This is a genomic window from Pseudomonas sp. USHLN015, from assembly GCF_037153275.1.
GTDB classification, from domain to species: domain Bacteria; phylum Pseudomonadota; class Gammaproteobacteria; order Pseudomonadales; family Pseudomonadaceae; genus Metapseudomonas; species Metapseudomonas tohonis.
This window is the reverse complement of sequence record NZ_JBBCKP010000002.1, coordinates 224,054-330,615: the sequence shown is the minus strand read 5'-3', so window position 1 is coordinate 330,615 and position 106,562 is coordinate 224,054. Positions and strand designations below refer to the sequence as shown.

The following is a 106,562-nucleotide window of genomic DNA, read 5'->3' as shown; positions in this document are numbered from 1 at the left end:
CACCGACCTGGAAACCGCGCAGAAGGTGATGAAGCTCATCGACATGCTCGAGGACCTGGACGACGTGCAGAACGTCTACAGCAACGTGGACATCCCCGACGATGTGATGGCCCAGCTGGGCTGACACGAAAAAGCCGGAGCGGACGCTTCGGCTTTTTTACTTGGGCACCTGATATAGAGCTGCAATGACCCTCATCCTCGGTATCGACCCTGGTTCGCGCATCACCGGTTACGGCGTGGTCCGCGACACCGGGCGCGGTTGTGAATACGTCGCGTCCGGCTGCATCCGCACCGGCAGTGGCGAGTTGCAGGAGCGCCTGCTGATCGTCTTCCGTGGCGTGCGCGAGGTCATCCAGACCTACGGGCCGGTGACCATGGGCATCGAGAAGGTCTTCATGGCGCGCAACGCCGACTCCGCGCTCAAACTGGGCCAGGCCCGTGGCGCCGCCATCGTCGCCGCGAGCGAGGAGGGGCTGGAGGTGGCCGAGTACAGCGCCAGCCAGGTCAAGCAGGCCATCGCCGGCACCGGTGGCGCCGACAAGCAGCAGGTGCAGATGATGGTCATGCACCTGCTCAAGCTGGTGCAGAAGCCCCAGATCGACGCCTCGGATGCCCTGGCCATCGCCCTGTGCCATGCGCATCACCGGCAGAGCCTGATCCCGCACGGCCTCGCCACCGCCAAGCGCCGCGGCGGACGGCTCCGTTTGTAACCCCATATAAGGACGCACTTCGTGATTGGACGTTTGCGTGGCACCCTGGCGGAAAAACAGCCGCCGCACCTGATTCTCGATGTCAATGGCGTCGGCTACGAGCTGGAAGTGCCCATGACCACCCTCTACCGCCTGCCCTCGACCGGCGAGCCCGTGACCCTGCACACCCACCTGGTGGTGCGCGAGGACGCGCACCTGCTCTACGGCTTCTTCGAGAAGCGCGAGCGCGAACTGTTCCGTGAGCTGATCCGTCTCAATGGCGTCGGCCCCAAGCTGGCCCTGGCGCTGATGTCCGGGCTGGAAGTGGACGAGCTGGTGCGTTGCGTGCAGGCCCAGGACACCTCGACCCTGGTGAAGATCCCGGGTGTCGGCAAGAAGACCGCCGAGCGCCTGCTGGTGGAGCTGAAGGACCGCTTCAAGGCCTGGGAAACCATGCCGAGCATTTCCACCCTGGTGGTCGAACCGCTCAACGCCAAGGTTTCCAGCGCCGAGAGTGATGCGCTGAGCGCCTTGATATCCCTGGGCTTCAAGCCCCAGGAAGCCAGCCGTGCCGTTGCCGCCATCAAGGAAGAAGGGCTGTCCAGCGAAGAACTGATCCGCCGCGCCCTGAAAGGAATGGTGTAACACCGCATGATCGAAGCAGACCGCCTGATAACCGCCAGCAGCCGCGACCGCGACGAGCAGCTGGACCGCGCCATCCGCCCGCTGAGCCTTGCCGACTACGTGGGCCAGCCCACCGTGCGCGAGCAGATGGAGCTGTTCATCCAGGCGGCCCGCGGGCGCAACGAGGCTCTCGACCACACGCTGATCTTCGGCCCGCCGGGCCTCGGCAAGACCACCCTGGCCAACATCATCGCCCAGGAAATGGGGGTATCGATCAAGAGCACGTCCGGCCCGGTGCTGGAGCGCCCCGGTGACCTGGCTGCGCTCTTGACCAACCTGGAGTCCGGCGACGTGCTTTTCGTCGACGAAATCCACCGTTTGTCGCCCATCGTCGAAGAGGTGCTGTACCCGGCGATGGAGGACTTCCAGCTCGACATCATGATCGGCGAAGGCCCTGCGGCTCGTTCGATCAAGCTCGACCTGCCGCCCTTCACCCTAGTCGGCGCCACTACGCGCGCCGGCATGCTGACCAACCCGCTGCGCGACCGTTTCGGCATCGTCCAGCGCCTGGAGTTCTACAGCACCCAGGACCTGACCAGCATCGTCACCCGTTCCGCCGGCATCCTGGGGCTGCACATCGAGCCCGAGGGAGCCTTCGAAATCGCCCGTCGTGCCCGTGGCACCCCGCGCATCGCCAACCGCCTGCTGCGCCGCGTGCGCGATTTCGCGGAAGTGCGTGGCAAGGGCCAGATCACGCGGGTGATCGCCGACCAGGCGCTGAACCTGCTGGATGTCGACGAGCGTGGCTTCGACCACCAGGACAGGCGTCTGCTGCTGGCGATGATCGACAAGTTCGACGGTGGCCCGGTGGGCATCGACAACCTGGCCGCTGCGATCAGCGAGGAGCGCCACACCATCGAGGATGTGCTGGAGCCCTACCTGATCCAGCAGGGCTACATCATGCGCACCCCCCGTGGGCGCGTGGTCACCCGTCACGCCTACCTGCACTTCGGCTTGAACCTGCCCAAGCGCATGGCCGAGTCACCCACCGACGATTTGTTCGGGGTGGGGGACGAATAGGGGAAATCGCTGTCGAACCGAGCGGCGGGCGCTGGGGGTGAAAAAACAGTGCCCGGCCTGATTGGCAACCTTTGGAGTAAGCACTAGAGTATGCGCGCGCAAAATGGGGCCCAGCCTTTCGTGCATCGGAGCCGCGTCTATTACGAAGACACCGATGCCGGTGGCATCGTCTATTACGTCAACTACCTCAAGTTCATGGAGCGGGCTCGCACCGAGTGCCTGCGAAGCCTGGGTTTTGCCCAGTCCGAGCTGGTGGGGGAGAACCTGCTCTTCGTCGTGCATTCGGCCGAGGCGCGTTACCACGCACCCGCGAGGCTCGACGACGAGCTGACCATCAGCGCCGAAGTGATCGAATTGAACCGTGCCAGCCTGCGCTTTCGTCAACAGGTGAGGCGGGCTACGGATGATGCGCTGCTCTGTGAAGGGCAGTTCCTGGTGGCCTGTGTGCGCGCCGACAGTTTGAAACCCCGGGCGATCCCCGAAGCGCTGCGTTCAGCCTTCGCCGCCGTACCGGGCCAACCCCCTGCAGGAGACTAAGCGTGGAAGCCAACGTCGTCGACCATACCTCCATGTGGAGCCTGATCAGCAACGCCAGCATCGTGGTGCAACTGGTCATGCTCACTCTGGTGGCCGCTTCGGTCACCTCGTGGATCATGATTTTCCAGCGCAGCAACCTGCTGCGCGCGGCGAAGAAGTCCCTCGAGACCTTCGAGGAGCGCTTCTGGTCGGGCATCGATCTGTCCAAGCTGTATCGCCAGGCCGGCAGCAACCCCGACCCGGATTCCGGCGTCGAGCAGATCTTCCGCGCCGGCTTCAAGGAGTTCTCCCGCCTGCGCCAGCAGCCCGGCGTCGATCCGGATGCGGTGATGGAAGGCGTGGCTCGTGCCATGCGCGTCGCCATTTCCCGTGAGGAGGAAAAGCTCGAGCAGAGCCTGCCGTTCCTCGCCACCGTCGGTTCCACCAGCCCCTACATCGGCCTGTTCGGTACCGTCTGGGGGATCATGAACTCCTTCCGTGGTCTGGCCCAGGTGCAGCAGGCCACTCTGGCTACCGTGGCCCCCGGCATCGCCGAAGCGCTGATCGCCACTGCCATCGGCCTGTTCGCGGCGATCCCGGCGGTCATTGCGTACAACCGTTTCGCAGCTCGTGGTGAGACCCTGATCAGTCGCTACTACACCTTCGCCGACGAGTTCCAGGCCATCCTGCACCGCAAAGTGCACACCAGCGACGAATAAGACGCAGGTTCAATAGAGGACAGGTTTCACGCCATGGCCAGAATTCGCCAAAAACGCAAGCCGGTCGCCGAGATGAACGTGGTGCCCTACATCGATGTGATGCTGGTGCTGCTGGTCATCTTCATGGTGACTGCGCCCATGCTCAACCAGGGCGTCAAGGTCGACCTGCCGAAGGTGTCCAGCGAGGCGCTGCCGCAGGACAACGACTCCCGCGTCCTGACCATCTCGATCAAGGCCGACAAGAGCTACTACTGGAACATGGGCGAGGAAGTGGACCCGGACCAGGGCAAGGCCAGCGAGACGTCCAGCACGCTGCCGCAACTGGTGCAAGCGGTCACCGCGATCATGAGCCAGAACACCAGCCAGGGTAAGAAGGTCCAGGTCTTCGTCCGGGGTGACAAGGCCGTCGACTACGGCTCCGTGATGGCCGTCATGGGCGGCCTGCAACAGGCCGGCGTGGGTAATGTCGGGCTGATCACCGAGGCGCCCTGATGCAGCAGCAGAGCGAACGCTCCCCATCGGAAAGCTATTTCTGGCCCGCGGTCTGGGCCATAGGCCTGCACGTGCTGATCTTTGGCACGCTGTTCGTCAGCTTCGCCTTCACCCCTGAACTGCCGCCAGCGCGCCCGATCGTGCAGGCGACGCTCTATCAGCTGAAATCGCAGAGCCAGGCGACCACCCAGACCAACCAGAAGATCGCCGGCGAAGCCAAGAAGGCCGCCGCTCCGCAGTACGAAACCGAACAGATGGAGCAGAAGAAGGCCGAGCAGCAGAAGCTGGAGCAGCAGAAGGTCGCTGCGGCCAAGGCGGCGGAACAAAAGAAAGCCGAGGAAGCTCGAAAAGCGGAAGAGGCAGCCGAAGCGAAGAAGGCGGATGACGCCAAGAAGGCCGAGGAAGCCAAGAAGCAACAGGCCGACATCGCCAAGAAGAAGGCGGAAGAGGAAGCCAAGAAAAAGGCTGCCGACGAGGCCAAGAAGAAAGCCGCTGAAGAGGCGAAGAAGAAAGCTGCAGCCGAGGCCGCGAAGAAGAAGGCTGCCGAGGATGCGAAGAAGAAGGCCGCCGCCGAAGCCGCGAAGAAAAAGGCAGCGGAGGAGGCCAAGCGCAAATCGACCGAGGACAAGAAGGCCGCCGCTCTCGCTGACCTGCTGTCCGACACCGTCGAGCGTGAGCAGACCCTGGCCGACGAGGTGGGCGACCAGGTTGCCGGCAGCCTGGACGACCTGATCATCAAGCTGATCAGCGAGAACTGGCAGAAGCCGTTGTCGACCCGCCCGGGCATGAGCGTCGAGTTGCTGATTCAGATGCTGCCCGACGGCACCATCACCAACGCCAGCGTCACTCGTTCAAGTGGCGATGGGCCCTTCGACAGCTCTGCGGTGGCCGCGGTGCGCAGCGTAGGGCGCATCCCTGAAATGCAACAATTGGATCGCGCTACCTTTGACAGGATGTACAGGCAGCGTCGCGTCGTCTTCAAACCGGAGGATTTAGGTCTGTGAACACTCTGATTCGTATCGTCCTGCTCGGCCTGACCATGCTGGTCGGTGCCGTGCAGGCCGCTGATCCGCTCCTGATTACGGGTGGTCGGGACAGCGCAACTCCCATCGCGGTGGTGCCCTTCGGCTGGCAGGGCGGCAACGTCCTGCCCGAGGACATGTCCGACATCATCGGCAATGACCTGCGCAACTCCGGCTTCTTCGAGCCCATCCCGCGGCAGAACATGATCAGCCTGCCGACCCAGGCGAGCGAAGTGATCTACCGCGACTGGAAGGCCCTGGGCGCCCAGTACGTCCTGGTGGGCAGCATCGCCCCGGCCGGTGGTCGCCTGCAGGTGCAGTTCGCCCTGTTCAACGTCGCCACCGAGCAGCAGGTGTTCGCCGGCAGCGTCAGCGGCTCCACCGACCAGCTGCGCGACATGGCGCACTACGTGGCCGACCAGTCCTTCGAGAAGCTCACCGGCGTGAAGGGTGCGTTCTCCACCCGCATGCTGTACGTGACCGCCGAGCGTTTCTCGGTGAACAACACGCGCTATACCCTGCAGCGCTCGGACTACGACGGCCAGCGCGCCGTGACCCTGCTGCAGTCCCGTGAGCCGATCCTCTCGCCGCGCTACGCACCGGACGGCCGCCGCATCGCCTATGTCTCCTTCGAGCAGAAGCGCCCGCGCATCTTCATCCAGCACATCGACACCGGTCGCCGTGAGCAGATCACCAACTTCGAGGGCCTGAACGGCGCGCCGGCCTGGTCGCCCGAAGGCAATCGCCTTGCGTTCGTGCTGTCCAAGGACGGCAACCCGGAGATCTACGTGATGGACCTGGGCAGCCGCCAGCTGCGCCGCGTCACCAACCACATGGCGATCGACACCGAACCTTTCTGGGGCGCAGATGGCCAGACCATCTATTTCACCTCGGATCGTGCCGGCAAGCCGCAGATCTACAAGACCAACATCAACGGCGGCGAGCCGCAGCGCGTGACCTTCGTCGGCAACTACAACGCCAACCCGAAGCTCTCGGCTGACGAGAAGACCCTGGTGATGATCCATCGCCAGGATGGCTTCACCAACTTCAAGGTGGCGGCCCTGGACCTGGTCCGTGGCGGTGCTCCGCGCATCCTTTCCGGCACCACTCTGGATGACTCGCCCACTGTTGCGCCAAACGGCACCATGCTAATCTACGCCACCCGCCAGCAGGGCCGGGGAGTGCTGATGCTCGTGTCCACAAACGGGCGCGTGCGACTCCCGATTCCAACCGTTCAAGGCGATATCCGCGAACCGTCCTGGTCGCCGTACCTGAACTGACGCGGTATCCACTTTTGTTTTGCTAAACACACTGGGGCTCATTAGGAGTTACATGATGGAAATGATCAAATTCGGTAAGTTCGCTGCTCTGGCTCTGGCCATGGCTGTTGCAGTTGGTTGCTCCTCCAAGGGCGGCGACGATTCCGGTCAGGGCGCTGTAGACCCGAACGCTGGCTACAACAGCGGCAACAGCGGTGTTGACGGCAGCCTGAGCGAAGAAGCCGCTCTGCGCGCCATCACCACCTTCTACTTCGAGTACGACAGCTCCGACCTGAAGCCGGAAGCCATGCGCGCTCTGGACGTACACGCCAAGGACCTGAAAGGCAACGGCGCTCGCGTCGTTCTGGAAGGCCACACCGACGAGCGCGGCACCCGCGAGTACAACATGGCTCTGGGCGAGCGTCGTGCCAAGGCCGTTCAGCGCTACCTGGTTCTGCAGGGCGTTTCCCCGGCTCAGCTGGAACTGGTTTCCTACGGCGAAGAGCGTCCGGTTGCCACTGGCAACGACGAGCAGTCCTGGGCTCAGAACCGTCGCGTCGAACTGCGTAAGTAATTCGATATGCGTAAGTGCCGTCGTGCTTTGACTGTATTGGCCCTCAGCAGCCTGCCCCTGGCTGCCTTTGCTGAGGTTCCCGTGGTGGACGGAAACGATGCCGGTTACGGCAACAGTTACCCGCCCGCTGGTTATGGCACGACTGGCGCCTATGCCGGATCCGGGGCTTCGGCCCCGGTGTCCGCGCAAGGCGAGCTGTTCATGCAACTGCAGCAGATGCAGGAAGAGACCGCCCGCCTGCGTGGGATGGTGGAAGAACAGCAGAACCAGATCGAGCAGCTCAAGCGCGAGTCGCTGGAGCGCTATCAGGATCTGGACAGCCGCTTGAATGCGGGCGCAGCGGGCGCACCAGCCGCACAACAGAATTCCCCTGCCGATGGCGCGATCAACGCCGCCGGCACTCCCTCGGCACCGGCCCAGCAGCCGGCCGCCAGCACCGAACCGGGCGATCCGGCGAAGGAAAAGCTCTACTACGACGCTGCCTTCGACCTGATCAAGGCCAAGGACTTCGACAAGGCCAGCCAGGCTTTCGGCGCATTCCTGCGCAAGTACCCCAGCAGCCAGTACGCCGGCAACGCGCAATACTGGCTGGGCGAAGTCAATCTCGCCAAGGGTGATCTGCAGGGCGCCGGCCAGGCTTTCGCCAAGGTCAGCCAGGTCTATCCGCAGCACGCCAAGGTGCCGGATTCCCTCTACAAGCTCGCTGACGTCGAGCAGCGCCTGGGCAATACCGACAAGGCCAAGGGCATCCTCAAGCAGGTCGTCGCACAGTACCCGGGCAGCTCCGCCGCCCAGCTGGCGCAGCGGGATCTCCAGCGCCTGCCCTGATCCACGCCTCCGAGCATCGAGAAACCCGCGCCTGTCGCGGGTTTTTTCGTTAGAATCGCCGCCCTCTGACTCTTCTTCCAGCAACGGAGGCGGATGGCCTGTTTAGCCGTTACGCCCGTGGCCCCTATGCAACAGACCCTGCGACTGACCGAGATCTTCTACTCGCTGCAGGGGGAGACGCGTACCGCCGGCTTGCCGACGGTATTCGTGCGCCTGACCGGCTGTCCCCTGCGCTGCCAGTATTGCGACACCGCCTATGCCTTCAATGGCGGCCAGCTCCACACCTTGGATGACATCCTCGCCCAGGTGGCTGCCTACAAGCCCCGCTACGTCTGTGTGACGGGCGGCGAGCCGCTGGCGCAGCCCAACTGCATCCCGCTTCTGCAACGGCTCTGCGACGCCGGCTACGAGGTGTCGCTGGAAACCAGCGGCGCCCTGGACATCTCGGCCGTGGATACGCGCGTCAGCCGTGTCGTCGACCTGAAGACGCCAGGCTCCGCCGAGCTTGCCCGCAATCGCTACGAGAACATCGCCCAGCTGACCCGCAACGACCAGGTGAAGTTCGTCATCTGCTCCCGCGAGGATTACGACTGGGCCGTCTCCAAGCTGATCGAGTACCGGTTGGAGCAACGCGCGGGCGAGGTGCTGTTCTCGCCCAGCCACCAGCAGGTGAGCGCGCGGAACCTCGCCGACTGGATAGTGGCCGACAACCTGCCGGTACGGCTGCAGCTGCAATTGCACAAGATTCTCTGGAACGACGAGCCGGGACACTGATATGAGCGACAAGAAAGCGGTAATCCTCCTCTCCGGCGGCCTGGACTCTGCCACGGTCGTGGCCATGGCGCGTGCCGAAGGCTATGCCTGCTACACCATGAGCTTCGACTACGGCCAGCGTCATCGTGCCGAGCTGCAGGCGGCCGAGCGCGTAGCCAGGCAACTGGGCGTGGTGGAGCACAAGGTCATAGGTCTCGACCTGAACGGCATCGGCGGCTCGGCCCTGACCGACAGCAGCATCGCCGTGCCGGAGGCGCCTACCGAAGGCATCCCGGTCACCTACGTGCCGGCGCGCAACACCGTATTCCTGTCCCTCGCCCTGGGCTGGGCGGAAGTGCTCGGTGCGCGGGATATCTTCATCGGCGTCAACGCGGTGGATTACTCCGGCTACCCGGATTGCCGCCCCGAGTTCGTCGAGGCCTTCGAGCGCATGGCCAACCTGGCGACCAAGGCTGGCGTGGAGGGTGATGGCTTCCGCATGCAGGCGCCATTGCAGAACCTCAGCAAGGCGCAGATCGTCCAGGCGGGCGTCAGGCTCGGGGTCGACTACGCTTTGACGGTGTCCTGCTACCAGGCCGATGACGAGGGCCGCGCCTGCCGCAAATGCGACAGCTGCCGGCTGCGTGCGGATGGCTTCGCGGCCGCTGGCGTGCAGGATCCTACGAGATATTTCTGATTTTTTTTACGGTGGGGTGTTGAATTCCTGAATAAAATCAGTATTATGCGCTCCGCGTCGGGTCGTTAGCTCAGTCGGTAGAGCAGTTGGCTTTTAACCAATTGGTCGTAGGTTCGAATCCTACACGACCCACCATACAAGGCTCCGCGAGGAGCAACGGAAGCGGGAAGATCGAAAGGTCTTCCCGCTTTTCGTTTGCCCGCAGGAAAGTCGAGCGCGGTGACCGCGGAGGGTGCAGCCCCTCCCGCTGCCATGCCCAATGGCGTTAATCTGCGTTATCATCCGCGCCCCGATCCGCGTGGCCCCTGGCCCGGCGGGCGGTGACCCAACAGGCTTTCGCGCAACGCGCTCGCAGGTCCAGCAGACATGTCCCATCTCTCCGAACGTTTTCTCGTCCAGGCCCATCTCGCCGCGAAGCAGCCCCGGCAACTGACTGCCGATGAAGAGGCGCAGCTCCGGGCGCAGATCGCAGCCGAACTGAAGGCGCAGAACGCCGTTCTGGTGGCCCACTACTATTGCGATCCGGTGATCCAGGCCCTGGCCGAGGAGACCGGCGGTTGCGTGTCCGACTCCCTGGAGATGGCCCGCTTCGGCAACCAGCACGAGGCGCAGACGGTCCTGGTGGCCGGTGTACGCTTCATGGGCGAGACCGCGAAGATCCTCAACCCCGAGAAGCGCGTGCTGATGCCGACCCTGGAAGCGACCTGCTCCCTGGACCTGGGCTGCCCGGTGGATGAGTTCTCGGCATTCTGCGACCAGCACCCGGAGCGTACCGTCGTCGTCTATGCCAATACCTCCGCGGCGGTGAAGGCAAGGGCCGACTGGGTGGTGACCTCCAGCTGCGCGCTGGAAATCGTCGAGAGCCTGATGGACAACGGCGAGAAGATCATCTGGGCGCCGGACCAGCACCTGGGACGCTACATCCAGCGCGAGACCGGTGCCGACATGCTGCTCTGGGACGGTGCCTGCATCGTTCACGAGGAGTTCAAGGCCAAGCAGCTCGAAGACATGAAGGCGCTCTATCCGGAGGCAGCCATCCTGGTCCATCCGGAATCGCCCGAGGCGGTCATCGAGCTCGCCGATGCGGTGGGCTCCACCAGCCAATTGATCAAGGCTGCGCAGACGCTGCCGAACAAAATGTTCATCGTCGCTACCGATCGCGGCATCTTCTACAAGATGCAGCAGCTGTGCCCGGACAAGCAGTTCATCGAGGCGCCCACCGCCGGCAATGGGGCGGCCTGCCGCAGCTGCGCGCACTGCCCCTGGATGGCCATGAACACCCTGGAACGCACCCTGCAGTGCCTGCGTGAGGGCAGCAACGAGATATTCGTCGATGCAGCGCTGGTGCCGCGCGCGGTCAAGCCGCTCAAGCGCATGCTCGACTTCACCCAGGCCGCGCGGTTGAAGCTCGCCGGCAACGCCTGATCGGCACGCAAAAAAAGCCCGGACATGTCCGGGCTTTTTCATGGGCGGCTTGCGTCACCGCATCATCTTCTTGATGGTCTTCTGCTGCTCGATCATTTCCTGCTGGCGTGCATCGATGCGCGAGGCGAGCGGGAAGTTGTTGGTCGCGCGGCGCTTGGCGAAATCCAGCTGCTCGATGGCCTGGTCGTAGTCGCCGACCAGGGCGAAGAACTCCGCGCGCGCCTGGTGCAGGCCGATGGTGTTGCCGGCGAGGCCACGCACCTCGGCCACCTGGTACCAGACGTCCGGATCGTTCGGGCGGCTCTTGATCAGGCCGTCGAGGATCTTCTCCGCTTCCTGGGGCTTGTTCAGCTTGAGCATCAGGTCGCTGCGCGCCTGCTTGAGCGGGTAGTTGTTGGGGTACAGGCCGAGCAGCCGGTCGACGCGTTGCTGGGCGTCCTGCAGGCGGTTGGCGGTGATGTCCAGGTCGACCTGGGCCAGGTTGTAGACGATCTCGTTGGGGGCCTTGGCCAGCAGCTGCGCAAGGGCTTCGCGTGCTTCGTTGAGCTGCCCGTTCTTGATCTGCGCGATGGCCAGGCCATAGCGGGCGGCATCCAGCTTGGGATCGGCATCGAGCTGGGCGCGGAAGCGCTTGGCCGAGATCCCCGGGGTCTCCTCGAACATCAGCTGCACACGGGCGCGCATCAACTGGTAGCGCAGGCTGTTCTCGACGCCGCCCGGCGGCAGCTGTTCGGCGCGGTTGCGGGTGTCGGCGATACGCGACTCGGTGACCGGGTGGGTGAGGAGGAATTCCGGCGGCTTGGAGTCGTAGCGGTACTGGCGCATCAAGCGCTCGAACATGTTCGGCATGGCCCGGGGGTCGTAGCCGGCCTTCTCCAGGTTGAGCAGGCCGATGCGGTCAGCTTCCTGTTCGTTCTGCCGGGAGAAGCGACGTTGCTCCTGGATCGCCGCGGCCTGGGTCGACATGATCGCCGCCATGCCCGCGTCACCGGCGCCGGCCGCCGCCGCGACGATGCCGGCGAGCATCGCCGCCATCACCGGGATCTGCATGCGTTGCTGGGCTTCGATGCCGCGCGCGAAGTGGCGCTGCGAAAGGTGCGCCAGTTCGTGGGCCAGCACCGAGGCGTATTCGGCTTCGTTGGGGGCATAGAGGAACAGGCCGCCGTTGACCCCGACTATCCCGCCCGGGGCGGCGAAGGCGTTGAGCTGAGGGCTCTTGAGCAGCACGAATTCCAGGCGGCGGTCCTGCAGCTGGCTGGTCTCGGCCAGGCGGTAGACGCTGGTCTCGACGTAGTCCTTGAGCTGCGGGTCCGAGAGTTGCTCCACCTGGCCGCGCAACAGGCTCAGCCAGGCGCGGCCCAGCTGGTGTTCCTGCTCCGGAGAGACGATGGCCGAACTGGAGTCGCCGAGGGACGGCAGGTCATCGGCCATCACGGGCGATGCGAGGAGGCAGGCAAGCGTCAGCAGAGTGGGGCGCAGCGGATTCATGCACAGGGCTCTTGTCGGCAAAGCGCTAACTGTAGCCTCCTGCCCGGTCGGCTGGCCAGGGTTGTGCGGGCTTCTGTATCCTAGGCGCCCTCCTGGAGAACACTCATGACTGACGCCGCCGGCCGTCCCGATACCTTCGACGCCGAGCTGGATGCCAGCGGGCTGAACTGCCCGTTGCCGCTGCTCAAGGCCAAGCTGGAACTCAACCGTCTGCCCAGCGGCGCGGTACTCAAGGTCACTGCCACCGATGCCGGTTCGCAACGCGATTTCCGTGCCTTCGCCCGCCTCGCCGGCCACGTGCTGCTGCACGAGGAAGAGCAGGGCGGCACCTATCGCTACTGGCTGCGCAAGGCCTGAACCTCCCTGCTTACGCTTACCAAGGAACTCCGATGTTCAAGGTGCTTCGCGACTGGGTGCAGCGCTACTTCTCCGATGAAGAGGCGGTGGTGCTGGCGGTCTTCCTGGTCCTGGGTTTTACCCTGGTCCTCACCCTCGGCAATATGCTGGCGCCGGTCCTGGCAGGGTTGGTCCTGGCCTTTCTGATGCAGGGAGTGGTGAATTTCCTCGAACGCCTGCGCATGCCGCAAACGCTGGCCGTGTGGCTGGTCTTCGCCCTGTTCATCGGGGCCCTGGCGCTGTTCCTGGTGGTGCTGATGCCGCTGTTGTGGCAGCAGCTCAGCACCCTGTTCAAGGAGTTGCCGCGCATGCTCGGCGAATGGCAGTCGCTGCTTCTGTTGCTGCCCGAGCGCTACCCGCACCTGGTGACCGACGAGCAGGTGCTCAACGCCATCGAGGTGACCCGCAGCGAGGTCGGCAAGTTCGGCCAGTGGGCGCTGACCTTCTCCCTCTCCAGCCTGCCGCTGGTGGTCAACCTGATGATCTACCTGGTACTGGTGCCGATCCTGGTGTTCTTCTTCCTCAAGGACCGCGAGCTGATCCTGCGCTGGCTGAGCGGCTACCTGCCGCGTGAGCGCGCGCTCATGACCCAGGTGTGGCAGGAGATGAACCAGCAGATTGCCAACTACATCCGCGGGAAGGTGATCGAGATCGTCATCTGTGGCGGTGTCACCTACGTCGCCTTCGTATCCCTCGGGCTCAACTATGCGGCGTTGCTGGCATTGCTGGTCGGCTTGTCGGTAGTGGTGCCCTACATCGGCGCGGTGGTGGTGACCGTCCCGGTGGCGCTGATCGCGTTGTTCCAGTGGGGCTGGGGCGACCAGTTCATCTACCTGATGGTGGTCTACGGAGTGATCCAGGCGCTGGATGGCAACATCCTGGTGCCGCTGCTGTTCTCCGAGGCGGTCAACCTGCACCCGGTGGCCATCATCTGTGCCGTGCTGCTGTTCGGAGGTCTCTGGGGCTTCTGGGGCATCTTCTTCGCGATTCCCCTGGCGACGCTGTTCAAGGCCGTGCTCGATGCTTGGCCGCGCAGTGGACCACTGAGGGACGGGCCGTCGCCGCTGATGTGACGGGCATGAAAAAGGCCGCTTTCGCGGCCTTCGTTCATTGCGGCGGGGCGGGTCAGCCCTTGTTCAGCGCCTGGGCGGCCGCGAGCACGGCATCCACGTGGCCCGGAACCTTCACGCCACGCCATTCCTGACGCAGCACACCGTTCTTGTCGATGAGGAAGGTGCTGCGGTCGACGCCCATGTATTCCTTGCCATAGAGCTTCTTCAGCTTGATCACGTCGAACAACTGGCAGACCGCTTCGTCCTTGTCGGAGATCAGCTCGAAGGGGAACTCCTGCTTGCACTTGAAGTTCTCGTGGGACTTCAGGCCGTCGCGGGAGACGCCGAAGATCACGGTATTGGCGGCAGCGAAGGCCCCGTGCTGGTCGCGGAAGCCCTGGCCTTCGGTGGTGCAGCCGGGGGTGCTGTCCTTGGGGTAGAAATACAGGACGACCTGCTTGCCTTTCAGGGCGGAGAGCGTCACCTGCTGGCCACTGGTGGCGGGGGCGGTGAAGTCGGCTACCGGTTGGTCGATTGCTACGGCCATGTCTTGCTCCTTACGGATGTTGCGGGCGCCAGGGCTCGATCAGGGCGTCGAGGTTCAGCGCATCGGCGAAGTCGAGGAACTGATCGCGCAGCCAGCTGATCTGGGTGCCGGCGGGCAATGTCACGGTGATGGTGGCGTTGAGCATGGTGCTCATGGTCTGCGGCGCCTGGTAGGTGTCGCAGGTGAGGTTCTCAAGCTCGACACGGTGGTCGATGAAGAACTGGCACAGCTCATTGAGGATGTCCGGGCGGTAGGCCGCGCTGACGTAGGCCACGTAGGGCAGCGATTGCGGGCGTGGCTCCAGCGCGCCGCTGCGGGTTACCTGGAAGGTGAATTCGTGGCGCTTGGACAGGGCCGGCAGGCCTGCCTCCAGGCGGGCCAGCGCATCCCAGCTGCCGGATACCTGCAACACCAGTGCGCTGTACTCGCCGTGGCGAGTCAGGCGGCTGCTGACCACGGCGCAGCGGTTTTCCTGGCTGGCTCGGCACAGCACATTGGTCAGCTCCATGGGGTTGACGCCAAGGGCGCTGATCACAAGGAATTGTTCGCGGGGCGGGGTGGTGGACATGCAGCATTCCTAAAGCGAGGGGAGGGCGGCCAAAGCCGCGTCGATCAAAGCGGAGAGGTTAGCGAAAAGCGCTGCCGAGGGGAATGCTTGAGGCGCCCTCGTCAGCTTGTGCTGGGCAATGGGCACCAGTACCATTACGGCTCTCTTTTTCCGGCAGGAGCGGTTGCATGATTGCGGGCAGTATGGTGGCACTGGTCACGCCCATGGATGCACAAGGTCAACTGGACTGGGCGAGTCTGACCAAGCTGGTGGATTTCCACCTGCAGGAAGGCACCAACGCCATAGTCGCAGTCGGCACCACGGGTGAATCCGCGACGCTGGATGTGAACGAACACATCGAAGTCATCCGCCGCGTGGTGGATCAGGTCAATGGCCGCATCCCGGTCATCGCCGGCACCGGTGGAAACTCCACCCGCGAGTCCGTCGACCTCACCGCCGCCGCCAAGAACGTGGGCGCCGATGCCTGCCTGCTGGTGACCCCGTACTACAACAAGCCGACCCAGGAAGGCCTGTACCAGCATTTCCGCCACATCGCCGAATCCGTCGCGATTCCGCAGATCCTCTACAACGTCCCTGGCCGCACCGTCTGCGACATGCTGCCCGAGACCGTCGAGCGCCTGGCGAAGATCTCCAACATCATCGGTATCAAGGAAGCCACCGGCGACCTCAAGCGCGGCCAGGAAGTCCTGGATCGCGTGAGCAAGGACTTCCTCGTCTACTCCGGTGACGATGCCACCGCCGTCGAGCTGATGCTCATGGGCGGCAAGGGCAACATTTCCGTGACCGCCAACGTCGCGCCCCGCGAGATGGCCGACCTCTGCGCCGCTGCCATGCGTGGCGATGCCGAGACCGCTCGCGCGATCAACGACAAGCTGATGCCGCTGCACAAGGCGCTGTTCATCGAATCGAACCCGATCCCGGTGAAGTGGGCCCTGCACGAGATGGGCCTGATGCCCGACGGCATCCGCCTGCCGCTGACCTGGCTCAGCCCGCGTTGCCACGAACCGCTGCGTCAGGCGCTCCGCCAGTCCGGTGTATTGGCTTAATCCGAGGAATTACTACGCATGAAGCGACTGGCCGGACTCTCCGCTCTCGCCCTGATGATCTCCAGCACCAGCGGCTGCGGCTGGCTCTGGGGCGAAAATGGCTACTTCCGCGACCGCGGCAACGACTACCTGGAAGCGCGCCAGACCGCGCCCATGCAGTTGCCCCCGGATGCCCAATCCAAACGCCTTGACCCGTTGCTGCCGGTGCCGATGAACGTCGCCGACAGCCGCAGCGACGCCGACTACGAAGTCCCGCGCCCGCAGCCCCTGCAAGTCAAGGGTGAGGTCAGCGACTACAGCCTGCAGAAGAGCGGCGACTCGCGCTGGGTGGTTGCCCAGCGCATCCCGGCCGAGGTCTGGCCGGTGGCTCGCCAGTTCTTCGAGGACGGCGGCTTCAAGGTCGTCGACGAGCGTCCGCAGACCGGCGAGTTCAGCACCGCCTGGCAGCGCCTCGACCAGCTTTCCGCGCCCCTCGCACGCCGCCTCGGCAGCCGTGTGAGCGGTGTCGAGCCCGACAGCGAAGTGCGTGCCCGTGTGCGTATCGAGCCGGGCGTGCAGCGCAACACCAGCGAGATCTTCGTCCTCACCACCACCCGCCCGGCAGGCAGCAGCGCCGATACCGGTTGGCCGAGCCGCTCCGACAGCCCCAGCCTCGAGGCTGCGCTGATGGACGAAATGCTCGCCAGCATGGCGCGCAGCGCCGAGCAGGGTGGTTCCGTTTCCCTGCTGGCTGCCCGCGACTTCGATGCGCCGAGCCGCGTGACCCTGTCCGAGGACGGCAGTGGCAACCCGATCCTCAACCTGGGTGCCGACTTCGACCGTTCCTGGTCCAGCGTCGGTCGTGCCCTGGAAGTGGCGGATGTCCGCGTCGACGACATCAACCGCAGCCTGGGCGTGTACTACATCAACCTCGCCGAGGGCGCGGAGAAGGACCAGGAGCCTGGCTTCTTCAGCCGCCTGTGGGGCAGCGCACCGAGCAAGGAAGAGATCGAGGCCCGTGCCGAGCGCTACCAGGTTCGCCTGACCCGCGTCGGTGACAGCGTCCAGGTCACCGTGGAGAAGGACATCAACACCGTGGCACCTGCTGATGTGGCGCGCCGCGTGCTGGGCCTGATCCAGGAAAACCTCGGCTGAGGCCGGACCGACCGGGTGGCGGTTGACCTCCACCCGGCTCCAGCCGACGCGCCGCAGGGCGCGGCGGCGAGACAATAGGCGAAACCCCGCAGGTTTCGCCTGTTTCGTTTAACAGAGGCGGAAAATCGACATGACCACTCCCAGCACCCTGAGCCTGAAGAAGATCTACTCCGGCAAAGTCCGCGACCTCTATGAGATCGATGCCAAGCGCATGCTCATGGTCGCCACCGACAGGCTCTCGGCCTTCGACGTCATCCTCGAGCAGCCGATCCCGGACAAGGGCAAGATCCTCACCGCCATCTCCAACTTCTGGTTCGACAAGCTGGCCGACGTGGTGCCCAATCACTTCACCGGCGACAAGGTCGAGGACGTGGTGCCCGCCGCCGAGCTGCCGCTCGTGGAAGGCCGCGCCGTGGTCGCCAAGCGCCTCAAGCCAGTGGCCGTCGAAGCCATCGTGCGCGGCTACATCGTTGGTTCGGGCTGGAAGGAATACCAGAAGACCGGCACCGTCTGCGGCATCCAGCTGCCCGCCGGCCTCAAGGAAGCCTCCAAGCTGCCCCAGCCGATCTTCACCCCCTCGACCAAGGCCGCTGTCGGCGACCATGACGAGAACATCTCCTTCGAGCAGTGCGAAGCCATCATCGGCAAGGAACTGGCCGCCAAGGTCCGCGATACCGCCATCGCCCTCTACAGCACTGCTGTCGAGTACGCCGCCACTCGCGGCATCATCATCGCCGACACCAAATTCGAATTCGGCATCGACGAAGACGGTACCCTGACCCTGATGGACGAAGTGCTGACCCCTGACTCCAGCCGCTTCTGGCCGGTGGAAAGCTATGTCGAAGGCACCAACCCGCCCAGCTTCGACAAGCAGTTCGTCCGCGACTGGCTCGAGTCCACCGGCTGGAACAAGGAGCCGCCAGCCCCCGCCGTACCCGCCGACGTCGCACAGAAGACCGCCGACAAGTACCGCGAGGCCCTGACCAAGCTCACCGCCTGACCCCGGCAGCGGGGCTGCCGGCCGGGGCAATACGCAAGCATCTGAATGCACGCGAAAAAATTGCCACGGCGGGCTTCGCCAATCGCTTTTCAGCTGGTATCATGCGCGCCGTTCGGGAAGATGCCGGAGTGGCCGAACGGGACGGATTCGAAATCCGTTGTGTCAGCAATGGCACCTAGGGTTCAAATCCCTATCTTCCCGCCATACACAGCAAAGCCCCTGGTTCGCGAGAGCCAGGGGCTTTGTGCTTTCAGGCATGCCCGCGCGCGCCTGGTGCTGGCAGGGGGCGCTGTACCAGCACCTTCATCCGGCGGATGTCCGACCAGAACAGTTCATCCGGGAACGGGCCCGGCGCCAGCGCGTTCTTCACCAGGAAGTAGCCCTCCTCAGCGGATGCGGCACCTCTTCCCAGTGCAGCTCCATCACCATCGTCTGCCCCAGGTTTGCCAGTGCCGTTCTGGTGTCCACAGGTCGCTCGCTCATGCTTTCCACTCCAGTGCCAGCCGCTGACGGCAAAGCAGCCAGTGCCGCCGGCAAGAGGTCTTCCCGTTCCATGCCTATTCCGTCACTATCCGTGGCTATTTCGAAGGCCTGCACGCCTTCGTCCCTTGGGTAACTATTTCCCACGGGTGAACTATATCCCACGAAATCATGTTCTGGGAAGTTATTGCCCAGAATTAAGGTCGAAGATGTTTTATGCAGACAGCGGGCGATAGAGCACGAGCGTTGATCAAGCGGCTGGGACCGAAAAAGGCCAGTGAACTGGGTGGAGGCAACCACGACCGTTGGCGGAGCGTCAGCAAAGGCGCGGTGAGAGTCAGCACGGAAGAGATCGACGTGCTTGTGAAGGCCTATCCCCAGTACGCGTTCTGGCTGGCTTGCGGCCAGATTGCACCCGAGATCGGGCAGACAAGCCCGGCCTATGACGACACCCATCCAGATTTATCGCCATCCAGCGCCGAGTGACCACGGGCTGTGTCCCGCAGCTTTCCGCCCAGCGCCGCATCGCTTCTGCCTAAGCGCCTGGCTTCTCCAGTCGAGCTTCCAGCAGTTGAGACCGGACGAAAGTCAGCGCATCCCTGAATCGCGGATGCCGTGTCTCGCCAGGTTCATGGGCAAGGGGATGCCAGACAGGCAGGGCTGCTCATCCCCCTACCTCGTACTCCATCGGATAGTCGCAAGGCTCCCGCGCCACCTGCTCTGGCCACAACCACTGCGCATCCACACAACCCTGGCGCTGGTAGAACCGCACCGTCTCCCTCGCCGAGTGGGACGAGACATACAGGCGCTCGATGCCCTTGTGGCGGGCCTCTTCGAGACAGCGGGCGAACAGCAGGCGCCCGACGCCCCTGCCACGCTCGGTGGCCTCGACATGGAACTCCTTCAATGGCCGGTAGCGCCCGGTGGGTTCTATAGGCGCGCCGTCCACACAGGCGAAGCCGACGACCCGCCCCAGACGGGTCGCCAGGCAGACCATGCCGCCGTTGGCCAGAGCGGCCCGCAGCGTGTCCTTCACTTCCTGACGTTCGGCCGGGGACCAGTCGTCGATGAAGGGATCGGCGCTCTCCACCGCGCGGCCCGCCTGCAAGCGAATGACCCGGTCCACTACCTGCCGCCGCTCGAAGATGAACACGAAGTCGAGGGCCGAATCGGCTACCGGGGAGGTGTGAAGGGTGATGTCCGGGGGGCTGCTCATGGGATTCCTGCAGTTGATCCAGGGTGTAGGGCCGGGATGGTAGCGCGCCCGGCTGAAAACCGAGCAGGAAGCCAGCGAGATCGAGGCACTGCCGCTGTACAAGGCCTCTGTTAGGGCTTGCGCCTACGCGGACGACACCGTCGTGCCGAGCAGGAGCTCAAGGGCCACAGATTGGTACCTGGTCAAGCAAGGCCCATGAGTCCTTCTTCGGTGCTCCGTGGTCCTTCGGAGCCGTTGCCGCGTAGCTCACCCTCACTGTTTAGGAAGTGATGGCCACAAGACATTTGATTGATATCAAAATGGATTCGTTTTCCGACACGTTCGTCGCAACTTGCGCCTTTTTGTATCGAAAAAGCGACAAGGCGCACGTTTTTCCCGTCACGCGCGAAGAACCCCGGCTACACCCTCCAGTCTAGGTTTTAGGCCGTCCGAAGGATGAAGTACCGGACAGTGGCGCAATGCCATTTCAGGCCTGCCTACAACCACTTCAAAAGGATTGGAGTCAGCATGAAAAATAATTTCAGACGTGTTGTCGGTTCCCTCGCGTTCGCCGTTTCCACGGCATCCCTTGCAAGCCCCGCCGCAGACGCCGAATTCAAGGAATTCTGGAGTCCCGGCAAACCCAACCCCTCCATCTGCAATTCGCCGCTGCTGGTGGGCACGCCGCTCGGGCTGCCGCGCTGCCTGCAGGCGAGCAACGTCTTCACCCGGCTCCAGGCGCTGCAGGACATCGCCAGCCTCAACGATGGCAATCGGGCAGCCGGTCAGCCGGGCTACCAGGCGTCCATCGACTACGTGAAGAAGACCCTGCAGAAGGCCGGCTACAAGGTGACGGTGCAGCCGTTCCCCTTCACCGCCTACTACCCCAAAGGGCCGGGTACCCTGAATGCGATCACGCCGACCCCCGGCAGCTATGTCTGGGAGACTGACTTCACCTACCTCTCGCAGAGCGAGGCCGGTGATGTGAGTGCACCGGTGGTGCCCGTGGACGTGGCGCTGGGGGCGGGCAACACCTCCTCCAGCGGGTGCGAGGCGGAGGACTTCGCCAACTTCCCCAGCGGCTCCATCGCACTGATCCAGCGCGGTACCTGCAACTTCGAGATCAAGGCCGAGAACGCCGCCGCGGCTGGTGCAGCGGGGGTGATCATCTTCAACCAGGGCAACACGGATGACCGCAAGGGCCTGGAGAACGTGACCCTGGGCGATGGCTACGAAGGTGGCATCCCGGTGATCTTCGCCACCTACGACAATGGCGCGGCCTGGGCCGGCACGGCAGGCCTGCAGCTGCGCATGGTCGTCGATGTGGTGCGCTCGAAGACCCAGACCTACAACCTGGTCGCCGAGACCCGCTACGGCAATCCGAAGAACGTCGTGATGGTGGGCGCGCACCTGGACTCGGTATTCGAGGGCCCCGGCATCAACGACAACGGTTCCGGCAGTGCCGCGCTGCTGGAGATGGCCGTGCTGCTGCGCAAGGCCTATCCGTTGAACAAGATCCGCTTCGCCTGGTGGGGCGCCGAGGAGTCCGGGCTGGTGGGCTCGACCTACTACGTCAACAACCTCACTCCCGAGGAGAAGAAGAAGATCAAGGCCTACCTGAACTTCGACATGATCGGTTCGCCGAACTACGCGAACTTCATCTATGACGGCGACGGTTCGTCCTTCGGTCTGCAGGGCCCGCCCGGTTCGGCCGCGATCGAGCACCTGTTCGAAGCCTACTTCAAGCTGCGTCGCGCGCAGTTCGAGGGGACCGAGATCGACTTCCGCTCCGACTATGCGCAGTTCTTCGAGGATGGCATTGCCTTCGGTGGCCTGTTCACCGGCGCCGAGGACATCAAGACCGAGGAGCAGGCGCAGAAGTATGGCGGTGCGGCGGGCCAGCCCTTCGATCCCTGCTACCACAACGCTTGCGACAACACGGCGAACATCGATCTGGACGCGCTGGAGATCAACGGCGACGCGATGGCCTTCGCCACCAGTTGGCTGTCGATCTCGACCAAGATCATCGACGACGAGATCGCCGCTGCGAAGAAAGCCCAGGGCACCGCGCTGCGCAAAGCCAGCGTGCGCAACGTCGAACGCTGGGGTGATGCCTACATCAAGTAACGCCTGACGGGTCTTGCGCCGGCCCGCCGGCGCAAGCTCCCCGTTGACGAAAATCGAGCGCACAAATACTGTATATAAAAACAGTATCAGGAGGCGCCGCCATGGGTAATGTCCGCATCATCGGCCGTCTGGGGCCGTCATTCAGCAAGCTCCCGCTCTACACCCTCGGCATCGATGAAAACGATGCGAAAGGCCCGGTTCGCCTGCGCCTCGACGGCTGCCTGAGCCTGGACGAGCTGCTGGGCATCGATATCCCACAGACCTTAACCGTCCGTCTGGAAGACGACAGCATGGAGGGCATCGGCCTCGCCCCAGGGGACCTGCTGCTGGCCGATCGCGCACGTGTAGCAACCGATGGCAGCCTGGTGGTGGCGGTGATCGATGGGGATTTCTACATACGCCGCCTGCGTCACGAAGACGGCCAGCGCGTGCTCGTGGCGGAGAACGCCCGCTATCCGGCGCTGAGGCTGTCGCCCGGGCAGGACTGGATGATCCGGGGTGTCGTCACCCACAGCTTCCGCCGTCCGCAGCGCTGGCAACCACTGGCATGACGCGGGTGCGAGCAGATAGGGGCTTAGTGATGAGGAGCGGTCGCCTGCCTGGCCTTGTGCTCGTTCACCGGGCGTTCCAAGGGCTGGCGAGGCGCTCGGGTCGTGGGGTGATGGTGGTGGTGGGTGATTCTGAGCATGGCCCAGAGCATCGCAACGGCTACCATCAGCCAACCCAGGATCAACAACACGATAAAGGCTTCAGGACTCATCGCTAACCGCCTCGGTGCCCGCAAATGGGCACACAACTGGAGTTTAGTCCGGCATCCGTGACGCTTCCCTGACAGGCCCCGCCTTCGGTCGGCTGGCCGGCTTCTTCATCGGACGGGATGCGCAGGTGCTTGAAAACTTCGGCAGCGCGAGCGGCATAAAGTGCTGATCGGATGACGTGCGGTCAGGGCGGGTTCAGTTGCAGAAGCGCTCCACGTTCTGCCGCGCCTTCTCGTTGGGAGCGTTGCGCAGCTGGGCGGTCCAGAACTGGCATTTGGGGCTGGCCAGGCGTTCAGCCTCTTCGATACGGGCATTGTCGCGCTGTTGGGTCGCGCTCTGGTTCTGCTGGTAGCGCTCGAACATCTGCGCATTGTCCTGAGGGGCAGGGACAGGGGCAGGCTGAGGGCCTATCGGCGAGCCCAGGGGCGCCGTGGTGCCCTGGCCGACCTGCTCCCAGGCAGCGCCCACCAGGTGCCGATAGCCGAACCAGGCGGTGGCGGCGACGGCGAGGCAGCCGAGCCAGATGCCCAAGGCGATGCACAGCACCAGTTTCACCGGGTCGAGGCTGATGTGAAGCGTGCGTTTTCGAGCGGGCATGGAACCTCCTCACAGGGTCGATGGGCCGATCAGGACGTGGCGCGTCCGCTCTCAGTGGGCGTCGATCACCTCGTACCATTGCTCGGTGCCGCCGATCGCCAGGGTGATCTCGGCGCCGGCGCCCTTGCCCAGCAGAGCCTGGCCGAGGGGGGAGCGCGGGGTGATCACGGTGATGTCTCCATCCTCGGTCGCAACCTTCAGGCCGGCGGCTTCCGGGCCGAGAAAGAGTAGCTGCTCGCCACCGCTTTCCACGCCCAGCCGCACCAGGGCGCTGAGCTGGATGCCCTGTGCCGGGTCGTGATCACGCAGCGCCAGGCCCTGGAACAGGCTGATCGCCTGCTTGATCTCGGCGGCGCGGCGGGCCTGTCCGGTCGCCAGGTAGGATGCCTCCAGCCCCAGCGTGTCGTACTTGTTCTCGGCGACGTTCTCTTCATGGGTCGCCGCTTCGTAGGCCGTCTGCGCAGCACGTTGCAGCAGCTCCAGGTCGTCCGAGAGCTTGGCGATGATCAGATGCTGGATACGGGCTTTGTCCATGGCGAGGACCCTGCTGGCAAAGGCCGCATTCTACGGGTGGAGTCACCAGAAGAGGAGAGGATTGTAATTTGTGTATTTGCATCATATTTGCTTTATATTGATGCAAACGCACGGAGGAAATCCATGAGCGCCCTCAGCCGTCCCACTCTCGATCCCGATGCCGTCCTGGCCAAGGCCCTGCTCAATACCCGCGAGCAACTCGGGCTGACCCAGCAGCAACTGGCCGACATCGTCGGTGTGCACCGCACCGCCATCACCCGCTGGGCGGACAGCGGCGGCATCCGTCCGCAGAGCAAGACCGGCGAGCTCGCGCTGCTGCTGATCCGCGCCTACCGCGCATTGTTCGCCCTGTTCGGCGGCAACCTCGACGACATGCGCCACTTCCTGCGCACCGAGAACCGCCACCTGGGCGCCGTTCCCCTCGAACTGATGGGCCAGGTGCAGGGTCTGGTGAGGGTGGTGGAGTACCTGGACGCCATACGCGGCAAGATCTGATCGCCCTGACAACAACAACGAAGGAAGGCTGGACATGGATATCTGGACGACCTGCCAGGGCCCGCAACACATCGGGCCCCTGCGTGGCCGCCTGGTGCGGCTGGTGGAGAGCCAGGAGCAGGTGGCGACCCTGCAGCTGGTGGACAACCTCGCCGAACAGGCGTTGCTGGAGGAACTCATCGAGACCAGCAAGCCGCCGTTGCCCAGGAGCGCCGAGCCGCTGCACTACCTACTCAAGACCCCGTTCCGCTACCCGCCGCTGCGCTGGGGGTCGCGCTTCGGCACCGTCCACGAGCCGAGCCTGTTCTACGCCGCCTCGCGCCTGGAGACCGCCATGGCCGAGGGGGCGTTCTACCGCTTCGTCCTGTGGAGCGGCATGGCCGTGCCGCCCCCCAGCGGGCGCATCCTGTCCGAGCATTCCTCCTTCGAGGCGCGTTTCCAGGTGGAGCGTGGCGTGCAACTGCAATCGCCGCCGTTCGATCGTCACGCTCAGGCACTGGCCGACCCGGTGGACTACCGCGCCAGCCAGGCGCTCGGCGCGGCCATGCGTGCCGCAGGCGTGGAGGCCTTCGAGTACCGCTCCGCGCGCTGCCCGCTGCAGGGCACCAATATCGCCCTGTTCACCCCCGAGGCCTTCACCGAGCGGCGACCACGCAACCTCACGCCCTGGCTCTGCGAGACCACCGCCGAGTACGTCGCCTTCAAGCATGCCCAGGCGCCGGATACACCGCGCCTGTTCCGCATGACGCAGTTCCTGATCGACGGCCACCTGCCACAGCCGGCATGACCGAGTCCTGGCCCCAGCGGCTGCTGGCCCTGGTCGCATCGCCCGCCGGTATCGCCGCGAGCTACGTCGAGTCGCTGCTGCCCGCCGCTGGCGAACGTGGGCTGGATGTCGACGCGTTGCTGCGGGCGGTGGATATCCAGGCGGAGCAATTGGCGCTGCCGGGCTACCGCCTGCCGCTGTTCAAGGCTTTCGCCCTCCTGCTTCAGGCTGAGCGCCTCGCCGGTGATGCGCTGATCGGCATGCGCCTGGGGCTCGCCGTGCGCCCTCGCTCCTTCCATGTGCTGGGCTACTCGGCCATGAGCTGCGCCACCCTGGGCGAGGCCATCACGCGTCTGCAGCGCTTCGAACAACTGGTCTGGGACATCGGGGAAACCCGGCTGGAAGAGGAGGGCGAGTTCGTCGCCCTGACCTGGCGGCCACGCGCGTTGCCCTGGGTACCTCGCCAGGCTGTGGAGATGGCCCTGGCCGGCTGGCTGGCGTTCGGCCGTTGGTTGAGCGAGGAGCGTGCGCAGCCGGTGCGGGTGGAGTTCCGTCATCACCTCGAAGCCGGGAAGGAGGCCTACGCCGACGTCCTGGGTTGCCCCGTGCAGGGCGGTTGTGCCCGCCATGCCGTGGTGTTCGACAAGGCCCTGTTGCAGATGCCGCTGCGCGAGGCCGACCCGCATTTGCGCGCCTTGATGGACGCCCAGGGCGATGCCTGCCTGGCCGCGTGCCGTCTCGACGCCAATCTCGCCAACGAAATCCGGGCCGCGCTTTGCACCGGCCTGGCGCAGGGGCAGGTCGGCCTCGATGATGTGGCGGGGCGCCTGGGGCTCAGCACGCGCGTCCTGCGTCGCCGGTTGGGGGACTCGGCGCTGGCCCTGCCCACCTTGCTGGACGAGGTTCGCAAGGACCTGGCGCAGCTCTACCTGCAGCACACCGACTTCGCCTTGCTGGAGATCGCCTACCTGCTGGGCTTTGCCGAGCAGAGCTCCTTCTCCCGAGCCTTTCGTCGCTGGACGGGCACAGCGCCTACGGACTTTCGCCGGCAAAAATGCGCTGCGGCGCCCTGAAACGGGGCATTCAGGGGGTTGACAGCAATGAGTTGTGCACAATGGCGAAGCACCTTGTCATTTCGCAGTCACATTCGCCCGTAAACGCTTGATTTTTCGTACCGCTTTTTTAAAGCAATGAAAAATAAAGGGTTTTCAGGTTGGTGAAAAAATCGCCAATTTGCAGGAGGCGCCCGTTTCATCGGCTTCGAAGGGCATTTCAATGACCTTTCCCACAGAGTTATCCACAGCTTCTGTGGATTGTCCCAAGCGCTTGCTCTAGAACGCCACTCACAGGCTTGGCAAGACTTTACCTGTGGAAAAAAAGGAGTAGAGTTGCGCGCCTTTCCGGCCTCCACACCCTTTACATGAAGTCCAGAGCTCTCGCCGAAACGTCCCAGCACAACCAGCGCCTGCCCCTGCGCGTGGCCCTCTGGTTGCTCGACAACCCGCGCCTCGGCCAGGCCGCCAGCGTCAAGCGCCTGGCCGGCAAGCTGCTCAAGCAGCCTGCTCGCCAAGGCGTGGTAGCCGCCCAGAGTCGCCTCGGGCAGATGCTCTGCCGCGACTGCGGCAACACCCGTGACCGCCGCATCGGCTTCGACATGCTGCGCCAGGCCGCCCGCGCCGGCGACCGCCGCGCCCAGCTCGAACTGGGCCGCCTCTATGTGCAGCCCCGTACCCAGGACATGCAGCAGGCCTGCCACTGGCTGGAGCAGGCCGCCGCCCAGGGTTCCCACGAAGCCAAGCGCCTGCTGAGCCGCCTGCCCGGCGCCTGACCGCCGCGTGGGCGCTGGGTATACTGCCCGGCACCCTCCCGCGGAGCCTTCCATGCCCCTCGACTTGCCCAATCTGCTGATCGGCCTCGCGCTCGCCGCCGTCCCCCTGTTGGGCCTGGCCTGGCACCTGCAACGCCGCATCGCCGCCGCCGACGTCGAGCGCATGCTCCTCGACGAGCGCCTGGCCATCGCCCGGATGGCCCAGGACGGGCTCGGTGCCCAGCTCGACGACAGCCGTACGGAAATCCGTGAACTCACCCAGCACAACGCCGCCCAGCAGGCCGAACTGGCCGCCTTGCGCCGCGAGTCCGAGCTGCTCGGTGCCGAGCGCAAGGCGGGCCGTGAGGCGCTGGCCGCCTGGAGCGAGGAGCGCGAGCGCAAGGAAGGCGAGCTGCGCCGCCTGGACAGCGAGCGTGCCGCCCTGGCCGCCGAGCTGCGTGAGCAGCAGGAATCGCACGCCCAGCGCCTGGCCGACCTGCAGGCGGCTCGCGATGACCTGCGTGCGCAGTTCGCCGAGCTGGCCGGGAAGATCTTCGATGAGCGCGAGCAGCGCTTCGCCGAGAGCAGCCAGCAGCGCCTGGGGCAGATGCTCGACCCATTGAAGGAGCGCATCCAGGCGTTCGAGAAGCGCGTCGAGGAGAGTTATCAGCAGGAGGCGCGCGAGCGCTTCTCCCTGGGCAAGGAGCTGGAGCGCCTGCAGCAACTCAACCAGCGCCTGGGTGACGAGGCCACCCACCTCACCCGCGCGCTCAAGGGCCAGAAGACCCAGGGCAACTGGGGCGAACTGGTGCTGGAGCGGGTGCTGGAGCATGCCGGCCTGGAGAAGGGCCGCGAGTACCAGACCCAGGTCAGCCTGACCAGCGCCGATGGCCAGCGCTTCCAGCCCGACGTACTGATCCAGCTGCCCGGCGACAAGCAAGTTGTGGTGGACTCCAAGGTCAGCCTCACCGCCTACCAAGTGCTGATCGCCGCCGAGGACGAGGCCGTCCGCGCCCAGGCGCTGAAGCAGCACGTGCTGTCCTTGCGCAACCACCTCAAGGGCCTTTCGGTGAAGGACTACCAGCGACTGGAAGGGCTGCACAGCCTGGACTTCGTGCTGCTGTTCGTACCGATCGAAGCGGCCTTCGCCGCCGCCCTGCAGGCCGATCCGGGCTTGTTCCAGGAGGCCTACGACCAGCACATCGTCATCGTCAGCCCGACCACGCTGCTGGCTACCCTGCGCGTGATCGACAGCCTCTGGCGCCAGGAGCGGCAGAGCCAGAACGCCCGCGAGATCGCCGAGCGCGCCGGCGCCCTCTACGACAAGTTCGTCGCCTTCGTGCAGGACCTGGACGAGATGGGCAGCCGCCTGCAACAGCTGGACAAGGCCTACGCCGCCGCCCGCAACAAGCTGGTGGAGGGGCGCGGCAACCTCGTCAGCCGCGCCGAGAACATCAAGCTGCTCGGTGCCCGCGCCAGCAAGAGCCTGCCTGGCGAGCTGCTCGAGCGCGCGGCGGGGCTGCCGCTGCCGGATGAGCTGGACGAGTGATGCCTCCGTTCTGGCCCGTTGCCGGGCCTCGCTCGCCGGCACCGGCCTGCTGAGCGCCCGAGTGGTCTGCTAGGAGGCTGGCTCCGCCGCTGCGCGCCGGGCCGCCGGCGAGCGCTCCAGGTAGTCCAGCGCCACCGCCAGGTCGCCTTCCCCGTGAGGGTGGAAGCCCGGTTGGTAGTAGCGCAGCACCGCGCGGCCGATGCTGCCGGGCGTGGGCAGCTTGTCGCGGGCGCCCAGTCGCCGCCAGTGACGCAGGAAGCCGGCGCGCTTGGCGGTTGCGGGGTCCTGGCGCATCAGGCTGGCGGAGCCGACGCTGAACAGCGTGATCAGCGCGATGCAGGCCACCACCATGTAGAACCCCCGCGCCAGTGCGCTACCGCCCAGGTGCACGTGCAGGTCATGGGCGACGCAACGGTGCTCCACCTCTTCGGCGCCGTGCCAGCGCAGCAGGTCGAGCATCACCGGGTCGGCCTGGTCGAGGCTGCGGGTGGTGATGATCCAGTTGCCCAGCACGCAGGTGAAATGCTCCACGGCGGCGATCAGGCCGACGCGCTGGCGCAACCACCAGCCTTGCAGGGAGTGGCTCAGGCGGTTTTCGCCCAGGGGGTGGTCGCAGAGCACCTTGTCGAACAGGCGATGGATGCCGGCGGTCACCGGCGTCGGGTCCAGCCCGTGGCGTTCCAGGTAGGGTTTCAATGCGCTGTCGTGGGCACGGGCGTGTTGCGCCTCCTGGCGCACGAAGCCACGCACGTCTTCGGCCAGCAGCGGGTCGCTCACCAGCGGCAGGGCCTTGTTGTACACGCGGCAGAACCAGAATTCACCGGCCGGCAGGATCAGGTGCAGGCTGTTCATGATGTGCGAGGCCTCGGGCTCGCCCGGCACCCAGTGCAGCGGCGTATCGGCGAAGTCGAAGCGCACCTTGCGCTGTTCGAGGCGGTGATGCGGCGGGTTCATGAGGCCCTCCTGGCCGGTTCCTCGCGGTCGACGAATTCGCGCAGCCACAGCGCCAGGCGCTGGGGTTCGGCCAGCAGTTGCCAGTGCCCGGCACGCACTTCACGGCGCCACAAGGTCGGCGCCCAGCGGGTCAGCTCCTCGAACAGCTGCGGCCGCACGAAGCGGTCGCGGGTCGGGATGACCAGGTGCACCGGCACGTCCGTGTGGCGCTCGCGCGGGCGGAACAGGCTGCTGATGAAGTTGGCGCGGTAGAGCCGCACGCCGTGCTGGCCGTCGGCGAGCTGGGTGCTGCTGACGTGAGGCCTGGCCACGCCCTCGATGCGGCGCAGCAGGCCCGGCCAGGCACGGGCGAGCCCCAGGCGCCAGGTGAGTTCCGGTAGCAGGGGGGTGTGGAAGAAGGCGATGTACCAGGAGCTCAGCAGTTGCCCGAGCATCTGCAGGTAGGCCCCGGCGCGCCTCTCCCGCAGCCTGCTGCGCATCCAGTGGCCGACGTGGTCGAGGCAGGGGCCGGAGATGCTGGTATAGGACGCCAGCAGCGGCTGGATGCGCGGTTCGGTCACCGCCTCCCAGCTCTGGATCGACCCCCAGTCGTGGGCCACCAGGTGCACCCGGCGATCCGGGCTGAGGGCACGGATCACCGCTTCCAGGTCATTGGCCAGGCGCGGCAGGCGGTAGTCGCGGATACGCGGTGGCACTTCGGATGCGCCGGCGCCGCGCACGTCGTAGGCGATGATGCGGTAGTCCGCCGCCAGCTCGCGCACCAGCGGTAGCCAGACTTCGTGGCTGTCCGGGTAGCCGTGCACCAGCAGCAGGGTCGGTCCCTTGGCATTGCCCCATTGATAGGTGGCGAGGCGCACGCCATCGCCCTGCACGGTGATGCGCTGGGGTTCGAGGCCGAGGGGCGCGTTCATCAGTTTGCCCCCTGGCGCGAGGGGAGGGTGGGCGTGGGGAAGGCGGGCATGGCGGATCTCCTGCTGGCCGAAATCGTTACATCGTTCGATGTCATCGATTGTCGGCCAGGGAGGCGGGACTGGCCAGACGCCCAGCCCTGATCCACGGGATGGCTGTTACCGCGTTACCGTCGCGCGCAAAGCACCGTGGCAGGCGGCTCGACGGGCCGAAAGCGGCTTTCGGCGGGCGCCGCTAGCCAGCAGGTCCAGCCATAGGTTGGGCTTCCGGATGCGCTGTTGTTGGCCGCCGAGGCGCGGGGATATGATCCGCCCATGAAGAATCCCCCTACCTTCCTGCAGCGGCTGCTGGCCCAGGCGCCGCACATCCCCGAGCCCGTTCCGGGCGAGGAATACACGGTCGACGAGCTGGCCCGCGAGGCCGGCACCACCGTGCGCAACCTGCGTGCCTACCAGGATCGCGGGCTGCTGCCGCCGCCCGAGCGCCGCGGGCGCGTGGGCATCTACAGCGGCGAGCACCTCGCGCGCCTGCGCCTGATCGGCCAGTTGCTGGAGCGTGGCTACAGCATCGCCAGCATCCGCGAGCTGTTCGAGGCCTGGGACCAGGGCCGCGACCTGGCCCACGTATTGGGCCTGGAGCAGGCCATAGTCGGCGACTGGGCGCAGCTGGAGCCCACGCCCCTGGGCTTCGACGAGGTGCAGGTGCTGTTCGGCGACGAGCTCACCGACGAGGCCATGGACATCGCACAGGCGCTGGGCCTGATCGAATTCGCCGGTGACCACCTGCGGGTGCTCAACCCGCGCATCTTCAACGCCGGCGTGCAACTGCACCGCTCGGGCATTCCGCTGCTGGTGCTGCTGGAGCAGTTCGCCACGATCCGCCAGCAGGTGGAGCCGGTGGCGGAGGGCATCGTGCGGATGATCGTCGATCACCTGGTCAACCCGCTGCTCAGCACCAGCCTGCCCCACGTCGCCGAACTGGAAGGCCTCAACCGCCAGTTGCTGGCACTGCGGCCGCTGGTGGAGCAGGTGGTGGACAGCGAGTTGGCGCGCGGGCTGCAACTTTCGGCCAACCAGGAGCTGGGCGGCCGGGTTGGCGAGCTGCTCAGGGGCTTCCTGAAGGGCTGAGGGGCTGCCTCAGGTCGCCGGCGCGAGGAGGGTCGATTGCCCGCGGAAGGCTTCCACCCGGTTGCGGCCGCCGTGCTTGGCGGCGTATAGCGCAACGTCCGCATTGCCCACCAGGGCTTCCTCGCTGATCGCCGTGCCCTGTTCGGTGGAGGCGACGCCGATGCTCACGGTCAGGTAGCCGCGCTCGGCCCCGGCGTGGGGCAGGTGAAGAGCTTCCACGGCCGCGCGGATGCGCTCGGCGATGGCGCTGGCGGTTTCCAGGTCGGCCCCCGGCATCACCACGGTGAACTCCTCGCCGCCGAATCGGGCGACGAAATCGCAGTGTTCGCGGATGCTGGCACGCATCGCCTCGGCCACCTGGCGGATGCACGTGTCGCCGGCGAGGTGGCCGTAGCTGTCGTTGTAGAGCTTGAAGTGATCGATATCGAGCATCAGTACGCCGAGGTACTCATGGTTGCGCGCGCAGCGGTGCCATTCGCGCCTGAGGGTCTCGTCGAGGTGACGCTTGTTGGCGATGCGGGTCAGGTCATCGGTGCGGCTGAGGATCGCCAGCTCCTGGTTGGCCAGGGCGTACTTGTGCGCCAGCACCTGGTGCTCCCAGGCCAGCTTCAGGGCCTCGTTGAAGCGGATCTGCAGGCGCCGGCCCATCTCGGCGATGAAGGGGCAGACCACCCAGGCGGAGACGGCGAGGTACATCGCCTGGGGTTCCGGGTCTCGCCCGTAGGCGATGCCGAGGAAGAAGAACATCGGCACGTGGAAGGCCAGGTGCGCGGGCCAGTACGAGACGTTGCTCATCGCCACCATCACCGAGGCGAGGGCGATGCAGCCGAAGATCACGTCCTCGTAGGGCGTGCCGTAGCCCATCAGCCAGATGGCGCCGATGCCCCAGGCGAGGCCGACGGCGCCGCACTGGCACATGGTCATGCGTGCCCAGGTCAGCGGCGGGAAGCGTTGCGGGTCGCGGCGCCAGGCGCGCACCAGGGACAGGCGCACGACCATCAGCACCACCAGTACGGCGAGCCAGATGCACAGCCCGCGTATCGGCGCGCTGGCGTGGTAGACGCCGAACACCATGGAGCCGGAGAAGACGTTACCGACCGCAGTCGAGGGGCTGGTGGAGAACAGCGTGGCGACCCGTTCGGCGAGATAGTCCTCGGCCGGGCGCTCGGGAAGGTGGGTCGGCACCGGGCCCGACCCACTGGAAAGATTCATTGCGAAGGCTCCTGGCATGACGGCCTGGCGGCAGGGTGCGCCAGGGGTTCCTTATACCGTCCCGCATCGCCGAGGAGAACAGCGGCCTATCGACTGTCGCCGCTGTCACCGGCGCGTCCCTGCCCAGGCTGCGAAGGAGGCAGGAGCGAAGCGGCACCCGGCGTCGGCCCTGCCCCTGGCCTCCAGCGCGATGGCTTCGCGCTCAGCGCAGTGCCAGGTGCCGGCTGAGCAGGGCGCGCAGGGCGGCGGGCTTGACGGGTTTGGCCAGGTAGTCGAGGCCGGCCGCGTGGACCTCCGCCACCAGCTCGGCACGGGCATCGGCGCTGATCACCACGCCCGGCACCGGGGCGCCGAGGCGGGTGCGCAGCCAGGCCATCAGCTCGGTGCCGGTCTCGCCCTCGTCGAGGTGGTAGTCCACCAGCGCCAGTTGCGGGCGCACGTCCTCGGCCAGCAGGTGTTCGCATTCCAGGCGGTTGCGCGCCGTCCACACCTGGCAGCCCCAGCGCGAGAGCAGGCTGTGCATGCCGGTGAGGATGCTGTCCTCGTTGTCGATGCACAGCACCTGGGTGCCGTCGAGGGCGTGGCCGTTGGTTTCCTTCGGCACTGCCACCGGGGAGGGCGCCGGGGTGCGCGCCAGGGGCACGCTGACGCTGAACACGCTGCCCTTGCCCGGCCAGGAGCGCACTTCCAGGGGGTGGCCGAGCACGCGGCAGAGGCCGTCGGCGATGGCCAGGCCCAGGCCCAGGCCTTTCTCGGCGCGGGTCTGGTGGCTGTCCAGGCGCTTGAACTCTTCGAAGATCACCTTGCGCTTGTCTTCGGGGATGCCGGGGCCGCGGTCCCAGACCTCCAGGCGCAACAGTCCACCCTCGCGACGCACGCCCAGCAGCACATGGCCCTTGGCGTAGCGGAAGGCGTTGGTGAGGAAGTTCTGCAGCACGCGGCGCAACAGTTTCATGTCGCTCTCGATGCGCAGCTTGCTGCCGCTGACGCGGAAATCCACGCCCTGTTCCTGGGCCAGTGCCTTGAATTCGGCGCCGAGGGCGTCGTACAGCGAGGCCAGGGGGAAGGCGGCGCGGTCGGGAGTGATGCGGCCGCTTTCCAGGCGCGAGATGTCCAGGAGATCGGTGATCAGGTCCTCTGCCGAGCGCAACGCGCTGTCGAGGTGGCCCACCAGCTCGCGGGACTCCGTCGGCAGCGCGTCCTGCTGGTGGGCGAGGGCGGCGGAGAACAACCGGGCGGCGTTCAGCGGCTGCATCAGGTCGTGGCTGACGGCGGCGAGGAAGCGCGTCTTCGACTGGTTCGCCGCCTCGGCGGTGCCCTTGGCTTCGATCAGCGCCTGGTTGAGCTGGGACAGTTCGAGGGTGCGGTCGATGACCCGTTGTTCCAGGCCTTCGTTGGCTTCCTTGAGGGCCTTCTCGGCTTCGCGGAACGCGGTGATGTCGGTGAAGCTCATGACGAAGCCGCCACCGGGCATGGGGTTGCCGATCAGCTCGATGACCCGGCCGTTGGGGAACAGCCGCTCGGAGGTGTGGGCGTTGCCCTGGCGCATCCAGAACAGCCGGCGCGAGACGTGGGCCTCGGCATCGCCCGGCCCGCACAGGCCGCGTTCGGCGTTGTAGCGGATGATGTCGGCGATGGGCCGGCCGACGCTGATCAGGCCTTCGGGATAGTCGAACAGCTCCAGGTAGCGGCGGTTCCAGGCGACCAGGCGCAGTGACTGGTCGACCACGCTGATGCCCTGGGTGATGTTCTCGATGGCCCCCTGCAGCAACGCGCGGTTGAACTGCAGCACCTCGGAGGCTTCGTCGACGATGCGCACGACGTCCTCCACCTGCATCTCGCGGCCTTCGATGGCGGCCTTCACCACTGCGCGCGCGGAGGAGGCGCCCAGCACGCCGGCGAGCAGGCGCTCGGTGTGGGTGATCCAGTCCTGGTTGGCGTTCTGCACCGGGTTGAAGCTGGTGCCCTGGCGATAGGCGAAGCGCACGAAGCTCTGCCGTGCGCGCTCCTCGCCGACGAAGCGCGCGGCGAGCATCAGCAGGTCCTCCACCTGCACCGCCAGCAGCGAGCGGTTGCTCGGCCGGGCCGAGACGATCTGGCCGATGAAGCGGCTGGCCTGCCAGTGCTCGGAGACCCGGGTGCGGGAGAACACCGAGACCCAGGCGAACAGCAGCCAGTTGCCGGCCAGCGACAGCACCACGCCCTGGGTCTGCGGGTCGATGGGCAGGTTCAGCGGGTTGGCCATCAGCCCGGCGAGGCCGGGGAAGGCCTCCAGCGGCCAGCCGAGCCCGCGCGCCACCTGCGGCAGCACCAGGGTGTAGGCCCAGAGCAGGGCGCCGGTGGCGAGGCCGGCGAACACGCCGCGGCGGTTGGCCTGCTTCCAGTACAGGGCGCCGGCCATGGCCGGGCCGAGCTGGGCGATGGCGGCGAAGGCTATCTGGCCGATGGTCGCCAGGCTCGCCGTGGAGCCCAGCAGGCGGTAGCTGACATAGCCCAGGAGGATGATCACCACGATGCTGATGCGGCGCACCGAGAGCATCCAGTGGCGGAATACCTCGAAGGGGCGTTCGGCGCTCTGCCGGCGCAGCAGCCAGGGCAGCAGCATGTCGTTGGAGACCATGGTCGAGAGCGCCACGGCCTCGACTATCACCATGCCGGTGGCGGCCGAGGCACCGCCGATGAAGGCCAGCAGGGCGAGGGACGGATGGGCCTCGGCGAGCGGCAGGCTGATGACGAAGGAGTCGGGCATCACGCCGGCGGGCAGCAGCATCTTGCCGGCCAGGGCGATGGGCACCACGAACAGCGCCGCCAGCCCCAGGTAGAGCGGGAACACCCAGCGCGCGGTGCGCAGGTCGCGGGGTTCGATGTTCTCCACCACCGAGACGTGGAACTGCCGGGGCAGGCAGACGAAGGCGATCATCGCCACGCCGGTCTGCACGATCAGGGTCGGCCAGTCCACCGGCTGCAGCCAGAAGCTCTCCAGGTGTGTGGCCTGCATGGCGCGCATGGTCAGGTCGTCGAAGCCGTCGAACAGGCTGAAGCTGACGAAGGTGCCCACCGCGAGGAAGGCCAGCAGCTTGACCAGCGACTCGAACGAGATGGCCAGGACCATGCCCCGGTGGTGCTCGGTGGCGTCGAGGTTGCGGGTGCCGAAGAGAATGGTGAACAGCGCCAGCACCAGGGACACGATGAGCGCCGTGTCCTGGGCGCGGGTGCCGGTGGATTCCGCGCCGGAGCCGACCAGCAGGTTGACGCCGAGGACGATGCCCTTGAGCTGCAGGGCGATGTAGGGCAGCACGCTGACCAGGCAGATCAGCGCCACCACCACCGCCAGGGCCTGGGACTTGCCGTAGCGCGCGGCGATGAAGTCGGCGATGGAGGTGATGTTCTCCTGCTTGCTGATCAGCACCATCTTCTGCAGCACCCAGGGCGCGAAGACCATCAGCAGGATGGGGCCGAGGTAGATCGGCAGGAAGGCCCAGAGCTGGCCGGCGGCCTGGCCGACCGCGCCGAAGAAGGTCCAGCTGGTGCAGTACACCGCCAGCGACAGGCTGTAGACCAGGGCGCGGCCCCTGGGCGGCATCGGCGCGCGGCGGCGGTCGCCGTAGAAGGCGATGGCGAACAGCACGGCCATGTAGAGAAGGGCGACCGCGGCGATCAGCCCGCTGGACAACGACATGCAGACTCCGGAGTGAAGGCGGCGGACGGGGGCGCCCGCCTGTGTCCCGAAGCGGCAGTTTCGCACCAAAGCCGGTTGTCCGTCAGGCGGCTGCGACCAAGGTCGCAGGCGGGGTTGAGCCTCGCCGGCGGGGCTGCTAGCTTGGCAGCCTCGCCGGCGGACCTCCAGGTGTCCGGGCCGGCGCCCTGCAGGGCACTTCCGGGTGCCCGGACGCTCTGATCAGCAGGGGTCTTTCGCCTGAGGAGGCGCAGATGTTCAATCCGCAACCGGTCATCCTGCAGCGCGGCGCCTTGCGCCTCGAGCCGCTGGGGGAGGCCGACATCACCGAACTTTCGGCGCTGGCCGAGGCCAATCGCGATGAGCTGGTCTACATGAGCGGCCCGCTGCGCCCGGACTGGTACCGCCAGGGCCTGGCCGAGCAGCGTGAAGGCCGGGCCGTGGTGTTCGCCATCCGCCTGGGCGATCGCCTGGTGGGTACCAGCCGCTTCGCCGATTTCATGCCCGCGCTGCCGGCCGTGGAGATCGGCTGGACCTGGCTGGCCCGCAGCGAGCACGCCAGCGGCCTCAATGCCTCGATCAAGTACCTGATGCTGCGCCATGCCTTCGAGGAGTGGCAGGTGGTGCGCGTGCAACTGAAGACCGCCGGCAGCAACCTGCGCTCGCAGAAGGCCATCGAGAAACTCGGTGCCCAGCGCGAAGGCGTCCTGCGCAACCATCGCCGCCTGGCGGACGGGCGCCTCGACGACAGCGTGCTCTACAGCATCACCGACCATGAGTGGCCGGCCGTGAAGCAGGCCCTGGAAGCCTCTTTCGGCCAATGAGCGCGGGTGGCGAGCTGACGCGCTTCTGGCAGGCCAGCGCGCTGGGCGGGGTCGAACTCCTGCACGCGCGCTACATCGAGCAGCGTTTCTCGCCCCATGTGCACGAGGGCTACGTCTTCACCGTCCTCGAATCCGGCGCCCAGCGCTTCCGCCACCGCGGCAGCGACCACCTCGCTGCCGTCGGCAGCATGGTGCTGATCAACCCGGACGAGCTGCATACGGGCTCCAAGGCCCACGAGGAAGGGTGGCGCTACCGCGGCTTCTACCCCGACCTGCACCGGGTGACCGAGGTGCTGGACGAACTGGAGATCGCCACCGGCGGCCTGCCCACCTTCGCCGACAGCGTGCTGCACGATCCCGAGGTGACCCGCCGCTTCCTCGACCTGCATCGCCTGCTGGAGTGCAACGCCTCCGCCCTGGAGCAGCAGGTGGCCTGGCGCGAGGCGATCTTGCTGCTGTTCAGCCGCCACGCGTGCATTGGTGCGCCCCGGCCGGCAGGGCAGGAGCCCCATGCCGTGGCGCTGGCCCGCGAGATGCTGGCGGCGCGCCTGGCCTCGCCGCCATCCCTTGAGGAGCTGGCTGCCCTGGTGGGGCTGTCGCCGTTCCATTTCGCCCGGGTGTTCCGCCGGGCCACCGGGTTGCCGCCCCACGCCTGGCTGAAGCAGCGTCGCCTGGAGCAGGCTCGGGCGCTGCTGCGCGAAGGCTGCGCGCCGCTGCCGGTAGCGATGCAGCTGGGCTTCGCCGACCAGAGCCACCTGACCCGCCAGTTCAAGCAGGCTTACGGGGTCGGTCCGGGCGAGTACCGCAGCGCCTGCGCAAGATCGTTCAAGACCGGCTGAGCCCCCGGCTGGCAGAGTGGGGGGACAAGGAGAATCCCATGTCCCGCTCTACAGAATTCGTCCGCGGCGTGCGCGACATCGTGCCGATGCTCATCGGCGCCATGCCCTTCGGCATCATCTACGGCACCCTCGCCGCGGGGGCCGGGCTCGACGCCTGGCAGACCCTCGGCATGTCCCTGCTGGTGTTCGCCGGCTCGGCGCAGTTCATCGCCATCACCCTGCTCAGCGGGGGCGCAGGGGTGGCGGTGGTGCTGCTCACCACGCTGGTGGTGAACCTGCGCCACGCGCTGTACAGCGCCAGCCTGCAACCCTTCGTCAGCCACCTGCCCAAGCGCTGGCGCATGCCCCTGGCCTTCTGGCTCACCGACGAGGCCTTCGCCGTGGTGCAGCATCGCTATGCCGAGGAGGACGAGTCGCCGCTCAAGCACTGGTACTTCCTCGGGGCCGCTCTGGCGATGTACCTGAGTTGGGCGTCCTACACCCTGGTGGGGGTGGTGTTCGGCCAGGCCGTGCCCAATCTCGCGGCCTGGGGGCTGGATTTCGCCATGCTGGCGACCTTCATCGGCATCGTCGTGCCCATGCTGCGCAACCGCCCACAGGTGGCGGCGGCACTGGTGGCCGGGGCCGTGGCGCTGCTGTGCCACGCGCTGCCCTACAAGCTCGGGCTGATGGCGGCGGCGTTGAGCGGCATCGTCGTCGGCGTGGTGCTGGAGCGGCGCTATCGCCTGGGCCAGCTCGAGGAGGTGCTCTGATGGAAACCTGGCTGCTGATCCTCGGCATGACCGCGATCACCTTCGCCATCCGCTACAGCCTCTTCGCCTGGCCGGACCTGCGCTTCCCGCCGCTGGTGCGCCAGGGGCTGCACTACGTGCCGACCGCGGTGCTCACCGCCATCGTGGTGCCCGGCATGGTGATGCCCGACGGCGAGCATGCGGCGCTGGCGCTGGACAACGCCTACCTGCTGGCGGGGCTCGGCTGCATCCTCATCGCTGCCGTCACCCGCCACCTGCTGGCGACCATCCTCGGCGGGTTGCTGCTGTTCTTCGCCTTGCGCTGGGGGCTGGGGCAGCTGCCGATCTGAGGGGAAGAGGGCGCCGCGAAAGGCGCCCTTTTTGCGTGGGGATTCGGCATTTTTCGTCTCAAGGTGTGGCCTGGGGCTGGCCAGTTGCTGTCAAATCAGCGACGTGCCTCGCGCACCGGCTTCACCCCAGCCACTACCAGGTACCAAGGAAGATGAGCCAACATTCGCAATTCGCCCTGCTGGGCACGCGACGTTTCCTGCCGTTCTTCGTGACGCAGCTGCTCGGCGCCTTCAACGACAACATCTTCAAGCAGTCGCTGATCCTCGCCATCCTCTACAAGCTGGCGATCTCCGGCGACAAGACCATCTACGTCAACCTCTGCGCCCTGCTGTTCATCCTGCCGTTCTTCCTCTTCTCCGCCCTGGGCGGGCAGTTCGGCGAGAAGTTCGCCAAGGACTCGCTGATCCGCGCCATCAAGCTGGCCGAAGTGGGGATCATGGCAGTGGGCGCACTGGGCTTCTTCCTCGATAACCTTTGGCTGCTGCTGGCGGCGCTGTTCGCCATGGGCACCCACTCGGCACTGTTCGGCCCGGTGAAGTACTCGATCCTGCCCCAGGCCCTGCGCGAGCAGGAGCTGGTGGGAGGCAACGCGCTGGTGGAGATGGGCACCTTCCTGGCCATCCTCGCGGGCACCATCGGTGCCGGGATCATGATGTCCAGCGAGCGCTACGAGCCGATCGTCGCCGCTGCCATCCTGATCACCGCGTCCCTCGGCTACCTGGCCAGCCGCGGCATTCCCCGCGCGGCGGCGGCGATGCCGGAGCTGAAGCTGGACTGGAACATCTTCAGCCAGTCCTGGGTGATCCTGCGTCTGGGCCTGGGCCAGCGTCCCTCGGTGTCGCGCTCGCTGGTGGGCAACTCCTGGTTCTGGTTCCTCGGCGCCGTGTACCTGACGCAGATCCCGGCCTATTCCAAGGACCTGCTGTTCGGCGACGAGAGCGTGGTCACGCTCATCCTCACGGTGTTCTCGATCGGCATCGCGATGGGCTCGATGCTTTGCGAGCGCCTGTCCGGTGGCAAGGTGGAGGTCGGCCTGGTGCCCTTCGGCTCCATCGGCCTGACCGTCTTCGGCATCCTGCTCTGGTGGCATTCGGGCGGCTTCCCGCAGGCCGCTGCGCCCCATGACTGGCTGGCGGTGATCAGCGTGCCGCAGGCCTGGCTGATCCTCGCCGACATCTTCGGCATCGGCCTGTTCGGCGGCTTCTACATCGTGCCGCTGTACGCGCTGATCCAGTCGCGCACCGCCGAGAACGAGCGGGCGCGTGTGATCGCCGCCAACAACATTCTCAACGCTCTGTTCATGGTGGTCTCGGCCATCGCCTCCATCCTGTTCCTGAGCGTCGCCGGGCTGTCGATCCCGCAGCTGTTCCTGGTGGTGTCGCTGATGAACATCGCGGTGAACAGCTACATCTTCAAGATCGTCCCCGAGTTCAGCATGCGCTTCCTCATCTGGCTGCTGGGCCACTCGATGTACCGCGTCGAGCACAAGGGCCTGGATGCCATCCCGGAGGAGGGCCCGGCGGTGCTGGTGTGCAACCACGTGTCCTTCGTCGACGCGCTGCTGATCGGTGGCGCGGTGCGGCGGCCGGTGCGCTTCGTCATGTACTACAAGATCTACAACCTGCCGGTGCTCAACTTCATCTTTCGTACCGCCGGCACCGTGCCCATCGCCGGGCGCAGCGAGGACCTGCTGGTCTACGACCGCGCCTTCAAGAAGATCGACGAGTACCTGAAGGCCGGTGAAGTGGTGTGCATCTTCCCCGAGGGCAAGCTGACCACGGACGGCGAGATCAACGAGTTCAAGAACGGGGTCGAGCGCATCCTCGAACAGAACCCGGTGCCGGTGATCCCGATGGCGCTGCAGGGGCTGTGGGGCAGCTTCTTCAGCCGTGATCCGGGCAAGGGCCTGTTCAAGCGCTTCTGGTCGCGCATCAACCTGGTGGCCGGCGCGCCGCTGGCGCCGGAGACGGTCGACCGCCTGAGCCTGCAGGCCCAGGTCGCGGCCTTGCGGGGCGACCTGCGCTAGGTCGCATCGCAACGAAAAAGCCCGCCGCAATGGCGGGCTTTTTCATGGGGGCGCGGCTGTGAGTCAGGTGCTGACCTTCAGGCCGATCAGGCCGCAGATGATCAGCGCGACACTGCCCAGGCGCATCAGCGCGACGGATTCGCCGAAGAGGATCACGCCGGCGATCACGGTGCCGACGGCGCCGATACCGGTCCAGATCGCATAGGCGGTGCCCAGCGGCAGGTGCTTCATGGCCATGCCGAGCAGGCCCAGGCTGATGGCCATGGCCAGCACGGTGAGCGCGGTGGGCAGTGGGCGGGTGAAGCCTTCGGTGTATTTCAGGCCGACGGCCCAGCCCACCTCGAACAGGCCGGCGAAGAACAGGATGATCCAGGACATGGTGACCTCCAAAGGTATGACGGATTGGATCGGGGCCGTCCCCGGGATGGTCACTCGATGAGTGGCAGGGCCGTCCCTGCGCTGCGCAGTATTTTGCACATCCTGGCCGCCCGGACAAGTTGTGCGGGACGGGCGGCCTGACAGACGTCAGTCGGCGGGCTTGTCGGATTCATCCTTCATGCGTCGGAATAGGGCGGCGAGCAGGGAGCCCGAGAGGTTGTGCCAGACGCTGAACAACGCGCTGGGTACCGCCGCCAGCGGCGAGAAGTGAGCGCTGGCCAACGCGGCGCCGAGGCCGGAGTTTTGCATGCCGACCTCGATGGCGAGCGTCTTGCGCTGGGCCAGCGGCATACCGAAGAGCTTGCCGGCGAGGTAGCCCAGGGCCAGGCCGAGGCCGTTGTGCAGCACCACCACGGCCATGATCAGAAGGCCGGACTCGGCGATCTTCGCCTGGCTGGCGGCAACCACTGCAGCGACGATGATGACGATGCTCACCACCGAGACAAGGGGCAGCACCTCCACCAGGTGGCGCACGCGGACGCCGAGCAGGCGCTGGGCGATGAGGCCGAGGGCGATGGGCAGCAGCACCACCTGGAGGATCGACATGAACAGTGCGCCGAACTGCACCGGTAGCCAGGCCGAGGCCAGCAGCCAGATCAGCGCCGGGGTGACCAGCGGGGCGAGCAGCGTGGTGACCGCGGTGATGGCGACGGACAGGGCCAGGTCGCCACGGGCGAACCAGGTCATCACGTTGGAGGCGGTGCCGCCGGGGCAGCAGCCCACCAGGATCACGCCAACGGCAACCTCCGGCGGTAGGCGCAACACCTGGCACAGCAGCCAGGCGAGGCCGGGCATGATCAGGAACTGGGCGAGCACGCCGATCAGCACGCGCAGGGGGCGGCGCGCCACCTCGCGGAAGTCTTCGGTCTTCAGGGTCAGGCCCATGCCGAACATGATCAGGCCGAGCAGCGGCACTATCCATTTCGCCAGGGGGAGGAACCAGGCCGGCTGGTAGAAGGCCAGCAGGGCGAACAGCAGGATCCAGAGGGCGAAGGTATTGCCGACGAAGCGGCTCAGGGCGGCCAGTGCGCGCATGCTCGTTCCTTAGGGGAAAAGGCGCCCGGCAGCCGCCGGGCGCGGGGCGGCGTCAGACGCCCTGGGGGATCTCTTCGCCGCCGAGGGCTTCGATCAACTGGGGCAGGAACTCGACGAGGGTCAGCATCATCAGGGTGAAGCTGGCGTCGAGCTGGCTCAGGGAGTCGTCGCCGCCATCCTGCTCGGCCTTCTCCTGCAGCAGGTCTTCGAAGCGCAGGCGCTTGACCACCAGCTTGTCGTCGAGCACGAAGGACAGTTTGTCCTGCCAGGCCAGGGACAGCTGGGTGACCAGCTTGCCGGAAGACAGGTGCAGCTGGATCTCGTCGCTGGTCAGGTCCTGGCGCTTGCAGCGGACCACGCCGCCGTCTTCATCGGTATCGCGCAGCTCGCACTCGTCGAGCACGTAGAAGTCCTTGGCGGCTTCCTGGGTCTTGACCCACTCGGTGAGGGTGGCGGTGGGGGCGATCTTCACCGAGACCGGGCGCACGGGCAGGGAGCCGATGGCCTCGCGCAGGGTGGACAGCAGGTCTTCGGCACGCTTCGGGCTGGAGGCGTCGACCAGGATCAGGCCCTGGGCGGGGGCGATGGCGGCGAAGGTGGCCGACTTGCGGATGAAGGCGCGGGGCAGGAAGGTCTGGACGATTTCGTCCTTGAGCTGGTCGCGCTCCTTCTTGTAGACCTTGCGCATCTGCTCGGCTTCGATCTCGTCGACCTTCTCCTTCAGGGCGTCACGCACCACGCTGCCGGGGAGGATGCGTTCCTCCTTGCGTGCGGCGACCAGCAGGAAGCCTTCACTGACGTGCACGAGGGGCGCATCGGCGCCTTTGCCGAAGGGGGCGACGAAGCCGTAGGTGGTCAGTTCCTGGCTGGCGCAGGGGCGGGCCGGCTTGGTGGCCAGCGCGGCTTCCAGGGCCTCGGCGTCGAAGGGCACATCCTGGGTGAGGCGGTAGACGAGCAGGTTACGGAACCACATGGGGGAATTCTCTCCGGACACAAAGCGCGCATTATTCTCCCCCGGAGCACTCAGGCCAACCCTGCGCTAAGCCTTTGGAACGGCTAGCAAATTTTTTTTCAAAAGGGGCTTGCCAGGGTAGGGATACCTCTCTAGAATGCGCCCCACTTCGAGAGTGAAGGGTGATTAGCTCAGCCGGGAGAGCATCTGCCTTACAAGCAGAGGGTCGGCGGTTCGATCCCGTCATCACCCACCAATCTCGCAGTAACGCGCAGCGGTAGTTCAGTCGGTTAGAATACCGGCCTGTCACGCCGGGGGTCGCGGGTTCGAGTCCCGTCCGCTGCGCCATATACTGAAAGCCCTCAGGTAGCGATACCTGAGGGCTTTTTCTTTGCCCGCTAAAAAGTCCCGTCCCCAACCCTCGCCGCGTTGCGCAAACATGCAGGTATTTCATGCATTTTCCTGGCGGGCAGCGCTGAACTAATTGCCTGCCGATTGATCCTATATGCCCATAGCCACTGGTCGCGGGGGCCTGCTAAGCTCGCGGCTTCATAGAACAAGCCTTCACGGCGGACAGACAAGGAATCAGCATGAAACAACATCGTTTGGCGGCGGCTGTGGCTCTGGTGGGCCTGGTGCTCGCTGGCTGCGATTCGCAGACCAGCGTCGAGCTCAAGACCCCGGCACAGAAAGCCTCCTACGGCATCGGCCTGAACATGGGCAAGAGCCTGGCCCAGGAAGGCATGGATGACCTGGATTCCAAAGCTGTCGCCCAGGGCATCGAAGATGCCATCGGCAAGAAAGAGCAACGCCTGAAGGACGATGAGCTGGTCGAAGCATTCGCCTTCCTGCAGAAGCGTGCCGAAGAGCGCATGGTCAAGATCAACGAGGAATCCGCCAAGGCGGGCAAGAAGTTCCTCGAAGAGAACGGCAAGCGTGAAGGCGTGACCACCACCGCTTCCGGCCTGCAGTACGAAGTCGTGAAGAAGGCCGATGGCGCTCAGCCCAAGGCGACCGATGTGGTGACCGTCCACTACGAAGGCAAGCTGACCGACGGCACCGTCTTCGACAGCTCCATCCAGCGTGGCAGCCCGATCGACCTGCCGGTCAACGGCGTAATCCCGGGCTGGGTCGAAGGCCTGCAACTGATGCATGTCGGCGAGAAGTACAAGCTCTACATCCCGAGCGAGCTGGCCTATGGCGAGCAAAGCCCGAGCCCGGCGATCCCGGCGAACTCCGTCCTGGTGTTCGACCTGGAGCTGATCGGCATCAAGGACCCGGCTGCCGCCCCGCAGCAGTAAGCCGAACGTCCCCTGAAACGCCCCGCCTCGTGCGGGGCGTTTTCATTTGTGCAGCGACATGAATGCCTGCTGCCATACGCAGGTCGCAGGGCGAACCAGGGCCTGACTCATGGGTCTGAACGAAGGTGGCGGACGTGGACGGTGTTACGGTTATGCACATGACCAGGCAGCCACGGGCCTTGTCACTGCGGTGCGCTGTCGCAGGCTCTGGCTGATTTTCAACCAGTTGATTTCGTTGATCTTTTTGGCCTGGCCAAAAAATCGCCGATCTGTAGCAAAGCCAGGTATGACGGGCTTTCGCAGGTTTCGGCAATAATCTGTCAACAAGGTTATCCACAGCTTCTGTGGGTAACCCCCGATAGCCCCGTTCCCATGCGGTTCAACGAGGAGCGACCATGAAAGCCCCCTGGAATCTGGAGCGTTACCTGCCCATTGCACGTCGTTTCCTGGCGCGCGGGCGGCTGCCTGCGCTGCTGCTCGCGGTGACCCGAAAAAGCGCGAGGCAGAGCGGCCGCCTGGGCGCGGTGAAGGAAGACCTGCAGGTGTTACTGGCGCTGTGCGTAGCACGCCTGCGCGGCCATTACCGCGATATCAGTCCGAAGGCGTTTCTCTCGATCGTCGCCGGGCTGGTGTATTTCCTCACGCCCGTTGACGCCATCCCCGACTGGGTGCTGGGCGTCGGCCTGATCGATGACCTGGGCGTTCTCGCCTGGGTGCTGAAGACCTGGAGCGCCGAGCTGGATGCTTTCCGCTCCTGGCGCGATGCACAGATGCCTGATGTGACGGCGTCCCTCGAGCGCATCCCTGCGCGCGAAGAGGCCTTGGAAGACGTGCTCTGAGGCTGGAAAAGCGCGCACGATCACGGTTTTGCTGCGTGCTCACTGATGGCCCCCGGAGGCCGATTCGCCCTGTTAATATGGCGATCTGCAAGGAAAGTGCTGAAGCTGTCGGCACTGCTGTCCACGGGAGTTGCAATGAACGTGCAAGTGATCATGCGTGACGGTGAAGCAGAGTACGCGGTGTTGCCCTGGGCTGATTACCAGGCACTGCTACAGGCTGCCGGACAAGCCACCCAGGCGCCCACCGGCGCCGTCTCCGCCCCTTCGTTCTCGCAGTTGCAGGCGCTGCGTGAGGAGCAGGGGCAAAGCCTTGAACAAGTCGCCCGGGCGGTCGGCATCAGCCCCGTCTACCTGGGCCTGATCGAGAGCGGCGAGCGCGAGCCGGATGCCGCGATCAAGCGTTCGCTGGCACGCGTCCTCGGTGTCGCGGGCTGGGAGGCGGAATCTTGAGCGTGCGCATCAGCCGCCAGCACTGGCAGGCCCTGCTGGGTGAGCTGGAAGATGCCCGCCGGCAGCGCCATCTGCTGACCTACCGCGCCCTGGTGGAGCGCCTCCAACTGCCTACCCCCGCCATGCAGACCCTTACCGCCGCCCTGGAGCACCTTGCCGCACTGGACGCCCGTGCCGAGCGTCCGCTGCGCAGCTCCCTGGTGATCAGCCAGGGGGCCAGCCGCCTGCCGCGTACCGGCTTCTTCGAGTGCGTGGTGCGCCTGGGTCGCTTCTCCGGGCCGCCGGATGGCATCGCCGCGGCGTCCTGGCATGCGGCCGAAGTGGTGCGGGTATTCGAGTTCACCTACCCCGAGGAAACCTGATGCTGCATTGGAAGATGCGCGCTCGCGTCGGCTATCTCGTTGCGCGCTGGCTGCTGCGTTGGCCTGCCTTGGTCAAGCAGCCGCGGGCGTGGAACTGGATGCAGGGTCAGTACGCGCGCATGGCCAATCTGGGGGATGTCGCCGCGCAGAGCTTCTACGGTCATCTCCTGTTGCACCGTGGGCAGGGCTTCGGGGCGCGGGAGGAGGGCATCCGCATGCTGCGCCTGGCGGCCCGCGCCGGTGATGGCAAGTCCTGCTATCAACTCGGGGTGCTGGCGTTGGCAGGTGATACCCGCAACCCGCCCGATGCAGCCGAAGCGGCTTCGTGGTGGGCGCTCGCCGAGTCGGCCGGGCACCCCCTGGCTGCCAAGCGCCTGGCTGATCTCTATCGCGAGGGTGGTCCGGGCCTGGCGCCCGACCCGGCTGCCGCCGAGCGCATGGCCGCCAGCGCTGCGCGCCTGGGCTTCTGATCCCGGCTTGTCCCTCGCGCCGTTTCAGGCCGCATCGATGATGTGCAGGCTATAGCCGGGCACCGCCTTGGCGTGGCGCTTGGCTTCCGAGGCGAGCGCCGCGAGCTGGCTGGCGTCCAGATGGCTGCAGGCTTCGGCGCGCAGGTTGACCACGCCGATCGACAATGACAGCAGCGGAAACTCCTCGCGCTCGCCATGGCGGTTGTGGGCGATGAAGCAGCCGGCCTGCAGGTGGTCGGTGCGGTAGAAACGCCGGCACTGTCCCTGGAAGTCTTCCAGCAGGTGATTGAGCTTGGCGCGCCAGTCTTCCGAACCCAGTACCAGCATGAAGTCGTCGCCGCCGATATGGCCGACGAAGTCCCGTGCCGGGTCGACGCGCTCGTTCAGGCAATGCGCCAGGCACAGCAGCACTTCATCGCCCTTGGCGTAGCCGTAGAGGTCGTTGAAGGGCTTGAAGCTGTCGATGTCCACGTAGCAGATCATCGCCGTACGGCCCTGCTGGAGCAGCCGCGCCAGGCATTGCTGGATGGGAACGTTGCCCGGCAGCAGGGTCAGCGGGTTGGCATGACGGGCCTGCTGGATCTTCATTTCGGTGATCAGCTTGAGTACGTCGATCACTCTTCCCAGGCCCTGGTAACGGCCTTCGGAGACGATGATGAAGTCCTCTTCGATGCGCTGGCGTGCGCGGCTGGTGAGCAGGCGGCTGACCTGTTGCAGCGACTGGCACAGCTCGACGGCGAGGAAGTCGTCGCTCATCAGCCGGCTGATCGGTTTGCGGGCGAACAGGTCGGTGGCGAAGGGCTTGAGCAGGGCATCGGAAAGCAGGTGGCGGTGGACGATGCCCACCGGCTGCTGCTGGGCGTCGAGCACGGCCAGGGAGTTGAGATTGGCCTGGGCACGGAAGGCTTCGAGGACTTCGGCGATCGGGGTGTTCTGGTCCACTGCCGCCTGCTCGTTGAGCAGGGCCTGCAGGTCGGAGCCTTCCTCGGCGAGCGTGCCGCTGCTTTCCAGCTGTGGCAACAACGGGCGGGCGTCGCGGGGAGGTTGTTCCTGGGGGCGGCAGAGCAGGTAGCCCTGCACCAGGTCCAGGCCCATTTCGGCGAGCACGGCCAGTTCTTCCGGCAGCTCGATGCCCTCGGCGATCACCTGGGCGCGGGAAGCCTTGGCCATCTTCAGGATGGAACCGACGAACTCGCGCTTCACCGCGTCCTGGTGGATGCCGTCGATGAAGTGGCGGTCGATCTTCACGTAGTCGGGACGCAGCTCCGACCACAGGCGCAGGCTGGAGTAGCCGGCGCCGAGGTCGTCCAGGGCGATGGAGAAGCCCATGGCGCGGTAGTGGTGCAGGGCGGTGTCGAGCAGGCCGAAGTCTTCGGTCGGGGCGTGCTCGGTCAGCTCGATCACCACCTGGCTCGGCGGGATGCCGAAGGCCTGCAGCAACTGCAGCGTGCGCCCCGGCTGGTGGGCGGGGTCGAGCAGGGATTCAGGGGACACGTTGAGGAACAGCTTGCCGTCGAGCTTGAGCTCGTGGAAGCGCGTACAGGCTCGCTTGCGGCAGGCCATCTCCAGTTCGCTGAGGCGACCCGCGTGGCGCGCGACGGCGAACAGGGTGACGGGGGAGTGCAGGGGGCTGTTCGAAGGGCCCCGGGTGAGGGCCTCGTAGCCGAGGATGCGGCGTTCGGAAAGCGAAATGATCGGCTGGAAAAGGCTGTTCAGGTCGCCGTGAGCGAGGATATGGCCCAGTGCGCTCAACTGCTCGGTGACTGTCATGGTGGCTCTCGTGAATGCGGCTCAAAAGCAAGGGGCCGCATTAGCGGCCCCTGCATTTCACGACGATTTCGTGACGTTCTGATGACGTTCGGTCAGTGCTTGGCCACTGCCGAGTTCAGGCCCAGGTAGTCGAGCAGGATCTGCCCGGTCTCGGTCAGGTAGGCGTCGTCTTCCGGCTTGGTCTTGTCATCGTCCAGCGGCAGCGCGTCCTCGTCTTCCTTCTTCAGTTCCTTCAGCGGTTCCTCGCCCTTGCCCTTGCGACGGCTGTTCTCCATCGCCAGCTGCTTGGACTCGATGTCCGCCTGCTGGGCGCGGCGCTTGGCCTCGTTGAGGGTGATGGTGGTTTCCTTCATCAGCTTCTGGGCCAGGGCCAGGCGCTCGCGGCTGTAGACGAAGTCGGGATTGTGCGCGGTGCGCGAATCGTGACGGGCCTTGAGCTCGGCGAGGAAGGGCTTGAAGGGGTCGACCTCCGGCTTGATCGCCGGGCGGATGCTGTCCCAGGGCATGGCCTCGGGCAGCGCGCTTTCGCCGATTTCCTTGGTGTCGACCACCGAGGGGTACTCGATGTCGGGGATCACGCCCTGGTGCTGGGTGCTCTGGCCGGAGACGCGGTAGAACTTGGCCAGGGTCAGCTTCAGCTCGCCATGGTTGAGCGGCTGGATGGTCTGCACGGTGCCCTTGCCGAAGGTCTGGCCACCGATGATCAGGGCGCGGTGATAGTCCTGCATGGCGCCGGCGAAGATCTCCGAGGCCGAGGCGGACAGGCGGTTGACCAGCACGGCCATCGGGCCCTTGTAGAAGATGCCGGTGTTCTCGTCGGCCAGCACGTCGACGCGGCCGTCGCTATTGCGCACCAGCACGGTCGGGCCCTGGTCGATGAACAGGCCGGTCAGCTCGGTGGCTTCCTGCAGGGAGCCGCCGCCGTTGTTGCGCAGGTCGATCACCACGCCGTCGACCTTCTCCTTCTGCAGTTCGCCGAGGAGTTTCTTCACATCGCGCGTGGTGCTCTTGTACTCGGGGTCGCCGGCACGGAACGCCTTGAAGTCGAGGTAGAAAGCCGGCACTTCGATCACGCCGAGCTTGAAGGCATGGCCGTCATGCTCGAGGTTGAGCACGGATTTCTTCGCGGCCTGCTCTTCGAGCTTCACCGCTTCCCGGGTGATGGACACGATCTTGCTGCTCTGGTCGTTGGGGGCGTTGTTCGCGGGGACCACTTCCAGGCGCACGACCGAGCCTTTCGGGCCGCGGATCAGTTTCACGACCTCATCCAGGCGCCAGCCGATCACGTCGACCATCTCGCCGTTGCCCTGGGCGACGCCGACGATCTTGTCGGCCGGAGCGATCTGCTTGCTCTTCTCGGCAGGGCCGGCGGGGACCAGGCGCACCACCTTCACATGCTCGTTGTCGCTCTGCAGCACCGCGCCGATGCCTTCCAGCGACAGGCTCATGTTGATGTCGAAGTTCTCCGCGTTGTCCGGGGAGAGGTACTGGGTGTGCGGGTCGTAAGTCTGCGCGAAGGCATTGATGTAGGCCTGGAACACGTCCTCGCCACGGGTCTGTTCGAGGCGCGAGAGCTGGTTCTTGTAGCGCTTGACCAGCAGCTCCTGGATCGCCTTCGGCTCCTTGTTGGCGATCTTCAGGCGCAGGACCTCGTCCTTCACGCGCTTGCGCCAGAGGTCATCGAGGGCGGCGCGGTCCTTGGCCCAGGTGGCTTTCTCGCGATCGGTCTCGAGGCTCTCGTCGACGCTGAAGTCGATCTTGTCCACGCCCTTGTCGAGCATGGCCAGGGCGAAGTCCAGGCGCTCCTTGAGGCGGTCCAGATGACGCTTGTAGATGGTGAAGCCCGGGTCCAGGTCGCCGCTCTTGAGGAAGTCGTCGAACTGCGTCTTCCACTGGTTGAATTCGGCGATGTCGCCGGCAGTGAAATACATCTTCGCCGGGTCGAGAAGCTTGAGGTAGCCCTCGTAGATCTTCACCGAGCGCTCATCGTTGAGCGGCGGCTTGTTGTAATGGTGGCGCTTGAGCAGCTCCACCACGTTGAGGCTGGCTATCACCTGCTCACGGTCGGGCTGGATCGAGTCCCAGCTGTCGCTTGCCGAGGTGGTGGACGCATGCAGCGGCAGGACGCTGATGCTGAATACAAACGCAAGGGCGGAGCAGATCAGTGAACGCTTCATGCTGAGTCGACGTCGGGGGAGGTGATAACGCATATTAGGCCGTATTTGAGGGCGCCGGGTTCCATCGGCGCAAAGCAAAAGCCCGGCGGTCAGCCGCCGGGCGAGTCCTGGGTCACTATGGAGGCAGCGTGAAAGCATTGCAAGGCGTTGAAGGGCGCGTGGAATGGGCTGAACGCCCGGTTCCTGGCTGTGATGTGGGGCAGGTCCGCATTCGTGTGGCGGCAGCGGGTCTGAACCGCGCCGACCTGTTGCAGGCAGCGGGCCATTACCCGCCGCCGCCGGGTGCCAGCGACATCATCGGCCTCGAATGCTCCGGGGTGATCACCGAGGTGGGCGCGGGTGCGGCATGGCAGGTCGGTGACCGTGTCTGTGCGCTGCTGGCCGGCGGCGGCATGGCCGAGGAAGTGGTGGTGGATGCCGGCCACGTGCTGCCGGTTCCCGAGGGCCTCAGCCTGGCCGAAGGGGCCGCGCTGCCCGAGGTCTACGCCACCGCCTGGCTCAACCTGTTCCAGCTGGCGGGCCTCAAGCCCGGCGAGAAGGTGCTTCTGCATGCCGGTGCGAGTGGTGTCGGTTCCGCCGCCATCCAGCTGTGCAAGGCGTTCGGCAGCCCCGTCTGGGTCAGCGTCGGTTCCGCCGAGCGCCTGGCCTATTGCGAAAGCCTCGGCGCCCAGGGGGGCGTGTTGCGTGGCGAAGCGCTGGAGAGCCTGCGCGACTTCGCCCCCTTCGACGTCATCCTCGATCCTGTCGGTGGCAACTATGCGGCGCTGAACCTGGAGCTGCTGGCCCGCGACGGTCGCTGGGTCAACATCGGCCTCATGGGTGGGCGCCAGGCCGAGCTGGACATGGAGCTGGTGCTGGGCAAGCGCATCCAACTGATCGGCTCCACGCTGCGCAACCGCGACGACGCCTTCAAGGCCGACCTGCTGCGCGACCTGGGGCAGCACGCCTGGCCCCTGTTCGGCGAGGGCCGCCTGAAGCCCCAGCTGGAGCGCAGCTTCGCCGCCAAGGACGTGGAAGCGGCCTTCGCGGCCCTCGGCAGCAACCAGGTTTCCGGTAAAGTAGTCGTCCTGCTCGACGAGTCCCTGGCCTGATCCAGGCTCCCCTCGCTCCGGTAGCCGCGCGCAAGGCCGCGTGGCTACTGGGCTGTAGCGGCTTTCCAGGATCGATTTAGGAAAGCAATGATGGCGATGCCCTCAATCAATAAGCTCTTTACGGGCTGACCGCCTAGTATTCGTCGGGTAAATTCTTGACCCGAACTTCCAACCCCATAGATAGAGGACCACTCGATGTCTCTGATCAACACCGCAGTTCAACCTTTCAAGGTCAACGCTTTCCACAACGGCAAGTTCATCGAAGTCACCGAAGAATCCCTCAAGGGCAAGTGGTCGGTACTGATCTTCATGCCGGCAGCCTTCACCTTCAACTGCCCCACCGAGATCGAAGACGCCGCCAACAACTACGGCGAATTCCAGAAGGCCGGTACCGAGGTCTACATCGTGACCACCGACACCCACTTCTCCCACAAGGTGTGGCACGAGACTTCCCCGGCAGTCGGCAAGGCCCAGTTCCCGCTGATCGGTGACCCGACCCACCAACTGACCAACGCGTTCGGCGTGCACATCCCGGAAGAAGGCCTGGCCCTGCGCGGCACCTTCGTGATCAACCCGGAAGGCATCATCAAGACCGTTGAAATCCACTCCAACGAGATCGCCCGTGACGTCGGCGAAACCCTGCGCAAGCTGAAAGCTGCCCAGTACACCGCCGCCCACCCGGGCGAAGTCTGCCCGGCCAAGTGGAAGGAAGGCGAGAAGACCCTCGCTCCGTCCCTGGACCTGGTTGGCAAGATCTAAGCAGTACCCGCAGTACCTCCCCCCGGTGGTCGGCCCCAGGCCGGCCACCCTGCAAAAGCCCGAATCCGAGCGAGCAGGGCGGGCGCGCATGCGCTCGCCGCGGGGTCCCCTTTGCCCGAAACAAGCAGGAGCCGAATCATGTTGGACGCCAATCTTAAGACCCAGTTGAAGGCCTATCTGGAAAAGGTCACCCAGCCGTTCGAGATCGTCGCGTCCCTCGATGACAGCGACAAATCGAAGGAGCTGCGCGACCTGCTGCACGACATCGTCGGCCTGACCGACAAGATCACCCTGCGCGAAGACGGTGGCGATGCCCGCACGCCTTCCTTCTCGCTGCAGCGCCCCGGTGCGGATATCAGCCTGCGTTTCGCCGGCATCCCCATGGGCCACGAATTCACCTCCCTGGTCCTGGCGCTGCTGCAGGTCGGCGGCCACCCCTCCAAGCTCGAAGCCGACGTGATCGAGCAGGTCAAGGGCATCCAGGGCGAGTTCAACTTCGAAACCTACTTCTCGCTGTCCTGCCAGAACTGCCCGGACGTGGTCCAGGCGCTGAACCTCATGGCCGTGCTCAACCCCAACATCCGCCACGTCGCCATCGACGGCGCGCTGTTCCAGGATGAGGTCGAGCAACGCCAGATCATGTCGGTGCCGAGCATCTACCTGAATGGCGAACTGTTCAGCCAGGGCCGCATGGGCGTGGAGGAAATCCTCGCCAAGATCGACACCGGTGCCTCCGCCCGTGACGCCGAGAAACTCAATGCCAAGGACGCCTTCGACGTCCTGGTGATCGGCGGTGGCCCGGCCGGGGCTTCGGCTGCCATCTACGCCGCTCGCAAGGGCATCCGTACCGGCGTTGCGGCCGAGCGCTTCGGCGGCCAGGTGCTGGACACCATGGCCATCGAGAACTTCATCTCCGTGCAGGAGACCGAAGGCCCGAAACTGGCCCGCGCGCTGGAAGAGCACGTCAAGCAGTACGACGTCGACATCATGAACCTGCAGCGCGCCAGCCAGCTGATCCCGGCCAAGGCCGAAGGCGGCCTGCACGAAGTGAAGTTCGAGAGCGGAGCCAGCCTCAAGGCCAAGACCGTGATTCTCTCCACCGGTGCCCGCTGGCGCGAGATGAACGTGCCCGGCGAGCAGGAATACCGCGGCCGTGGCGTCGCCTACTGCCCGCACTGCGACGGCCCGCTGTTCAAGGGCAAGCGCGTGGCGGTGATCGGCGGTGGCAACTCCGGCGTGGAAGCGGCCATCGACCTGGCCGGCATCGTTGCCCACGTGACGCTGATCGAGTTCGACAGCCAACTGCGTGCCGACGCCGTGCTGCAGAAGAAACTGCGCAGCCTCTCCAACGTCGACATCGTCACCAGTGCACTGACCAGCGAAGTGAAGGGCGACGGCCAGAAGGTCACCGGCCTGACCTACAAGGACCGCAACTCCGACGAGTTCAAGGCCCTGGAACTGGAAGGCATCTTCGTGCAGATCGGCCTGCTGCCCAACAGCGACTGGCTCAAAGGCACCGTCGAGCTGAGCCAGCGTGGCGAGATCATCGTCGATGCTCGTGGCGAGACCTCGCTGCCCGGCGTGTTCGCCGCCGGTGACGTGACCACCGTGCCCTACAAGCAAATCGTCATCGCCGTGGGCGAAGGTGCCAAGGCCTCCCTGAGCGCCTTCGACCACCTGATCCGTAACAGCTGATCCACCCCGCTCCACGAAAAAGGCAGCCCTCGGGCTGCCTTTTTCAATGGAGCGCTTTCATCGGGGCTCCCGGGAAGAGCCAGCTGCCGTTCATTCTTCCCGCTTCAGGTACGCCACCGGCACCCGCGCTGTCAGCCATACGCCATTCTCCGCCTGGTGGAAGGCGAAACCGTCTTCGTGCATGGCGCGGGCGTCCACTTCCAGGATGACCGGCTCGCCATAGCGCTCGCCGACCTGGGTGGCCGTCTCACGGTCCGTGGAAAGGTGCACGTGGTGGCGCGAACCGGCGATCAGTCCCTTCTGCAGGATGCTGTCGAGAAAGCGGCTGGCGGTGCCGTGGAACAGCCGCTGCGGCGGTACCACCGTTTCGTACTGGCGCTGCACCGATGCGCTCGAATGGCCCTGCACGGCGCGGATGCGGCGGCCATCCTCGGAGAGTGCGAAGCGCTTCTTGTCGTTCCCGTCCACCACGCGGCGGATCGTCCTTTCGTCGAGGTCCTTGCCCGCGCGCACCGCCCCGGTGATCAGCGCCTCGACATCGGCCCAGCCCTCGCTGTCCAGCTGCAGGCCGATGGCCTCGGGCTTGTGCCTCAGCACAAAGCTGAGAAAGCGGCTGATCTCGACTTCCTGTGCATCGCTCATGGTCAGGCTCCTGCCTTCTGCGTGGTTGAGGGGGCGATTCTGCCACGGCGGCGTGGCCGACCAAATACCTCGAACCTTCGCCGCAGGCGTTCCTCACAACTCCTGACACCCATGGAAAAAGCGAGGTGGAACATGCCCGTCAAACATGACCTGAGCCAGGACATCGGAGTCGACGCCCGCGAGCTGGAGCGGCGCAAGCGCGAGGACCGCAAGCTGGTGCGCCTGATCGACGACTACGAATCGGCCGACCTCAAGCTGGTGGAGCTGGGTTCCAACGCTGGCCTCGGGGTCTCCGACGAAGCGCTGCACACCCTCAAGGCCGAGCGCCTGCTGGCCAAGGACCGCATCGTCCAGTACCTGAAATACGGCACCTGAGGAGGCACCCCATGATCGACAGCGACCCCAGCGTCACCGAAGACGGCGAACTGCCGGCGATCACCCCGGACGAGGAGGCGGAGATCGACGCCGAGGTGGAGCGCCTGCAGAAGCCCCGCGACCCCGAACCCGACCTGCGCCCGCGTCACCATGAACCGGAACTGCCCGGCGAGGGCGACAACACCGTGCCTTGAGCGTCATTCGGCCCGGTGGCAGCACACGCACAGCTTGTTGCCATCGGGATCGCGGAAATAGGCGCCGTAGTAGTCGGGGTGGTAGTGCGGACGCAGGCCGGGGGCGCCTTCGCAGCGTCCCCCGTTGGCCAGTGCCAGGGCGTGGCACTGGTCCACGCTGGCGCGATCCGGTGCCAGCAGCGCGACCATCTGGCCGTTGCCCACCGTCGCCGCTTCACCGTCGAACGGCGTACCCAGCACCAGCAGCGGGCGTGGCGCATCCGCCGGCATCCAGCCCGCCCAGGGTCGTGACGGGTCACAGAATTTCTGCGGCAGACCCAGTGCCTTCATCAGCGGCGTGTAGAACGCCAGGGCGCGGGAGAAATCATTGGTGCCGATGCAGACGTGAGACAGCATGAGGGGCTCTCCGGGCGGTTGGCGAGCGCCGATTATGCGCGTCCCCCTTTCGTGGAAACCAGCAGGCGCCTAGCATGTTCGCCCTCGCGCCCAGGCGCCGACGTTCATCGACAAGGAGTTCCCGTGAGCCTTCATATCCGCGAAGCCGTGCGCAGCGATGCCAGCCAGATCCTCGCCTTCATCACCGAGTTGGCCATCTATGAAAAGGCCGAACACGAGGTGGTCGCCACGGTGGCCGACATCGAACAGAGCCTGTTCGAAGGCGCGACCCCGGCCCACGCGCTGATCTGCGAACTGGATGGCCAGCCCATCGGCTTCGCCGTGTATTTCTACAGCTACTCCACCTGGCTGGGCCGCAAGGGCATGTACCTGGAAGACCTCTACGTCTCCCCGCAGCAACGCGGCGTGGGCGCCGGCAAGGCCCTGCTGCGCCACCTCGCGCGCCTGGCCTGCGACAGTGGCTGCGGCCGCCTGGAGTGGAGCGTGCTGGACTGGAACGAGCCGGCCATCCAGTTCTACCGCTCCATCGGCGCCAGCCCCCAGGACGAATGGGTGCGCTACCGCATGGCCGGGGACGAACTCAGGGCATTCGCCCACGGGGACCGTTGAGTCTTACCGCTCTACGGCAGTGGCGCGGCAAGGGTCAGCGCCATTCGAGGATCGGCCAGCCCGCCTGCTCGGCATGTTCGCGCAGGGCGGGGTCGGGGTTGACCACGCGGGGGTTGCTGACCAGCTTTAGCAGCGGCAGGTCGTTGCGCGAGTCGGAGTAGAAGTAGGCGCCGTCGAGGCTTTCGCCTTCGGCCGCCAGCCACTCGTGCAGGCGGGTGACCTTGCCTTCGCGGTAGGTGAGCACGCCACGGGTGTTGCCGCTGTAGTGGCCGTGCCGTTCCTCCAGGTCGATGGCCAGTACCTCGTCGATCTTCAACCGTGCGGCGATGGCGCTGACCAGGAAATGCGCCGAGGCGGAGATCACCAGGATGCGGTCGCCGGCCTCGCGGTGGCTGGCCAGGCAGCGGGTGGCGTCGCTGTGGAAGATCGGCTCGATCACGTCCTCGACGAAGGGCTCGACGACGAAGGCCACCTCCTCGGGCGTGCGACCCACCAGGGGCGACAGACTGAAGGCCATGTAGTCCTCCATCGCCAGCTTGCCTTCGGCGTAGAGCGCCATCAGTTCGTGGTCCTTCCTGACGAAGGATTCGCCGTCCACCCAGCCGATGGCGGCCATGTGCTCGCTCCACAGGCTCGCGCAGTCGCCGTCGATGAGGGTGTCGTCGAGGTCGAAGATCGCCAGGGTCATCACGCCACCTCCCGGATCGCGTTGTCGTCGATGGACAGGCCGATGCGCTGGCCCTTGCCGTGCAGGTCATCGGCGCTGCGGTTGAGCACGTCCACCACCAGTTCCACGCCCCGCGCCTCCACGCGATAGCGGATGACGTTGCCCAGCAGGCTGTGGCCGCGCACCTGTGCCTCGATGGCACCGTCGCTGCTCAGCGAGATGGCTTCCGGGCGTATGGCGATACGGCTGGCCACCGGGCGTGCCAGCAGCCGCGTCGCGTCTTCGGCTTCCAGCAGGTTGTAGTTGCCGATGAAGCCGGCGGCGAAGGCGTCCACCGGCGCGGTGTACAGCGTTTCGGCGTCGCCGCTCTGGACGATGCGTCCGGCGTTCATCAGGAAGATGCGGTCGGACAGGGTCAGCGCCTCCTCCTGGTCGTGGGTAACGAAGATGGTGGTCAGCCCCAGTTCCTGCTGGATGCTGCGGATCTGTTCGCGCAGGTGCTTGCGGATGCGAGCGTCCAGGGCCGAGAGCGGCTCGTCGAGCAGCAGCAGGCGCGGGCGGGTGACCAGGGAGCGGGCCAGGGCCACGCGCTGGCACTGGCCGCCGGAGAGCTGGTGCGGGTAGCGGTCGGCGTACCTGTCCAGCTCGACCATGGCCAGGGCTTCCTGCACGCGGCGGGCGCTGTCTTCCTTGCTGGTCTTCTGCATGCGCAGGCCGAAGGCGACGTTCTGCGCGGCGGTCATGTTGGGGAACAGCGCATAGCTCTGGAACACCATGCCGATGCCGCGCTTCTGCGGCGACAGCGGCACCAGGTCCTGGCCGTCGAGGAGGATCTGCCCGCCGTTGACTTCGGTGAGGCCGGCGATGCAGCGCAGCAGGGTGGACTTGCCGCAGCCGGAAGGGCCGAGCAGGGTGACGAACTCGCCCTTGCCGATCTCGCAGTCGATGTCGCTGAAGATGGGGGTCGAGCCGTAATGCTTGTGCAGGCCCTTGATGCTCAGGAAGCTCATGTCTTGTCCTTGTTCAGGCGGTTGGCTGCCCAGGTGAACAGCAGCACGAAGAAGAAGTAGGAGATCACCAGGGCGCTGTTGAAGTGGCCACTGCTGTTCTTCATGTTGTTCAGGTAGACCTGCAGGGTCTCGTAGCGCGTGCCCACCAGCAGGTTGGCGAAGACGAACTCGCCGAAGAGGAAGGAGAACGACAGGAACAGCGAGACCATCAGGCCCTTGCGCAGGTTGGGCAGCACCACCAGCAGCGCGGCCTTCCAGGTGCTGGCGCCGAGCAGGTGGGCAGCGTCCATCAAATCGCGCAGGTTGATCGCCTGGAGGTTGTTGGTGATGGCGCGGTACATGAACGGCAGGGCGACGGTGAAGTAGCAGCCGATCAGGATCCACGGCGTGCCGACCATGGCCAGCGGGCCCGAGCCATAGAGCTGCAGCAGGCCCACCGAGGACACCACCGGCGGCACCGCGAAGGGCAGCAGGATGAGGATGTTCATCAGCGCGTCCAGCTTCGGGAAGTGGTAGTGCACCACGAACAGCAGCGGCAGGATCAGCACCACCGACAGCGCCAGGGCGCCGAAGCACACCAGCAGCGACTGGCCGAAGGCGGTGAGGAAACGGGCGTCGCTCCACAGCGCCAGGTACCACTTGAAGGTCAGGCCGTCGGGCAGGATGGTCGCCGACCAGCTGGTGGACAGCGAGTACAGCAGGGTGCCGGCCAGCGGCAGCAGCAGGATCAGGAACAGCAGCCAGACCACGATGCGGTGGTAGAGGCTGGCGGCGGGGGCTTCAGCGCGCGACATGGTAGCTCCTCTTCAGCAGCCACTGGTGGACGATGGTGATCAGCGCCATCAGGCCCACCAGCACCATGGCCAGGGCGCTGGCGAGGTTGGGGTTCAGCGCGATGTCGCCGGCGACCATGGCGGCGATGCGGATCGGCAGCACGTTGAAGTTGCCGGTGGTCAGGGCGTAGACGGTGGCGTAGGCGCCCAGGGCATTGGCCAGCAGGATGATGAAGGTGCCCAGCAGTGCCGGGGTCAGCACCGGCAGGCCGATGTGCCGCCAGAAGTCCCAGGTGCTGGCTCCGAGCAGCGAGGCGGATTCGCGCCAGTCCTCGCGCAGGGCGTCGAAGGCGGGGTAGAGCAGCAGAACGCCGAGGGGGATCTGGAAATAGGTGTAGAGCACGATCAGGCCGGTCTTGGAGTAGAGGTTGAAGTCCTCGATCAGGCCGCTCTGCTTGAGCAGCAGGGTCAGCGCGCCGTTGAAGCCCAGCAGGATGATGAAGGCGAAGGCCAGGGGCACGCCGGCGAAGTTGCTGGTCATGTTGGAGAAGGCCATGACGAAGTCGCGCAGGCGGCTGTCCACCTGGCGCAGCGAGTAGCTGCCGAGGATGGCGATGAGGATGCCGATCAGGCTCGACCAGAAGGAGATCTGCAGGCTGTGCTTGATCGCCTGCAGGTAGAACTTCGAGGCGAACACCTTGGCGTAGTTGCCCAGGCCCCAGCCTTCGGGGCTGTTCAGGCTGTTGATCGCCACCCAGGCCAGCGGGGCGATCTGGAAGGCGACGAAGAAGAGGGCGAATGGCAGCAGGCACAGCAGGGCCAGCCATTTGCCGCGGTTGGCTGAATTCACTTCAACAGCTCCCGGCAGAAGGGTTTGTCGTGGGGCACGCCGAGCAGTTCGCAGAGGGTGCCGCAGAGCTCGGTCTGTATCGGTTGCGCGCCGGCATCGAGGCTGAAGGCGTCACCGAGGACGAACAGCGGCACCTCGCGCTCCTCCGGCAGCAGGCCGTTGTGGGAGCGGTCGGCGTTCATGCCGTGGTCGGCGGTCACCAGCACCTGGTAGCCGGCGTCGAGCCAGCGTTGCAGGTACTCGGCGAGGATCACGTCGGCCATGCGCGCGGCATTGCGGTATTGCGGGGTGTCGAGGCCGTGCTTGTGGCCGGCGTCGTCGATGTTCATCGGGTGCACCAGCAGCAGGTCCGGCGCGTGGCGCAGGCGCAGGCTCTCGGCGTCGGCGAACAGGTGCGCGTCCGGGTAGTGGTCCGCCCAGTAGAAGTGGCCGTGCTGGATGGGCAGCTCGGGGGCATCGGTGTGGCGGTCGCGGGCGGGGTCGAAGGGGGTGCGGTTGTACAGCTCGCTGACCCAGTGGTACGCGGCGGCGGCGGTGCTGCGGCCGGCAGCGCGGGCGTAGTGGAAGACGCTGCGCTGGTTGGACAGGCGCGAGACATCGTTGTGCACGATGCCGCTGTCGATGGGCGGCACCCCGGTGAGGATGCATTCGTAGAGCGGGCGGGACAGCGCGGGCAGCTCGCATTCGAGCCGGTAGTAGGCGGCCCGGCCGGCGGCGCAGTAAGCGTGCAGGTGGCCCATCGCGTGGCGGGCGACGCTGTGGCCGAGGCCGTCGAGCAGGACCAGTATGGCTTTTCGGTTCATGGGCGGGCCCCGGAAGCGACGAGGCGCCGGCAGAGGCCGGCGCCCGGTTTTCGCTCGTTATTCCATGTTGATGATGACGTTTTCCTGCCACAGGCCCGGCAGGGCCTTGGAGGTTTCTTCCCAGGCCTTGGCGTCCTTGATCGGCTTGACCTTGGCGTACTGCTCGTTGGGCAGCAGCTTGGCCTGCACCTCGGCCGGCAGGGTCAGGTGCTCGGCGCGGATCGGACGGGCGTTGCCCTTGGCCAGGTTGATCTGGCCGGCGTCGCTGAAGATGTATTCGCGGGCCAGCTTGGCGGCGTTCGGGTGCTTGGCGTACTTGTTGATGATGGTGGTGTAGCCGGAGATCACCGAACCGTCGGAGGGGATCAGCACCTCGAAGCGGCTGGGGTCGATCTGGTCGCGGTAGGACAGGCCGTTGAAGTCCCAGACGATGCCGACTTCCACTTCGCCCTTCTCCAGGGTCTGGATGGTCGGGTTGGACAGGGACAGGCGGCCCTGCTCGGCGATCTTGGCGAAGAGATCCAGGCCCGGCTGGATGTTCTTCTCGTCACCGCCCTTGGCGATGGCGGCGGCGAGGACGCCGTTGACCGCCTGGGCGGCGGCGCTGACGTCACCGATGGCGACCTTGTACTTGCCTTTCTCCAGGTCGGCCCAGGATTTCGGCGGCTCCTTCACCAGTTGCTTGTTGATGATGAAGGCGATGGAGCCGGTATAGGCGAGGGCCCAGTGGCCGTCCTTGTCCTTGGCCCATTCCGGGACCTGCTCCCAGGTGCTCGGCTTGTAGGGCTGGGTGACGCCCTGCTGGGTGGCGATGGGGCCGAAGGCCGCGCCGACGTCGCCGATGTCGGCGGTGGCGTTGTCCTTCTCGGCCGCGAACTTGGCGATTTCCTGCGCCGAGCTCATGTCGGTGTCCATGTGCTTGAGGCCGTACTTCTTCTCCAGGTCGACCCAGGTGTCCTTCCAGTTCGCCCAGCTGTCGGGCATGCCCACGCTGTTCACCGCGCCTTCCTTGCGGGCGGCCTCCTCGAGGGTCTTGAGCGCAGCGTCATCCGCCATGGCCTGGGTGCTCAGGGCCAGGGTGGTTCCAATCAGTGAAGCCAGCAGCAGGCGTTTCATATGAAGCTCCTTAGCAGGGTTGGGTATTGGTCTAGATCAGCAACAACCAGGCCAATCTAAAGGCCCTAGATGACGGTTTGATTGCACCGCGCGATGCCGCGGGCCCCGTTCTTCCGGCGACAGCAAGCGTAGACCATGGCCGGCGGTCCGATGTGGCGGGCGTCACAAGGGAGCGCTGGCATGCGGCATGCAAGTCAGGCGTGCTGTCACGGGACAGTCATCTAGGCTGCATAGCATGGTCACACCACCGCCAGCGTCGCACTTTTATGGTGCTGGTCTATTCCAGATTGGAGTCTTTCGATGCGCGATGAGGCGCCCCGTACCGTTACCGCCATCTGCCGCGCACTGCAGGAGCAGATCGAGCACGGCCTGCTGCCGCTGGGTGGCAAGCTGCCGGCCGAACGCAAGTTGAGCGAGCTGTTCGACACCACCCGTATCACCCTGCGCGAGGCGCTCGGCCAGTTGGAGGCGCAGGGGCTGATTTACCGCGAGGAGCGTCGTGGCTGGTTCGTCTCGCCGCCTCGGGTGGCCTACAACCCGCTGATCCGCAGCCACTTCCACGCCATGGTCGGCGAACAGGGCCGGGTGCCGGCCACCGAAGTGCTGAGCGCGCGGCTGATGCCGGCCACGGTGGAAATCTGCGAGCTGCTGGAGCTGCCGGCGCTGTCGAGCGTCTACCAGATCCGCCGCGCCCGGCGCATCGACGGGCGCCTGGTGCTCTATGTCGAGCACTACCTCAACCCGCAGTACTTCCCCGGCATCCTCGATTTCGACCTGACCCGCTCATTGACCGACCTCTATGGCAGCGAGTACGGCATCCGCTACGGCCGCGTGCGCTTCGACATGGTGCCGACGGCGCTGCACCCGGAAGCCGCCTCGACCCTGAAGGTCGCCCCCGGCAGCCCGGCGCTGCGCATCACCCGCGTCAACCGCGACCAGCACGGTCGCCTGATCGACTGCGACCTGGAGTTCTGGCGGCACGATGCGATTCACGTGAGCGTGGAGGTGCCGGAGTGAGGGCAGCTACAAGCGGCAAGCTTCAAGCTGCAAGTGGTGGAGCGAAGGGGGAGCTGTATGAGTAGCCCGGGCTTCAGCCCGGGAACTGGAGGGAAGGGCGGGCCTGCGGCCCGCTGGGCGAATGAGTTCGCCCCTGCACGATCGTTCTTGCCGCTTGAGGCTTGTCGCTTGCGGCTGCTTCTAAGCGTAATTCTCAGGCGCGAGCCTGCGCTCGACCAGCTCGATGAGGATGTGCACCACCTTGATGTGCAGCTCCTGCACGCGGTCGGCGAAGTCGCCGCCGGGGGCGCAGATGCATACGTCGGCGAGCGCTTCCAGGGCGGAGCCCGGTTTGCCGGTGAGGGCGATGACCTTCACCCCGAGCGCCTTGGCGGCTTCGGCGGCCTTGATCACGTTGGGGCTCCTGCCGCTGGTGCTGAAGGCCAGCAGCATGTCGCCTTCGCGGCCGTGGGACTCGATGTAGCGCGAGAAGATGTGGTCGTAGCCGAAGTCGTTGGCCACGCAGCTGATATGGCTGGCATCGCTGATGGAGATGGCGGCGATGCCCGGGCGGTTCCTGCGGTAGCGCCCGGTCAGTTCCTCGGCGAAATGCATGGCGTCGCACATGGAGCCGCCATTGCCGCAGGAGAAGGCCTTGCCCTTGTTCTCGAAGCTTTTCACCAGCAGTTCCGCCGCGCGCTCGATGCTGCGCAGGGCCTGCTCGTTGGCGATGAAGTTGTCCAGCGCCGACCGGGCTTCCTCGAGGCTGTTGCGGATGTGGCTGAGCATGCGGCTGTCTCCGTTCAAGGCAGGTCGTGGCTGGAGTAGAAGGCGGCCAGCACCTTCACCAGGTGGGCGAGGTCATGGCTGCCGGCCAGTTCGCGGATGGAGTGCATGGCGAAGGTCGGCAGGCCGATGTCAACGGTGCGCACGCCCAGCTGGCTGGCGGTGATCGGGCCGATGGTGGAGCCGCATCCCATGTCGCTGCGGGTGACGAAGCTCTGCACCGGCACTTCGTTTTCCAGGCACAGGTGGCGGAAGAAGCCGGCGGTCTCGCTGTTGGTGGCGTAGCGCTGGTTGCTGTTGATCTTGATCACCGGGCCGGCGTTGAGCTTGGGCCCGTGATTGCCGTCGTGCTTGTCGGCGTAGTTCGGGTGCACGCCGTGGGCGTTGTCGGCGGAAACCAGCAGCGAGCGCTGGACGATGCGGGTGAAGGTGTCGCCTTCGGGCATCAGGCGGCGCAGGACCTGCTCCAGGAACGGGCCGTCGGCGCCACAGGCGGAGCAGGAGCCCACTTCCTCGTGGTCGGTGCAGACCAGCACGCAGCTCTCGTCGCCCTCGGCGGCCAGCAGGGCCTGCAGGCCGGCGTAGCAGGAGAGCAGGTTGTCCAGGCGCGCCCCGGCGATGAAGTCGCCGCCGAGGCCGATCACGGCGGCGCTCTGGGTGTCGTAGAAGCTCAGTTCATAGTCCAGCACCGCATCCGCGTTGACGCCGTGTTCCAGCGTCAGTTGCTCGGCCAGCAGGTCGCGGAATTCGCGGGTCTCGCCGGTGGCCAACTGGGCCAGGATCGGCGGCAGTTCGGTCTGCGCGTTGATGGCCCAGCCCTGGTTGGCCTCACGGTTGAGGTGGATGGCCAGGTTGGGGATCACGGCGATGGGCGCCTGGAAATCCACCAGCTGGCTTTCCACCTTGCCGGCGGCGCGGTAGGTGACGCGGCCCGCGAGCGAGAGGTCGCGGTCGAACCAGGGGGCCAGCAGGGCTCCGCCATAGACTTCGACGCCCAGCTGCCAGAAGCCCTGGCGATGCAGTTCGGGGTTGGGTTTCACGCGCAGGCCGGGGCTGTCGGTGTGGGCACCGACCAGGCGCAGGCCGCCGTCGAGCATCGGGCGCTTGCCGAGGCGGACGGCGATCAGCGAGGAATCGTTGCGGGTCACGTAGTAGCGCCCACCGGCCTCGGCGCGCCAGGCGTCGCGCTCGTCGAGGTGCACATAGCCCGCGGCTTCCAGGCGCTGGGCCAGGCTGCGGGTGGCGTGGAACGGGGTGGGAGAGGCCTTGAGGAAATCGATCAGGCCCTGGTTCAACTCTTCGCGCATATCGGACTCCAGGCGGCAGTGGGCCGGAGTTTATCGCATCGGGCTCGGTGATTAGGAGGCGCAGGCCGGCGAATTTTCACTAAGGCGGCCATAGTGCCGGCCGGGTGAGGTCTCAAGGGTGCCGCGCGACCACCGAGAACAGGTGCCAGCGCTTGGTGCGTCCCCGGGCGGTGGAGCCTTCACGGTCGATCACCTCGAAGTGCAGCAGCTCCCAGCCGGTGAACAGGCCGCGTACCTCGTCATCGCCGAGGATGCTGAGTTCCGGGCCAGCCCATTCGTCCCGCTCTCCGAAGAAATTGCCGCAGAACAGGCCGCCGCCCGCGAGGGCGCCATCGATGCGCTGCCACAGGGCGGGGAAGTGGTCGGGGTGGCAGAAGGGCAGGGCGAAGGCGCTGTTGATGATGTCCGCTGGCGGCAGTTCGCACTCCTCGAAGCGGGCGCAGAGCGCCTGCAGGCGCGGCAGTTGCTCGGACGTCACCTGGCCGAGCAGGCGTTCGATGGCTTCGGGGGCGCGGTCGATGGCCAGAACTTCCCAGCCACGACGGAGCATTTCCAGGGTGTCGCGACCGGCGCCGCAGCCCAGGTCGATGCCGCGCGTGCCCGGGCGGCCAAGGGCTTCGATCGCCATCAGCAGGGCCGGCCAGGGCGGGGCGCCCTGGGTGCGGTCGTAGTAGAGGCTGTCGGTCATCGCCTCAGAACGGCGCCGGGCATTCGAAGCGCAGGCGCTCGCCGGTCACCGGGTGGCTGAAGGCGAGCATGCTGGCGTGCAGGCACAGGCGCTCGTGGGCCGCCAGCGCTTCTTCGTGGGCGTAGAGGCGATCGCCCAGCAACGGATGGCCGATGGAGAGCATGTGCACGCGCAACTGGTGGGAGCGGCCGGTGATGGGGGTCAGCTCGACGCGGCAGTGGTTGCCGCAACGCTCCAGCACGCGCCAGAAGGTCAGGGCGTGGCGGCCCTGCTCGTGGTCGACGACGTGGCGCGGCTTGGTCGGCGGGTCGTAGCGCAGGGGCAGTTCGATACGGCCGCTGTCCTGTTCGGGCTGGCCCCAGCAGAGCGCGGTGTAGGCCTTCTCGGTCTCGCGGTCGTGGAACTGGCGGGACAGCTCGCGGTGGCTGTCGGGATTGCGGGCCAGGAGGATGATGCCCGAGGTTTCCCAGTCCAGGCGGTGGACGATGAGGGCTTCCGGGTAGCCGTTCTCCTGCAGGCGGGTGATCAGGCAGTCCTTGTTGTCATCGGCGCGGCCCGGCACGGAAAGCAGCAGGGTCGGCTTGTTGATGACCAGGAAGGCCGGATCCTGGTGGAGTATCTGGATCTGCGAGAGGGGCATGGGTCTGTTCCGGAAATGACGACGGCGGCCGAGGCCGCCGTCTGGCACCGCAACCCGATCAGCGATCGGGCAGGGTGATGTTCAACTCGAGGATGGAGCAGTTGCCCTGGTCCTCGAGCATGACCTGGACCTGGTCCTGGTCGATGTTGACGTACTTGCGGATCACCTCGACCAGTTCCTTCTGCAGGGCCGGGAGGTAGTCCGGCTGGCTGCGCTGGCCGCGCTCGTGGGCGACGATGATCTGGAGTCGTTCTTTAGCGATCGAAGCGCTGTTCTGCTTCTTCCGCTCGCGAAAGAAGTCAAGAATATTCATTCACGGCCTCCAAAAAGGCGTTGCAAGAGTCCTTTCTTCTGAACGTCGAGGAACCGGTGGGGCAGTTCCTTGCCGAGCAGGCGATCGACAGCATCGCTGTACGCCTGGCCGGCGTCGCTCTGCTCGTCGAGGATGACCGGAACCCCCTGGTTGGATGCCTTGAGCACCGCCTGGGATTCCGGGATGACACCGAGCAGGTGGATGGCGAGGATTTCCTCGACGTCCTCGACACCGAGCATTTCGCCCTTGGTGACGCGCTCCGGGTTGTAGCGGGTGAGCAGCAAGCGCTCCTTGATCGGGTCCTCGCCCTTCTCGGCGCGGCGCGACTTGCTGGCCAGCAGGCCGAGCATGCGGTCGGAGTCGCGTACCGAGGAGACTTCCGGGTTGGTCACGACGATCGCCTCATCGGCGTAGTACATGGCCAGGTGGGCACCTTTCTCGATGCCGGCGGGGGAGTCGCAGACGACGTATTCGAAGTTCTGCGCCAGTTCTTCGATGACCTTGCCGACGCCTTCGAGGGTCAGCGCATCCTTGTCGCGGGTCTGGCTGGCGGCCAGGACGTAGAGGTTCTCGAGGCGCTTGTCCTTGATCAGGGCCTGGGTCAGGGTCGCTTCGCCGTTGATGACGTTGACGAAGTCGTACACCACGCGGCGTTCGCAGCCCATGATGAGGTCGAGATTACGCAGGCCGACGTCGAAGTCGACGATGACGGTTTTGTGCCCGCGCAGAGCGAGGCCGGTGCCGATGGCGGCGCTGGTGGTGGTTTTGCCCACGCCACCCTTGCCGGACGTGACAACGAGGATCTTGGCCAAGGTGATTCACCCCAAATAATAAGAAAATCGGGAACTTGCAGGCCTTTGATCGGCCGTCCTGGCTCCCGTTCAGGTCCCTGAAAATTCGCGGCAGTATCCGTTAAAGACGGGTGATGTTCAACACGTCTCCCGACAGGCTGACCTGCACCGAATGCCCCCAGAGCGGCTCGCGGCGGAGGTCTTCGGCGACCTTGTACTGGCCGGCCACCGAGACCAGTTCGGCGGCCAGTTGCTGGCAGAAGATCCGGGCCTTGGTGTCGCCCTTGATGCCGGCCAGCGCCCTGCCGCGCATGGGACCGTACACATGGATGTTGCCGTCGGCGAGAAGTTCCGCGCCGGGGCTCACGGGGGCGACCACCACCAGGTCGCCGCCGGGGGCGTAGATCTGCTGGCCGCCGCGCACCGGCGTGGTCACCACCTTGGTCGGGCGGCTCACGGGTTCGGCGGGTTTTTCAGGGGCCTTCTCGACTTTCTTCGCGCCCGGCTCCACCGGGTCGATGACCCGCTCGCGGGCACCCGAGGGCGGCAGCACGGGGATGTCGAGGGCGTTGGCGGCGGCGATGTCCTGGTCGCGGTTGGCGCGGATGGCCAGGGTGCGCAGGCCGTGCCGGCGGCAGACGTCGAGGAGGGCGACGAGGTCCAGTTGGCCTTCACTGGCCGGCAGCTTGTCCAGGGCCATCACCAGCGGGGTGTTCTGGAAGAAGTTGGGGGCCTGGGCGACCTTTTCGGCCAGTTGCCGGTCGAGGCGTTCGAGGTCGTTGTGCGCCAGTTCCATCACGGTGATGGCGAGCATGCTGCCCTTGAGCTGGAACACGGGATCTTGGTCGAGGAGGTCAGCTTGGCTCATGGTCGTTCTGCAGGGTCTGGTGGGCAGGACTTATAGCGAGATCGCCGGGCCGTCGCAAGAAGCGCGGCCCGGGATGGGCGCCGGCCGACGGCTAATTCTGTAGAATGCCGGCCTTTGCCCATACAGCCCTACGGACCCACCGATGCAACGTCCCCGCTTCCGCGCTGCCTTTCTCCACCCGCGCTTCTGGCCCCTGTGGCTGGGCCTGGCGGTGCTGTGGCTGATCGTCCAGCTGCCGTACCCCGTCCTGTTGCGACTGGGTCGGGTCCTGGGCGCGTCGATGCAGCGGGTCGCCGGTTCGCGTCGCCACATCGTCCGGCGCAACCTGGAGCTGTGTTTCCCCGCGTTGTCCGTCGCCGAGCGCGAGCGCCTGCTCAGGGAGAACTTCGCCTCCACCGGCATCGCCTTCTTCGAGATGGCCATGAGCTGGTGGTGGCCGGCCGCGCGCTTGCGCAAGCTCGCCCATATAGAAGGCCTGGAGCACTTGCGCCAGGCCCAGGCGGAAGGCCAGGGCGTGATCCTCATGGCACTGCACTTCACCACCCTGGAGATCGGCGCCGCGCTGCTCGGCCAGGTGCACACCATCGACGGCATGTACCGCGAGCACAAGAACCCGCTGTTCGACTTCGTCCAGCGCCAGGGACGCGAGCGCCACAACCTCGACGCCACGGCCATCGAGCGCGAGGACGTGCGCGCCATGCTCAAGGTGCTGCGCGCCGGGCGCGCCATCTGGTATGCGCCGGACCAGGACTACGGCCGCAAGCAGAGCCTGTTCGTGCCGCTGTTCGGCATCACCGCCGCCACCGTCACCGCCACCACCAAGTTCGCCCGCCTGGGTCGCGCGCGGGTGCTGCCCTTCACCCAGGAGCGCCTGGCCGACGGCTACCGTCTGGTGATCCACCCGCCGCTGGCCGATTTCCCCGGCGAAAGCGAGGAAGCCGATTGCCTGCGCATCAACCAGTGGATCGAGCAGGCGGTGAGCCGCCTGCCCGAGCAGTACCTCTGGGCCCATCGCCGCTTCAAGACCCGGCCGGAAGGCGAGCCGAAGCTCTACTGAGCAGCGCCGCCTGCACCCGGGCCCTATACTCGCGAAAAACCTCGGAAGCCCTCCATGAGTGAACTCGCCGCAGCCAAGCCCGTGACCGGTCTCATCCTCTCGGGCGGCGGTGCGCGAGCGGCTTACCAGGTGGGCGTGCTGGCGGCCATCGCCGACCTGCTGCCCGATGCCATGCACAACCCCTTCCCGGTGATCGTCGGCACCTCCGCCGGCGCCATCAACGCCGTTGGCCTGGCCTGCGGCGCCCTGCATTTCAGCGAGGCGATCCGCCGCCTCACCGCCGTCTGGCAAGGCTTCCACACCCACCAGGTGTACCGCAGCGACTGGCCCGGTGTGCTGCGCCAGAGCGCGCGCTTCCTCGGTCACAGCCTGCTGGGGATGAACCGCCACGCGCCGGTGGCGCTGCTGGACAACAGCCCCCTGCGCGGCCTGCTCGAGCGTGAGCTGGACTTCACCGGCATCGCCGCCGCCGTGCGCCTGCGCCAGCTGCGGGCGGTGGCGGTGACCGCTTTCGGCTACGAGTCCGGCCAGGCGGTGACCTTCTACCAGGGCCGTGCCACCATCGACCCCTGGTTCCGTCATCGCCGCGTCGGCGTGCCGACCCGCCTGGGCCTGGACCACCTGCTGGCCAGCGCCGCCATCCCGCTGATCTTCCCGCCGGTGCGGATCAACCGCGAATACTTCGGCGACGGCGCGGTGCGCCAGTCGGCGCCCATCAGCCCGGCGCTGCACCTGGGCGCCAATCGCATCCTGGTGGTGGGGGTGAGCGGCAACCCGCGGGTGGGCAACGTCAACGATGGCGTGGTCCGTGCCAGCACCGGCAACCCGCCGAGCCTGGCGCAGATCGGCGGGCACATGCTCAACAGCACCTTCATCGACAACCTGGAAAGCGACATCGAGCTGCTCGAGCGCATCAACCAGCTGAGCCAGGCGATCCCCGCCGGGCAGCGCCCGCGCAACCTCGGCTTGAAGCCCGTGGACGTGCTGGTGATTTCGCCGAGCCGGCCGCTGGACACCATCGCCGCGCGCCATCGACGGGAAATGCCTCGGGCGATCCGCACCTTCCTGCGTGGGCCGGGGGCGACCAAGGCCAGCGGCGCCGGGGTGATCAGCTACCTGCTGTTCGAGCCCGGCTACTGCAACGAGCTGATCGAGCTGGGCTACCAGGACGCCATGGCGCAGAAGGCCGACCTGCAGGCGTTCCTCGGCCTGGGAGCCGCGTCTGTGTTGCCGGCGCCGGTGACCTACTAGCCCGCGAGACGACCGTCGCGGTAATCGCGCAGGGCCTGTTCGATCTCCTCGCGGGTGTTCATCACGAAGGGGCCGTACTGCACGATGGGTTCCCCCAGCGGGCGGCCGGCGAGCAGCAGCACCCGGGCGCCCCCGGCGCTGGCCAGTTCCACTGCACCCTGTTCGGACAGGCGCACCAGGCGACCCTTGGGCACCGGGTTGCCGTTGACGTGCACCTCGCCCTCGTAGACGTAGAGCATCACCCGCAAGCCATCCGCCAGGCGCGGGGCCACGCGCCCACCGTCCTGCAATTGCAGGTCGAAGAGTTGCGGTTCGGTGTGCGGGCGTTGCACGGCGCCGTCCTGCTGCACCTCGCCGTCGTCGAAGCGCCCGGCGATCACCAGCGCATCGACGCCGCCCGAGGTGCGCAGCCGCGGGATCTCGCCCGGGGCGAAGTCGCGGTAGCCCGGGTCACCCAGCTTGTCCTTGCCCGGCAGGTTGAGCCAGATCTGGAAGCCGCGCATCACGCCTTGCTCCTGCTCCGGCATCTCGCTGTGGATGATGCCGCGCGCGGCGGTCATCCATTGCACGCCACCGTTTTCCAGCAGGCCGACGTTGCCCAGGTGATCTTCGTGGCGCATGCGCCCCTCGATCATGTAGGTGATGGTCTCGAAGCCCCGGTGGGGGTGGGGCGGGAAGCCGGCGACGTAGTCGTCCGGGTTGGCCGAGCCGAATTCGTCGAGCATCAGGAAGGGGTCGAAGCGCGGGATGCCCTGTTCGGCGAAGACGCGGATCAGGTTGACCCCGGCGCCATCGGAAGCCGGTTGGCCGGGGCGTTGTTCGATGATCTGGCGGTAGGTGCTCATGGGGCCTCCTTGGAAATGGATGGCGCGATGCTAATCCAAGGAATCGGATGGATGGTGCGTGATTTTGCGTACTTCTGATCGAATTGCTGGATGGGTTTGGCGCCGCAGGCCAGGTTCCGGGGCCTGCGGCGCCATTCTTACTCGGCGATCTGCAGCTTGCGTGACTCGGTGTAGACGTAGCGGATCTTCTCGTACTCGAAGGGCGAGTTGAGCTGGCCGTAGCGGAAGTTCGTGGTGTAGCGCTTGTCCACGATGCGCAGGGCGGTGATCTCCGGGTGGTCGCTGCTGACTTCGGGGACGTTGAGGAAGTTGATCTGGTTGTCCGCCACGTAGTCGACCACCAGGCCCGTGGTGTCGCGCAGGTTGGAGGGGCCGAGGATCGGCAGCATCAGGTAGGGACCGCCGCCGACGCCGTAGAAGCCCAGGGTCTGGCCGAAGTCCTCGTTCTGCTTGGGCAGGCCCATCAGGGTCGCCGGGTCCCACAGCCCGGCGACACCGATGGTGGTGTTGAGCAGCAGGCGCCCGGTGACCTCCATCGAGCGCTGGCCCTTGAACTGCAACAGGCTGTTGAGCAGGTTGGGCACGTCTCCGAGGTTGCTGAAGAAGTTGCTCACGCCGCTGCGCACGAAGCCGGGGGTGACGTAGGTGTAGCCGCGCACCACGGGCAGGAACACCCATTGGTCGAAGCGGTAGTTGAAGTGGTACACGCGCCGGTTCCAGGACTCCAGCGGGTCGTACACCTCCAGGGCATCGAAGGTGGAGCGCTCGAATTCGCGCTGGTCGAGCCCGGGGTTGAACTGCAGCCGCTGGAGCGGCTCGGTGAAGCCGTCCGGCTCCTGGCGCTCATCGGCGAGAAGAGGGGCGCTGGCCAGCAGCAGGGCGAGGAGGAGGGCGTGCTTAGCCACGGAAGAACTCCAGCATGGCGTCGCTGTTGACGCGGTAGTTGAGGTTGCCGCAATGGCCGCCCAGGGGGTAGACGGTCAGGCGGTCGCCGAAGGTGCGACGCAGGAAGCCCAGGTCGCCGGGGCCGAGGATGACGTCGTCGGCGTTGTGCATGACGGCGATCTTCCTGCTCTGCTTCAGGTAGTCCTCCAGCGCGTACAGGCTCACCTGGTTGATCAGCTGGGTCAGGCTGCCGCCGTCGAAGCGGGCGCGCCAGAAGGGGATCAGCTGCTCGGTGATGTAGCAGTCGAAGTCGCACTGCAAGGCGCGCTTGAAGAAGGGCGTGAGGCTCGTGCCCTCGGTGATCGGCAGCTTGACCGGGGTGATCAGGCCGCGGCGGTTGATCAGGTCCGAGGTGAAGGCGATGTCCGAGGAGGAGAAGCGGAAGGAGGTGCCGATCAGCATCGCCATCTGCTCGTCCGAGAGCTTCTGCTTGGATTGCTGGAAGTCATAGAGCAGGGCGTCGTTGAGGTCGACGTAGCCGCGCTGCTGGAAGTAGCGGGTCAGCTTGCCCAGCACCACCTGGTAGAAGGTGGTGTTGTCGTCGATGCCCTTGACCCGCGTCTGCACCAGGCGGTCGAGGTTGCTGATGGAGGTGTACAGGTTCACCGGCGGGTTGAGCAGCAGCACGCGCTTGAAGTTGAAGCTGCGGCGGGTCTCGTCGAGCTTGCTGACGAAGGCGGCGTTGAGGGCGCCGAGGCTGTAGCCGGTGAGGTGGTACTCGGTGACCGGCAGCTTCGGATGCTGGGCGCGCACGGCCTGCATCACCCGGTAGAGGTCGTCGGCGTCCTCGTTGGAGAGGCCCGGCGTGGCGAAGCGCGAGGCGGCGGCCATGAAGTCGTAGCTGGTGGGCGAGGACAGCTGCACCACGTGGAAGCCGGCGCCGTAGAACAGCCGCTTCAGGTACTCGGTCAGGGTGCTGGAGTAGTGCGCACCGGTGCCGGCGATGATGAAGATCAGCGGGGCGGGGTGATCCTGCTGGGCCAGGCGGTAGCGCAGGGTCTTCACCGGCCAGAAGTTGTCCGGCAGCTTGAACTCGCGCTCCGGGCGCAGCTTGAGGTCGTAGTCGGCCTGGTCGATGTCGTCATCGGCGGGCAGGTCCGGACGCAGCTCAGGCGGGGTGGTGGCGATGGTGGCTTCGAACGGGTTGGTCAGCGGGAAGCCATAGCCGGCGGCCTCTATATCGGCCGCCCACAGCGGGGCACTCAGTAGCAGGCTGCCCAGGAAGGCAGCGAAGCGGAAACGGAGCATGAGGTTCAAGTCCCTTTGCAGGAAGTCGGGCTGAGGGGATACCGATGCTATGACAAGTGCGGGCTCGCCAAAGTGCCGCGAGGGAAGGCGAAATGCCTTCACCCGTGGCGCCGGACAGCATGCACCCGGCGCAACGGCGGGTCCAGATGTCTTGTTAGCGCCGTTTACAGACTTTGTCTTGCATAAGGCGAGCGTGCGTTTATCCTTGGCGCCGCTTTCAATTCTTCGGAGAGAACCATGTCACGCCGTCTGCCCCTGATCATCCTGCTGGTGGTCCTGTCGCTCTGGCTGGCGGCCAGCTATGGCCTGCGCTACGCACTCATGGAGGACGGCCAGTGGGTCGGCCTGTGCGCCGAGAACGCCCAGCGCTGGGAGTGCGAACTGCGCGCCGGCCTCGGCCTGCTGATCCACTTCCGCGTCATCGCCTGGAGCGCCCTGGTGCTGTCGCTGATCGCCTTCTTCGTGCCCGGCCGTGCCGGCTGGGGCCTGGGTGTGGCCGCCATGCTCTTCGCCTTGCCGGCCCTGGTCCTCTACAGCGCCAGCCTCGGCGTGTTCGCCATCGTCATCGCCGCCCTGCGCCTGGTGCGCGCCCCGCGTGGTGGGCTGAGCATCGCCTGAGTGCCGGGTGGGGAATGAAAAGGACGCTGCGGCGTCCTTTTTTTCGCCTGCGCTTTCGCAGGTTGGCGCCGAGCGTAGCGAGGCCCGACGATGCACAGCCCAACCTTGCCATGTTGGGTTTCGTACCTCAGCCCAACCTGCATCCCCGGTGGGAGCGAATTCATTCGCGAAAGGCCGTGCCCGCTGCATCGCGGTTGAAACCGCTCCCACGGAGGCGAATCGGTTGTCGTGGGCAATAAAAAAGGGATGCCGAGGCATCCCTTTTTCGTTGCACCTGTCCTAGCGGCCGAGGCGCAGGCTGCGGATCAGGGCGAGGGTCAGCAGCAGGGCGGTAGCGGCCCAGCCGATCGCCTGGATGTTGCCCAGGGTCTCCTCGACCAGCTGCGGGATGATGCCCAGGCCGACGAACAGCGCCAGCAGGGCGATCTCGCGGCGCGGCGCCTTCACCGGGCGGCACAGGTAGACCACCGCCGGCAGCAGCAGCGCGGCGCTGGGGAAGCTGCGGTAGCGGGCGTCGAACACCAGGGCCAGCATCAGCACGGCACCGGCGAAGCCGGCGGCGCACAGCCACCAGGCGGCGCGGGCGTCGAGCCAGGCGAACAGGCGGCCACGGGCGCCTTCGCGGGTCGACAGGGCCAGGGCGCCATGGGCCAGCACCACCAGGTTGAGGCCGACGATGAAGGCCGCCCAGGCCCACTCCCCGGCGAAGCGAGCGGTGATGCGCGCCAGTTCCGCCCACATGCCGATGCAACCGGCGCCGAGCGCGGCCAGCAGCGGCAGCAGGAAGGCGGCACGGCTGGAGGCGGGGCGCCCGGCCAGCGCCAGGGTGAAGACGAAGATGAGCCCGCTGACGCCCAGCCACAGCGGCCAGTTCGGCAGGTTGGAGACGGGGCCGGCGAGCACGCCCTTCTCCGTGCGGTCGGCGCTGAACAGGCCCCAGTAGCCGCCGACGGCGCCTTCGCTCTCGCGCTTCCAGGGCTGGTCGAAGGCTTCGATCAGGTTGTAGCGCCAGCCGTTTTCCTCGGCCATGTGCACGAAGCCACGGATGAACAGCGCCTCGTTGACGCGGCTGGGCAGGGCGGTCTCGCGCTGGCGGCCTTCGCTGGGCCAGCCGGTCTCGCCGATCATGATGTCCTTGGGGGCGAAGCGCTTGCCGAACTCCTCGCGGATGTCCCGCACGTGTGCCAGTGCCTCGTCGATGCCGGCCGGGTCGTCTTCCCAGTAGGGCAGCAGGTGGATGGTGAGGAAGTCCACGGCCGGGGCGACCTCGGGGTGCTTGAGCCAGAACTCCCACACGTCCGCATAGGTGACCGGCTGCTTGACCTGGGCCTTCACCTGGCCGATCAGCCTGGCCAGCTGGGCGCCGGTGACTTCCTTGCGCAGCAGGGTCTCGTTGCCGACGATCACCGCCTCGACCACGTCGGGGTTGGCGTTGGCGGCCTTGATCAACGCATCGATTTCCTTGCCGGTGTCCACCGGGTTGCCGTTGACCCAGGCGCCGAGCATCAGCTTCAGGCCGTGCTTGCGGGCCAGCTCCGGGATGGCCTCGAGGCCGGTCATGGAGTAGGTGCGCACGCAATGGAAGCGGGTGGCGAGCAGTTCCAGGTCCGCGTCCATGCGCTCTGGGCGCAGCACGAAGGGCTGGTCGAAGGGCGACTGGTCCTTGTCGAACGGGCTGTAGGAGGCGCACTGCAGCTTGTGCGTCGGGGTCGCCGCGTCGGGCAGGATCACCGGCTTGCCCTGGCCGTACCAGAGGGCGGCGAGCAGCAACAGGGCGGCGATCGAGGCGAGCAGGTAGGGCAGAACGGGGAATCGGCTGGTCGGGCTCATTGGGCTAGGTGCGCGTGGCGGCAAAGCCGCGCATCTTAGCGGATTCAAGGCTTAGGTAGGAATGCGCTGACCCCCTGTGAACTGGTTTCAGCGCATTACCGGGCTGCCGTTCGCGTCAGGCGTGCTGGTGCAGCCAGTTGTGCCGCTGCGTGCCAGTGCCTTCGGCCTTGGCCTTCTCGAAGCGCTTCCAGAGTTTTTCGTGGAAGTGGAAGCCCACGGAGTTGACCAGCGGCTCGACGATGGCCACCAGCCCGCCGATGGCCACGCTGCCGGTGAGCGCGTAGGCGACGCTGAAGGCGATGGCGAAGTGCATGACGGTGAAGGTTGCGGTCTTGAGCATGATGGGCCTCTCTTGAGGATGGGAATGATTCCTGGTTGCGTGCAGGGTAGAGGCTCTGATCGATGCAAGGAAATTTGCAGGGGAAATGGTTTCGATAGATCGGCTGCATGAGTGGTCTACGACCTTGGTCGAGAATGCACCGGCGCTACGACTAAGGTCGTCTGTTGCATGTGTACGAGCGTTCTAGAGTTGTTTTCACCACTAACGTGCTGTGTAGAGGACAACAACAATGAACGACAGCATCTACCAGCGGATTCACGAGAATCCGCGTTTCCAGGAGTTGGTCGCCAAGCGCGAACGCTTCGCCTGGATTCTCTCCGCCATCATGCTGGGTCTGTACCTGGCCTTCATCCTGCTCATCGCCTTCGAGCCCCAGGTGCTCGGCACCAAGCTCAGCCCGGGCTCCTCCATCACCTGGGGCATCCCGATCGGCGTCGGCCTGATCGTCTCCGCCTTCGTGCTCACCGGCATCTACGTGCGCCGCGCCAATGGTGAGTTCGACCGCCTGAACCGTGAAGTCCTCAAGGAGGCGCAGCAATGATCGCGCGCATTCTCTCCATCTGCGGCATCGTCGGCCTGATGGCCGTGGCGCCGGCCCTGTGGGCCGCCGGTGCGCTGGAAGGCGACGTGCAGCGCCAGCCGCTGAACGTCTCCGCCATCGTCATGTTCGTGGCCTTCGTCGGCTTCACCCTCTACATCACCTACTGGGCGTCCAAGCGCAGCAAGTCGACCGCCGACTTCTATACCGCCGGCGGCAGCATCACCGGTTTCCAGAACGGCCTGGCGATCGCCGGTGACTACATGTCCGCGGCCTCCTTCCTGGGTATTTCCGCCCTGGTCTACACCTCCGGCTACGACGGCCTGATCTACTCGATCGGCTTCCTCGTCGGCTGGCCGGTGATCCTCTTCCTGATCGCCGAGCGCCTGCGCAACCTGGGCAAGTACACCTTCGCCGACGTTGCCTCCTACCGCCTCAAGCAGAAGGAAATCCGCACCCTGTCCGCCTGCGGTTCGCTGGTGGTGGTGGCCTTCTACCTGATCGCGCAGATGGTCGGTGCCGGCAAGCTGATCGAGCTGCTGTTCGGCCTGAACTACCACGTGGCCGTGGTGCTGGTCGGTGTGCTGATGGTGCTGTACGTGCTGTTCGGCGGCATGCTGGCCACCACCTGGGTGCAGATCATCAAGGCGGTGATGCTGCTGTCCGGTGCCTCCTTCATGGCGATCATGGTGCTCAAGCACGTCAACTTCGACATCGGCATGCTGTTCAGCGAGGCCATCAAGGTCCACCCCAAAGGCGAGGCCATCATGAGCCCCGGCGGCCTGGTCAAGGACCCGATCTCGGCGATCTCCCTCGGCCTGGCGCTGATGTTCGGCACCGCCGGCCTGCCGCACATCCTGATGCGCTTCTTCACCGTCAGCGATGCCAAGGAAGCCCGTAAATCGGTGTTCTTCGCCACCGGCTTCATCGGCTACTTCTACATCCTGACCTTCATCATCGGCTTCGGCGCGATCCTGCTGGTCAGCACCAACCCGGCCTTCAAGGACGCCACCGGCGCACTCTTGGGCGGCAACAACATGGCGGCCGTGCACCTGGCCAATGCCGTGGGCGGCAGCCTGTTCCTCGGCTTCATCTCGGCCGTGGCCTTCGCCACCATCCTCGCGGTGGTCGCCGGCCTGACCCTGGCCGGTGCCTCGGCGGTCTCCCATGACCTGTACGCCTCGGTGTTCAAGAAAGGCAAGGCCAACGAGAAGGATGAGCTGCGCGTATCGAAGATCACCACCGTCGCGCTCGGCGTCCTGGCCATCGGCCTGGGCATCCTGTTCGAGAAGCAGAACATCGCCTTCATGGTCGGCCTGGCCTTCTCCATCGCGGCGAGCTGCAACTTCCCGGTGCTGATCCTCTCCATGTACTGGAAGAAGCTGACCACCCGTGGCGCCATGATCGGCGGCTGGCTGGGCCTGGTCACCGCGGTTGGCCTGATGATCCTCGGCCCGACCATCTGGGTGCAGATCCTCGGTCATGCCGAAGCCATCTACCCCTACGAGTACCCGGCGCTGTTCTCGATCCTCGTGGCCTTCGTGGGTATCTGGTTCTTCTCCATCACCGACAAGTCCGCCGCGGCCGACGAGGAACGCGCACGCTTCTTCCCGCAGTTCGTACGTTCGCAGACCGGCCTGGGTGCCAGCGGCGCCGTCGCCCACTGATCCACGCAAGACTCCGTGCACATTGGGCAGCCTTCGGGCTGCCTTTTTGTTTGGCGCGCGGTCCGGCCAGGGAGTAGGGCCCGCCTGCGAAGAGGCTTGGTCAGAGATGTGAGCAGTCAAAGACGCCGATAGTCCGCGAGTGCGGCAAAGGGCTTGCGAGGGAAAGGGATAAAGAGGAGAGGGGAGGTCGCTCGCCCCACAGACCACATCCGCCAACGTGGCCCGTGAGAGAGCGGTGCTCAGATCCTGCCCAGTATCATCAGCACCAGCAGGATGATCAGCAGGGTGCCGATGATGCCCGAGGGGCCGTAACCCCAGCCACGGGAGTGGGGGAACACCGGCAGGCCGCCAATGAGCAGCAGGATCAGGATGACGAGCAGAATGGTACTGATACCCATGGTGGAACTCCTTCTATGAGCCTTGTTCTTGGACGTCCCGGTGCGGTCGATCAGTGCGTGCGTCGCCGCATGCAAAAGCTGTGGCCGCTCCTGTAAATTCCGACTTCGCCTGATTTGCAAAGGTTCATGAAAGATTCTTGCGTGGGCGCTTTTGACCAGTAAAAACAACGGGTTACCGACTATCGGAAGTTAGGGGCGGTAGCCGCATGAAATGGAGACAGCAGGATGCTCTACCGGATTGCCGCAGACGCGGTGGTGCTCTTCCACATGGGCTTCATCCTGTTCGTCCTGCTCGGTGGACTGCTGGTTCTGCGTTGGCCGAAGGTGGCGCTGTTGCACCTGCCCGCCGTCTGCTGGGGGGTGACCGTCGAGTGGCTGCATCTGATCTGTCCACTCACGCCGCTGGAGAATTCGTTGCGTCGCGCGGCCGGTGAGCAGGGCTACCAGGGCGGTTTCATCGAGCACCACGTGCTGCCGGTGATCTACCCGGCGGGCCTGACGCCGGGCATCCAGCTCTGGCTCGGTGGCATCGTCGTCGGACTCAACCTGCTCGTGTACGGCCTTCTCCTGGCGCGCGTGCTGCGTCGTTCGCGCTAGCGCCTGGCGAGGGGCTGCGCAAGGCGTCGATGCATTGATTTGCCCCCGTCATTCAGCGCCCTGATTTCGCGCTGCGGCGCATGGCGCCTCGCTAAACTGCGGGCACCAACGCACATACCAAGAAGGCAACCTCACCATGCAGAACCGCATCATGATCACCGGCGCTGGCTCCGGTCTGGGCCGTGAGATCGCCCTGCGCTGGGCCCGCGAAGGCAGCAAGCTGGCCCTTTCCGACGTCAATGAGCCCGGGCTCGCGGAAACCCTGGCACTGGTTCGCGAAGCGGGCGGCGACGGCTTCACCCAGCGCTGCGACGTGCGCGACTACAGCCAGCTCACCGCCTTCGCCCAGGCCTGCGAGCAGAAGCTCGGCGGCATCGACATCATCGTCAACAACGCGGGTGTCGCCTCCGGCGGCTTCTTCGAGGAACTGTCCCTGGAGGACTGGGACTGGCAGATCGCGATCAACCTGATGGGCGTGGTCAAGGGCTGCAAGGCCTTCCTGCCGCTGCTGCAGCGCAGCAAGGGCCGCATCGTCAACATCGCCTCCATGGCCGCTCTGATGCAGGGCCCGGCGATGAGCAACTACAACGTGGCCAAGGCCGGTGTGGTGGCACTGTCGGAAAGCCTGCTGATAGAACTCAAGCAGGAAGGCATCGGCGTCCACGTGGTCTGCCCGTCGTTCTTCCAGACCAACCTGCTGGACTCCTTCCGTGGCCCGACCCCGGCCATGAAGCAGCAAGTGGGCAAGCTGCTGGAAAGCTCGCCGATCAGCGCGGCCGATATCGCCGACTACATCTTCGACGAAGTGGCTGCCGGCACCTTCATGATCCTGCCCCACGAACAGGGCCGCATGGCCTGGGCGGTGAAGCAGAAGAACCCGCAGATGCTCTACGACGAGATGGCCAGCATGTCGGACAAGATGCGCGCCAAGGGCCGCCAGCAGGCTTGATGCGTGCGGTGACCGGCCCTGCGATTGCGGGGCCGGCACAGCGGCTTCCAGGCCATGCGGCGCGCCGCCGCCGGAGCGAATTCATTCGCGATCGGTCTTTCAGGAAAGTGCCCTGCGCGGTCCTGTATTTTCTGTCCGTACGGTCAATTTATGCCCGCCCACGTCTTGCCCGGCTGCGCTTTCGCGGAGTAGGGTTGCACCCCCGGCGTGCACGCCAACGACTATCTGGACTCCTTGTGAAACCTGCTTCCCGAGCCCTTTTCATGCTGGCTCTGGTGCTGGCTGCGATCAACCTGCGCCCCGGCATCACCTCCCTCGCCCCCTTGATCGAACGCATCGCCAGCGAGCTCGACCTGAGCCGTGGGCTGATCAGCCTCACCACCGCGCTGCCGGTGCTGTGCATGGGCCTGCTGGCGCCCCTGGCGCCGCGCCTGGCCATGCGCTTCGGCCTGGAGCGGGTGATCGGCCTGTGCCTGCTGCTCATCGTCATCGCCTGCGGCGTGCGCGTCGCCGGGCACGCCAGCGCGGTGCTGATCGGCAGCGCGGTGCTGCTGGGGGCCGGCATCGCCATTGCCGGGCCCTTGGTGTCGGGCTTCATCAAGCGCCACTTCCATGACCGGGTCGGCCGCGTGGTCGCCTGGTATTCCCTGAGCATGACGATCGGTGGCGCGTCCGGCGCGGTGCTCACCGAGCCGGTGACCCAGGCGCTGGCCAACCAGTGGTCGATGGGCCTGGCGTTCTGGGCCTTGCCGGCGTTGGCGGCGACTGTGCTCTGGCTGTGCCTGCCCAACCGTGCGGAGACGGCCAGCGAGGCCGGCGGCTCCGGCGGGCTGCCCTGGGGCGAGCCGCGCGCCTGGCTGATCACCGCCTTCTTCGCCATCCAGGCCGGGCTGTTCTACGCCCTCACCACCTGGCTGGTGGCGCGCTACCACGAGGCCGGCTTCAGCGTGCTGCGCAGCAACAGCCTGTTCAGCCTGTTCATGCTGGTGGGACTGCCCAGTGCCTTCATCCTGCCGTGGCTGGCCCAGCGCTACGACAACCGCTACCAGCTGCTGCTCGGCTGCGGCATCACCAGCTCGCTGTGCCTGGGGATGATCACCTTCGCCCCCGGCCTGTACCCCGAGGTCTGGGCGGTGCTGCTGGGACTGGGGCTGTCCGGTTCCTTCGCCCTTTCAATGGTGCTGCCGCTCTATGAGGTGCACACCTCGCTGGCGGTGAGCCGCTGGACGGCGATGATGCTCTTCGCCGGCTACAGCCTTGGCAGCCTGACGCCGGTGCTCGCCGGCCTCGGTCGCGACCTGGCGGGCAACTACCGGTTGCCCTTCATGGTCTTCACCGGCCTGGCGGTGACCATGTGCGTGCTGGCCTGGGTGCTGGGGCGCCGCAAGGCCTGATCGTGGAAATCAGCGGCAATTCCTTTCCTGCCTGGCAGCCCTGTGATAGAAGGCTGCCACTGTTTTCCTGGAGTGCTCGCGTGGACTCTGAATCCATCGTCTATGGCTGCATCCGCGACTGGCCGTCGGACGACGACGAGGTGCGGCAACTGCGCCGCGCGACCAACCGCCGTGTCATCGAAAGCCTGCCCGCCGGCGACATCTGGCCCTTCCTCGGGCGCGAGATGTTCTCCTTCAGTGCCCACCCCGGGCAGGGGCTCTACCAGACCCAGGTGATCCACTTCGGTGCCAGCTACGCCGCGGTGGAGTACGAGTGGAACCTCTGGGTGCAGCAGTTCGAGGCCCTGCTCAAGCAGCTCTACTGGGGCAGCGCGGTGGTGCACCTGGAAACCGAGCTCAACGGCACCCACACTTTCCGCTGGGAAAGCGAACAGGGTTTCCACAGCCCCCAGGAAGCCAACCTGCGCGTGCGCTGCGCCTGGGAGCGCGAGGGCGCGCTGCGCGGCTGACCGCCGCTGCGTGCCCCGGAAAGCGCTGTGCCCATCGGGTTCGACGAGGACATCCACCATGCTCAACTACCTCTGGTTCTTCCTCGCCGCACTGTTCGAGATCGCCGGCTGCTACGCCTTCTTCATGTGGCTGCGCCTCGACCGCAGCGCCTGGTGGATCGCCCCCGGCCTGTTCAGCCTGCTGTGCTTCGCGCTGTTGCTGACCCGCGTCGAGGCGGCCTACGCCGGGCGCGCCTATGCGGCCTACGGCGGCATCTACATCATCACCTCGCTGCTCTGGCTGGGCCTGGTGGAGCGCACGCGCCCGCTGGCCAGCGACTGGCTGGGCGCGGCGCTCTGTGTCGCGGGGGCACTGGTCATCCTGCTGGGGCCGCGCTTCCCCCAGAGTTGAGGCGACCCGTGCTTTCGTCGAATCCTGATACAGATGGGGGTGGCAAGGCGCACCCGGGCTGCTAGATTTTCGTCCTCGGTCTCGATCATCCTTTCGCCAGGCCCGGTTACCCAACAAGAACAGGACGGACCCGCCATGGATACTTGTCAGAGCATTTCCGCCGCCGAATTGAAGAACCTGGTCCACCAGCAACTGCACGACTGCTCCCCTGCCCAGCAGGTGGTGTTCGCCGCCTGTCGCGTTCCCTTCACTGCCCATCCCCGGTTGCGTTACGGCGAGCTGGAGCAGGTCCTGGTGGTCGCCGAGCTGCCCGGCGGTTTCCTCTTCTTCGAGGAAACGAACGAAGCCTTCGGCCTCGGCGTGGTCGACGAGCACGGCGTACTGCATTGCCAAGGCCATCATCCACTGGCGCTCAACCTGGCGCTGGCCCGCGCCGGCTTCTAGCGCCACACGCCCCGCTGTACCCGATTTTCATCATTGACTGGCCACCTGCGAGGGTGTGCGCCCGCGCGCAATCGCGTAGCATCGCGCCTCCGTAGTGGCACTTTGAAATCCCGTGCCCCTGCCGCGTCATTTCTACCTGCCCCGGCACCGCTGGCTAAGCTTTCTGTCTGATGCCCTGAGGCCGTCGCAACCACCCGCAACGACAGCCGCCCGGTTCTGCCGGCCCACAGAGGAGCGAGGGATGGAGAACGTAGAAGCCAAACGCCTCGCGCCGTTCCTGCGAACGCGCCTGGCCCTCTGGCTGGCCTACTTCCTGATCCTGTTCGGTGGCGCGGTGGCCATCGGCGTCAATCTCTACCAAGTGCTCGACTCCCGCGCGCACTACCTGTCCGAGGCGGACAAGTCCAACGCCAACCTGGCCTATTCGGTATCCCAGCACGCCGAGGAAACCATCAAGGAGGCCGACCTGATCCTCAGCGGCCTGGTCTACCTGCTGGAGAGCCGCGACGCCGGCGACCGCCAGGGCATCGACGGCCTGATCAACGCCTACAAGCTGCGGGCCCAGCAGTTGTCCGGCATCTACGTGTTCGACCGTGACGGCCGCTGGAGCCACTACACCAGCGCACCGCCGTCGCCGACCATCCGCAATACCGACCAAGAGTACTTCCAGCACCACCTCAACTCGGTGAGCCGCGACATCGAGGTCAGCTCGCCGGTGCAGAGCCGCTCCACGGGCGAATGGGTCCTGCCCATCTCGCGGCGCATCAACGGCCGGCATGGCGAATTCGACGGCGTGGTGCTGGCGACCATCCGCATCAGCTATTTCAACGCCTTCTACAAGGACTTCGACATCGGCCGCAACGGCGCCATCCTGCTCGCCGAGAACGACGGCACGCTGGTGGTGCGGCGGCCGTTCATGGAGCCGGGCACCGGCAACCTGCACGACAGCCCGCTGTTCATGGATGATTTGAAGAACTCGCCGGTGGGCACCGGCTCGGGCCTTTCCAGCCTCGATGGCCGCGAGCGCGTATACGCCTACCGGGTGCTGGACGGCTACCCGCTGCTGGTGGTGGCGGCGATGCAGAAGAGCGAAGTGCTCACCGAGTGGCGAGACAAGGCGGTGGTGCTGGTGACCCTGGTGACGGCACTGGTGCTGGCGCTGGTGATCATCGGGCTGGTGCTGGTGCGACGTACCCGGGAGCGCCTGCTGGCGGCGCGCAGCATCCAGCTGGAGAACGAGGAGCTGTCGCAGCTGGCGGCCATCGACGCACTCACCGGCATCGCCAATCGGCGGCAGTTCGACAAGACCCTCTTCGAGGAATTCCAGCGCGCAGCGATCATCCGCCAGCCCATTTCCCTGCTGATGATCGATGTCGACAACTTCAAGCTGTTCAACGACACCTACGGCCACCGCGCCGGCGATCTCTGCCTCAAGGCGGTGAGCGAGGCGCTGAAGGTGATCAAGATCCGCTCGACCGACCTGATCGCTCGCTACGGTGGCGAGGAGTTCGCCATCATCCTGCCGCACACCGCGCCGGCCGGCGCCCAGGTGATCGCCGAGAGCGTACGCGAGGCTGTGGAGATGAAGCAGATCGAGCACCTCAGCGCCCAGGCGGGGGTGGTCACGGTGAGCATCGGTATCCACAGCATGATCCCCAGGCCCGGCGACCTCCCGGAAACGCTCATCCAGAGCGCGGATTCGGCGCTGTACGCCGCCAAGCATTCCGGGCGCAACAAGGTCCGCAGCTTCGGCTGAAGACGCCTCGCGCCTCCAATCCCCTCGCCCCGATGCGCCTCGATCCCGGCGCCAGCCCCCGCCAAGCGTGCTTATGCCCGGAATCTGGCAGGATTATTCCCAATTCATCTTGAAATAAATATTGCGCGCAAAATAAAAGCGCACTAATGTTCGCTCCATGGAATCGCTTAGCGCACAAATCTACAGCGAACCAAATAACCCCCAATCGCTATCAAGAGGAACACATCATGAGCATCGAAAACGTCCTGTACCGCGCCTATGCTGAAGCCACCGGTGGCCGTGAAGGCCGCGCCATTTCCTCCGACGGCGTCCTCGACGTCTCGCTGACCACCCCGCGTGAGCTGGGCGGCGCGGGCGGCGCAGGCACCAACCCCGAGCAACTGTTCGCCGCCGGCTACTCGGCCTGCTTCCTCGGTGCGATCAAGTTCGTCGGCGCCCGTGACAAGTACGCCGTCCCGGCGGACGCTTCCATCGAAGGCATCGTCGGCATCGGCGCCATCCCCACCGGCTTCGGCATCGAGGTGGAGCTGCAGATCAGCCTGCCGGGCATGGACAAGGACAAGGCACGTGAGCTGATCGACAAGGCCCACATCGTCTGCCCGTACTCCAACGCCACCCGCGGCAACATCGACGTCACCCTGACCCTGGTCTGAGACGACGTTGGAATGCAAAAGGGCCCCTCGGGGCCCTTTTTGCGTTTGCCTGGCTGACGTGTCGGTGGCCTTTTCAGTCTTGGGGCGTGGTGCTTGCGGATGGATTCATCGCGAATGAATTCGCTCCTACAGGGAGGAGGGTGCAACGCTTGGGCAGGCTTGAAGGGCGGCGCACCGCTGGGGCCGCTGTGCGGCCCATGGGCGATTGAAATCGCCCCTACAGGCGCCCTCTGTTCGTTGCGGTCGGGCGTGGTCAGGCCTCCGGTTCGGTGAACAGTTGCTGCACCACCGAGAAGTCCTGGCGGCCCTTGCCCTGTTTCAGCAGCATCTTGTAGAGCTGCAGCGCCAGGGCACCCATGGGGGTGCTGTTCTGGGTCAGCTGCGCGGCTTCCTGGGCCAGGCCCAGGTCCTTGGCCATCAGCTCGGCCATGAAACCGCCCTGGTAGCCGTTGCTCGCGGGGGCGTTGGCCATCACGCCGGGCCAGGGGTTGTAGCGCTCCAGCACCCAGTTGCCACCCGAGCTCTGGCGCATGATCTCCGCCAGCGCGCTTGGGTCGAGGCCGTTGGCCACGCCCAGGGCCATGGCTTCGGCGGTGGCGATCATCTGCACCGCCAACACCTGGTTGTTGCACACCTTGGCCACCTGGCCGGCGCCCTCGGGGCCGGCGTGGAAGATGTTCTTGCCCATGGCCGCCAGTACCGGCCGGGCCTTTTCCAGGGTCTTGCCGTCCCCGCCGACCATGAAGGTCAGGGTGCCGGCGGCGGCGCCGGCGGTGCCGCCGGAGACCGGCGCATCCAGCAGGTCGATGCCCAGCGCCTTGGCCCGGGCATGCACCTTGCGCGCGGCGTCGGGGGAGATGGTCGAGCATTCCAGCACCAGGGTGCCGGCGCGGATGAAGGCGAGCAGGCCGTCGTCGCCCAGGTAGAGGCCCTCCACATGGCGGCTGGCGGGCAGCATGCTCACCACCAGGTCGACGCCGGAGACCGCGTCGTGGGCGTCGTTGGCGGCCTTGGCGCCTTCGGCCACCAGTTCGTCCACCGCGGCCTGCACCAGGTCGAAGACCTTGAGTTCATGGCCGGCCTTGAGCAGGTTGCGGGCCATCGGCAGGCCCATGTTGCCGAGGCCGATGAAGGCGATCTTTTTCATTGTTGTTCTCCTTGGCCGTTGCCAATGGGCTAGAGCGCTGCGAGTGGATGCGGGCCATCCCAGACCGCTGCGAAGTGCGCCTCGATCACCGCGCGGGGGATGGCGGCGACATCGGGCCAGTGCCAGCGCGGTGCGTTGTCCTTGTCGATCAGCCGTGCACGCACGCCTTCGGGGAATTCCGGGTGGCGGCAGCAGTTCAGGCTCATGGCGTATTCCATGCGGAATACATCGCCCAGGGACAGGTACCGGGCGCGGCGGATCTGCTCCCATACCAGGTGCGCGGTGAGCGGGCAGCCACCGGCGAGGGTCTTGGCGGCGCGGGCGAGGAGGGCGTCGTCCTCGTGCTGCAGCGCGGTGATGGCCTTCCAGGCGGCCGGCAGGTCGGCCACATCCAGCAGGGCGTCGATGCGGGCGCGGCGCGGCAGCCACTGGGCGTCCGGCAACTGGTCGCGGGCCTGGTGCTCCAGGGATTGCAGCAGGCTGGTGAGCTGCGCGCCGGGCTGCTCGCGCCAGTTCAGTTGCACCAGACCGTCGAGCAGCGCGGCTTGCTGGTCGTCCAGCAGGAAGCGGTCGGCGAGGTCCAGGTCCAGGGCGTCACGGGCGTTGATGGCGCTGGCGGTGAGGCCGAGGAACAGCCCCAGGCGCCCGGGCAGGCGGGCGAGGAACCAGCTGCCACCCACGTCCGGGTACAGGCCGATGTTGATCTCCGGCATGCCCAGGCGGCTGGAAGGGGTGACGATGCGGATGGACGCGCCCTGCATCAGGCCCATGCCGCCACCCAGCACGTGGCCGTGGGCCCAGCAGATCAGCGGCTTGGGATAGGTGTGGATGCGGTGGTCGAGGCGGTACTCGTGGGCGAAGAAGCGCGACGCCAGCGGCGGCACCTCGCCCGGGTGCTCGCGACAGGCCTCCACCAGCTTGCGCACGTCGCCGCCGGCGCAGAACGCGCGCGGGCCGTTGCCGCGCAGCAGCACGCAGACGAACTCCGGGTCGTCTTGCCACTGGTGCAGTTTCGCATCGAGTGCCTCGATCATCGGCAGGCTCAGGGCGTTGAGGCTGCCCTCGGCATCGAGGCTGGCGATGCCGATGCGGGCGCCGTGCAGGCCGACGCGTTCTTCGAACTGGATATTCATCGTTTCTCCCTAACCTGGGTCTCGTCGCGGGTCGCTCAGCGGTTGCGCCATTGCGGGTCGCGCTTCTCGAGGAAGGCGTTGACCCCCTCACGGGTGTCGTCGGCGTCGAACAGGTCGACGAAGCGTTCGCGCTCCTCCGGCAGCCAGGTGTTCGGCCCGCGCTGGCGCGCGCCTGCGATCAGCGGCTTGATGGTGCGCACCGCCACCGGGCTCTGCCGCGCCACCTTGGCGGCCAGCAGCAGGGCGGCTCCCCGGGCTTCGCCGGTGTCCACCACCTGCTCCACCAGGCCGATGCGCAAGGCGGTCTCGGCGTCCACGCGCTCGCCGCAGAGGATCATGCGCTTGGCCCAGCCCTCGCCCACCAGCCAGGGCAGCGCCTGGGTGCCGCCGGCGCAGGGCAGCAGGCCCACGGTGGCCTCCGGCAGGGCCATCATCGACTGGCGCTCGGCGATGCGGATGTCGCAGGCCAGGGCGCATTCCAGGCCGCCGCCCATGGCATAGCCGTTGATCGCGGCGATGGAGACGCCACGGAAGTCGCGCAGGGTCTCGAAGGCTTCGCCGAAGCGCCGTGCCATCTCGCGGGCGCGGGCCTTGTCGCCGTCGGCGAAGAGGTTGAGGTCGGCGCCGGCGCTGAAGAACTTCGGCCCCTGGCCGGTCACCACCAGGGCGTAGATGTCGTCGTCGTGGTTGAGGTGCTCGATCACCTGCTTGAGGCCGATCAGCGAGTCGCGGTCCCAGGTGTTGGCCGGCGGATGGTTGATGGTGATCAGTGCGGTATGGCCGTGCTTCTCCACGGTCAGCTTGTGGGTCAGGTCGAAAACGCCGGGTTGGTACGGCTCTACGGCAGTGCTCATGGGGTGCTCCTTACAGCAGGCGGTCGAGTGTGCCGCCCTGTTCCAGTAAACGGCGCGCCACGATGACGCGCATGATCTCGTTGGTGCCTTCGAGTATCTGGTGGACGCGGGTATCGCGCACCCAGCGCTCCAGAGGGTAGTCATTCAGATAGCCATAGCCACCATGGAGTTGCAGTGCATCGTTGCAGATGTCGAAGCACTGGTCGGTGGCGAAGCGCTTGGCCATGGCGCAGTAGAGGCTCGCCTCGGCGTGGCGCTGGTCCAGGCGATGGGCGGCCAGGCGCACCATCTGCCGGCTGGCGGTGAGCGCGGTGAGCATGTCGGCGAGCTTGAACTGCAGGGCCTGGAACTCAGCCAGGGGCTTGCCGAACTGCTTGCGTTCCTCGACGTAGCGCAGGCTCTGTTCCAGCGCCGCCTGGGCTGCGCCCAGGGAGCAACTGGCGATGTTCAGGCGCCCGCCGTCCAGGCCCTTCATGGCGTAGACGAAGCCCTGGCCTTCCGGGCCGATGCGGTTGCCTGCGGGGATGCGCACGCCCTCGAAGGCGATGGTGCGGGTCGGCTGGGCGCGCCAGCCCATCTTGTCTTCGTTGCGCCCGTAGCGGATGCCCTCGGCGTCGGCCGGCACCAGGAAGCAGGAGATGCCCCTGGCGCCGTCCTCGCCGGTGCGCGCCATCACGATCAGCACCTGGGTGCTGCCGGCGCCGGAGATGAAGCACTTGCTGCCATCGAGCACGTAGTCGTCGCCATCACGGCGCGCCCGGGTGCGCAGGTGCGCGGCGTCGGAGCCGGCGTCCGGCTCGGTGAGGCAGTAGGAGGCCAGCAGCCGGCCGTCCAGCAGGCCCGGCAGCCACTGGGCCTTGAGCGCGGCGTCGGCGAAGGAGGCGAGCATCCAGGCGGCCATGTTGTGGATGGTCAGGTAGGCGGTGGTGGCCACGCAGCCGGCCGCCAGCTGCTCGAAGATCAGCGAGGCGGAAAGGCGGGACAGGCCCAGCCCGCCATCCTCCTCGGCGATGTAGAGCCCCAGGTAGCCCTGCTCGGCGGCTCGGCGGATCACCTCGACCGGGAAGTGGTGGTCGCGATCCCAGTCCGCCGCGCCCGGCGCCAGCTCGTGGCGGGCGAAGGCGGCGGCGCTATGCACCAGCAGGCGTTGTTCATCGGTGGGTTCGAAGTCCATGGCATCTCATTGCAAGGTCGGTGGTTGGTTGCCGGCGCGCCGTTCGGCCTGCCAGTCGGCGAGGCTGGGGAGGGCGGCGCTGGCGTCGAGGCGGTCGACGATTTCGAAGTAGTCCTGCTTGAGCGGGTCCTTGAGCACCTCGTCACGGGTCTTCACCCGTACCGCATAGACCGTCTGAAGGTTCTGGTGATCGAAGGCGCGCCACTGCTGTTCGTCCTTCAGCAGGCTGTAGGAGTGGCCTTCCAGCGCCTTGATCAGCGCCTCGCTGCCGAGGCTGCCGCTGCGTCTGGCGGCATCGGCCCATTGCTGGACGATGCTGTAGGCCGAGGCGGCGGAGCTGGAGGGGTACATCTGGTAGCGCGCCTTGAAGGCTTCGACGAAGGCCATGCCACGCTGGGATTTCTCCAGCTCCGGCACACGCCAGGTCCAGGGCTCGGTGCCGAGCACGCCCTGCATCAGGTCGGGGCCGGCCTGCTCGATGATGCCCTGGGTCAGGTTCGGCGCGACGATCTGCATGCGCGTCGTCAGGCCCATGTCCCGGGCGATGCGCATGGCGCGCACCAGGTCCTCGCCGAACAGCACCAGGGCCAGCACCTGGGCATCGCTGGCGGCGGCCTGGGTCAGGGCGTCCTGGTAGTCGGTCAGGCGCGCGCCGGGGAAGGGTACCCGCACGCCGGCGTGGCGGGCGGCGTCTTCGCTGGCGGTGGCCTGGCGCAGCGAGGCCTCGGTGGTATGGCCCCAGGTGTAGTCGGCGGTGACGTAGAAGTAGCGTTTGTCGGGCAGGGTCTTGTTCAGGTACTGGCCGAGCACCTTGGCGCTCATCCAGGCGTTGTTGCACTCGCGGAACATGTAGCGGTGGCCGTTCTTGCCGGTGGTGTCGTTGGAATAGGTGAGGGTGCCGAAGTACAGCAGGCCGTGGTCACGGGCGCGCTCGCCGGCGGCGATGGCCACCGCGCTGGAGGCCCCGCCGAAGAGCATCACCGCGCCTTCGGCGGCCAGCGTGTCGACGTTCTTCACCGCCTTTTCCGGGCGCGAGGCGGAATCCTTGCCGGACAGGCGCAAGGGCCGGCCGAGCACGCCGCCGGTGGCGTTGATTTCGTCGATGGCCAGCAGGGCTCCACGCATCTGCGCCAATCCCTCTTCCTTGTATGAGCCGGTGCGCGGGTAGTTGAGCCCCAGGGTGATGGGCTCGGCAGCCTGCGCACAGGCGGTGATCCCGGCCCAGAGGGCCAGGGTGGCAGTCAATCGGCGCATGGGTGTTCCTCCTTGTTGTTGTGGAACAACCTTTTACGCCGGTCTCGGATGGGTTGAGATTCCCTTTTCGTCTAACAACGCTCGGTCGTTGCTACTTCAGCTGGATGGTCATGTTCGGCCCGCTCACCGGGCTGTCGTCGAACCAGCGGCTGGTGACCGTCTTGGTCTCGGTGTAGAAGCGCACCGCCTGCTTGCCGTAGGCGTGCAGGTCGCCGTAGAAGGAGCCCTTCCAGCCGGTGAAGGAGAAGAACGGCAGCGGCACCGGGATCGGCACGTTGATGCCCACCTGGCCAACCTCCACCGCATGCTGGAAGTGCCGCGCGGCGCCGCCGGAGCGGGTGAAGATGCTGGTGCCGTTGCCGTAGGGGCTGGCGTTGACCAGCTCGATGGCGGCATCGAGGTCGTCCACCTCCATGCAGGCCAGCACCGGGCCGAAGATCTCCTCGCGGTACAGGCCCATCCTGGTGGTCACGCCACGGAACAGGGTCGGGCCCAGCCAGTTGCCGTCGGGGAAGCCCGCCACCTCGCAGTGCGAGCCGTCCAGCAGGCATTCGGCGCCTTCGGCCTTGCCCTCGGCGATCAGCCGCTGCACGCGCTGCTTGGCCTGCTGGCTGATCAGCGGGCCGTAGGCAGCGTGGGCGTCCTGCCAGTGACCGGGCTTGAGCTCGGCCATCTGCGCGGCCAGTTCGGGAATCCACTCCCGCGCGGCGCCGACGAACACCGCCACGCTGATGGCCATGCAGCGCTGGCCGGCGGCACCGCAACTGGCGCCCAGCAGGTTGCTGAGGACCTGGTCCTTGTTGGCGTCGGGCATGACCACCATGTGGTTCTTGGCCCCGGCGAAGGCCTGCACGCGCTTGAGGTGGGCGGTGCCGGTGCGGTAGATGTGCTGGCCCACCGGCACCGAGCCGACGAAGGAGATGGCGCGGATGTCCGGGTGGGTGAGCAGGGCGTCCACCTGTTCGCGGCCGCCGTGCAGCACCTGCAGCACGCCCTTGGGCGCGCCGGCTTCCAGGAACAGCTCGGCGAGGCGGTTGGGGGTCAGCGGGTCCTGCTCGGAGGGCTTGAGGATGAAGGTGTTGCCGCAGGCGATGGCCAGGGGAAACATCCACAGGGGGATCATCGCCGGGAAGTTGAACGGGGTGATGCCGACGCACACGCCCAGCGGCTGGATCCAGCTGGCGGTGTCGATCTCGCGGGCCACGTTCTCCACCGTCTCGCCCATCATCAGGCTGGCGATGTTGGCGGCGTGCTCGGCCACTTCGATGCCGCGCCAGACGTCGCCCTTGGCGTCGGCGAAGGTCTTGCCGGTTTCGCTGGCGAGGATCTCCGCCAGCTCGTCGTGGTGCTCCTTGAGCAGGTGCTGGTAGCGCAGCATCAGCCGCGCCCGTTCCGGCACCGGCACCTCGCGCCAGCTGGTGAAGGCCTGCTTGGCGCTGGCGATGGCGGCCTCGATTTCCTCGGGCGTCGCCTTGGGCGCCAGGGCCAGCACGGCCTGGGTCGCGGGGTCGGTGACTTCGATCAGCTCGCGGGAGCGGCTGTCGCGCCACTGGCCATCGATCAGTTGCGGAATCGTCCTGGTCATCTCGTCCTCCACCCGTGCCGGGCGTCTTGTTGTTTTCTTGCCGTTATAGCGGCACGCACGGCGGATGTGGATTGACGATCTTGTCGGCTGGATGGACGATCTTGTGATTGCAGGCCGACACAAGAACAACCATGAGCCGCTCCGTGGAAACCTCCAACTGGCCGCTGCCGGCCAATGGCGTGCGCTTCACCACGCCGCCGCGCCTGCGTCGCATGCTGGCGCGCAACCCGCTGACGGCGGGCTGTTACCCCCTGGCCCTGGGCTTCTATCCGGAGGCCGGGGGGCACCGCATGCTGCGCCTGGCACCGGACGATCACCTGCTCATCTACTGCCGTGCCGGGCAAGGCTGGCTGGAGACCGGGGATGGACGATTCGACGTGGTTGGCGGAGACCTGTTGCTGCTGCCCCGCGGGCGCATGCACGCCTATGGCGCCGACCCGCAGCGGCCCTGGAGCATCTACTGGGTGCACTTCGAGGGGGAACTGGTGGAGGACTTCCTGCGCCCGCTGGGGCCGGCCGGCCTGCGCCGTATCGGCGCCCAGCCGCGCCTGCTGGCGGACTTCGACGCGCTGCTGGGGCTGCGCCGCCACGGCCTCGCCCCGCTGCATTTCGTGCATGCCGCGCACCAGTTGCAGACCCTGCTGACCTCGCTCGCCGTTTTGCCGGCGCGTGGGGTGCTGAAGTCCGGGCGGGTGCTGGACATCGACGCAGTGCAGGCGGTGATGCGCGCGCACCTTCACGACAGCCTCAACCTCGACCAACTGGCCGCGCAGTTCAAGCTGTCGCGCTTCCACTTCGCCAAGACCTACCGTGCGCTCACCGGGCACGCGCCGATCCAGGATTTCATCCAGCTGAAGATGGCCCATGCCTGCCGCCTGCTCGACGAGGGCGACCAGGGCATCCGCCAGATCGCCGAGCAACTGGGCTACGAGGACGTCTATTACTTCTCACGGCTGTTCCGCAAGGTGGTGGGCATGGCGCCCAGCCACTACCGGGCGTTGCACCAGGGCTGATGCGTCTCAGGCGTGGCCCTTGCCGCCGAGCAGCTTGAACCAGAAGCCCACCTCGCTGGCGAGCTCCGTGCGCACCGCCTCAGGCGGCAGGCTGTCGAGGCGCTCCCCCAGCAGGCGCTGCCAGGCGGGTAGCTGCACCAGTTGTTCATCGTCGAGTTCCCGCGCGGCCAACTGGCGGGCGACCTGCACAACGTCCACCAGGTCCGCCGTGCCCTTGTGCGCGCGACACCATTCGCTGCGGTTGCGCGCGCAGTCGATGAGCTGCGGCGGCAGCTTCCAGCTGGTGAGCACGATCACCCCGACATCCGCTGAAAGCTGGTCGCAGAGGCGTTGCAGGTCGTCCTCAGCGCGTGAGACGTCGGGCCAGCGCTCCAGCTCGTCGAGCAGCGGCAGGCTGCCGATGTCCTGCACCAGGCCGGCGAGCAAGGCGTCCTCCAGCGGCAGGCTTGTCAGCAGTTGGGCCAGGCAGGCGCTGTGGGCGGCGCAGAGCAGGGCGGCATTCCAGCGGGCGCGGAAGACCTTCTGCAGGGCCGGGTCCTGGCTGGTGAACAGATGCTGGATGGCGAAACTGAGCACCAGGTTGTTCAGGCGTTGCATGCCCAGTCGCGAGATGACCTCTTGCAGGTTCACGCCCTGGCGCAGGTTGCGCAGCATCGGGGTCTCGGCGAATTGCAGCAGGTAGGCGGCGAGCGGCGGGTTGCTGTGCAGCAGGCGTGTGACCTGTTCCAGCGAGGCATGCTCGGAGGCCAGCAGCTTGCGCAGGCGCAGCGAGGTCTCCGGCATCTGCGGCACCTTGGCGTTGCCCTTGAGGAAGCTGCTGTAGAGCGAGAACTTCAGGCCATCGTGGCGGTTGTCCATCGGATGGGTTCTCCATGTTCCACCTTGATTGACAAGAGTAGAGGGCATTTTTTAGGGTGCCCGACCATTGAGCGGCCTTCGCCCGCCTCATCCGCGCCGCAAGGCGCCAGAGAACTGGAAGAGACATGACCGAGACCGTTGATCGGATAAAGCTCGAAGCGGGCTGGAAAGATGCCCTGCGCGATGAGTTCGACAAGCCCTACATGAAGGCGCTGGGTGAGTTCCTGCGCGCCGAGAAGGCCGCCGGCAAGGTGATATTCCCGCCCGGCCCCTTGATCTTCAACGCGCTGAACTCCACCCCGCTGGATGAGGTGAAGGTGGTGATCATCGGCCAGGACCCCTATCACGGCCCCGGCCAGGCCCATGGCCTGTGCTTCTCGGTGCAGCCGGGCGTGCCCATCCCGCCGTCGCTCCTGAACATCTACAAGGAGCTCAAGCGCGACCTGAACATCGACATGCCCGACCACGGCCACCTGCAGAGCTGGGCCGAGCAGGGCGTGCTGCTGCTCAACACCTCGCTGACCGTGGAGCAGGCCCGAGCCGGGTCCCACGCCAACCAGGGCTGGCAGCCGTTCACCGACCGGGTGATCGAGGTCGTCAGCGCGCACCAGCCCAACCTGGTGTTCCTGCTGTGGGGTTCCCACGCGCAGAGCAAGCAGCGCCTGATCGATTCCACCAAGCACCTGGTGCTGCGTTCCGCCCACCCTTCGCCGCTCTCGGCCTACCGCGGCTTCCTCGGCAACGGTCACTTCAGCCGCTGCAACAAGTTCCTCGAACAGCACGGCCTGGCGCCCATCGACTGGAGCGTGCCGCCGCTCTGACGGCACTGGCGCATGGCGTCGCGCGCTTTGGCGTGAGCCGCCATGCGTCGGATCACCCCTCGCTATAGCCTGCCGGGCATCCTCAACGGCCCACGACAGGACGCCCCATGCCCGCTTCCACCCCGATGCTGATCCTCCATGTCGGCGGCGAGCTGCTGCTGGCCAGCGCCTGCCTCCTGGCCGCCTGGCTCCACGGCCGCGAGCGTCAGGGCTGGCGCGCGGCGGGCTTCGTCTCGATGGCGCTGGCGGCGCTGGCCGGGGCTGCGCTCTATGCGGGGCTCGGCGTCCTCGACGAGGTGCACCGTCAACTGGCTTTCATGTCTTCGCGCATCGGCCTGCCGTTGATCGCCTTCGTCTGGCTGCGGGGCGCGTCGCGTCACCTGGCGGTGCTGGCCCTGGCGGCGGCGATGCTGCTGGCGCCGCCCCCCGTGGCGCTGGTGGGCAATGCCCTGGCCCTGCTGGCGCTGGCCTGGCCGGGGCGCTCACGACGCTGGGCGCTGGCGGTGGCCGGTTCGCTGGCGTTCCTGTTGGCGGGGCTGGTGATCGGTACCCAGGGCGACTGGCTGGGCGTGCCCCGGGTCGATTTCTTTCACCTGTGCCTGGCGTCGGCGGTGCTGGCCTGGGTCGGCGCGCGCCTGCGCGGCTGAGCCGGGGCTCAGGCCGTCGGGCACTGCAACTGCTGGATGTCCTGCCGCAGGTCCTGCAGCCGGGTGCGCAAGCGCTCGCGCTGGCTGGCGCTGGCGTCGTTGAACAGGTCGGCGAGTAGTTGCGACAGGGCGACCTGGCCCCGCTCGAAGTGGGCCCGGTAGGCCTCGCTCCAGAACGCCTCCCGCTCTTGCAGCAGGGCGGCGATACGCGGTGCGAAGCCCGCGCCGTCACGTTCGGCGAGGGCGTCGCGCAGGGCTGATTGCCAGAGCTTGCGGTTGTCGACCCACAGCGCATTGCTGTCGCCCAGGTTCTCGGCCCAGGCATCGACCTTCGCCCGTTGTTGTGCGGAGAGCTTGCCGAACCAGGGTTTGAGGCGTTTCTCCATGCGTTCGCGGCGTTGCTCGACCTGTTCGTCGCGAGGGATCAGGTGTTCCTTGCGCAGCGCGCGCTCCTTCTCGTCCAGCGAGGCGTTCAGCTCCTCCACCTGCCTGGCGTCGAGGCCCTGCAGCAAGGTGACGGTGGTCGGGGTGATCTCCACGGCGACGGCGTCGACCGCCTCCTTGAAGCCCTGCATGTGGCCGAGCAAGGCGTCGGCGTCCAGGTGGTCGGCCTGGCCCAGGCGCTCCACCTCCTGCAGCCAGGCGGCGTAGCGCGGCAGCTGGGTGCTGCAATGCCAGCGCAGGTGCGCCTGGATGCGCGGTTCGAGCCAGGTGCGCTGGCTCTTGTCGAGGCTCACGTAGTCGGCGATGGACCAGGGGATGAGCCAGTCGAGGTTGCGGTAGGCGAGGTCCAGCCGGCTGCAGGCGCCGAGGGTCAGCAGCACCAGGAGCGGCAGCCAGCGGGTGGTGCGGTTGGGGCGCGGACGTGGCATGGGGGATTACCGTCGGCGGCAGGCGATGGGCAGAGGATAGGGCAGGGCCCCCGCCAAGCGGAGCGTGGGGACATATCCGTTAATCAAATGGCCGCTGTCGGACCTCGCTGCACTCGGCGCCAACCTATGGGCAAGCGCGCTGGCGCCAGCGGCGGTAGACGGGTTCGGCGAGGAACAGCACCAGCAGCAGGCGCAGCACCTGCAAGGCGGTGACCAGGGGCACGGAGAGCTGCAGGGTCTCGGCGGTGAGGCTCATCTCGGCGATACCGCCGGGCATCATGCCGAGGGTCAGCGAGCGGATGTCCAGTGCGGTGAGCCAGCCCAGGCCGAGGGCACACAGGGTGGCGGCGCCGATCATCAGGGCCGTGCCCAGCAGGGTGCGGGCGAGGAAGCTGGGGGCGCGGCGGAAGAAGGCGCGGTCGAAGTGGCAACCCAGTCCGCTGCCGATCAGCAACTGGCCGACCTGGCTGGCACCGGGCGGCAGGCCCAGGTGCAGGTCGCAGAGGATGCTGGCGCCGGCGCTGACCAGCAGCGGGCCGAACAGCCAGGGGTTGGGTTGGCGCAGGCGTTGCCAGAGCAGGGCCAGCAACCCGCCGGCGGGCACCAGCAGGGCCAGCCAGGCCCAGTCCACCGGTGCCGCCGGGTGCAGCACCGGGCCGTCGCCCAGCAGCAGCTTGAACACCGCCGGCACGCAGAGCACCACGGCCACCACGCGCAGGCTCTGCCCGGCCGCCACGCGGCTGGGGGACGCGCCGTTGCGCAGGCCGAGGTTGACCATTTCCCCGGAGCCGCCGGGCATGCTGGAGAAGAAGGCGGTGGCCGGGTCTTCCCCGGTGCGCCGCAGCAGCCACACGGCGGCGACGCTGGAAAGGGTGGTGAACAGCGCGCCGAAGAGGATCAGCCAGAAGTGCGCCAGCACCTGCTCCACCACGGCGGGGGAGAAGTGCAGGCCGATGCCGATGCCGATGATCCATTGGCCGGTCTTGCGTCCCCCCGGCAGGTCACGGATCTGCCAGGGGGTGGCGCAGCGGAACAGGATGACCGCCACCAGGGCGCCGATCATCCACGGCAGCGGCCAGTGGGCGAGGCTGGCGAGCAGCCCGCCCGCCGCGCCCACCAGGGGCGTCGCCCACCAGCTGCGCCAGCCATCACGCATCGGCCAGGGCCTGGCGACGGGCAGCGCGACGGCGCCAGATGCGCACCAGAGGCAGGGCCAGCATCACCAGCACCAGGGCCCAGGTGCCGAGGGTGATGGGGCTGGACCAGAGGATGCCCAGCTCGCCATTGGAGATGGACAGCGCACGGCGCAGGTTCTGTTCCATCAGCCCGCCGAGGATGAAGCCCAGCAGCAGCGGCGAGAGGGGGAAGTCCAGCTTGCGCAGGATGTAGCCGAAGATGCCGATGGCGACCATCAGGAACAGGTCGAAGGTGGTGGCGTGCACGGCGTAGACGCCGATGGAGGTGATGATGGCGATCACCGGCACCAGCACCCAGTTGGGCACGTTGAGGATGCGGGTGAACAGCCGGATCATCGGGATGTTGAGGATCACCAGCATGAGGTTGGCGATGAACAGCGAGGCGATCAGGCCCCAGACGATATCCGGCTGCTGCTGGAACAGCATCGGCCCGGGGGTGATGTTGTACAGGGTCAGCGCGCCGATCATCACCGCAGTGGTGCCGGAGCCGGGGACGCCCAGGGTCAGCATCGGCACCATGGCGCCGCAGGCGGAGGCGCCGATGGCGGTTTCCGGGGCCGCCAGGCCGCGCATGTCGCCCTGGCCGAACGTGCCCTTGTCGCCGGCGAGCTTTTTCTCGGTCATGTAGGCCACGGCGCTGGCCAGGGTGGCGCCGGCGCCCGGCAGCACGCCGAGGATGAAGCCCATCACCCCGCAACGCAGGTTGACCACGGCGACCGAGGCGGCCTCCTTGAGGTTGAACAGCATGCGCCCGGTGGCCTTCACCGCGACGTGGCCGTGGTGGGTCTTCTCCAGCAGCAGGAGGATCTCGCTCACCGAGAACAGGCCCAGCACCAGCACCACGAACTGGATACCGTCGGCGACATGGATGCTGTCGAAGGTGAAGCGGTACACGCCGCTGTTGGCGTCGATGCCGATGGTGGAGAGGAACAGGCCGAGCAGGGCGGCGATGAAGGTCTTCATCGGGCGGTCGCCGGCCATGCCGCCCAGGGCGACGATGGCGAAGACCATCAGCACGAAGTACTCCGCCGGGCCGAAGGCGATGGCCCACTTGGCCAGCAGCGGGGCGAACAGCACCATGCCGCAGGTGGCGATGAAGGCACCGATAAAGGAGCTCCAGGCCGACAGCGACAGGGCCACGCCGGCCAGGCCCTGGCGGGCCATGGGGTAGCCGTCGAGGGTGGTCATCACGGTGGAGGCTTCGCCGGGGATGTTCAGCAGGATGGAGCTGATGCGCCCGCCGTACTCGCAGCCCAGGTACACGGCCGCCAGCAGGATCAGCGCCGACTCCGGCGGCAGGCCGAGGGCGAAGGCCACGGGGATCAGCAGGGCCACGCCGTTGATCGGGCCGAGGCCCGGCAGCAGGCCGACGATGGTGCCGATCAGGGTGCCGATCAGCGCGGTGACCAGGTTGTAGGGGGAAAGGGCAACGCCGAAGCCCTGGCCCAGGTAGCTCAAGGTTTCCATGTCATCACTCCAGGAAGTCGAGGACGCCCAGCGGCAGCGGCACGTCCAGGGTCTTGTCGAACAGCAGGTAGAGGCCGGCGCTGATCAGCAGCGCGGCGATGGCACTGGGCAGCCAGCGGCCGCCGTAGAGACGCGCCATGAAGACGCCGACGAGGCTGCTGGAGAGAATGAAGCCCAGCGGCTCGAAGAGCCCGGCGTAGACGACGAGCAGGGCGATGCAGGCGGCCACCTTGCGCAGCGTGGCGGCGTCCAGCGGTTGCTCGTCGTGCTGGTGCGCCACCGGTGTGGGGCGCAGCGTCAGCCAGACCAGCGCGGCGGCCATCAGCCCCAGCATCAGCAGGGGGAAGGCACGCGGGCCGACCGGCTCGTAGGAGAACGCGGCGTGGTAGTCCCAGGCCAGCACGGCAAAAACCAGGCATGCAGCGAGCAAGCCCAGACTGAACAGGCGTTGAAAAAGCATGGTGAATTCCTCGCGGGTCGAAGGCGCGGAGGGCCGGCTGGCGGGGGCGCTCAGCCGGCTGCGGAGGTGAGCCTTACTGTGTCAGGCCGAATTCCTGGGCCATCTGCTTGTACTGGGCGACCCGCGTCTTCACGTAGGCGTCCAGTTCCGGGCCGGTCATGGCGAAGGGGAACAGCTCGCGCTGGTCGCGCAGCTTGACGAAGTCCTCGGAGGCCAGCAGTTGGTCGAAGGCGGCCTTCCACCAGGCGTAGTCCTCGTCGCTGACCTTGGGCCCCAGGTAGAAGCCGCGCACCACCGGCCAGGTGATGTCGTAGCCCTGTTCCTTGGCGGTGGGGATGCCCGACTTGTCGTCACCGGGCAGGCGCTCGTCGGAGAGCACGGCGAGGATGCGCATGTTGCCGGCGAGGATGTGCGGCATGGAGTCGGAGATGTCGGTGCTGCCGACCTGGATGTGCCCGCCGAGCAGGGCGGTGGCGATCTCGCCGCCGCCTTCCAGGGCCACGTAGCGCAGGTTGCGCGGGTCGATACCGGCGGCCTTGGCCAGGAGGGCGGTCTGCATCCAGTCCTGGCTGCCGACGGTGCCGGAGGAGCCGATCACCACCTTGCCCGGGTCGGCCTTGAGGGCCTTGACCAGGTCGTCGAGGTTCTTGTAGGGCGAGTCGTTGCGCACGGCGATGGCGCCGTAGCTGGTGCCGATGCCGGCCAGCCAGCGCACGGCGTTCTCGTCGAAGCGACCGAACTTGCCCTGGGCGAGGTTGAGCAGCGAGCCGCTGGACCAGGCGGTGATGGTGCCGGCGTCACCGGGGCGCTGGGCGACCACGGCGTTGTAGGCCACCGCGCCGACGCCGCCGGGCATGTAGGTGACGCGCATCGGCTTGCTCAGCAGCTTGGCGTCCATCAGGGCGCTCTGCGCCAGCTTGCAGGTGAGGTCGAAGCCGCCGCCGGGCGCGGCCGGGGCAATGCACTCGGGGCGCTTGGGCTCGGCCAGCAGTTGGCTGGAGAGCAGCAGGCCGGTGGCGAGCAGGGCGAGGCGGGTGAGGGCGATCTTCATCGGTGTTCTCCTGTGGAGTCTTATTGTGGATCACCAGATCGGCAGGGCGTAGCTGACGATCAGGCGCAGCTCGTCCGCGTCACGGGCGAAGGTGGAACGGAAACCGGCGTGGCGGGCACGGAAGGTGAGGTCCTTGAGCGTGCCGCTCTGCACCACGTATTTGAACTCGACGTCGCGCTCCCACTCGCGGCCTTCCTCGGCGCTGTTGGTGACCTGGGCGTTGTCGCTGGTGATGTAGCGGGTCATGAAGCTCAGGCCGGGCACGCCCATGGCGGCGAAGTCCAGGTCGTAGCGGGCCTGCCAGGAGCGCTGGTCGGCGTTGGCGAAGTCGTTGATCTGCACGAAGTTGACCAGGAAGGGGTCGCTGCCATCGACGTAGGCGAAGCCGGTGTCGCCGCTCATGCGCTGGTAGCCGAGGCCGACCTTGTGGCTGCCCTGGCCGTAGCTGAGCATGCCGTTGAGCGCGCGGTTGTCCACCTTGCCCGCGTCGGCGCGGCCGCTGTCGTCGCTGATGGCGTAGCGCAGGTCGGCGCTGAGGGTGCCGGCGCCCAGGGGCTGGGCGGCGAGCAGACCGAAGAAGTGCTGGCGGTAGACGTCGTCCAGCTCGGCGAAGTAGTAGCGCCCGGTGAGCTGCTTGCTGAAGGCGTAGTCGGCGCCGGCGAGGTCGAAGTGCGAACCGCTGGCAGCGCTGGCGAAGCGGCGGTTCTTGTTGTTCAGGGCGATGTCTTCGGAGTTGGTCGAGGCGCGGTCCTTGACCTCGCGCAGGCGACCGCCGGTGAAGCTGAGGCCTTCGATCTCCTTGGAGGTGAGCAATCCGCCCTCGAACACCTGGGGCAGGATGCGGCTGTCGCTGGCCTTGACCACCGGCAGTTCGGGGATGTGGCTGCCCAGGCGCAGCTCGCTCCTGGAGAAGCGCACCTTGGCGGTGAGGCCGAGCTTGCCGTATTCGTCCGGGGTGCCGCCGTCGTCCTGCACTGGCAGCAGGTCGGTGCCGCTCTGGCCGCGACCGGAGTCGAGCTTGATGCCGAGCATGCCGAGGGCGTCCAGGCCGAAGCCGACGGTGCCTTCGGTGTAGCCGGATTCGATGTTGAGGATGAAGCCCTGGGCCCATTCGTCGCGGCGGGACTGGCCGTCGCCGTCACGGAAATCGCGGTTCAGGTAGATGTTGCGGGCTTCCAGGGTCGCCGAGCTGTCCTTGAGGAAGTCGGCCTGGGCGAAGGGGGCGAGGGTGCAGCCTGCGAGGGCGAGGGTGAGGGTGCGAACAGGCGGCAGCGCCTGCCGGGAGGCAGTGAGCATCGTTGGTCTCCAATTCTTGTTTTTGTTAGCGCGGGCCCGACCAGGAGCCTGCGTCTGCGGGTGGTTCTTGCCACCCTGGCCGGATGCTAGGGCCTGAAACTTTCGCCAGGCTTTCAACGTGAAAGAAATCTCCGGTGTCATTCACAGCGGCTTTCCGGCCGTTACACTTCAGCCCGATCGCTGCCTTCCGGAGTACACCGCCTTGCGAATCCTGCTGGTCGAAGACCACCCCCAACTGGCCGAGAGCGTCGCCCAGGCCTTCAAGGCCGTGGGCTGGACGGTGGATGTGCTGCACGACGGCGTGGCCGCCGACCTGGCCCTGGCCAGCGAGGACTACGCCCTGGCGGTGCTCGACGTGGGGCTGCCGCGCCTGGACGGCTTCGAGGTGCTGGCGCGCCTGCGCGGGCGGGGCAAGACGTTGCCGGTGCTGATGCTCACCGCGCGTGGCGAGGTGAAGGACCGGGTGCATGGCCTCAACCTCGGCGCGGACGACTACCTGGCCAAGCCCTTCGAGCTGTCCGAGCTGGAGGCGCGGGTCAAGGCGCTGTTGCGGCGCAGTGTGCTCGGTGGTGAGCAGCAGCAGCGCTGCGGTCCGTTGCTCTACGACCTGGGCACCCGGCGCTTCAGCCTGGACGACGAGGTGCTGACGCTCACCTCCCGCGAGCAGGCGGTGCTGGAGGTGCTGATCGCCCGCCCGGGGCGGGTGATGAGCAAGGAGCAACTGGCTTCCCAGGTGTTCGGCCTGGACCAGGAGGCGAGCCCGGACGCCATCGAGATCTACATCCACCGCCTGCGCAAGAAGCTGGAAGGCAGTGCGGTGCGCATCGTCACCTTCCGTGGCCTCGGCTACCTGCTGGAACACCAGGATGCGTGAGGCCGGCAGCCTGCGCGGACGGCTGCTGCGGCGCCTGGCCGCGCTGCTTGCGGTGCTGTTGCTGATCGGTAGCCTGACTGCCTACTTCAATGCCCGCGACGCCGCCGACACCGCCTATGACCGCACCCTGCTGGCTTCGGCGCGGGCCATTTCCGCCGGGCTCTACGAGGCTGACGGGCGGCTCAAGGCCGATGTGCCCTATGTGGCCCTGGACACCTTTGCCTACGACAGCGCGGGGCGCATCTTCTACCAGGTGACCGACATCGAGGGGAAACTGGTTTCCGGCTACGAGAACCTGCCCGGCCCGCCCAGGGGGACGCCGCGCACCGACGACTACCCGGCCCTGGCGCGCTTCTACGATGCGCGCTACGACGGCGTCGACGTGCGCGTGGTGAGCCTGCTGCGGCCGGTGAGCGAGGAGAGCATCAACGGCATGGCGGAAATCCGCGTGGCCGAGACCGAGGAGGCCCGCGAGCGCCTGGCGCGGGGGTTGCTGGTGGACACTCTGTGGCGTCTGGCGGTGATGTCGCTGGCTGCCCTGGGGCTGGTGTGGATGGTGGTGAGCGCGGCCCTGCGCCCGCTGAACCAGCTGCGCAACGCCGTGGAGGAGCGCCAGGCCGATGACCTGCGCCCGCTGCCGGTGGTGGCGGTGCAGACCGAGCTGAAGCCGCTGGTGGATGCGCTGAACCAGTTCACCGAGCGCCTGCGCGGGCTGTTCCAGCGCCAGGCGGATTTCATCGCCGATGCCTCCCACGAGTTGCGCACGCCGCTGGCGGCGCTCAAGGCGCGGGTGGAGCTGGGGTTGCGCGAGCGGGAGCCTGCGCAGTGGTATCGCACCCTGGAGGACACCGCCGCCAACACCGACCGGCTGACCCATCTGGCCAACCAGCTGTTGTCCCTGGCACGCATCGAGAGCGGTGCGCGGGCCATCGCCGAGGGTGGGGCCGAGCGCATCGAGCTGGGCGCCCTGGCCCGTGAGCTGGGCATGGCCCTGGCGCCGCTGGCCCATGCGCGGGGCATCGCCCTGGCCCTGGAGGCGGAGGACATGGCCTGGGTGATGGGCGAGCCGACGCTGCTCAACGAGCTGCTCAGCAACCTGGTGGACAACGCCCTGGCGCATACGCCCAAGGGCGGCAATGTGACCCTGCGGGTGCTGGCGCCGGCGGTGCTGGAGGTGGAAGACGATGGCAGCGGCATCCCCGCCGAGGACCGCGACAAGGTGTTCGAGCGCTTCTACCGGCGTTCGTCGCAGGCCAGCGGCGCGGGGCTGGGGCTGGCGATAGTCGGGGAAATCTGCCGGGCACACCTGGCGGAGATCAGCCTGCATGACGGCATCTCGGGTGGCTTGCGGGTGCGGGTGAGCTTCCCGTCGGCCTAGGGCAGCATGCTCAGCGGCTGCTGGGCTTCGAGCAGGTAGCGGGCGATTTTGCCGCTGTCGCGCAGGTGGGCCAGGCCCCGGTTGAAACGGGTGATGCGTTCGGCATTGGCCGGGTCGGAACGCGACAGCAGCAGATGCAGGGTGTCGCTGCGCAGCGGTTGGGCGTGGAAGCTGACGCGAGCACGTTCGGCGCTGGTGAAGTTGTCCTGGAGCATGGCGATGGCGACGATCTTGTCCACCGGGAATACGTCGATACGCCCGGCCAGCAGCATGCGCAGGCCCTGTTCCTCGCTGGGCAGGCGCTGCACCCGTAGGCGCCCTTCGGCCTCGGCGCGCTGGAAGGCCTCGCCGTAGTCGTAGCCGAGGGTGGCACCGAGGCGCAGGCCGGCGAGGTCTTCGACCCGCCGCCAGTCGAGCGGCAGGTCCTTGCGGTGGAACAGGTAGTAGCCGCTCTCGATCACCGGGTCGCTGACGAAGAAGCGTGCGTCGCGCTCGGCGTTGCGCAGCCAGACCGCGCTGCCGTCGCGCTCGCCGCGTTCGGCCAGATACAGGGCGCGGGCCCAGGGGTAGAACTCCCAGCGCACGTGGATCCCTTCAAGGGCGAACGCTTCGGCGACGATGCGCGAGGCCACGCCCTGGTGAGGCAGCTTCTCGCCGAGATAGGGCGCCCATTCACCATTGGTGAGGCGCAGCTCCTGGGCGGCGCAAGCGCCGCTCAGGCAGAGGGAGAGGAACAGGAGTAGGGCGCGCATCCGTGACTTCCTTGGACTCCGGAATGCCCGGAGTCTAGCGACGTTTTCGCGGATGCGCGTTGCAGCTGTATTACTGCAGCATGCCCATGGCCGCTTCCATGGCGGCGGAGAGGTCTTCGTCGGCCTGCATGTCCACCTGCGGGTCGAGGCCCAGCTTGGCGAACGCCGGGATCTGGCTCCAGTCGAGCTGGGTATAGGGGTGCTCGCTGCCCAGGTAGCTTTGCAGGGTGGCGACCTGGACGATATCGACGTAGTCGACCTTGGGCGAGTTGCGGGTGAAGTCGAGGAACTGGCTCGGGACCTGGGCGATCGGTTCGGGGAATTCCCAGGCACGCAGGATTCGGTCGCCGATGATCGGGTGGATGCGCTCGATCACGTGGTTGAGGCTGATGGAGTCGGCCAGCAGCTCGTAGTGTTCCTCGGCGTAGGTGAGGATCGGCAGCACACCGATCTGGTGCACCAGGCCGGCCAGGGTCGCCTGGTCCGGGGCGAGGCGGGTGTAGTGGCGGCAGAGCACGTGGCAGATGCCGGCGATCTCGGTGCTCTTGTTCCACACTTCGCGCATCTTGCGGTCGACCACGTCGGAGGTGGCCTGGAACATCTGCTCCATGGCAAGGCCCGTGGCCAGGTTGCAGGTGTAGTTGATGCCGAGACGGCTGATGGCCATCTGCAGGTCGGTGATTTCCTTGTTGGTACGCAGCAGCGGGCTGTTCACCACCTTGATGATGCGCGCGGTGAGGGCGGCGTCGTTGCCGATCACCTTGGACAGGGCCGGGATGCTGACATCCGGGTCTTCGGCGGCTTCGCGCACCTTGAGCGCGACTTCGGGAAGGGTGGGCAGGACCAGTTCGTCGTTGTCGATGGCGTTGATCAGGTCTTGTTGAACGCGTTCTGCAAGCTTGCTCATGGATGCTCTCTTGAAAAGGGGACGGGCCGGTGCTGTCTAGCGCTGAATCTCGCGGTTGGCATCCAGGGTGTAGGGCAGTGTCAGCAGGTCGAGGGTTGGGCCGTCGGCCGCCTTCAGGTGGATCCGTCCGTCATTCACCGCATCTTCCTGGAGTACGGCGAGCAATTCGAATCCCGTTTCTGCCGGTGCGGCCAGCACCACCTCGCCCACGCTGCTCGAATGCACGGGGGAGAAGAGTTCGGTGCCCGGCGCCGGGCGCTCCCCTGCGGGTAGGGCGAGGCGTTGCAGGCGGCGCTTGAGCTTGCCCAGGTACTGCATGCGGGCGACGATTTCCTGCCCGGTGTAGCAGCCCTTCTTGAAGCTG

At 66.4% G+C, this 106,562-nt stretch carries 115 protein-coding genes and 4 tRNA genes (2 of these 119 running past the window's edge); 67 read left to right on the top strand and 52 right to left on the bottom strand.

Annotation, left to right across the window (positions count from 1 at the left end; translation table 11 throughout):
• From WFQ67_RS04650 to nadA, 15 genes are all read left to right on the top strand, one after another.
• Positions 1 to 124, top strand: partial view of a YebC/PmpR family DNA-binding transcriptional regulator gene (locus WFQ67_RS04650; RefSeq protein ID WP_111263845.1) — the 3' portion only. The gene continues 626 nt to the left of window position 1, outside the view; only the last 124 of its 750 coding nucleotides appear in the window; its start codon lies off the left edge, out of view; its stop codon occupies positions 122 to 124.
• Between the two features lie 61 nt (positions 125 to 185).
• Positions 186 to 710, top strand: coding sequence for a crossover junction endodeoxyribonuclease RuvC (gene ruvC, locus WFQ67_RS04645; RefSeq protein WP_111263844.1), 525 nt, complete (start codon positions 186 to 188; stop codon positions 708 to 710).
• 21 nt (positions 711 to 731) lie between these two features.
• A complete protein-coding gene (gene ruvA, locus WFQ67_RS04640; protein ID WP_111263843.1) occupies positions 732 to 1,334 on the top strand; it encodes a Holliday junction branch migration protein RuvA in 603 nt (200 codons plus the stop codon).
• A 6-nt stretch (positions 1,335 to 1,340) separates the two neighbouring features.
• Positions 1,341 to 2,393, top strand: coding sequence for a Holliday junction branch migration DNA helicase RuvB (ruvB, locus tag WFQ67_RS04635; protein WP_213625850.1), 1,053 nt, complete (start codon positions 1,341 to 1,343; stop codon positions 2,391 to 2,393).
• Positions 2,394 to 2,483: 90 nt separating this feature from the next.
• Positions 2,484 to 2,930 (top strand): tol-pal system-associated acyl-CoA thioesterase, encoded by a 447-nt coding sequence (gene ybgC / locus WFQ67_RS04630; RefSeq protein WP_111263841.1) that lies wholly within the window; start codon positions 2,484 to 2,486, stop codon positions 2,928 to 2,930.
• A 2-nt stretch (positions 2,931 to 2,932) separates the two neighbouring features.
• Positions 2,933 to 3,628: a protein TolQ gene (tolQ, locus tag WFQ67_RS04625; RefSeq protein WP_111263840.1), complete on the top strand. Its 696-nt coding sequence runs from the start codon at positions 2,933 to 2,935 to the stop codon at positions 3,626 to 3,628.
• A gap of 33 nt (positions 3,629 to 3,661) precedes the next feature.
• Positions 3,662 to 4,120, top strand: a complete 459-nt coding sequence (tolR, locus tag WFQ67_RS04620) for a protein TolR (RefSeq protein ID WP_111263839.1) — start codon at positions 3,662 to 3,664, stop codon at positions 4,118 to 4,120.
• Complete coding sequence (tolA, locus tag WFQ67_RS04615; RefSeq protein WP_213625849.1) at positions 4,120 to 5,124, top strand: cell envelope integrity protein TolA; 1,005 nt, start codon at positions 4,120 to 4,122, stop codon at positions 5,122 to 5,124. The genes tolR and tolA overlap by 1 nt, the downstream gene beginning before the upstream one ends.
• The gene (gene tolB, locus WFQ67_RS04610) at positions 5,121 to 6,422 is read left to right on the top strand and encodes a Tol-Pal system beta propeller repeat protein TolB (protein WP_213625848.1); all 1,302 of its coding nucleotides are present in this window, start codon (positions 5,121 to 5,123) and stop codon (positions 6,420 to 6,422) included. The genes tolA and tolB overlap by 4 nt, the downstream gene beginning before the upstream one ends.
• Positions 6,423 to 6,477: 55 nt before the next feature.
• On the top strand, positions 6,478 to 6,975 hold the full coding sequence (pal, locus tag WFQ67_RS04605) for a peptidoglycan-associated lipoprotein Pal (protein ID WP_111263836.1): 498 nt from the start codon (positions 6,478 to 6,480) through the stop codon (positions 6,973 to 6,975).
• A 6-nt stretch (positions 6,976 to 6,981) separates the two neighbouring features.
• Positions 6,982 to 7,803, top strand: a complete 822-nt coding sequence (gene ybgF, locus WFQ67_RS04600) for a tol-pal system protein YbgF (RefSeq protein ID WP_173171897.1) — start codon at positions 6,982 to 6,984, stop codon at positions 7,801 to 7,803.
• Positions 7,804 to 7,929: 126 nt separating this feature from the next.
• The gene (gene queE, locus WFQ67_RS04595; protein WP_213625847.1) at positions 7,930 to 8,577 is read left to right on the top strand and encodes a 7-carboxy-7-deazaguanine synthase QueE; all 648 of its coding nucleotides are present in this window, start codon (positions 7,930 to 7,932) and stop codon (positions 8,575 to 8,577) included.
• Between the two features lies 1 nt (position 8,578).
• A complete protein-coding gene (queC, locus tag WFQ67_RS04590; RefSeq protein ID WP_173171901.1) occupies positions 8,579 to 9,253 on the top strand; it encodes a 7-cyano-7-deazaguanine synthase QueC in 675 nt (224 codons plus the stop codon).
• A 59-nt stretch (positions 9,254 to 9,312) separates the two neighbouring features.
• Positions 9,313 to 9,388, top strand: a tRNA-Lys gene (locus WFQ67_RS04585).
• A gap of 231 nt (positions 9,389 to 9,619) precedes the next feature.
• Complete coding sequence (gene nadA, locus WFQ67_RS04580) at positions 9,620 to 10,678, top strand: quinolinate synthase NadA (protein ID WP_111263832.1); 1,059 nt, start codon at positions 9,620 to 9,622, stop codon at positions 10,676 to 10,678.
• 54 nt (positions 10,679 to 10,732) lie between these two features.
• Here nadA and WFQ67_RS04575 read toward each other — a convergent pair whose 3' ends face one another.
• Positions 10,733 to 12,166 (bottom strand): M48 family metalloprotease, encoded by a 1,434-nt coding sequence (locus tag WFQ67_RS04575; RefSeq protein WP_173171905.1) that lies wholly within the window; start codon positions 12,164 to 12,166, stop codon positions 10,733 to 10,735.
• Positions 12,167 to 12,271: 105 nt separating this feature from the next.
• On the opposite strand from WFQ67_RS04575, the gene WFQ67_RS04570 reads away from it, so the two are divergent.
• On the top strand, positions 12,272 to 12,523 hold the full coding sequence (locus tag WFQ67_RS04570) for a sulfurtransferase TusA family protein (RefSeq protein ID WP_213625845.1): 252 nt from the start codon (positions 12,272 to 12,274) through the stop codon (positions 12,521 to 12,523).
• 32 nt (positions 12,524 to 12,555) lie between these two features.
• Positions 12,556 to 13,635 (top strand): AI-2E family transporter, encoded by a 1,080-nt coding sequence (locus WFQ67_RS04565; protein ID WP_263150794.1) that lies wholly within the window; start codon positions 12,556 to 12,558, stop codon positions 13,633 to 13,635.
• Between the two features lie 52 nt (positions 13,636 to 13,687).
• Here WFQ67_RS04565 and WFQ67_RS04560 read toward each other — a convergent pair whose 3' ends face one another.
• Together WFQ67_RS04560 and WFQ67_RS04555 are read right to left on the bottom strand one after the other, a co-directional pair.
• Positions 13,688 to 14,161 (bottom strand): peroxiredoxin, encoded by a 474-nt coding sequence (locus tag WFQ67_RS04560; protein ID WP_173171911.1) that lies wholly within the window; start codon positions 14,159 to 14,161, stop codon positions 13,688 to 13,690.
• Positions 14,162 to 14,171: 10 nt separating this feature from the next.
• Entirely contained in the window at positions 14,172 to 14,729 is a 558-nt protein-coding gene (locus WFQ67_RS04555) for a glycine cleavage system protein R (protein WP_213625843.1), read from the bottom strand.
• A gap of 167 nt (positions 14,730 to 14,896) precedes the next feature.
• On the opposite strand from WFQ67_RS04555, the gene dapA reads away from it, so the two are divergent.
• The 5 genes from dapA to WFQ67_RS04530 all read left to right on the top strand — a co-directional run bounded on the left by dapA (position 14,897) and on the right by WFQ67_RS04530 (position 18,875).
• Positions 14,897 to 15,775, top strand: coding sequence for a 4-hydroxy-tetrahydrodipicolinate synthase (dapA, locus tag WFQ67_RS04550; RefSeq protein ID WP_111263826.1), 879 nt, complete (start codon positions 14,897 to 14,899; stop codon positions 15,773 to 15,775).
• 18 nt (positions 15,776 to 15,793) lie between these two features.
• The gene (gene bamC, locus WFQ67_RS04545) at positions 15,794 to 16,909 is read left to right on the top strand and encodes an outer membrane protein assembly factor BamC (RefSeq protein WP_173171913.1); all 1,116 of its coding nucleotides are present in this window, start codon (positions 15,794 to 15,796) and stop codon (positions 16,907 to 16,909) included.
• A 130-nt stretch (positions 16,910 to 17,039) separates the two neighbouring features.
• Positions 17,040 to 17,909, top strand: coding sequence for a phosphoribosylaminoimidazolesuccinocarboxamide synthase (locus WFQ67_RS04540; RefSeq protein WP_111263824.1), 870 nt, complete (start codon positions 17,040 to 17,042; stop codon positions 17,907 to 17,909).
• A gap of 114 nt (positions 17,910 to 18,023) precedes the next feature.
• Positions 18,024 to 18,113, top strand: a tRNA-Ser gene (locus WFQ67_RS04535).
• 522 nt (positions 18,114 to 18,635) lie between these two features.
• Positions 18,636 to 18,875, top strand: a complete 240-nt coding sequence (locus tag WFQ67_RS04530; RefSeq protein ID WP_081672337.1) for a DNA-binding protein — start codon at positions 18,636 to 18,638, stop codon at positions 18,873 to 18,875.
• Positions 18,876 to 19,053: 178 nt separating this feature from the next.
• Here WFQ67_RS04530 and WFQ67_RS04525 read toward each other — a convergent pair whose 3' ends face one another.
• Entirely contained in the window at positions 19,054 to 19,605 is a 552-nt protein-coding gene (locus tag WFQ67_RS04525; protein WP_213625842.1) for a GNAT family N-acetyltransferase, read from the bottom strand.
• Positions 19,606 to 20,112: 507 nt separating this feature from the next.
• Between WFQ67_RS04525 and WFQ67_RS04520 the strand changes: the two genes are divergently transcribed.
• Together WFQ67_RS04520 and WFQ67_RS04515 are read left to right on the top strand one after the other, a co-directional pair.
• Positions 20,113 to 21,711, top strand: a complete 1,599-nt coding sequence (locus WFQ67_RS04520; RefSeq protein ID WP_213625841.1) for a M28 family metallopeptidase — start codon at positions 20,113 to 20,115, stop codon at positions 21,709 to 21,711.
• A gap of 101 nt (positions 21,712 to 21,812) precedes the next feature.
• On the top strand, positions 21,813 to 22,262 hold the full coding sequence (locus WFQ67_RS04515) for a LexA family protein (protein ID WP_337056266.1): 450 nt from the start codon (positions 21,813 to 21,815) through the stop codon (positions 22,260 to 22,262).
• A 402-nt stretch (positions 22,263 to 22,664) separates the two neighbouring features.
• Here WFQ67_RS04515 and WFQ67_RS04505 read toward each other — a convergent pair whose 3' ends face one another.
• Entirely contained in the window at positions 22,665 to 23,066 is a 402-nt protein-coding gene (locus WFQ67_RS04505; protein ID WP_213625839.1) for a hypothetical protein, read from the bottom strand.
• Positions 23,067 to 23,117: 51 nt separating this feature from the next.
• Positions 23,118 to 23,600: a GreA/GreB family elongation factor gene (locus tag WFQ67_RS04500; protein WP_213625838.1), complete on the bottom strand. Its 483-nt coding sequence runs from the start codon at positions 23,598 to 23,600 to the stop codon at positions 23,118 to 23,120.
• Positions 23,601 to 23,723: 123 nt separating this feature from the next.
• On the opposite strand from WFQ67_RS04500, the gene WFQ67_RS04495 reads away from it, so the two are divergent.
• The 5 genes from WFQ67_RS04495 to rmuC all read left to right on the top strand — a co-directional run bounded on the left by WFQ67_RS04495 (position 23,724) and on the right by rmuC (position 28,217).
• Positions 23,724 to 24,095, top strand: coding sequence for an antitoxin Xre/MbcA/ParS toxin-binding domain-containing protein (locus WFQ67_RS04495; RefSeq protein WP_111264584.1), 372 nt, complete (start codon positions 23,724 to 23,726; stop codon positions 24,093 to 24,095).
• Positions 24,096 to 24,129: 34 nt separating this feature from the next.
• Complete coding sequence (locus WFQ67_RS04490; protein ID WP_111264583.1) at positions 24,130 to 24,882, top strand: RES family NAD+ phosphorylase; 753 nt, start codon at positions 24,130 to 24,132, stop codon at positions 24,880 to 24,882.
• Positions 24,879 to 25,934 carry an AraC family transcriptional regulator gene (locus WFQ67_RS04485; RefSeq protein ID WP_337056264.1) on the top strand — a complete coding sequence of 352 codons (1,056 nt, stop codon included), beginning with the start codon at positions 24,879 to 24,881 and terminating at the stop codon, positions 25,932 to 25,934. The genes WFQ67_RS04490 and WFQ67_RS04485 overlap by 4 nt, the downstream gene beginning before the upstream one ends.
• Before the next feature lie 347 nt (positions 25,935 to 26,281).
• On the top strand, positions 26,282 to 26,689 hold the full coding sequence (locus WFQ67_RS04480) for a tetratricopeptide repeat protein (RefSeq protein WP_111264581.1): 408 nt from the start codon (positions 26,282 to 26,284) through the stop codon (positions 26,687 to 26,689).
• A 163-nt stretch (positions 26,690 to 26,852) separates the two neighbouring features.
• Positions 26,853 to 28,217, top strand: a complete 1,365-nt coding sequence (gene rmuC / locus WFQ67_RS04475; protein ID WP_337056402.1) for a DNA recombination protein RmuC — start codon at positions 26,853 to 26,855, stop codon at positions 28,215 to 28,217.
• Positions 28,218 to 28,286: 69 nt separating this feature from the next.
• Here rmuC and WFQ67_RS04470 read toward each other — a convergent pair whose 3' ends face one another.
• Positions 28,287 to 29,171 (bottom strand): metal-dependent hydrolase, encoded by an 885-nt coding sequence (locus tag WFQ67_RS04470; protein ID WP_213625834.1) that lies wholly within the window; start codon positions 29,169 to 29,171, stop codon positions 28,287 to 28,289.
• Positions 29,168 to 30,082, bottom strand: coding sequence for an alpha/beta fold hydrolase (locus WFQ67_RS04465; RefSeq protein WP_213625833.1), 915 nt, complete (start codon positions 30,080 to 30,082; stop codon positions 29,168 to 29,170). The genes WFQ67_RS04470 and WFQ67_RS04465 overlap by 4 nt, the downstream gene beginning before the upstream one ends.
• A 312-nt stretch (positions 30,083 to 30,394) precedes the next feature.
• On the opposite strand from WFQ67_RS04465, the gene WFQ67_RS04460 reads away from it, so the two are divergent.
• The gene (locus tag WFQ67_RS04460; protein ID WP_337056263.1) at positions 30,395 to 31,207 is read left to right on the top strand and encodes a MerR family transcriptional regulator; all 813 of its coding nucleotides are present in this window, start codon (positions 30,395 to 30,397) and stop codon (positions 31,205 to 31,207) included.
• Between the two features lie 9 nt (positions 31,208 to 31,216).
• On the opposite strand, the gene WFQ67_RS04455 is transcribed toward WFQ67_RS04460, so the two are convergent.
• Together WFQ67_RS04455 and WFQ67_RS04450 are read right to left on the bottom strand one after the other, a co-directional pair.
• The gene (locus tag WFQ67_RS04455) at positions 31,217 to 32,419 is read right to left on the bottom strand and encodes a GGDEF domain-containing protein (RefSeq protein ID WP_213625831.1); all 1,203 of its coding nucleotides are present in this window, start codon (positions 32,417 to 32,419) and stop codon (positions 31,217 to 31,219) included.
• Between the two features lie 202 nt (positions 32,420 to 32,621).
• On the bottom strand, positions 32,622 to 36,098 hold the full coding sequence (locus tag WFQ67_RS04450; RefSeq protein WP_337056262.1) for a hybrid sensor histidine kinase/response regulator: 3,477 nt from the start codon (positions 36,096 to 36,098) through the stop codon (positions 32,622 to 32,624).
• 251 nt (positions 36,099 to 36,349) lie between these two features.
• Here WFQ67_RS04450 and WFQ67_RS04445 point away from each other — a divergent pair, with 251 nt between their 5' ends.
• The 5 genes from WFQ67_RS04445 (at position 36,350) to WFQ67_RS04425 (ending at position 40,866) form a co-directional block, all read left to right on the top strand.
• Positions 36,350 to 36,919 (top strand): GNAT family N-acetyltransferase, encoded by a 570-nt coding sequence (locus tag WFQ67_RS04445; protein WP_337056261.1) that lies wholly within the window; start codon positions 36,350 to 36,352, stop codon positions 36,917 to 36,919.
• Positions 36,916 to 37,758, top strand: coding sequence for a helix-turn-helix transcriptional regulator (locus tag WFQ67_RS04440; RefSeq protein WP_337056260.1), 843 nt, complete (start codon positions 36,916 to 36,918; stop codon positions 37,756 to 37,758). The genes WFQ67_RS04445 and WFQ67_RS04440 overlap by 4 nt, the downstream gene beginning before the upstream one ends.
• A 38-nt stretch (positions 37,759 to 37,796) precedes the next feature.
• Positions 37,797 to 38,510, top strand: coding sequence for an AzlC family ABC transporter permease (locus WFQ67_RS04435; protein ID WP_337056259.1), 714 nt, complete (start codon positions 37,797 to 37,799; stop codon positions 38,508 to 38,510).
• Entirely contained in the window at positions 38,510 to 38,839 is a 330-nt protein-coding gene (locus tag WFQ67_RS04430; RefSeq protein WP_213625826.1) for an AzlD domain-containing protein, read from the top strand. Before WFQ67_RS04435 ends, WFQ67_RS04430 begins: the two co-directional genes overlap by 1 nt.
• Positions 38,840 to 38,991: 152 nt before the next feature.
• On the top strand, positions 38,992 to 40,866 hold the full coding sequence (locus tag WFQ67_RS04425) for an MFS transporter (protein WP_173171964.1): 1,875 nt from the start codon (positions 38,992 to 38,994) through the stop codon (positions 40,864 to 40,866).
• A gap of 63 nt (positions 40,867 to 40,929) precedes the next feature.
• On the opposite strand, the gene sugE is transcribed toward WFQ67_RS04425, so the two are convergent.
• The 3 genes from sugE to rdgC form a co-directional block, all read right to left on the bottom strand.
• Positions 40,930 to 41,244: a quaternary ammonium compound efflux SMR transporter SugE gene (gene sugE / locus WFQ67_RS04420; RefSeq protein WP_173171966.1), complete on the bottom strand. Its 315-nt coding sequence runs from the start codon at positions 41,242 to 41,244 to the stop codon at positions 40,930 to 40,932.
• Between the two features lie 147 nt (positions 41,245 to 41,391).
• Positions 41,392 to 42,339, bottom strand: coding sequence for a bile acid:sodium symporter family protein (locus tag WFQ67_RS04415; protein WP_337056258.1), 948 nt, complete (start codon positions 42,337 to 42,339; stop codon positions 41,392 to 41,394).
• Positions 42,340 to 42,391: 52 nt separating this feature from the next.
• Positions 42,392 to 43,312: a recombination-associated protein RdgC gene (gene rdgC / locus WFQ67_RS04410; protein ID WP_173171970.1), complete on the bottom strand. Its 921-nt coding sequence runs from the start codon at positions 43,310 to 43,312 to the stop codon at positions 42,392 to 42,394.
• A 159-nt stretch (positions 43,313 to 43,471) separates the two neighbouring features.
• Here rdgC and WFQ67_RS04405 point away from each other — a divergent pair.
• From WFQ67_RS04405 to WFQ67_RS04375, 7 genes are all read left to right on the top strand, one after another.
• Positions 43,472 to 43,547, top strand: a tRNA-Val gene (locus WFQ67_RS04405).
• Positions 43,548 to 43,562: 15 nt separating this feature from the next.
• Positions 43,563 to 43,639, top strand: a tRNA-Asp gene (locus WFQ67_RS04400).
• Positions 43,640 to 43,881: 242 nt separating this feature from the next.
• Entirely contained in the window at positions 43,882 to 44,592 is a 711-nt protein-coding gene (locus WFQ67_RS04395) for an FKBP-type peptidyl-prolyl cis-trans isomerase (RefSeq protein WP_111260447.1), read from the top strand.
• A 395-nt stretch (positions 44,593 to 44,987) separates the two neighbouring features.
• Positions 44,988 to 45,431, top strand: a complete 444-nt coding sequence (locus WFQ67_RS04390; RefSeq protein ID WP_337056257.1) for a YkvA family protein — start codon at positions 44,988 to 44,990, stop codon at positions 45,429 to 45,431.
• A gap of 135 nt (positions 45,432 to 45,566) precedes the next feature.
• Entirely contained in the window at positions 45,567 to 45,881 is a 315-nt protein-coding gene (locus WFQ67_RS04385; RefSeq protein ID WP_173171974.1) for a helix-turn-helix domain-containing protein, read from the top strand.
• The gene (locus WFQ67_RS04380) at positions 45,878 to 46,243 is read left to right on the top strand and encodes a hypothetical protein (protein WP_111260450.1); all 366 of its coding nucleotides are present in this window, start codon (positions 45,878 to 45,880) and stop codon (positions 46,241 to 46,243) included. The genes WFQ67_RS04385 and WFQ67_RS04380 overlap by 4 nt, the downstream gene beginning before the upstream one ends.
• On the top strand, positions 46,243 to 46,713 hold the full coding sequence (locus tag WFQ67_RS04375; protein ID WP_285961040.1) for a sel1 repeat family protein: 471 nt from the start codon (positions 46,243 to 46,245) through the stop codon (positions 46,711 to 46,713). The genes WFQ67_RS04380 and WFQ67_RS04375 overlap by 1 nt, the downstream gene beginning before the upstream one ends.
• Positions 46,714 to 46,737: 24 nt before the next feature.
• Here the strand turns inward: WFQ67_RS04375 and WFQ67_RS04370 are convergent, their stop codons facing one another.
• Positions 46,738 to 48,483 (bottom strand): bifunctional diguanylate cyclase/phosphodiesterase, encoded by a 1,746-nt coding sequence (locus WFQ67_RS04370; protein ID WP_337056256.1) that lies wholly within the window; start codon positions 48,481 to 48,483, stop codon positions 46,738 to 46,740.
• 92 nt (positions 48,484 to 48,575) lie between these two features.
• Positions 48,576 to 50,660 carry a carboxy terminal-processing peptidase gene (locus WFQ67_RS04365; protein WP_111260453.1) on the bottom strand — a complete coding sequence of 695 codons (2,085 nt, stop codon included), beginning with the start codon at positions 50,658 to 50,660 and terminating at the stop codon, positions 48,576 to 48,578.
• A gap of 128 nt (positions 50,661 to 50,788) precedes the next feature.
• Here WFQ67_RS04365 and WFQ67_RS04360 point away from each other — a divergent pair, with 128 nt between their 5' ends.
• The 3 genes from WFQ67_RS04360 to ahpF all read left to right on the top strand — a co-directional run bounded on the left by WFQ67_RS04360 (position 50,789) and on the right by ahpF (position 54,205).
• The gene (locus tag WFQ67_RS04360) at positions 50,789 to 51,751 is read left to right on the top strand and encodes an NAD(P)H-quinone oxidoreductase (protein ID WP_337056255.1); all 963 of its coding nucleotides are present in this window, start codon (positions 50,789 to 50,791) and stop codon (positions 51,749 to 51,751) included.
• 195 nt (positions 51,752 to 51,946) lie between these two features.
• Complete coding sequence (ahpC, locus tag WFQ67_RS04355) at positions 51,947 to 52,510, top strand: alkyl hydroperoxide reductase subunit C (protein ID WP_021221309.1); 564 nt, start codon at positions 51,947 to 51,949, stop codon at positions 52,508 to 52,510.
• A 138-nt stretch (positions 52,511 to 52,648) separates the two neighbouring features.
• Positions 52,649 to 54,205, top strand: coding sequence for an alkyl hydroperoxide reductase subunit F (gene ahpF, locus WFQ67_RS04350; RefSeq protein WP_263150759.1), 1,557 nt, complete (start codon positions 52,649 to 52,651; stop codon positions 54,203 to 54,205).
• Between the two features lie 90 nt (positions 54,206 to 54,295).
• Here the strand turns inward: ahpF and WFQ67_RS04345 are convergent, their stop codons facing one another.
• Entirely contained in the window at positions 54,296 to 54,847 is a 552-nt protein-coding gene (locus WFQ67_RS04345) for an RNA 2'-phosphotransferase (protein ID WP_213625818.1), read from the bottom strand.
• 132 nt (positions 54,848 to 54,979) lie between these two features.
• On the opposite strand from WFQ67_RS04345, the gene WFQ67_RS04340 reads away from it, so the two are divergent.
• The gene (locus tag WFQ67_RS04340) at positions 54,980 to 55,222 is read left to right on the top strand and encodes a DUF465 domain-containing protein (protein WP_213625817.1); all 243 of its coding nucleotides are present in this window, start codon (positions 54,980 to 54,982) and stop codon (positions 55,220 to 55,222) included.
• A gap of 11 nt (positions 55,223 to 55,233) precedes the next feature.
• Positions 55,234 to 55,416, top strand: a complete 183-nt coding sequence (locus WFQ67_RS04335; RefSeq protein ID WP_337056254.1) for a hypothetical protein — start codon at positions 55,234 to 55,236, stop codon at positions 55,414 to 55,416.
• Between the two features lie 3 nt (positions 55,417 to 55,419).
• On the opposite strand, the gene WFQ67_RS04330 is transcribed toward WFQ67_RS04335, so the two are convergent.
• Positions 55,420 to 55,812, bottom strand: a complete 393-nt coding sequence (locus tag WFQ67_RS04330; RefSeq protein WP_213625816.1) for a VOC family protein — start codon at positions 55,810 to 55,812, stop codon at positions 55,420 to 55,422.
• A gap of 123 nt (positions 55,813 to 55,935) precedes the next feature.
• Between WFQ67_RS04330 and WFQ67_RS04325 the strand changes: the two genes are divergently transcribed.
• A complete protein-coding gene (locus WFQ67_RS04325; protein ID WP_173171992.1) occupies positions 55,936 to 56,421 on the top strand; it encodes a GNAT family N-acetyltransferase in 486 nt (161 codons plus the stop codon).
• 34 nt (positions 56,422 to 56,455) lie between these two features.
• Here the strand turns inward: WFQ67_RS04325 and WFQ67_RS04320 are convergent, their stop codons facing one another.
• The 6 genes from WFQ67_RS04320 to WFQ67_RS04295 are packed head-to-tail and all read right to left on the bottom strand — an operon-like array spanning position 56,456 to position 61,640.
• On the bottom strand, positions 56,456 to 57,109 hold the full coding sequence (locus tag WFQ67_RS04320) for an HAD family hydrolase (protein WP_213625814.1): 654 nt from the start codon (positions 57,107 to 57,109) through the stop codon (positions 56,456 to 56,458).
• Entirely contained in the window at positions 57,109 to 58,098 is a 990-nt protein-coding gene (locus WFQ67_RS04315) for an ABC transporter ATP-binding protein (RefSeq protein WP_213625813.1), read from the bottom strand. The genes WFQ67_RS04320 and WFQ67_RS04315 overlap by 1 nt, the downstream gene beginning before the upstream one ends.
• Positions 58,095 to 58,892, bottom strand: coding sequence for an ABC transporter permease (locus WFQ67_RS04310; protein ID WP_213625812.1), 798 nt, complete (start codon positions 58,890 to 58,892; stop codon positions 58,095 to 58,097). Before WFQ67_RS04310 ends, WFQ67_RS04315 begins: the two co-directional genes overlap by 4 nt.
• Complete coding sequence (locus WFQ67_RS04305) at positions 58,879 to 59,721, bottom strand: ABC transporter permease (protein ID WP_173172000.1); 843 nt, start codon at positions 59,719 to 59,721, stop codon at positions 58,879 to 58,881. Before WFQ67_RS04305 ends, WFQ67_RS04310 begins: the two co-directional genes overlap by 14 nt.
• The gene (locus WFQ67_RS04300) at positions 59,718 to 60,524 is read right to left on the bottom strand and encodes an alkaline phosphatase family protein (protein WP_213625811.1); all 807 of its coding nucleotides are present in this window, start codon (positions 60,522 to 60,524) and stop codon (positions 59,718 to 59,720) included. The genes WFQ67_RS04305 and WFQ67_RS04300 overlap by 4 nt, the downstream gene beginning before the upstream one ends.
• 57 nt (positions 60,525 to 60,581) lie before the next feature.
• Positions 60,582 to 61,640, bottom strand: a complete 1,059-nt coding sequence (locus tag WFQ67_RS04295) for an ABC transporter substrate-binding protein (RefSeq protein WP_111260464.1) — start codon at positions 61,638 to 61,640, stop codon at positions 60,582 to 60,584.
• Between the two features lie 300 nt (positions 61,641 to 61,940).
• Here WFQ67_RS04295 and WFQ67_RS04290 point away from each other — a divergent pair, with 300 nt between their 5' ends.
• On the top strand, positions 61,941 to 62,657 hold the full coding sequence (locus tag WFQ67_RS04290) for a UTRA domain-containing protein (protein ID WP_263150747.1): 717 nt from the start codon (positions 61,941 to 61,943) through the stop codon (positions 62,655 to 62,657).
• A gap of 180 nt (positions 62,658 to 62,837) precedes the next feature.
• On the opposite strand, the gene lpcA is transcribed toward WFQ67_RS04290, so the two are convergent.
• From lpcA to minC, 7 genes are all read right to left on the bottom strand, one after another.
• Positions 62,838 to 63,425, bottom strand: a complete 588-nt coding sequence (gene lpcA / locus WFQ67_RS04285) for a D-sedoheptulose 7-phosphate isomerase (protein WP_337056253.1) — start codon at positions 63,423 to 63,425, stop codon at positions 62,838 to 62,840.
• A gap of 14 nt (positions 63,426 to 63,439) precedes the next feature.
• Positions 63,440 to 64,729, bottom strand: a complete 1,290-nt coding sequence (locus WFQ67_RS04280; protein ID WP_213625808.1) for a M18 family aminopeptidase — start codon at positions 64,727 to 64,729, stop codon at positions 63,440 to 63,442.
• A gap of 112 nt (positions 64,730 to 64,841) precedes the next feature.
• Positions 64,842 to 65,417 (bottom strand): class I SAM-dependent methyltransferase, encoded by a 576-nt coding sequence (locus tag WFQ67_RS04275; RefSeq protein WP_337056252.1) that lies wholly within the window; start codon positions 65,415 to 65,417, stop codon positions 64,842 to 64,844.
• A gap of 4 nt (positions 65,418 to 65,421) precedes the next feature.
• Positions 65,422 to 66,057 carry an RluA family pseudouridine synthase gene (locus tag WFQ67_RS04270; protein ID WP_173172012.1) on the bottom strand — a complete coding sequence of 212 codons (636 nt, stop codon included), beginning with the start codon at positions 66,055 to 66,057 and terminating at the stop codon, positions 65,422 to 65,424.
• Positions 66,058 to 66,115: 58 nt separating this feature from the next.
• The gene (gene minE, locus WFQ67_RS04265) at positions 66,116 to 66,370 is read right to left on the bottom strand and encodes a cell division topological specificity factor MinE (RefSeq protein ID WP_069559735.1); all 255 of its coding nucleotides are present in this window, start codon (positions 66,368 to 66,370) and stop codon (positions 66,116 to 66,118) included.
• The gene (gene minD, locus WFQ67_RS04260; protein WP_111260470.1) at positions 66,367 to 67,182 is read right to left on the bottom strand and encodes a septum site-determining protein MinD; all 816 of its coding nucleotides are present in this window, start codon (positions 67,180 to 67,182) and stop codon (positions 66,367 to 66,369) included. Before minD ends, minE begins: the two co-directional genes overlap by 4 nt.
• A gap of 100 nt (positions 67,183 to 67,282) precedes the next feature.
• A complete protein-coding gene (gene minC, locus WFQ67_RS04255) occupies positions 67,283 to 68,029 on the bottom strand; it encodes a septum site-determining protein MinC (protein ID WP_111260471.1) in 747 nt (248 codons plus the stop codon).
• Positions 68,030 to 68,171: 142 nt separating this feature from the next.
• Between minC and WFQ67_RS04250 the strand changes: the two genes are divergently transcribed.
• Complete coding sequence (locus WFQ67_RS04250) at positions 68,172 to 69,086, top strand: lipid A biosynthesis lauroyl acyltransferase (protein ID WP_337056251.1); 915 nt, start codon at positions 68,172 to 68,174, stop codon at positions 69,084 to 69,086.
• A 54-nt stretch (positions 69,087 to 69,140) separates the two neighbouring features.
• A complete protein-coding gene (locus WFQ67_RS04245; RefSeq protein WP_213625805.1) occupies positions 69,141 to 70,337 on the top strand; it encodes a patatin-like phospholipase family protein in 1,197 nt (398 codons plus the stop codon).
• On the opposite strand, the gene WFQ67_RS04240 is transcribed toward WFQ67_RS04245, so the two are convergent.
• From WFQ67_RS04240 to WFQ67_RS04230, 3 genes are all read right to left on the bottom strand, one after another.
• A complete protein-coding gene (locus tag WFQ67_RS04240) occupies positions 70,334 to 71,182 on the bottom strand; it encodes a pirin family protein (RefSeq protein WP_337056250.1) in 849 nt (282 codons plus the stop codon). The two genes, WFQ67_RS04245 and WFQ67_RS04240, sit on opposite strands and share 4 nt — an antisense overlap.
• Before the next feature lie 137 nt (positions 71,183 to 71,319).
• Positions 71,320 to 72,087, bottom strand: coding sequence for an MlaA family lipoprotein (locus tag WFQ67_RS04235; RefSeq protein ID WP_442969569.1), 768 nt, complete (start codon positions 72,085 to 72,087; stop codon positions 71,320 to 71,322).
• A complete protein-coding gene (locus WFQ67_RS04230; RefSeq protein WP_173172023.1) occupies positions 72,080 to 73,375 on the bottom strand; it encodes a serine/threonine protein kinase in 1,296 nt (431 codons plus the stop codon). The genes WFQ67_RS04235 and WFQ67_RS04230 overlap by 8 nt, the downstream gene beginning before the upstream one ends.
• A 237-nt stretch (positions 73,376 to 73,612) precedes the next feature.
• Here WFQ67_RS04230 and WFQ67_RS04225 point away from each other — a divergent pair, with 237 nt between their 5' ends.
• A complete protein-coding gene (locus WFQ67_RS04225) occupies positions 73,613 to 73,993 on the top strand; it encodes a hypothetical protein (RefSeq protein ID WP_111260477.1) in 381 nt (126 codons plus the stop codon).
• 279 nt (positions 73,994 to 74,272) lie between these two features.
• On the opposite strand, the gene WFQ67_RS04220 is transcribed toward WFQ67_RS04225, so the two are convergent.
• Positions 74,273 to 75,823 (bottom strand): glycoside hydrolase family 17 protein, encoded by a 1,551-nt coding sequence (locus WFQ67_RS04220; RefSeq protein ID WP_173172025.1) that lies wholly within the window; start codon positions 75,821 to 75,823, stop codon positions 74,273 to 74,275.
• A 115-nt stretch (positions 75,824 to 75,938) separates the two neighbouring features.
• Positions 75,939 to 76,163, bottom strand: a complete 225-nt coding sequence (locus WFQ67_RS04215; protein WP_337056249.1) for a DUF2061 domain-containing protein — start codon at positions 76,161 to 76,163, stop codon at positions 75,939 to 75,941.
• A 229-nt stretch (positions 76,164 to 76,392) separates the two neighbouring features.
• Between WFQ67_RS04215 and WFQ67_RS04210 the strand changes: the two genes are divergently transcribed.
• Positions 76,393 to 76,704 (top strand): DUF485 domain-containing protein, encoded by a 312-nt coding sequence (locus tag WFQ67_RS04210; RefSeq protein ID WP_021221278.1) that lies wholly within the window; start codon positions 76,393 to 76,395, stop codon positions 76,702 to 76,704.
• Entirely contained in the window at positions 76,701 to 78,368 is a 1,668-nt protein-coding gene (locus tag WFQ67_RS04205; RefSeq protein WP_213625803.1) for a cation acetate symporter, read from the top strand. Before WFQ67_RS04210 ends, WFQ67_RS04205 begins: the two co-directional genes overlap by 4 nt.
• Before the next feature lie 239 nt (positions 78,369 to 78,607).
• Here WFQ67_RS04205 and WFQ67_RS04200 read toward each other — a convergent pair whose 3' ends face one another.
• Positions 78,608 to 78,766, bottom strand: coding sequence for a DUF3309 family protein (locus WFQ67_RS04200; RefSeq protein WP_021221276.1), 159 nt, complete (start codon positions 78,764 to 78,766; stop codon positions 78,608 to 78,610).
• A gap of 225 nt (positions 78,767 to 78,991) precedes the next feature.
• On the opposite strand from WFQ67_RS04200, the gene WFQ67_RS04195 reads away from it, so the two are divergent.
• The 8 genes from WFQ67_RS04195 to WFQ67_RS04160 all read left to right on the top strand — a co-directional run bounded on the left by WFQ67_RS04195 (position 78,992) and on the right by WFQ67_RS04160 (position 85,459).
• Positions 78,992 to 79,363, top strand: a complete 372-nt coding sequence (locus WFQ67_RS04195) for a DUF2784 domain-containing protein (protein WP_337056248.1) — start codon at positions 78,992 to 78,994, stop codon at positions 79,361 to 79,363.
• A gap of 136 nt (positions 79,364 to 79,499) precedes the next feature.
• The gene (locus tag WFQ67_RS04190) at positions 79,500 to 80,312 is read left to right on the top strand and encodes an SDR family oxidoreductase (protein WP_213625801.1); all 813 of its coding nucleotides are present in this window, start codon (positions 79,500 to 79,502) and stop codon (positions 80,310 to 80,312) included.
• Between the two features lie 263 nt (positions 80,313 to 80,575).
• A complete protein-coding gene (locus WFQ67_RS04185; protein WP_337056247.1) occupies positions 80,576 to 81,706 on the top strand; it encodes an MFS transporter in 1,131 nt (376 codons plus the stop codon).
• An 80-nt stretch (positions 81,707 to 81,786) separates the two neighbouring features.
• Positions 81,787 to 82,215, top strand: coding sequence for a hypothetical protein (locus WFQ67_RS04180; RefSeq protein ID WP_111260484.1), 429 nt, complete (start codon positions 81,787 to 81,789; stop codon positions 82,213 to 82,215).
• A 58-nt stretch (positions 82,216 to 82,273) separates the two neighbouring features.
• The gene (locus WFQ67_RS04175) at positions 82,274 to 82,606 is read left to right on the top strand and encodes a YnfA family protein (protein WP_173172033.1); all 333 of its coding nucleotides are present in this window, start codon (positions 82,274 to 82,276) and stop codon (positions 82,604 to 82,606) included.
• A 135-nt stretch (positions 82,607 to 82,741) separates the two neighbouring features.
• Positions 82,742 to 83,050 (top strand): hypothetical protein, encoded by a 309-nt coding sequence (locus WFQ67_RS04170; protein ID WP_173172035.1) that lies wholly within the window; start codon positions 82,742 to 82,744, stop codon positions 83,048 to 83,050.
• A gap of 241 nt (positions 83,051 to 83,291) precedes the next feature.
• On the top strand, positions 83,292 to 84,806 hold the full coding sequence (locus WFQ67_RS04165) for a sensor domain-containing diguanylate cyclase (protein WP_337056246.1): 1,515 nt from the start codon (positions 83,292 to 83,294) through the stop codon (positions 84,804 to 84,806).
• A gap of 227 nt (positions 84,807 to 85,033) precedes the next feature.
• Positions 85,034 to 85,459, top strand: coding sequence for an organic hydroperoxide resistance protein (locus WFQ67_RS04160; protein WP_173172040.1), 426 nt, complete (start codon positions 85,034 to 85,036; stop codon positions 85,457 to 85,459).
• Positions 85,460 to 85,712: 253 nt separating this feature from the next.
• Here the strand turns inward: WFQ67_RS04160 and mmsB are convergent, their stop codons facing one another.
• The 6 genes from mmsB to WFQ67_RS04130 all read right to left on the bottom strand — a co-directional run bounded on the left by mmsB (position 85,713) and on the right by WFQ67_RS04130 (position 92,606).
• Positions 85,713 to 86,606: a 3-hydroxyisobutyrate dehydrogenase gene (gene mmsB, locus WFQ67_RS04155; protein ID WP_213625798.1), complete on the bottom strand. Its 894-nt coding sequence runs from the start codon at positions 86,604 to 86,606 to the stop codon at positions 85,713 to 85,715.
• Positions 86,607 to 86,635: 29 nt separating this feature from the next.
• Positions 86,636 to 87,739 (bottom strand): enoyl-CoA hydratase/isomerase family protein, encoded by a 1,104-nt coding sequence (locus tag WFQ67_RS04150; RefSeq protein WP_337056245.1) that lies wholly within the window; start codon positions 87,737 to 87,739, stop codon positions 86,636 to 86,638.
• A gap of 35 nt (positions 87,740 to 87,774) precedes the next feature.
• Positions 87,775 to 88,593, bottom strand: a complete 819-nt coding sequence (locus tag WFQ67_RS04145) for an enoyl-CoA hydratase (RefSeq protein WP_337056244.1) — start codon at positions 88,591 to 88,593, stop codon at positions 87,775 to 87,777.
• Between the two features lie 10 nt (positions 88,594 to 88,603).
• Complete coding sequence (locus WFQ67_RS04140; protein WP_213625796.1) at positions 88,604 to 89,767, bottom strand: isobutyryl-CoA dehydrogenase; 1,164 nt, start codon at positions 89,765 to 89,767, stop codon at positions 88,604 to 88,606.
• A gap of 6 nt (positions 89,768 to 89,773) precedes the next feature.
• Positions 89,774 to 91,021, bottom strand: a complete 1,248-nt coding sequence (locus tag WFQ67_RS04135) for an ABC transporter substrate-binding protein (RefSeq protein WP_213625795.1) — start codon at positions 91,019 to 91,021, stop codon at positions 89,774 to 89,776.
• A 91-nt stretch (positions 91,022 to 91,112) separates the two neighbouring features.
• Positions 91,113 to 92,606, bottom strand: coding sequence for a CoA-acylating methylmalonate-semialdehyde dehydrogenase (locus WFQ67_RS04130; protein WP_173172053.1), 1,494 nt, complete (start codon positions 92,604 to 92,606; stop codon positions 91,113 to 91,115).
• A gap of 131 nt (positions 92,607 to 92,737) precedes the next feature.
• Here WFQ67_RS04130 and WFQ67_RS04125 point away from each other — a divergent pair, with 131 nt between their 5' ends.
• Positions 92,738 to 93,619, top strand: a complete 882-nt coding sequence (locus WFQ67_RS04125; RefSeq protein ID WP_111260495.1) for an AraC family transcriptional regulator — start codon at positions 92,738 to 92,740, stop codon at positions 93,617 to 93,619.
• A gap of 6 nt (positions 93,620 to 93,625) precedes the next feature.
• On the opposite strand, the gene WFQ67_RS04120 is transcribed toward WFQ67_RS04125, so the two are convergent.
• Positions 93,626 to 94,477: an HDOD domain-containing protein gene (locus WFQ67_RS04120; RefSeq protein ID WP_337056243.1), complete on the bottom strand. Its 852-nt coding sequence runs from the start codon at positions 94,475 to 94,477 to the stop codon at positions 93,626 to 93,628.
• A gap of 125 nt (positions 94,478 to 94,602) precedes the next feature.
• Here WFQ67_RS04120 and ung point away from each other — a divergent pair, with 125 nt between their 5' ends.
• Together ung and WFQ67_RS04110 are read left to right on the top strand one after the other, a co-directional pair.
• Positions 94,603 to 95,298, top strand: a complete 696-nt coding sequence (gene ung, locus WFQ67_RS04115; RefSeq protein WP_213625793.1) for a uracil-DNA glycosylase — start codon at positions 94,603 to 94,605, stop codon at positions 95,296 to 95,298.
• A gap of 107 nt (positions 95,299 to 95,405) precedes the next feature.
• Positions 95,406 to 95,945 carry a hypothetical protein gene (locus WFQ67_RS04110; RefSeq protein WP_337056242.1) on the top strand — a complete coding sequence of 180 codons (540 nt, stop codon included), beginning with the start codon at positions 95,406 to 95,408 and terminating at the stop codon, positions 95,943 to 95,945.
• A gap of 8 nt (positions 95,946 to 95,953) precedes the next feature.
• Here WFQ67_RS04110 and WFQ67_RS04105 read toward each other — a convergent pair whose 3' ends face one another.
• From WFQ67_RS04105 to WFQ67_RS04080, 6 genes are all read right to left on the bottom strand, one after another.
• A complete protein-coding gene (locus WFQ67_RS04105; protein ID WP_337056241.1) occupies positions 95,954 to 96,817 on the bottom strand; it encodes a DUF6279 family lipoprotein in 864 nt (287 codons plus the stop codon).
• 124 nt (positions 96,818 to 96,941) lie between these two features.
• Positions 96,942 to 97,973 carry an AbrB family transcriptional regulator gene (locus WFQ67_RS04100; protein ID WP_337056240.1) on the bottom strand — a complete coding sequence of 344 codons (1,032 nt, stop codon included), beginning with the start codon at positions 97,971 to 97,973 and terminating at the stop codon, positions 96,942 to 96,944.
• On the bottom strand, positions 97,966 to 99,480 hold the full coding sequence (locus WFQ67_RS04095; RefSeq protein WP_337056239.1) for a tripartite tricarboxylate transporter permease: 1,515 nt from the start codon (positions 99,478 to 99,480) through the stop codon (positions 97,966 to 97,968). The genes WFQ67_RS04100 and WFQ67_RS04095 overlap by 8 nt, the downstream gene beginning before the upstream one ends.
• Positions 99,481 to 99,484: 4 nt before the next feature.
• Positions 99,485 to 99,940 carry a tripartite tricarboxylate transporter TctB family protein gene (locus WFQ67_RS04090; protein WP_337056238.1) on the bottom strand — a complete coding sequence of 152 codons (456 nt, stop codon included), beginning with the start codon at positions 99,938 to 99,940 and terminating at the stop codon, positions 99,485 to 99,487.
• Positions 99,941 to 100,013: 73 nt separating this feature from the next.
• Complete coding sequence (locus tag WFQ67_RS04085; protein WP_337056237.1) at positions 100,014 to 100,991, bottom strand: Bug family tripartite tricarboxylate transporter substrate binding protein; 978 nt, start codon at positions 100,989 to 100,991, stop codon at positions 100,014 to 100,016.
• Positions 100,992 to 101,021: 30 nt separating this feature from the next.
• A complete protein-coding gene (locus tag WFQ67_RS04080) occupies positions 101,022 to 102,287 on the bottom strand; it encodes an OprD family porin (protein ID WP_213625787.1) in 1,266 nt (421 codons plus the stop codon).
• 202 nt (positions 102,288 to 102,489) lie between these two features.
• Here WFQ67_RS04080 and WFQ67_RS04075 point away from each other — a divergent pair, with 202 nt between their 5' ends.
• Positions 102,490 to 103,161: a response regulator gene (locus tag WFQ67_RS04075; protein WP_173172071.1), complete on the top strand. Its 672-nt coding sequence runs from the start codon at positions 102,490 to 102,492 to the stop codon at positions 103,159 to 103,161.
• Positions 103,154 to 104,539, top strand: coding sequence for a sensor histidine kinase (locus tag WFQ67_RS04070; protein WP_337056236.1), 1,386 nt, complete (start codon positions 103,154 to 103,156; stop codon positions 104,537 to 104,539). Before WFQ67_RS04075 ends, WFQ67_RS04070 begins: the two co-directional genes overlap by 8 nt.
• Here the strand turns inward: WFQ67_RS04070 and WFQ67_RS04065 are convergent.
• The 3 genes from WFQ67_RS04065 to ygfZ all read right to left on the bottom strand — a co-directional run.
• Positions 104,536 to 105,291, bottom strand: coding sequence for a substrate-binding periplasmic protein (locus WFQ67_RS04065; RefSeq protein ID WP_213625786.1), 756 nt, complete (start codon positions 105,289 to 105,291; stop codon positions 104,536 to 104,538). The genes WFQ67_RS04070 and WFQ67_RS04065 overlap by 4 nt on opposite strands.
• A gap of 70 nt (positions 105,292 to 105,361) precedes the next feature.
• Positions 105,362 to 106,198 (bottom strand): HDOD domain-containing protein, encoded by an 837-nt coding sequence (locus tag WFQ67_RS04060; protein ID WP_213625785.1) that lies wholly within the window; start codon positions 106,196 to 106,198, stop codon positions 105,362 to 105,364.
• 36 nt (positions 106,199 to 106,234) lie between these two features.
• On the bottom strand, positions 106,235 to 106,562 hold the 3' end of the coding sequence (gene ygfZ, locus WFQ67_RS04055) for a CAF17-like 4Fe-4S cluster assembly/insertion protein YgfZ (RefSeq protein ID WP_337056235.1). 614 nt of this gene lie beyond the right edge of the window; the window shows 328 of its 942 coding nt (coding positions 615-942); its start codon lies beyond the right edge, outside the window — the gene reads right to left on this strand; the stop codon is at positions 106,235 to 106,237.

What these genes read in the sequence shown, in the direction of transcription:
- ruvC (WP_111263844.1), top strand. Translation starts at nt 186, where the DNA reads ATGACCCTCATCCTCGGTATCGACCCTGGTTCGCGCATCACCGGTTAC.
- ruvB (WP_213625850.1), top strand. Translation starts at nt 1,341, where the DNA reads ATGATCGAAGCAGACCGCCTGATAACCGCCAGCAGCCGCGACCGCGAC.
- ybgC (WP_111263841.1), top strand. Translation starts at nt 2,484, where the DNA reads ATGCGCGCGCAAAATGGGGCCCAGCCTTTCGTGCATCGGAGCCGCGTC.
- tolR (WP_111263839.1), top strand. Translation starts at nt 3,662, where the DNA reads ATGGCCAGAATTCGCCAAAAACGCAAGCCGGTCGCCGAGATGAACGTG.
- tolA (WP_213625849.1), top strand. Translation starts at nt 4,120, where the DNA reads ATGCAGCAGCAGAGCGAACGCTCCCCATCGGAAAGCTATTTCTGGCCC.
- pal (WP_111263836.1), top strand. Translation starts at nt 6,478, where the DNA reads ATGGAAATGATCAAATTCGGTAAGTTCGCTGCTCTGGCTCTGGCCATG.
- ybgF (WP_173171897.1), top strand. Translation starts at nt 6,982, where the DNA reads ATGCGTAAGTGCCGTCGTGCTTTGACTGTATTGGCCCTCAGCAGCCTG.
- queE (WP_213625847.1), top strand. Translation starts at nt 7,930, where the DNA reads ATGCAACAGACCCTGCGACTGACCGAGATCTTCTACTCGCTGCAGGGG.
- queC (WP_173171901.1), top strand. Translation starts at nt 8,579, where the DNA reads ATGAGCGACAAGAAAGCGGTAATCCTCCTCTCCGGCGGCCTGGACTCT.
- nadA (WP_111263832.1), top strand. Translation starts at nt 9,620, where the DNA reads ATGTCCCATCTCTCCGAACGTTTTCTCGTCCAGGCCCATCTCGCCGCG.
- WFQ67_RS04575 (WP_173171905.1), bottom strand. Translation starts at nt 12,166, where the DNA reads ATGAATCCGCTGCGCCCCACTCTGCTGACGCTTGCCTGCCTCCTCGCA.
- WFQ67_RS04570 (WP_213625845.1), top strand. Translation starts at nt 12,272, where the DNA reads ATGACTGACGCCGCCGGCCGTCCCGATACCTTCGACGCCGAGCTGGAT.
- WFQ67_RS04565 (WP_263150794.1), top strand. Translation starts at nt 12,556, where the DNA reads ATGTTCAAGGTGCTTCGCGACTGGGTGCAGCGCTACTTCTCCGATGAA.
- WFQ67_RS04560 (WP_173171911.1), bottom strand. Translation starts at nt 14,161, where the DNA reads ATGGCCGTAGCAATCGACCAACCGGTAGCCGACTTCACCGCCCCCGCC.
- WFQ67_RS04555 (WP_213625843.1), bottom strand. Translation starts at nt 14,729, where the DNA reads ATGTCCACCACCCCGCCCCGCGAACAATTCCTTGTGATCAGCGCCCTT.
- dapA (WP_111263826.1), top strand. Translation starts at nt 14,897, where the DNA reads ATGATTGCGGGCAGTATGGTGGCACTGGTCACGCCCATGGATGCACAA.
- bamC (WP_173171913.1), top strand. Translation starts at nt 15,794, where the DNA reads ATGAAGCGACTGGCCGGACTCTCCGCTCTCGCCCTGATGATCTCCAGC.
- WFQ67_RS04540 (WP_111263824.1), top strand. Translation starts at nt 17,040, where the DNA reads ATGACCACTCCCAGCACCCTGAGCCTGAAGAAGATCTACTCCGGCAAA.
- WFQ67_RS04525 (WP_213625842.1), bottom strand. Translation starts at nt 19,605, where the DNA reads ATGAGCAGCCCCCCGGACATCACCCTTCACACCTCCCCGGTAGCCGAT.
- WFQ67_RS04520 (WP_213625841.1), top strand. Translation starts at nt 20,113, where the DNA reads ATGAAAAATAATTTCAGACGTGTTGTCGGTTCCCTCGCGTTCGCCGTT.
- WFQ67_RS04515 (WP_337056266.1), top strand. Translation starts at nt 21,813, where the DNA reads ATGGGTAATGTCCGCATCATCGGCCGTCTGGGGCCGTCATTCAGCAAG.
- WFQ67_RS04505 (WP_213625839.1), bottom strand. Translation starts at nt 23,066, where the DNA reads ATGCCCGCTCGAAAACGCACGCTTCACATCAGCCTCGACCCGGTGAAA.
- WFQ67_RS04500 (WP_213625838.1), bottom strand. Translation starts at nt 23,600, where the DNA reads ATGGACAAAGCCCGTATCCAGCATCTGATCATCGCCAAGCTCTCGGAC.
- WFQ67_RS04495 (WP_111264584.1), top strand. Translation starts at nt 23,724, where the DNA reads ATGAGCGCCCTCAGCCGTCCCACTCTCGATCCCGATGCCGTCCTGGCC.
- WFQ67_RS04490 (WP_111264583.1), top strand. Translation starts at nt 24,130, where the DNA reads ATGGATATCTGGACGACCTGCCAGGGCCCGCAACACATCGGGCCCCTG.
- WFQ67_RS04485 (WP_337056264.1), top strand. Translation starts at nt 24,879, where the DNA reads ATGACCGAGTCCTGGCCCCAGCGGCTGCTGGCCCTGGTCGCATCGCCC.
- WFQ67_RS04480 (WP_111264581.1), top strand. Translation starts at nt 26,282, where the DNA reads ATGAAGTCCAGAGCTCTCGCCGAAACGTCCCAGCACAACCAGCGCCTG.
- rmuC (WP_337056402.1), top strand. Translation starts at nt 26,853, where the DNA reads ATGCTCCTCGACGAGCGCCTGGCCATCGCCCGGATGGCCCAGGACGGG.
- WFQ67_RS04470 (WP_213625834.1), bottom strand. Translation starts at nt 29,171, where the DNA reads ATGAACCCGCCGCATCACCGCCTCGAACAGCGCAAGGTGCGCTTCGAC.
- WFQ67_RS04465 (WP_213625833.1), bottom strand. Translation starts at nt 30,082, where the DNA reads ATGAACGCGCCCCTCGGCCTCGAACCCCAGCGCATCACCGTGCAGGGC.
- WFQ67_RS04460 (WP_337056263.1), top strand. Translation starts at nt 30,395, where the DNA reads ATGAAGAATCCCCCTACCTTCCTGCAGCGGCTGCTGGCCCAGGCGCCG.
- WFQ67_RS04455 (WP_213625831.1), bottom strand. Translation starts at nt 32,419, where the DNA reads ATGAATCTTTCCAGTGGGTCGGGCCCGGTGCCGACCCACCTTCCCGAG.
- WFQ67_RS04450 (WP_337056262.1), bottom strand. Translation starts at nt 36,098, where the DNA reads ATGTCGTTGTCCAGCGGGCTGATCGCCGCGGTCGCCCTTCTCTACATG.
- WFQ67_RS04445 (WP_337056261.1), top strand. Translation starts at nt 36,350, where the DNA reads ATGTTCAATCCGCAACCGGTCATCCTGCAGCGCGGCGCCTTGCGCCTC.
- WFQ67_RS04440 (WP_337056260.1), top strand. Translation starts at nt 36,916, where the DNA reads ATGAGCGCGGGTGGCGAGCTGACGCGCTTCTGGCAGGCCAGCGCGCTG.
- WFQ67_RS04435 (WP_337056259.1), top strand. Translation starts at nt 37,797, where the DNA reads ATGTCCCGCTCTACAGAATTCGTCCGCGGCGTGCGCGACATCGTGCCG.
- WFQ67_RS04430 (WP_213625826.1), top strand. Translation starts at nt 38,510, where the DNA reads ATGGAAACCTGGCTGCTGATCCTCGGCATGACCGCGATCACCTTCGCC.
- WFQ67_RS04425 (WP_173171964.1), top strand. Translation starts at nt 38,992, where the DNA reads ATGAGCCAACATTCGCAATTCGCCCTGCTGGGCACGCGACGTTTCCTG.
- sugE (WP_173171966.1), bottom strand. Translation starts at nt 41,244, where the DNA reads ATGTCCTGGATCATCCTGTTCTTCGCCGGCCTGTTCGAGGTGGGCTGG.
- WFQ67_RS04415 (WP_337056258.1), bottom strand. Translation starts at nt 42,339, where the DNA reads ATGCGCGCACTGGCCGCCCTGAGCCGCTTCGTCGGCAATACCTTCGCC.
- rdgC (WP_173171970.1), bottom strand. Translation starts at nt 43,312, where the DNA reads ATGTGGTTCCGTAACCTGCTCGTCTACCGCCTCACCCAGGATGTGCCC.
- WFQ67_RS04395 (WP_111260447.1), top strand. Translation starts at nt 43,882, where the DNA reads ATGAAACAACATCGTTTGGCGGCGGCTGTGGCTCTGGTGGGCCTGGTG.
- WFQ67_RS04390 (WP_337056257.1), top strand. Translation starts at nt 44,988, where the DNA reads ATGAAAGCCCCCTGGAATCTGGAGCGTTACCTGCCCATTGCACGTCGT.
- WFQ67_RS04385 (WP_173171974.1), top strand. Translation starts at nt 45,567, where the DNA reads ATGAACGTGCAAGTGATCATGCGTGACGGTGAAGCAGAGTACGCGGTG.
- WFQ67_RS04375 (WP_285961040.1), top strand. Translation starts at nt 46,243, where the DNA reads ATGCTGCATTGGAAGATGCGCGCTCGCGTCGGCTATCTCGTTGCGCGC.
- WFQ67_RS04370 (WP_337056256.1), bottom strand. Translation starts at nt 48,483, where the DNA reads ATGACAGTCACCGAGCAGTTGAGCGCACTGGGCCATATCCTCGCTCAC.
- WFQ67_RS04365 (WP_111260453.1), bottom strand. Translation starts at nt 50,660, where the DNA reads ATGAAGCGTTCACTGATCTGCTCCGCCCTTGCGTTTGTATTCAGCATC.
- ahpC (WP_021221309.1), top strand. Translation starts at nt 51,947, where the DNA reads ATGTCTCTGATCAACACCGCAGTTCAACCTTTCAAGGTCAACGCTTTC.
- ahpF (WP_263150759.1), top strand. Translation starts at nt 52,649, where the DNA reads ATGTTGGACGCCAATCTTAAGACCCAGTTGAAGGCCTATCTGGAAAAG.
- WFQ67_RS04345 (WP_213625818.1), bottom strand. Translation starts at nt 54,847, where the DNA reads ATGAGCGATGCACAGGAAGTCGAGATCAGCCGCTTTCTCAGCTTTGTG.
- WFQ67_RS04340 (WP_213625817.1), top strand. Translation starts at nt 54,980, where the DNA reads ATGCCCGTCAAACATGACCTGAGCCAGGACATCGGAGTCGACGCCCGC.
- WFQ67_RS04335 (WP_337056254.1), top strand. Translation starts at nt 55,234, where the DNA reads ATGATCGACAGCGACCCCAGCGTCACCGAAGACGGCGAACTGCCGGCG.
- WFQ67_RS04330 (WP_213625816.1), bottom strand. Translation starts at nt 55,812, where the DNA reads ATGCTGTCTCACGTCTGCATCGGCACCAATGATTTCTCCCGCGCCCTG.
- WFQ67_RS04320 (WP_213625814.1), bottom strand. Translation starts at nt 57,109, where the DNA reads ATGACCCTGGCGATCTTCGACCTCGACGACACCCTCATCGACGGCGAC.
- WFQ67_RS04315 (WP_213625813.1), bottom strand. Translation starts at nt 58,098, where the DNA reads ATGAGCTTCCTGAGCATCAAGGGCCTGCACAAGCATTACGGCTCGACC.
- WFQ67_RS04310 (WP_213625812.1), bottom strand. Translation starts at nt 58,892, where the DNA reads ATGTCGCGCGCTGAAGCCCCCGCCGCCAGCCTCTACCACCGCATCGTG.
- WFQ67_RS04300 (WP_213625811.1), bottom strand. Translation starts at nt 60,524, where the DNA reads ATGAACCGAAAAGCCATACTGGTCCTGCTCGACGGCCTCGGCCACAGC.
- WFQ67_RS04295 (WP_111260464.1), bottom strand. Translation starts at nt 61,640, where the DNA reads ATGAAACGCCTGCTGCTGGCTTCACTGATTGGAACCACCCTGGCCCTG.
- WFQ67_RS04290 (WP_263150747.1), top strand. Translation starts at nt 61,941, where the DNA reads ATGCGCGATGAGGCGCCCCGTACCGTTACCGCCATCTGCCGCGCACTG.
- lpcA (WP_337056253.1), bottom strand. Translation starts at nt 63,425, where the DNA reads ATGCTCAGCCACATCCGCAACAGCCTCGAGGAAGCCCGGTCGGCGCTG.
- WFQ67_RS04280 (WP_213625808.1), bottom strand. Translation starts at nt 64,729, where the DNA reads ATGCGCGAAGAGTTGAACCAGGGCCTGATCGATTTCCTCAAGGCCTCT.
- WFQ67_RS04275 (WP_337056252.1), bottom strand. Translation starts at nt 65,417, where the DNA reads ATGACCGACAGCCTCTACTACGACCGCACCCAGGGCGCCCCGCCCTGG.
- WFQ67_RS04270 (WP_173172012.1), bottom strand. Translation starts at nt 66,057, where the DNA reads ATGCCCCTCTCGCAGATCCAGATACTCCACCAGGATCCGGCCTTCCTG.
- minE (WP_069559735.1), bottom strand. Translation starts at nt 66,370, where the DNA reads ATGAATATTCTTGACTTCTTTCGCGAGCGGAAGAAGCAGAACAGCGCT.
- minC (WP_111260471.1), bottom strand. Translation starts at nt 68,029, where the DNA reads ATGAGCCAAGCTGACCTCCTCGACCAAGATCCCGTGTTCCAGCTCAAG.
- WFQ67_RS04250 (WP_337056251.1), top strand. Translation starts at nt 68,172, where the DNA reads ATGCAACGTCCCCGCTTCCGCGCTGCCTTTCTCCACCCGCGCTTCTGG.
- WFQ67_RS04245 (WP_213625805.1), top strand. Translation starts at nt 69,141, where the DNA reads ATGAGTGAACTCGCCGCAGCCAAGCCCGTGACCGGTCTCATCCTCTCG.
- WFQ67_RS04240 (WP_337056250.1), bottom strand. Translation starts at nt 71,182, where the DNA reads ATGAGCACCTACCGCCAGATCATCGAACAACGCCCCGGCCAACCGGCT.
- WFQ67_RS04230 (WP_173172023.1), bottom strand. Translation starts at nt 73,375, where the DNA reads ATGCTCCGTTTCCGCTTCGCTGCCTTCCTGGGCAGCCTGCTACTGAGT.
- WFQ67_RS04225 (WP_111260477.1), top strand. Translation starts at nt 73,613, where the DNA reads ATGTCACGCCGTCTGCCCCTGATCATCCTGCTGGTGGTCCTGTCGCTC.
- WFQ67_RS04220 (WP_173172025.1), bottom strand. Translation starts at nt 75,823, where the DNA reads ATGAGCCCGACCAGCCGATTCCCCGTTCTGCCCTACCTGCTCGCCTCG.
- WFQ67_RS04215 (WP_337056249.1), bottom strand. Translation starts at nt 76,163, where the DNA reads ATGCTCAAGACCGCAACCTTCACCGTCATGCACTTCGCCATCGCCTTC.
- WFQ67_RS04210 (WP_021221278.1), top strand. Translation starts at nt 76,393, where the DNA reads ATGAACGACAGCATCTACCAGCGGATTCACGAGAATCCGCGTTTCCAG.
- WFQ67_RS04205 (WP_213625803.1), top strand. Translation starts at nt 76,701, where the DNA reads ATGATCGCGCGCATTCTCTCCATCTGCGGCATCGTCGGCCTGATGGCC.
- WFQ67_RS04200 (WP_021221276.1), bottom strand. Translation starts at nt 78,766, where the DNA reads ATGGGTATCAGTACCATTCTGCTCGTCATCCTGATCCTGCTGCTCATT.
- WFQ67_RS04195 (WP_337056248.1), top strand. Translation starts at nt 78,992, where the DNA reads ATGCTCTACCGGATTGCCGCAGACGCGGTGGTGCTCTTCCACATGGGC.
- WFQ67_RS04190 (WP_213625801.1), top strand. Translation starts at nt 79,500, where the DNA reads ATGCAGAACCGCATCATGATCACCGGCGCTGGCTCCGGTCTGGGCCGT.
- WFQ67_RS04185 (WP_337056247.1), top strand. Translation starts at nt 80,576, where the DNA reads ATGCTGGCTCTGGTGCTGGCTGCGATCAACCTGCGCCCCGGCATCACC.
- WFQ67_RS04175 (WP_173172033.1), top strand. Translation starts at nt 82,274, where the DNA reads ATGCTCAACTACCTCTGGTTCTTCCTCGCCGCACTGTTCGAGATCGCC.
- WFQ67_RS04170 (WP_173172035.1), top strand. Translation starts at nt 82,742, where the DNA reads ATGGATACTTGTCAGAGCATTTCCGCCGCCGAATTGAAGAACCTGGTC.
- WFQ67_RS04165 (WP_337056246.1), top strand. Translation starts at nt 83,292, where the DNA reads ATGGAGAACGTAGAAGCCAAACGCCTCGCGCCGTTCCTGCGAACGCGC.
- WFQ67_RS04160 (WP_173172040.1), top strand. Translation starts at nt 85,034, where the DNA reads ATGAGCATCGAAAACGTCCTGTACCGCGCCTATGCTGAAGCCACCGGT.
- mmsB (WP_213625798.1), bottom strand. Translation starts at nt 86,606, where the DNA reads ATGAAAAAGATCGCCTTCATCGGCCTCGGCAACATGGGCCTGCCGATG.
- WFQ67_RS04150 (WP_337056245.1), bottom strand. Translation starts at nt 87,739, where the DNA reads ATGAATATCCAGTTCGAAGAACGCGTCGGCCTGCACGGCGCCCGCATC.
- WFQ67_RS04145 (WP_337056244.1), bottom strand. Translation starts at nt 88,593, where the DNA reads ATGAGCACTGCCGTAGAGCCGTACCAACCCGGCGTTTTCGACCTGACC.
- WFQ67_RS04140 (WP_213625796.1), bottom strand. Translation starts at nt 89,767, where the DNA reads ATGGACTTCGAACCCACCGATGAACAACGCCTGCTGGTGCATAGCGCC.
- WFQ67_RS04135 (WP_213625795.1), bottom strand. Translation starts at nt 91,021, where the DNA reads ATGCGCCGATTGACTGCCACCCTGGCCCTCTGGGCCGGGATCACCGCC.
- WFQ67_RS04130 (WP_173172053.1), bottom strand. Translation starts at nt 92,606, where the DNA reads ATGACCAGGACGATTCCGCAACTGATCGATGGCCAGTGGCGCGACAGC.
- WFQ67_RS04125 (WP_111260495.1), top strand. Translation starts at nt 92,738, where the DNA reads ATGAGCCGCTCCGTGGAAACCTCCAACTGGCCGCTGCCGGCCAATGGC.
- WFQ67_RS04120 (WP_337056243.1), bottom strand. Translation starts at nt 94,477, where the DNA reads ATGGACAACCGCCACGATGGCCTGAAGTTCTCGCTCTACAGCAGCTTC.
- ung (WP_213625793.1), top strand. Translation starts at nt 94,603, where the DNA reads ATGACCGAGACCGTTGATCGGATAAAGCTCGAAGCGGGCTGGAAAGAT.
- WFQ67_RS04110 (WP_337056242.1), top strand. Translation starts at nt 95,406, where the DNA reads ATGCCCGCTTCCACCCCGATGCTGATCCTCCATGTCGGCGGCGAGCTG.
- WFQ67_RS04105 (WP_337056241.1), bottom strand. Translation starts at nt 96,817, where the DNA reads ATGCCACGTCCGCGCCCCAACCGCACCACCCGCTGGCTGCCGCTCCTG.
- WFQ67_RS04100 (WP_337056240.1), bottom strand. Translation starts at nt 97,973, where the DNA reads ATGCGTGATGGCTGGCGCAGCTGGTGGGCGACGCCCCTGGTGGGCGCG.
- WFQ67_RS04095 (WP_337056239.1), bottom strand. Translation starts at nt 99,480, where the DNA reads ATGGAAACCTTGAGCTACCTGGGCCAGGGCTTCGGCGTTGCCCTTTCC.
- WFQ67_RS04090 (WP_337056238.1), bottom strand. Translation starts at nt 99,940, where the DNA reads ATGCTTTTTCAACGCCTGTTCAGTCTGGGCTTGCTCGCTGCATGCCTG.
- WFQ67_RS04085 (WP_337056237.1), bottom strand. Translation starts at nt 100,991, where the DNA reads ATGAAGATCGCCCTCACCCGCCTCGCCCTGCTCGCCACCGGCCTGCTG.
- WFQ67_RS04080 (WP_213625787.1), bottom strand. Translation starts at nt 102,287, where the DNA reads ATGCTCACTGCCTCCCGGCAGGCGCTGCCGCCTGTTCGCACCCTCACC.
- WFQ67_RS04070 (WP_337056236.1), top strand. Translation starts at nt 103,154, where the DNA reads ATGCGTGAGGCCGGCAGCCTGCGCGGACGGCTGCTGCGGCGCCTGGCC.
- WFQ67_RS04065 (WP_213625786.1), bottom strand. Translation starts at nt 105,291, where the DNA reads ATGCGCGCCCTACTCCTGTTCCTCTCCCTCTGCCTGAGCGGCGCTTGC.
- WFQ67_RS04060 (WP_213625785.1), bottom strand. Translation starts at nt 106,198, where the DNA reads ATGAGCAAGCTTGCAGAACGCGTTCAACAAGACCTGATCAACGCCATC.